Consider the following 115,074-nt stretch of genomic DNA (forward strand, 5'->3'; position numbering starts at 1 on the left):
GACTTGACGGCAGCCGTGGCAATCTCGCCACGGCTCGCTTTCCGCAGCGAGGGAGTAATGCTTTATGTGGGCATTTGTTTTCAAACGCACGCTGATAGCCCTTAGCGTCGCGTTCACCATTTCGGTGCTCTGCTTTAGTCTGCTGCAGCTCTCAGGGGACTTGGCGCTTTCCATAGGCGGCCCCGAGGCCACCGCTGAACAGGTTGAGCAAATCCGCGTGGAGTACGGCCTGGATCGACCGGTGCTTGAGCAATTTACCACATGGCTATGGGGGGCAGTTCAGCTCGACTTTGGACGCTCTTACTACTACCAGAGCGAGGTCATGGATCTAGTCGTTGAACGACTACCGGTGACAATGACCCTGGGGATTTTCGCCTTGGCGATTGCCCTGGGCGTGTCTATTCCCCTCGGCGTGGTAGCTGCACTCAAGCGTGGCAGTTGGATAGACCGTATGGCCATGGCGATTGCGGTTACCGGCCAGGCAATGCCGAACTTCTGGTTTGGCTTAACGTTAATCATCGTATTTGCCGTCAACCTGCAATGGTTTCCGGCCGCGGGCAGCGATAGCTGGCAAGGCTTCATACTGCCCGCTATTGCGCTTGGCTATTACGCCACCCCCGCCATGATGCGGCTCACCCGTAGCGGCATGCTGGAAGTACTAGAAGCGGACTACATTCGCACCGCACGGGCCAAAGGGCTGCGCACCGGGTCGGTAATCTTCAAACATGCGTTACGCAATGCGGTGATTCCTGTGGTGGCGCTGGCCGCCGTGGAACTGGGTTTTATGCTCGGCGGCTCGGTGGTCATAGAGACTGTCTTTTCGCTACGCGGGCTGGGGCAACTGGCCTGGAACGCTATTTCCCGCAATGACTACCCAGTGGTTCAAGCCATTGTGTTGATCATTGCGCTGTTTTATATCGTGCTGACGCTACTTGCCGACATTCTCAACGCAGTACTCGACCCACGCCTACGCGCGCGCTAACGGAGAACACCATGGCACAAACCCTTTCCCCACCGGCGGTGGCCGCGCAACGCCCAGCGGATACTTGGTCTTCGCGGCTGGTTCGCAGCACGCTCAATAACCGCAACTTAACTATCGGGTTATTGATCATTACTTCACTCGGGAGTATTGCGCTTCTGGCGCCGTGGTTAGCTCCCCATGACCCCTATTTACAGGACACCGCCAATCGCATGGTGCCGCCGATTTGGCATGAAACCGGGAGCTGGACACACCCATTAGGCACCGACCGCCTCGGCCGCGACTACCTGAGCCGCCTAATTTATGGCTCCCGGATTTCACTCTTTATCGGGCTGGTGGTGGCGCTCATTTCAGGGCTAATTGGCACTACGCTAGGCGTGTTGGCAGGCTACTTTGGCGGTCGCGTCGATGCTGTGGTGAGCTACTTGCTCACCACCCGTCTTGCCATGCCTGTGGTGTTGGTAGCACTGGCCATGGCGTCGCTGATGGGTGGGTCGATGCTCTCGGTAACACTATTGCTAGGGCTGCTGCTGTGGGATCGTTTTGCCGTCGTTGCCCGCTCGGCTACTCAGCAATTGCGCGATGCTGAGTATGTGCAAGCCGCTCAGGCGCTAGGTTGCCCGTTACCTTACATTCTACTGCGTGAGGTGCTCCCCAATATTGCGGGCGCACTGATCGTGGTGGCTACTCTCGAAGTCGCCAACGCCATTTTGCTCGAAGCAACGCTGTCGTTTCTGGGCATGGGCGTACAGCCACCATCTCCCTCCTGGGGGCTGATGATCGCCGAAGGCAAAACCTATATGTTCTTTCAGCCCTGGGTGATTACGATCCCCGGCGGTGCGCTGTTTATGCTAGTGCTGGCGATTAACTTGCTGGGTGATGGACTGCGCGATCTCAGCGCACCGGGAGGCCGCAATGAGTAATCTATCAACCGCTGAGCATTCCGCGGCAACAAGCTCGCCTCTACTGACGGTTAAACAGCTGCGCGTCGACTTGCCCGTGGCAAAGGGCACCCTTCACGCGGTACGGGGTATCGACTTTCACGTTGAGCGTGGAGAAATGCTCTGTCTTGTAGGTGAATCAGGCTGTGGTAAATCCATGACCTCGCTGGCATTAATGGGCCTACTGCCGCGCAAGGCGCAGGTAAACGCCGACTGCCTCAACTTTGACGGCGTTGATCTCCTTACGGTGCCTGAACGCGGGCGCAGCAATCTTCGCGGTGCACGCATGGCGATGATTTTTCAAGAGCCCATGACCGCCCTCAACCCCGCCTACACCCTGGGCAATCAGCTCTGCGAAGCCCTGCGCCGCCACCAGCGGGTATCGCGTCAAGCGGCCCACGATCGCGCCCTCTATTTGCTTAAACGAGTCGGCATTAGCGCTGCAGAAGAGCGAATGCGCCAATATCCCCACCAGCTTTCGGGCGGGTTGCGCCAGCGGGTGATGATCGCCATGGCACTAATGTGTGAGCCCGATTTGATCATCGCCGATGAACCCACCACTGCATTAGATGTGACGATTCAGGCGCAAATCCTGCATCTGCTACGCGACTTACAGCAGGAGTTTGGCACGGCGATCATTTTCATCACCCACGACTTGGGTGTCGTTGCGCGTATCGCCGACCGGGTCGCCGTGATGTATGCCGGCGAAGTGATTGAAACCGCCTCTGCACAGGCCCTCTTTAAAGCCCCCAGCCATCCCTATACCCAAGGTTTGTTGCGCTGCATACCGACGCCCGGCAAGACACTGCCAGGCAGTCGTTTGCAGGCGATCCCAGGCGTAGTGCCCAGCTTGGTAGGCAAAATCGAGGGCTGCGCCTTTTGCAATCGCTGCGATCAAGCGGATGAGCGGTGCCGAACCACGCCCCCCTTACAGGCAGTGGCAGGCGAGCACTTTTCACGCTGCCACTTTGCCCATCAGCTAGCCAGCCCAGCGCCACTAAACGATCAGGAGGTAACGTCATGACAAACACCACCTCTCCTGCAAACAGTATGGATCCTCTTGCCCTCGAACTCTGCGCGCTGTCTAAAACGTTCAAACTGGGCGGTGGCATGCTACATAAGCCTCAAACCCTAAAAGCAGTCAATGAGGTATCGCTACGCGTTCCGCGCGGCCAGGTGATGGGGCTGGTGGGCGAATCAGGCTGTGGCAAGAGCACCTTGGCCAAGATGCTGCTGGGGCTGACACCCCCTAGTTCAGGCGATGTGCTGATCAATGGCAAAGCGATTGTTAACGCTAACCAAAAGGCACTGGCCCGGCATATACAGCCGATATTCCAAGACCCTTATTCGTCGCTTAACCCACGCCAGCGGATTGCTCAGATCGTTGGTTTACCGCTACGTATTCACGCGCTAGGCACGCCCCGTGAACAGGCAGCGAAGGTCGATCAGATGCTTGACCTGGTCGGCCTACCCAAACGCGCCGCCCAGCAATACCCTGGGCAAATGTCAGGGGGGCAGCGCCAGCGGGTGGCGATTGCCAGAGCGCTAATTATGCGCCCTGATCTGGTGATTTGTGACGAACCCACTTCCGCGCTGGATGTATCGATCCAGGCGCAGATCCTCAATCTACTGCTCGACCTTAAAGATGAGTTTGGCCTTACCTACCTGTTTATTAGCCACGACCTCGCCGTGGTCGAACATCTCGCGGACCGGCTCGCGGTCATGTATCTAGGCCAGATTGTCGAAGAGGGTACCCGTGAGCAAATCTTCACCTCACCACGCCACCCATATACCCAAGCGCTACTCGCTTCCGCGTTGACCCCGGAGCCAGGTCTAGGCGTGCCCGACATAGGCCTGGGGGCAGGCCAGCCCGACCCCACTCAGCCACCTTCAGGCTGCGCTTTTCACCCCCGCTGCCCAATCGCTCAACCGCAATGCTCAGAGCAGACACCCAAGCTGAGCGCTATTACGCATGCTTCCGGTCAAGCTTTTGGCAAGGGCAGCCAGGCGCGTGTCGCCTGCCACCTTGCCTAAACATATTTAATCAATATTTAACGTTAAAAGGAGTGCCTATGACGCGCCAACACGCCTTAGATCATGCCAAAGCTTACTTTGACAGCGGCGATTTTTATGACCAGCTTGCCCCGCGCATTGCCATCCGCAGCGAAAGCCAGGAATCGAATAGACAGGAAGAGCTTCACCGCTACCTTACTGAACAGATCATTCCGGATATTGAGCAGCTCGGTTTTAGCTGGGACATTGTTGATAACCCGGCTGAAGGGTTTGGGCCGTTTCTGCTTGCTGAACGCCTTGAGCCAGAAGCCTCGTTCAGCGTATTAACTTACGGTCATGGCGATGTCATCCGCGGCTATGACGACCAATGGGCTGAAGGGCTTTCGCCCTGGAAAATCACCCAGCAAGGGGATCGCTGGTACGGACGTGGCACGGCGGATAACAAAGGCCAGCACACCATCAATTTAGCCGCGCTGGGCTGCGTGCTGAAAGCAAGCAATGGGCGCCTGGGCTATAACGTTAAGCTGGTGCTGGAAATGGGCGAGGAGACGGGCTCCCCTGGCTTAAAAGAGATCTGCCACCGCTACCGTGACCGCCTCGCCGCCGATGTGTTTATTGGCTCAGATGGGCCGCGTTTGAATGCCGACGCTCCCACGCTGTTTTTAGGTTCACGGGGTTCCTTCAATTTCGACCTTAAACTCCAGGCCCGTGAAGGCGCTCACCACTCGGGCAACTGGGGTGGCGTATTAAAAAACCCTGCGGTGCGTCTGGCCAATGCACTCGCCACACTGGTGGATGCCAACGGCGTTATTCAAATCCAAGGCCTACGGCCTGATCCAATACCCGAAGCCGTGCGTAAAGCGCTCGCCGCATTGGAAGTCGGCGTCGGCGACAATGCCCCCACTATCGACACTGACTGGGGTGAGCCAGGACTATCGCCCGCTGAACGACTGTTTGGCTGGAACACCTTAGAAGTGCTCGCCATGAAGGCGGGCAACCCGGATGCCCCGGCCAATGCTATTCCGCCAACGGCCTATGCCCACTGCCAACTGCGTTATGTGGTGGGCAGCGACCAGGACAATTTTCTCGTCCATTTACGCCATCACCTGGATCAACACGGCTATCACGATATTGAGGTAAGCGCTGCGCGCATGTCGCAAATGGCGGCGACACGACTCGATCCTGAAGACCCCTGGGTGGGCTGGGCGTTGGCCTCTATGCAACGCTCCACCCATAAAACGCCGACGCTGCTACCCAACTTAGGCGGCTCGTTACCCAACGATGTGTTTGCCGAAACCCTGGGCTTACCCACGCTATGGGTTCCACACTCCTACCCCTCCTGCTCCCAGCACGCGCCTGACGAACACCTATTGGGGAGCATCGCTTCAGAGGCACTGATCTTAATGGCGGGGCTATTCTGGGATTTGAGTGACCAAGGATCAGACATCATGAGAGAGAAAGCCTTATGCAAGACGAACTAACCCAACAGGTTTGCGCGTGGCTGGAAGGCCAGCAGCAGGCGATGCAAGATTGCCTTGAGGCGCTGGTCAATATCGATTCCAACAGCTACGACAAAGCAGGCACGGATGCGGTTGCCGATCAGATTACTCAATGGCTTGAACAAGATGGCATCACCATCATACGCCACCAGCGCCCTGAGTCAGGCGATATTTTAGAAGCACAACTGGGAGGAACTGGCCAAGGCCATGTGCTCTTAATGGGCCATCGCGATACGGTTTTTCCTACCGGCACCGTGGCTAGCCGAGGTTATACCCAGCAAGACAACGTCGGCTTTGGCCCTGGCGTTGCCGATATGAAAAGCGGCCTGGTCATGAACTGCTTTGTACTGCGCGCATTAAGCCGCCTGCCCAACTGCCCATTGCCCGTTCGCGCCCTGTTTACCGCTGATGAGGAGATTGGCTCGCCAGATGGGCGGGCGTTCATCGAAGCCACCGCCCAGGGGGCACGTGCCGTCTTGAACGTCGAGCCAGGGCGGGTCAGCGGCAATGTGGTCACTGGTCGCAAAGGAGGTGCTGGTTTTTTGATCAACGTCACCGGCAAAGCCGCCCACTCCGGCGTGAGCCATGCCGATGGCGCCAGCGCCATCGAAACACTCGCCCGCAAGATCATCAAGCTGCATGCGTTGACCGATTACGAGGCAGGTATCACCACCAATGTGGGCACCATCACCGGTGGTGTATCACGCAATACCGTCGCGCCTTTCGCGTCGGCACAGTTGGACACTCGTTTTGTTACCACCGCCCAGCGTGATCAGCTGTATAAAGCCATTGAGGCGATTATCGCGGAATCCGACGTTCCCGACACTCTTGCGACCATAGAACAAACCTCTGAATTTTATCCTCTCGAAGCACGTATGAGCAGCGCGCTGTTTGAGCTTTATCAGGTTCAGGCTAAGGCGATCGGGTTTGCTGTTGACGGCGAATTCACTGGCGGCTGTTCTGATGCGGGCTGGACGGCCAGCCTGGGCATTCCCACTCTGTGCGGTCTTGGCCCTGTCGGCGCAAAAATGCACACTGACGAAGAGTACTGTTTGCTGGACACACTGGTGCCGCGCACTCAGGCACTCGCTTCTACGTTATTGAATTTGCACGATGTATCCTTTGCTTCGGCACGTTAAATTGGCAATGTAACTGCTAGCCAACTACCTTGAGTAAGCAACGCTGCTACAGCGTTTCCATGGATTCGGAAGGAGATCAACATGCGCTATTCAACTATACGTTTCTCAACACCGCTTACCGCTATTGCCGCCTCGCTGCTGCTCGCCACCTCAGCGGCACAAGCCAATGAAACGCTTGATGTCGAGATGCATAAAGTCAGCACCGAGGGTAATGAAGAGTCAATCGGTACCGTATCCCTTGAACATACGGATCACGGCTTACTGCTGACACCTTCATTGACGGGCCTTGAGCCTGGGGTCTACGGTTTTCATGTTCACCAGAATGCCAGCTGTGATTCCGCCGAGAATGACAGTGGCGAGATGACCGCAGCACTGTCGGCTGGCGGACACTATGACCCTGAAGAAACCGGCACTCACCAAGGCCCCTATGGAGAAGGTCATTTAGGCGATCTACCGGTGCTAACCGTTAATGAAGATGGCGAAGCCAATCTCCCCGTCTTGGCGCCGCGCTTGAGCATGGAAGATATGCCTGGCCGCAGCTTGATGATTCACGAAGGCGGCGACACCTACAAAGATGAACCCCACCTGGGCGGCGGCGGCACCCGAATGGCTTGCGGCGTCGTAGAGTCTTAAGCTTTACCGTTGTTGTTAATCGACAAAATGGGCAGCCTCTCGGCTGTCCTTTTTTTTGCTTACGGCCCACTAAAGTCTAGCTGTGATTTTATAGTGGTTATCTGTACATTCAGCTCTGCTAAAGAAGTGCCTGCTTGCATGCTCACCGACATGCTCGCCCATCCCCCTCACTGCTCTAGGTACCTTAGATGATCACCTTTATCGTATCGATCCTGCTGCTGATAGCGGGCTACTTTACCTATGGGAAATTCGTTGAGCGTGTGTTTGTCACTGACCGCAAGCGTCAAACGCCCGCTTTCAGCATGCGCGACAACATCGACTATGTGCCGATGAACACTACGCGCAATTCACTCATTCAGTTATTAAACATTGCCGGTGTCGGCCCTATTTTTGGCCCGATTCTCGGCGCTCTGTATGGGCCAGTGGCGTTTGTGTGGATTGTGATTGGCTGTATCTTTGCCGGTGCTGTTCACGATTACCTGACCGGCATGATCTCGATCCGCAACCACGGCGCTCACCTGCCGCAACTGGCCGGCAAGTTCCTGGGTAAAGCGATGAAGCATGTGGTCAATGGTTTCGCGATTCTGCTGCTGCTTTTAGTCGGTACGGTATTCGTCACCTCGCCTGCGGCGCTGCTGGCCAATATGACCTCGCTGTCGTTAACGCTGATCATCGTCGCTATCTTTATTTATTACTTGATTGCCACCCTGCTGCCGATTGATAAGGTCATTGGCCGTATCTACCCCTATTTTGGCGCCCTGCTGCTGTTCAGCGCGGCGGGTATCGGTATCGGCTTGATCATCACGGGCGCTCCGATTCCTGAGCTCTCGTTCCAGAACATGCACCCTGACGCCGCACCGATTTTCCCGCTGCTGTTTTTAACCATCTCCTGCGGCGCGCTTTCAGGTTTTCATGCCACCCAAACGCCGATTATTTCGCGCACCACCCAAAACGAAACCAATGGTCGCAAAATTTTCTACGGCATGATGATCACCGAAGGCATTATCGCGATGATCTGGGCGGCCGCCGCCATGAGCCTGTTCTATGGCGACCAGTCGCTTTCCGATGTGCTGGCGGCCGGTGGCCCTGCTGCGGTGGTCAGCGAAGTTTCTACCACCATGCTCGGCGCTATAGGCGGCACCCTGGCGGTACTCGGCGTTATTGTGCTGCCGATCACCTCGGGCGATACCGCTTTCCGCAGCGCGCGGATGATCATCGCCGACTACATTAAGATCGATCAAAAGCCGATTATGAAGCGCGTCATGGTCGCTCTACCGCTGTTTGTGGTGTCTTACGCGTTAACGCACATGGACTTCACACTGCTGTGGCGCTACTTCTCCTGGGCGAACCAAACCACCGCCGTGATCGCGCTGTGGGTAGGCACCATGTACCTGGTGCTGTCGCGTAAGCCTCACTGGATTACCTCGATCCCAGCCACCTTTATGACCATGGCCACGTTTACCTACTTAGCCTACGCGCCGATCGGTTTTGGTCTACCGCTGCAGCTAAGCTATGTGGTGGCCGCGTTAGGCACACTCCTTTGCATTGCGCTGTTTATGAAGCGTGTCCGTCGCCTAAGCCGGGCAACTTTTGCTGTTGATGAGCCGGCGGTACCAAGCCAGTTTGTGGACAGCGGTGAGGCGATTGCCGCTAAATAGTTAGGCGCTCCATAACGTTACCGCCACACTTTCTTCACAGGACGCTCTTCACAAGACACTCTCCACACAAGAGTCACGCCACAAAAAAGGGCACACATCAGCCACATAACCGTGTTTGATGCGTGCCCTCGCTTTTTCTCCTATCTCTTTTATCCTACCTTTTCTCCCCTACTCCTCATGTTTATCGCTTCCATGCTGCTGCGGTATAGACGAATACAGGCAGGGACTACTCTAGCGGTATCGACCAGAAGTAGGTCTCGCCGGAACTATCGTCCACACCGTCGTTGTCGCTGACCAGCCAGGCGTTGCCATTATCGTTGACCGCCATTCCTTCAATCTTGTCCACCACAAAGCCGTTGTAGCTGGCTAGGTCGGGAATCAGGTCGCGCACTAGCTGTTTCTCGACCACCGGCAGTTCACCGCCCAGCGGGGTGGGTTGCAGGCCGTCGAGGGCAACGCGGGTCACTTGCTTAACCTTAGCCTCGGCGCCGATCTGGTTGTCGCGCTCGATCAGATACAGCCAATCGCCATGGGCAGTGATTTCGGAGAGGCCAATCCAACCCTGTTCCACGTTATCCAGCGGGTAATGAACAGCGGCCCACTCGCCACTGTCGATATCAAAACGCAGCAGCTTGACCATGCCCTCGGGGTCATCCTGCCAAGGGCGCTGCACCGCCAGCCACAGTTGATCATCAATGCGCGTGACGCCTTCTAATCCCCACTTCAATGCCTGTTGAGCGAGCGCCTCGGGCAGTGCAATTCCTTGGATAATCTCGCCGTCGGAACCCACATGATAAAGGGTGTTGGCAAGGCCTTTGTCGTTACCTTCGGAAGCGACCCAGAAGCCACCTTCACCATCGGTGGTAATGCCTTCCATATCCAGCCCTAGCGCAGGCTCACCGTTGCGGGTCACGTCCAGTGCTGCCGTAATCCGCGCCGGGGAGGCTGAGGGGTCGATGGTAAAGATGCGCGGCTGGGCGCTGTAGAAGCTGTCGTTGACCGCGTAGAGCATGTCATCAGCGGCGACCAAACCGGAAAGTGCGCCCCAGCCGATCAGTTCATCAGCGCCCGCCGAGGTCAGGGTGGGATAGACCGCTGGCGCATCCTGGTATTGATAAATCATGACATGGGCGCGGGGGCCGCCGTCTTCGCCCAGATCCCCTTCATTGGCGGTGGCTAACAGGCCACGGCTGGGAATCGCCACGGCGCCTTCGGGAGACAGGCCCGAGGGCAGTAGCTGGGTGAGCTGCGGTTCGGCCAGGTTGCTAACGTCATAAACGCCCACCAGCGAGCCGCGCTCGGAAAGCAGGAAGACATAGGGCGTACCTTCGAACACCGCAAACTCCATCCCCTCCGGCTCGCTGCCTTTGGCATCCGAACGCTTATCGGGGTAGTGACCCGCTTCAATCACCGCGCGCTCGAATGAAGTACCTGACTCGTATACCACCTCGCCACGCTTGTTGAAGATCGTCCAGCCGCGCGCGCCGCCATCCATATCGCCTTCGTTGGCAATAGCGAAGTGGTCGTTGTCGATCCACTGCAGCGCATCCGGCTCGCGCAGACGCTCGGCTTGCTGCTCGTTGAAGATCAGTGCACCGTCATCGCTGGCGTCAATGCCGTCCAGGTCGACAGTCCCGGCGCTGAAATCCGCCACCACCTTACCGGCGTAGTCGAGCACCACCAGGTGGTTGTTCTCCTGCACGGTCACGACGGTCTCACCCAGGGTGTTGATATCGACAAACTCCGGCTCGGGATCCTCGGGGGCGATCTCGGCGAGCCCGGTTACGTCGGCGTAGAGCAGGCTGTCACAGTTAACCAGCCCTTCCGCATTGATCTTCACCAGTGCCACGGAACCGCCGGGCATCTGCGGTACACGTCCATCGCCCGCCTCTTCGTCGCGTTCGTTCTCAATGGCGACAGCGACAAAGCGCCCATCGGGGGCCGCAGCGGAAGCTACACTATCGGGCTGTCCGTCCAGCGGGCAGGAGGCGAGTATCTCGCCACTGGCTAAATCGACCGTGCGCAGCTCCCCGGAAGGTTCGCTGTAGGAAACCGATGTATTCACTCCGACATAGGCCATATTGCCGAGCACCGATACGGCCGTAGGCTCGCCGTCCATAACGATATTACCCAGCGGTTGCGGATTAGCCGGGTCGCTGATATCGATGCGCCCAATCACGCCCAGCGGGCTATCGGTATACACCAGCGTCATGCCATCACCGGAAGCAGCAATGATTTCAGGCGCGGTCTCGCGTGTACGATCCTCGCCCTCGGCCATGTTATCGGGAACCGCGAAACTGGCGATGCGGTTGAAATGTTGATCTGCCGCGCCTGCCGCTTGCGTGGCGGCCAGCACAGCAGCCAGCGCCAACAGGGTTGGTCTGCGTTTGAGTATCATGATGGAGTTAATCCCTTGCCTAAGCTTAAGAAACGACTGATTAAGTTATTAAACTTGCTATGTCCGATTAACCATCCAACATCATAACGATGTCAGGCTTATGACACTCACTGGCTAAGTTAGCGCCGTTGGCTATCGGCACACCTCAGCGCGAAATCCAAGTTGCCGCAAAAATGTTAGATGGGTAAGTAGTGAAGGAACGCATAGGGGAAAAGGGAAGCAGGAAAATCGATAGGTTAAAGGAGACCTTAGAACGAAAGCAGCCAGTCAGTTAGCCCTGACTGGCTGCTTTTTAGCTAGTTTTGGTTGCTAGCTTACTTCTATACATACGCGACATACGCGCGATAGCGTTTTACTCGTCGCCTGCCATCTGCATTTGGCGTTGCATGTAATTCTGAATACCCACCTTGTCGATCAAACCAAGTTCCGTTTCGATGTGATCGATATGGTCTTCTTCGTCGGCGAGCAGATCGCGGAGCATGTCGCGGGTAACGTAATCTTTAACGCTTTCACAATAGGTGATGGCTTCGATGTAGTCGTTGCGGCCATCGTGCTCAATTTTTAGATCGCTTTCGAGCATTTCTTTGACGTTTTCGCCAATGTGCAGCTTGCCCAGGTCTTGCAGGTTGGGAATACCTTCCAGGAATAGGATACGCTCGATGATCTTGTCAGCGTGCTGCATCTCTTCGATGGACTCATCGTATTCCCACTTGGCGAGTGCTTTTAGGCCCCAGTCTTTGTACATCTTGGCGTGCAAAAAGTACTGATTGATCGCAACCAGTTCGTTGCCGAGCGCCTTATTGAGATGCTCAATAACTTTCGTATCACCTTTCATGACGTCACCTTTTCTACTGTAATGCTGATGTTTAATCTAGTTTAGACAATACGATCAAGCAGTTACGTTTGGAGAAGAGTATAGGCGCAAATAGCTATACCCCCAGCGTTTCTGAGAGTATAGATAAGATGATTAAAAGTTCAAGCAAATCAGTTATTTGCTAAAGATAACCCTAACAATAGTGATTCGCGTCACACGGCGTAGGCAAGGCCCATATCGGCTTCTTGACGTGCTTCCTGAACGGCATCGCGGGTAATTGATTTAGCGTAGCACGCGCACTTACCGCACTGCGTTGCGCAGCCGGTTGCCTCGCGTACTTCTCGCCAGCTGCGCGCTCCGTCGCTAACGTGCTGGCGAATCTGATGATCGGTTACTCCCTTGCACACGCAAACGTACATGGCGACACCTCATAAAAATCATGAGATGAATGTAAATGATTCGCATACATCTTATCAAGTAGAAATGACTGCTTTTTGCTATCCATTCGTCTTAATAAGCAAGAGCAGCAAAATAACGTACTGGCGTAAAAGCACTTTTTGCCCCATACCAGCTGAAATTATTTTTTCGGCAAAACCACCGTTTGCGTGTTGGAAGCAATATCCGGCCAGCTACGCCGCTGTTTATCGAACAGCACCCATAAGTAGCCCAAACCAAACGCCAGCAGCGAGAGCCACGCCACCGCGCAGCGGATGAGGCATTGCTTCAAGTTCAGTGAATACCCGTCTACCGTTTGCACCCGTAATCGCCATGCCTGCATACCCAAGGTCATACCACCGCGCGACCAGGAGAAAACAAAAAACAGCGTGACAAAAAACACCAGCAAGAGCTGCAAACTCAAAACATCGCTGGCCGTAGTGCCAATCTCTTCGGGCTGTTGACCCAGCACATAGCGGAAAAACAGCATATGCACGACGGTCACCGCAATCCAAATCGCGGTGACCAAAAAGCCGTCATACAGCATGGCGCCCAGTCGTCGGCCAAGACCGGCTGGCCATACGCTGTCCAACTGAGTAAAGCGTCGTGTTTGCATAGTTCTCTTCGTGGTTGCTGGCTGTTTCTGGACGATACGAGGCTGTGATGGCTACTATTGCGGCATTAACCATTGCGACGTAGAAAGTAGATCCCGACCCCAGCGCAGGCCAGAGTCGGCACCAGTACGGCCCAGACGGGTGAAAAGCCAAATATCGTCGAGGCGGGCGCCAGTAGATCCTGAACGTACTTAAAGCTCAGCCCAGTGACAACGCCATAAAACACCCGAGTACCAGCGGCCACGGTGCGCAGCGGGCCAAATACAAAGGAGGCGGCAATCAGCACCAGCGACCCCATGGTGAGCGGCATCAGCATCTTCTGCCAAAAATACAGCAGTGCCTGATCATTCTGCAGGTTCTGCTCTTCAAGGAACTGGGCATAGGCCCAAAGCTCGCTGGGCGCCTGACTCTCAATATCGCGCAGCAGCCTCTCTAGCTGGGTGGGGGTGAAAGAGGTGTCCCAACCCATGCTTGCCATCTGCTCAGACTCGGTGTGATCGTCAAAAATACGCGTGGTAGCGACGTTTTCCAAACGCCAGGCATCGTTTTCCCAGTGTGCGCGCTGAGCGTAAGTGGCTTCGACCAGTTGGCGGTCATCAAAGCGATAGCGGGTTAAATCGAGCACGACGTTATCCGCGCGAATTGCCCCAAAACGGTAGACGCTGTCACCCTCTATCTGCCAGCCGCTGCGACTGGTCAACACAGCGCCTTCACCCTGGAGTTTTTCCAGCCGCCACGCCTCGGCATACTGCTCGGTGCGTGGGCTAACGTATTCGGCAACTAACAGCACCACGACCACGACCACCAGCACGGGTTTCATCACCCCCCATACAATGCGCGCCAGAGAACGCCCAGCGGCGCGCATAACGGTAAGCTCATTGCTGGAAGCCATGCTGCCTAAGCCAATCAGCGCGCCAATTAATACGGCTACCGGGGCGTACTGATAGAATCGCCAAGGCGTGCGCATTAGCAGGTAAAGCAGCGCATCGAAGGCGGTATAGCCCGCCTGCACATCGCCTAAATCATCGATATAAGCGATGGTAATATCCAACCCCAGCAGCACGAACTGAACGACGATAATGGCCGCCAGCACGTTGCGGGCGATATAACGATCAAGACGGTCAAGCACCATTATCGCATCCCCTTGCGTTGCGAGCGCCATAGCAATAATAGGCCCAGCCCTAAAAACAGCCCATGGACTGGCCACACGCCCAGCGTGGTGGACCAAGTGCCACTGCCAATCGCATCGACAACCGCGAGCAGCAGACTAAGATAGGCGACGTATAAAAATACCGCGGGCAGCAGTTTGCCAAAGCGCCCCTGGCGGGGATTAACCCGGGAAAGCGGCTGCGCCATCAAGGCCAGCACAAACACCATAAGCGGGAGCCCTGCCCGCCACTGCCACTGGGCTTGGGCACGGGGGCTTGGATTACTCCATAGCGCAGGCGTAGTGGCGTACTCCAGTGAATCCAGTTCCTGCCGGTCGCGATTCAGCCCTAGTCGCAATGTATAACGCTCAAACGTTAGCCGCTCGGCGCTCTTATCGCCCGGCGTCACCCCGTAGCGCTCACCGTCATCCAACACCAGAAAACGGCTACCCGTTTCGAGGCGGGTTTCCTGATAGCCCGATGCCGCCCGGGTAACGTAGTCGTGAGTACCTTCGTCGCCTTGTTGGTTCTGCTCGTGCACCAGCACATCCTGCATTTCCGTTCCGTCGCTTGAGAAGCTGCCGATGTAAGCGGTACGGCCACCGCCGAACTCTTGAAAGCGCCCCGGCGCCAACACGGAAACATCCAGGCGACTGCGCTGTTCTTCCAGCACGGTCTCGGTTTGCAGCGCCCCAAAAGGCGTTAGCCACAGGCTGCAGACACCGACCAGTACCGCGACGACGCTGGCGGGCAGCAAAGTCACTTTCAACAATCGCGTGGGACTCATCCCACAGGCGACCATCACGGTGATTTCGCTGTTCATATAGAGCTGCCCGTAGGCGAGCAGGATGCCTAGAAAAAACGACAGCGGTAGAATCAGTTCCATAAAGCCAGGCAGGTGAAACATCATCAGGCTACCTAGCATGGTGACGGGAATATCGCCCTCCGCCGCGTCCGAAAAATAGCGGATAAAGCGGCTGCCCATAATCACCAGCAGTAGAATGCCAGCGACTGCCGACATGGTGAGTAACACTTCGCGAGTTAGATATCGAAATAAAATCAACGCGCTCTCCGGCTAGTCGTGCAGGATGCCATGCAATAAGCGTATGGCTTGGGTACACTAATCAAACTATTTTCAGTCCCTTTTCAAAATCAAAAGCAACGGGGCATTATCCCGAATCCCTCGATGCTTGTCTTGTTGGAGACGTCATGGAATTTTCCGTTCAGACCGCGAACCCAGCCAAAGCTGAAACACCCTGCCTTTTGGTGCCGGTTTATAAAGGTGGTGACTTCCTGCCCACCGTTGCCAAACTGGACGACGCCAGCGAGCGCCTGATTGGCCAATTGCTCGAACGCGGCGACTTTGACGCAGCACTGGGCAACGTGCAACTGGTACCCTTTGCGCCAGGCCTGGGGGCCGAACGCATTTTGCTGGTGGGCTTGGGAGAGCGCGAAAAATGCCAGGAAGCGGCCTTCATCAAGGCGCTGGATGCGGCCATGACAGCGCTAGTGAAACTGCCTATCGACGAAGCCAGCGTAGTATTTGGCGATGTTCCGTTGACTGACCGCGATGCGGCCTGGAAAGCGCGCAAGGTAATGGAAGCTGCGGAGCGGGCTATCTATCGCTTTGATCAGTTCAAATCCTCGCCCGCGCCAGCCCCCAGCCTTGCCAAGCTGACGTTAATTATCACCGATGCCGACTCTGTCCCGCAGGTTAAGCAGGGTGCGTTAGTGGGCAACGCTATTGGCCAAGGCATCAACTACACCCGCACGCTGGGCAACCTGCCCGGCAACGCCTGTACGCCCAGCTATTTAGCCGAGCAGGCAGAGCAGTTGGGTCGCGACTCACAAGGCGCGCTCGAGGTCGATATTCTCGATGAAGAAGCGCTGGAAGCCCTGGGTGCAGGCTCGCTACTATCCGTAGGCCGCGGCAGCAAAGAGCCGACACGCCTGATCGTTATGAAGTACCAGGGCGCCGAAGAAAGCGAAGAAGCACCCCATGTATTGGTAGGCAAAGGCATTACTTTTGATACCGGCGGTATTTCGCTCAAGCCCGGCGAAAGCATGGACGAAATGAAGTTCGATATGTGCGGCGCCGCCTGCGTGTTCGGCACCGTCAAAGCGGTATTGGCGATTAAACCCAAGCTCAACCTGGTATTTATTGTTGCCGCCGCGGAAAACATGCCAGATGGCAATGCCACCAAGCCCGGCGACATCATCAAAACCCTCAAAGGTTTGACCGTCGAAGTGCTTAACACCGACGCGGAAGGCCGCCTGGTGCTGTGCGATGCACTCACCTACGCCGAGCGCTTTACTCCCGCCAGTGTAGTGGATATCGCCACTCTCACCGGCGCCGTGATTATTGGCCTGGGCCACCACGCCACCGGCCTGCTCTCCAACGACGATGACTTGGCACTGGATCTGCTGGATGCGGGCGAAGCCGCCTGGGATCGCGCCTGGCACTTGCCGCTGTGGGATGAGTATCAAGAGCAGCTCGAGTCCAACTTTGCCGACCTGGCCAATATTGGTGGCCGCCCCGCGGGCACGATTACCGCTGCGTGCTTCTTGTCACGCTTTGCCGACCACTTCCCCTGGGCGCACCTGGATATCGCCGGCACCGCCTGGCACTCTGGCAAGCAGAAAGGCGCCACCGGTCGGCCCGTTGGGCTGTTAACTCAGTACCTGCTTGACCGTGAAGCAGACGCCCAAGTAGAAAATAGCGACGTCTAACAACACAATCAGGCAATCAACGGTTGCCTTTATTTGACGCAACCGTTACACCTAAACCCATTAGCGTGTGCCTTATCTCAAGGCACACGCTACGCCCACTTTAACGCTTATATTACGACGCCTATATTTGCCCTTCAGGGCTTGGATCAAGTAGAGAGAACATGCCGTGCCCACTAACTTTGAGATTTTGCCATCCAACCAGCCGATAGCCGATGAGATCCGTGACAGCATTCTCAAAAACCCCGGCTTTGGCAAACACTTTACCGATCACATGGCCCATGTGCGCTGGACCGTCGACGCCGACTGGCACGGCCACCAAGTGCGCCCTTACGGCCCGCTAACCCTCGACCCGGCTGCTTCTGTACTGCATTACGGTCAGGAGATTTTTGAGGGCATCAAAGCTTATCGCCACGCCGACGGCTCTATCTGGACATTCCGCCCAGAGAAAAACGCCGAGCGCTTCCGCCGCAGTGCCCGTCGTTTAGCGCTGCCGGAGCTGTCCGATGAAGACTTTATCGGCTCGCTGAAAGCGCTATTAGCGCAAGATCACGCCTGGGTGCCCACGCCTGCCAGCGCATCTGACGAGTGCAGCCTCTACCTGCGTCCGTTTATGATCGCCTCGGAAGCCTTCTTGGGCGTACGCCCCGCCCACGAGGTCGACTACTACGTCATCGCCTCCCCCGCGGCGGCGTACTTTAAAGGCGGCGTTGCGCCGGTGTCGATCTGGCTCTCCTCGAACTACAAGCGCGCTGCCGCAGGCGGTACTGGCTTTGCCAAGTGCGGCGGTAACTACGCCGCCTCATTAGCCGCGCAGAAAGAGGCCGAAGCCCACCAGTGTGGCCAGGTCGCATTTCTTGATGCTGCTGAAAACAAGTGGGTGGAAGAGTTGGGCGGCATGAACCTGTTCTTTGTCTTCAAAGATGGCCGTTTGGTGACGCCGCGCCTGACCGACACCATTTTGGAAGGCGTCACGCGCAACTCGGTGCTCACGCTGGCCAAAGATGAAGGCCTAACGCCGGAAGAGCGCGCTATCAGCATTGACGAGTGGCGTGAAGGCGCGGCGTCTGGCGAGATCACCGAGGTATTTGCCTGCGGTACCGCCGCGGTCATCACCCCGGTGGGCGAGCTGGTCACCGAGAACGAGCGTATCAAGCTAGCTGCCGGTGGCAATAATGAGATTGCCATGCGCATTCGTACCAAGCTGCTCGACCTGCAGTATGGCCGCAGCGAAGATAAGTACGGCTGGCTAACCCAGCTGGTTTAAGCGGTTTTAAAACCAGCGCTTATCCTTTCAGCACCGCCGCATTCTTGCGGCGGTGCTGTTTGCAATCGACGTATCTGAAATCGTTTTACCTGGAACCGCTATGGCGCGCATTGATTTCTACATTCTGCCCGATACCACCTTGGAGGCGCGCTTGCAGTTCGCCTGCAAACTGGCCGAGACCATCTGGCGCAAAGGCTACCGCCTGCATCTCCACTGTGAAGACAAAGCCCTCGCCGAGCAGGCCGATAACGCGCTATGGAATTTCCGCCCGGACGCCTATTTACCCCATGCTCTAGAAGATAGCGAGATGGCTGCCAGCGTGCCGATTACGCTAGGTTGGCAGCAGTTGCCGGTGCCCACGGAAGAAACCGCGCTGCTTAATCTACACCCGGAAATACCCGAAGGCGTAGAGCGCTACGCGCGAATTGCCGAGATTATTAATCAGCACCAACAGGTGCTGGTCGCCAAACGCGCCTGCTGGCAGCGCTATAAAGAGATGGGCCATGAGGTCGTGCCGCATAAATTGGGGTAGGCACAATGCATCCAGCGCGAAGAGGCTTGACCAGACGCTGAAATTGACGCCTTTCTCCATCGCGAGCTGAAGCGAAGTAAGCCATGACGATAAGTGAACTTCTTGATATGGTCGCACGCGGCGAAGACAGCCGCCACCAGTTCAAACGCGATGCCACCAACGCGGATGGCCTTGCCGCTGAGATGGCCGCCTTTGCCAACAGTGGCGGCGGGTGGTTGTTGCTGGGCGTCAATGATGACGGCTCAATTGCAGGGCTGGATGGCGCGGCGGTACGGCGGTTGAACCAGCTACTTGGCAACGCTGCCTCCCAGCATGTACGTCCTCCCGTGCATCCGCTGACCGAGAATGTGCAGACAGATCAGGGCATTGTAATAGTGATGGAGGTGCCCGATGGGCTGGCCAAACCGTATCTTGATAATCAAGGCCGCATTTGGGTCAAGCAGGGGTCGGACAAACGGCATGTGACCTCCCGCGAAGAACTGCAGCGCATGTTCCAGCGTTCTGGGCTGGTTTACGCTGATGTAGTACCAGTAGCGGGTACTTCGGTGGAGGATATCGATGACAAGGCGTTTACTGGCTACTTCAATCGCCGCTATGGTGAGAGCAGCGAGTTCTCCGGTCTGACACGGGAGCAGTTGCTGCAGAACTTGGGCCTGGGCGATGGGCAGGAGTTGAATCTGGCGGGGCTGATGCTGTTTGGTCGCAATCCTCAGCGCTGGCGTCCGGCCTTTGAAGTGAAGGCAGTGGCCTTCCCCGGCACCGCGCTGCACGATACTCGCTACCTGGATAGCGAAGATATCAAGGGCACCCTACTGGAGCAGTTCCGTGGCGCTTTTGCCTTTATCAAGCGCAATTTGCACCATGTGCAGCACGGGCGTAGTTTCAACACCCTGGGCGAGTTGGAGATTCCCGAAACGGCGCTGGAAGAGTTGTTGGTCAATGCCTTGATTCACCGAGACTACTTCACCAGCGCTTCCGTCCGCTTGATGGTCTTTGCCGATCGTGTGGAGATTGTCAGCCCTGGCCACCTGCCGGATAGCCTGAGCGCTGAGGACATTCGCCGGGGTAAGACCATCCGCCGTAATCCTACGCTCACCGAACATGCCAGCCATATCTTACCCTATCGCGGTATGGGCAGTGGCATTCCACGAGCGCTTGAGGCATGGCCAAAGATTGACTTGCTTAATGACCCTTCAGGCAATCAATTCAGTGCAATCGCTTGGCGGCCAGAGGCGGAGTGGACGGATGATACCCCACCAGTCACCGGGGAAGTCACCGGGGAAGTCACCGGGGAAGTCACACGACTACTCGCGGTCTTGCAAGGCGAAATGAAGCGCTCAGATATACAAGCAGCGCTTGGGTTGAAGCATGAAGACCACTTTCGGGAATCCTATCTGCGTCCGGCATTAAAGGTCGGCGCTATTGAAATGACAATTCCAGACAAGCCACGCAGCAGCCGTCAGAAGTACCGTCTGACAGCAGCCGGGCAGAAATGGGTAGCCACTCAAGGAAGACAACATTGATATGGGCAAACCAACCTGAAAAGAGGGAAGACTGGTCAAGGTCAATGCCCTGAGAATTGATTGATTCGATCCGTCAAGGTGCCAGCGAAGGCGAGCTCCCCTCGGCAGCGTGAGTTCTGCTCTGAGCGTGCCGTCTGGAGCGGTGGCCGCTAACCAACTTCAGCAACGCATCCAGTCAATGCTGTTCGAACATACCAACATCTCGAAGAAGCCCGAGAAAATCATCAGCCACAAACACGTGACCCCGCACTTGGCGGGGTCATCAACGGAAGTCGGCAATCGCTGTCAGTGCGTCCCAGGCGTCTTTGCCTTAGCCCCCCTGTTGCTGCATCTGCTCCTGCATCTGTTGTTGCATTTGCTGCTGCTGTTGAGCCACGGCCTCATCCAGTTGATCGCGCTGCTCCTGAGTGAAAACGCCTTCGATCTGAGACTGTATGATAATGCTATCCGCGGTCATCTCGGCCGTTAGGTCACCAAGACGCTCTGCATCTGCCCGAATGGCGGCTTCGTCATAATCAGTCTGAACGTGCTCACTGAGTTGCTGTTGCAACTGCTGGGCTTCCTGCTCATTGGCACCAACGTCGTCTTGCATCTGGGTCAAAAGGTTGCTGAGTTCTTCCTTCTGCCCATCATTCAGATCGACCATTTCGTCAAGTTGATCAACTTGGTCATCGACACTGGGAGTGCTACCAGCCATTTGCTGGGCCATGGCGGGAACACTGAATGCCAGTGCTGCAACGGCTGGAAGGAAAAGCTTGGCTACGTGCATAAAAACTCCAATTGCGAACAAATTTGTACTTCCTGCCCGACGAATCCTGACGGGTCTTGTGATCCGACACTGCTGTTTTTAAAAAATTCGTCGTAACGGTAAATTGTTGATTACCATTAGCGGGCTCTGGCCGCGCCCTTTGCCCTCATGGAGACGTAAACGTGTTCACGCGCTACCCGCTTGTTACGATTGTCATCGCCCAGCTGTTCGGCACCTCGCTATGGTTTAGCGTTAATGGCGTTGGCTTGGCGCTTCAGGAGGCCGTCGGCCTCAGCGAAAGCGATTTGGGTCTGCTCACCATCGCCGTTCAGGCAGGGTTTATTACCGGCACGCTGCTGATCGCAACCACTGGTCTTGCCGACCGAATTCGTGCCAGCCACCTGTTTGCGATTTCTGCCGTTCTCGGCGCACTGATCAACGCCGCCTTTATCGGCGCGGCTGAGAGCGTGACGCTCGCCGCTGTTGCGCGCTTTGCGACCGGGCTTTCCCTGGCGGGGATTTATCCGCTAGGCATGAAGCTGGTGGTGAGCTGGACACCCAGCCACGCCGGCGCCGCGCTGGGTTGGCTGGTGGGCATGCTGACCCTGGGCATTGCCTCGCCGCACCTGCTGCGCGGTTTAACGCTGCATTTACCCTGGCAGTGGCCGCTGCTGCTGGCGTCACTGCTGGCGCTGGCCGCTGCGCTAATGATTTTCAAGCTGGGCGTTGGCCCCCACCTGCCAGCCACCGCCAAAAGCGGCCGCCCCTGGGCAGGCCTGGCCGCTTTCAAACAGCCCCGCTTTCGTGCCGCCGCACTGGGTTATTTCGGCCACTGCTGGGAGCTTTACGCCCTTTGGGCGCTGGTGCCGTTTCTGGTCGCCCGGGAGCTGGAGCGCTTGGGTGCTGCAAACAGCGCTCAACCGTGGCTAAGTTTTGCGGTGATCGCGTTGGGCTTACCGGGCTGCGTGCTGGCAGGCAAATGGAGCCGACAGATTGGCAGTGCCCGAGTGGCCTGCGTGGCATTGGCTACCTCCGGTGCGCTCTGTTTGGTTTATCCCCTGTTGGGCAGCGCCTCGCCCTGGCTGCTGCTGGTGCTTCTCGGCGTATGGGGCGTTAGCGTTATTGCCGACTCCGCGCAGTTCTCTGCGCTGGCCAGCGCCACGGCTCCACCCGAGCGGCTAGGAGCAGCGCTGGCGATGATGAATGCGATCGGCTTTGGGCTGACCATTCCTTCCATTGCACTGGTCACAGCGCTGTGGTTGAGCCAGTCGCTGGCTGTCATTTGGTGGCTATTGCCGGGCCCCATCCTCGGGCTAATCGCCATGCGCGGATTTTCTGCCCATAAACAGCTCTCATAAACACATCACATACGTACTGTGCACCCACAATAGAGCGTGAGTAGCCCCTGACGACCACTGCCCTTACGCGGTATACTCACGCCCATTAAATTATGCATTTATGCATTTGCGCATTTATGCGTTTATACATTTTTGCACATTTCTCGCCAGCCGTGAGCCAACTCTCCATGGAAAAGACCTACCAACCCGAACAGATCGAAACCCGCTGGTACGAGCGCTGGGAAGCCGACAACCGTTTCGCCCCCTCCGGCCAGGGCACGCCTTTTTCGATCATGATTCCACCGCCCAATGTGACCGGCAGCCTGCACATGGGCCACGCGTTCCAGGACACCATTATGGATACCCTGACGCGCTGGAAACGGATGCAGGGCAATAACACCCTGTGGCAGGTAGGCACCGACCACGCCGGTATCGCGACGCAGATGCTGGTGGAGCGCAAGATTGCGGCTGAAGAGGGCAAGACCCGACACGACCTTGGTCGCGATGCGTTTATCGACAAAGTGTGGGAGTGGAAACACGAGTCCGGCGGCCATATTACCCGCCAGCTGCGCCGCATGGGCGCTAGCGTCGACTGGTCTCGCGAACGCTTCACCATGGACGACGGCTTCTACAAGGCGGTACAAGAAGTGTTTGTGCGCCTGCACGAAGAGAAGTTGATCTATCGTGGCAAGCGCCTGGTCAACTGGGATCCGACACTGCACACCGCCATTTCTGACCTGGAAGTGGAGAACAAAGAGCAGCAGGGCAGCTTCTGGCATTTCCGCTACCCGCTGGCGGACGGCGTCAAAACCAACGATGGCAAGGATTACCTCGTAGTCGCCACCACCCGCCCGGAGACCCTGCTGGGCGATACCGGTGTGGCGGTGAATCCAGACGATGAGCGCTACGCCTCTCTGGTCGGCAAGTTCATTGAGCTACCGCTGGTCGGTCGCCGTATTCCGGTGGTTGCTGACGAGCACGCCGATATGGAGAAAGGTTCGGGCTGCGTCAAGATCACCCCCGCCCACGACTTCAACGACTACGAAGTCGGCAAGCGCCAGAACCACCTGCTGATAAACGTCTTCTCCAAAGACGCGGCGATCCTTGAACAGGCCGAGATCTTCGACCTGAAAGGACAGCCCCAGCCCGATGTAGACGCCACTCTGCCTGCCAAGTACGCAGGTCTCGACCGCTTTGAAGCGCGCAAGCAGATCGTTGCCGACATGGACGCCCTGGGCCTGCTAGAGCAAGTCGAAGCCGTTAACAACACCCTGCCTTATGGTGACCGTTCGGGCGATGTCATTGAGCCGCTGCTCACCGACCAGTGGTTTGTAGCCGTGGAGTCCCTCGCCAAGCCCGCCATCGAAGCGGTGGAAAATGGCGATATCCAGTTCGTGCCCAAGAACTACGAGAACATGTACTTCGCCTGGATGCGCGACCTGCAGGATTGGTGTATCTCCCGCCAGCTGTGGTGGGGCCACCGCATCCCGGCCTGGTACGACGAGGAAGGCAATGTCTACGTTGCTCGTAGCGAAGCCGAAGCTCGCGAGAAGCATGAGCTCGGCCCCGACGTAACCTTGACGCAAGATGAAGACGTACTCGATACCTGGTTCAGCTCGGGCCTGTGGACGTTCGGCACCCTCGGCTGGCCGGAACAAACCCCGGAGCTGGAGACCTTCCACCCTTCCAGCGTTCTAGTGACCGGCTTTGACATCATATTCTTCTGGGTTGCCCGGATGATCATGATGACCCTGAAGTTCACCAAGCAGGTACCGTTTAAGACGGTTTACGTACACGGTTTGGTGCGCGACGGCCAAGGGCAGAAGATGTCCAAATCCAAGGGCAACGTACTCGACCCCATCGACCTGATCGACGGCATCACGCTGGATGAACTGCTCGAAAAGCGCACCGGCAATATGATGCAGCCGAAACAGGCCAAGGCGATTGCCAAAGCGACCAAGGACGAGTTCAAAGACGGTATTGAAGCCCACGGCACCGATGCGCTGCGCTTTACGTTCCTCTCCCAAGCCACCACCGGGCGTGATATCAAGTTTGATATGAGCCGCCTGGACGGCTACCGCAACTTCTGCAACAAGCTGTGGAACGCCTCGCGCTACGTGCTGATGAACGCCGAAGGCGAAGATTGCGGCACTGGTGGTGAAGAGGTTGAGCTTTCACTGGCCGACCGCTGGATTATCTCGCAGCTGCAGAAAACCGAAGCCCAGGTCACCAAGGCGATGGACGAGTACCGTTTCGACCACGCCTCCCAGGCGCTGTATGAGTTCGTCTGGAACGAGTACTGCGACTGGTACCTGGAGCTTTCCAAGCCTGTTTTGTGGGATGAAAATGCCACGGCAGAAGCCAAGCGCGGTACCCGCCGCACGCTGGTACGCGTACTCGAAGCGATTCTGCGCCTTGCTCACCCGATGATGCCTTATATTACCGAAGAGATCTGGCAGCGCGTGTCGCCGCTGGCAGGTGTGTATATGGGTGACGATGCGTCGATCATGCTGCAAGCCTGGCCAGAAGCCGACGAAAGCAAAATCGACGACCAGGCCAGCCTGGATATCGAGTGGTTGAAAGGCGTCATCATCGCCGTGCGTAACATCCGCGCCGAAATGAACATCGCCCCCGGCAAACCGCTTGACGTGCTGCTCACCAAAGGCAAGCCCGAAGACGCCGAGCGCCTGGAGAGCAACCGTCGCTTCCTTTCCAAACTCGCCAAGCTGGAAAGCGTTACCTGGCTTGAAAACCCAGACGATGCCCCGCTCTCAGCCACGCAATTGGTGGGCGATATGGAAGTGCTGGTACCGATGGCGGATCTGATCGACAAAGACGCCGAAATCGCCCGCTTAAGCAAAGAGATTGAGAAGCAGGACAAGCTGATCGGCGGCATCGAGAAGAAGCTTAGCAACGACGGCTTTATCGCCAAAGCCCCGGTAGCGGTGGTGGATAAAGAGCGCGGCAAGCTGGCCGAATTCCAAGCCACCAAGCAGTTGCTGGAAGAACAGCGCGCTAAAATCTCAGCGCTGTAAGTCCTCCCCCGGCGCCAGGCAGCTCTGACGGCATGGCGCCGGCGCGCCGCTTGCCCGCTGATCGGATAGCGCCTATAACGGGTAAATGGACTCCCCCAGCACAGACAGCGTTTCGCCCCGACACCCCCTGGCAGTCTTGCGTTTCCTTGGCTTGGTACTCTTGGGCAGTGTCGTCGGCGGAGTGGCGGCTCTTGTAGCCGTTGGCTTCGTCAATGCGGTGGTATGGCTCAACGACCTGCTGTTGATCTCCCCCCGAGGCCAGATGATGGCTGCAGACACCTCTCTGGTGATACTGGCTACCCTGCTGGTGCCAACCCTTGGGGGGCTGCTCGTTAGTCAACTGCACCGCGGCCTGCCTGGGGGCCGCTCCCATACCCCTGCCGACGCCATCGCTGCCGTCCAGACCCGCCGAGGTCGCCTACCCGCCCAGGCTGGTGCTCTCTCAGCGTTAAGCGGTTTGGTGTCGTTAGGCGCAGGCGCCTCGGTGGGTCAGTACGGCCCCCTGGTACATCTCGGCGCGACTCTCGGCTCCCTAATCACACGCTTGCTGCGCCTGGGGCGCTCAGAGGACAATATCACTATCGCTTGCGGGGTAGCGGCAGCCATCGCTGCGGCCTTTAATGCACCACTGGCGGGCATTGTCTTCGCCCACGAAGTCGTGCTACGCCACTATGCCCTGCGCGCCTTCGCGCCAGTGGCTGCCGCCGCCATCGTCGGCTATGTGCTGGCCACTCAGTTGCTTGCTCAGGGGACGCTGTTCCATATCACTGAGCCTGGCGTGCCTCAACCTTGGGAATTCGCCCTTTTCCTAGCCTTGGGTGGCCTAGGCGCCTTGGTGGCTGGAGGCTATATGCATGCCATTCTTGCCATGGGCCAGCTGGCCAAGCGGCTACCGCTGCCCACCAGCCTTCATCCCGCACTAGCCGGGGCTTTGCTCGGCCTAACGGCTCTTTGGGTACCCGATATTCTCGGCATGGGCCAAGAAACCCTGCGCTTCGCCACCTTGCCCGGGGCCTATAGCGGCGGCGAGCTGCTGATGGTACTGCTACTAAAGCTGGCCGCGACCGCTTTGTGCCTGGGGCTGGGTTTCGCTGGTGGTGTCTTCAGCCCAGCGCTGGTGATCGGCACCCTCTTCGGTGCCCTAGCCGGCACCCTGGTAGCGGAGCTGGGCGGTGGCCAGGAGACGTTTATCTTCTATGCGGTGTGCGGCATGGTCGCGGTCACCGCACCGGTTCTCGGCGCGCCTCTTACCACCCTGCTGATCGTCTTCGAACTTACCGGCAGTTATGCGTTGACCACCGCCGCCCTGGCCAGCGTCACGCTAGCCAATCCTCTGGCCGCCCAACTGTTCGGCCGCTCGCTATTCGATATTCAATTAGCCCGCCGTGGTTTGGATCTCTCCGCTGGCCGCAGCCGCGCCGTGCTCCAGGAGGCGCGGTTGACCGAGTTGATTAGTCATGATGCCGTCACCCTGGCCCCCGCGACCCCACTGAAAGCGGCCATCTCGCGCCTTAGTCAAGCGGGCCATGGCGAAGCTTATCTGGTGGACGGCCGAGGGCGCTACCAAGGCTGCGTGACCCTGGCGAGCCTGGAGACCTTCCGCGAAGGCAGCGAGGCCATCGCCGTCGTGGATGACGAACGGCGCTTCTTGGGGGTGGCCTATGAGTCGAGCATTGCTCGAGCCTTCTTGCATCACAGCGACGCCCTACGACGGGAGGAACACGGTGCTGGCTAGACGATTGATCCCAGGACTTCTGGCCGGGCTGCTCGTCCTGGCAACCCCCATCAGGGCGAAAGTGCCCGACACTGCCGACTCTCTGACAGTATTGAGCTGGGGCGGTGCCTACGAGCACGCCCAGCGCAGTGCCCTCTTCACACCCTTCACCGAGGCCCATGATGTACCGGTGGCAGTGGACAGCTATAACGGCGGCCTGACGGAACTGCGCCAGGCCGTGGCGGAGAACGATGTCCCCTGGGACGTACTCGATATGACCCGCAGCGAGGCCATGGCAGCCTGCGAAGAGGGCCTACTGGAGCCACTCCCCCCCGAGCTAGCCGCCCCAGCGCCGGACGGCACTCCGGCATCCCAAGATTTCCTTCCTGGCGCCCTGGGTCGCTGTTTTATCAGCCATTCGATCTTTGCCACCGTCGTGGCCTATCGCCGTGATGCTTTCCCCGGGGAGCGCCCCACTCGCATCGCCGATCTCTTCGATCAACAGCGTTTCCCTGGCCCCCGGGCCTTACAGCGCACCCCCGCGGCTAATCTGGAGTGGGCGCTACTCTCCTACCGGGTCCCCCGGGAAGAACTCTACCGCCTGCTCAGTACCCGCCGTGGCCTGGACCTGGCCTTCGCCCGGCTGCAAGGCATCGACAAACTCCACTGGTGGGAGGCCGGTGAAACCCCGGTGCGCCTGCTGGAGGAGGGCCAGGTGGTCATGGCTTCCGGCTACAATGGCCGCTTCTTCGCCGCCATGGTGGAGCGCGACCTGCCCATCGAGATCCTCTGGGACGGCCAGCTCCAGGAACATGAGACCTGGGCGATCCCCCGCGGTGCCCCGAACCCCGAGGCGGCCCAAACATTTATCCGCTTCGCCACCACCAGCGAGCGCCAAGTGGAGTTGGCCCGGCATATCCCCTATGGCCCAACGCGACGCTCTGCTGCTATGCAGGTTACCACCCACCGCGACAGTGGCCTGGACATGCGCCTGCATATTCCCACCCACCCCATCAACGCCCAGGGTGCGGTGACCAAGGACGAGACTTGGTATGCCCGTACCCAGGAACGCATTGAGGCCCTCTTTCGCGAGACCCTATTTCGTGAAGCCCTGACGACACAAGAATGAATGCGCAGTGCGGTTTCAAAAAATGGGCGGTTACAGTTAACGTGGCAATGCTGATAACCGTACTACGACATTGGGAACGAGGTGATCGCACTCCCCATGGCCCAGCGCTGGCATTACTGCATAGCGTTGCCAAGAAACCAAAGGCTGTACTGAGAGCATTGGGCTAACAGAAATGCTCTTTTAAATTAAATTCGATATTTTTGAATTTGAAGCTGTCGGCTACTATGTCGGTTCACTCAGACTGAGTGTTATTGCGTATTACCCAACCGTTTAACCATTGGCTGCACCATAAGCGCGGAACCAACCCTCAGCGCTTCAAGCGGCCCCGTTGGAAGATATCCAGACGAGGTATAAAAACCAACTGCAGCTTCGTTGCTTGTTGTTACTGCGAGCTTTATACACTCACACCCTTTATTTACAGCCCAGGTACTAATTTCACCTAGAAGCGACTTGGCGATCCCCTTCCCTCGCAGCGCAGGTGAAACCCACATTTGGTAGATATGCGCCATTTTCGTATCGGGCTCATGTATTACCCCCCAGGCTAGGCCAACCGCTTGGCCCTCCAACTCAGCAATTAAGGGCAGAGCGTCCAGGCCTCGCCATTTCAGATCCAAGCGTGTCTGCCATTCAGTGTCTGAGAGCGTTACTTCCTGCTCGTAAGTTGAGCCAAAAGAGTCAGGCGCATCCTCAAGAGAGTTCAACCGCGCCAACTTATAAAGCTGCCAATCTTGCGGGGTTAATACTCTGCTCTTTACGTCACTCATGATCGAGATCTTCCTGCATGATGATGAGGGCCCCTGAGGTGCTAAATATCTTGTGCGTAACGCGCAAGCATCTCTTCCTGTGACTCGGGGGAGCCGCTACGACCTATTTGCTCGTGAATCATCTGCCCCATCGTCGGCAATACGGAACGCTCGCGACGGCTCTCATCTGCCCATAGTTTGGAGCGCATAAAGGCTTTAGCGCAGTGAAGGTAAGCCTCCTCAACCGTCACCTCAATAACCACTTTTGGTGCTCGCTTCTCTGATGCAAAAAGCTGCAGCTTTTCTTCATCCACCGAGACATGCGCCGCGCCATTTATGCGTAGCGTCTCATCGATCCCTGGGATTAAAAACAGCAATCCAGCCTGACCGCTCTCGACAATATTTTTAAGTGAATCCAATCGGTTATTACCTGGAGAATCTTGAATTACCAAAGTAAGGTCATCAACCACCTTGATAAAACCTGGCTCTCCTCCACGTGGCGACGCATCAAAGCCCGACGCGTTTCCAGTGGCGATGACCACAAAGGGAGAAAGCTCGATAAATCGCTGACAGTGCCGGTCAAGTCGCGATAGCTGCTTCTTCAGCGCTCTCTCCTTTGGCTCAGGATATAGCTGGTATAGCTCTTCGGTGGTGCGAATCATAATTCCCCCGATACAAAAACTGCCGTCTCAATAATAATGAACCAGGCACCCGCTATTGCTCGCGCGTAAATGGCGATGGCTGTTAACGGTAAGCAATCCCGACAACGCCAGCTCTAATCCCACAAAATCTACTTAACCACAACGCTAGCAGAAAATACTCCGAAGATAATTAACTTATTAGTTATGACTCATAATATCTATGCAGCGCTAGCGCATGACATATTGGTCCCCTTACCACTCACTTTAACCACATTTTCTTACGAAACGTGTAAGGTTGGTACAAGAACGGCCACTAAGTGGCATCGCTGATTCAGCAACGACACGGACTGCTCTATGCCGACACCAACCGAAGCGCGTTTACAGGCTCTGGCAAGCGAATTAAAGCGGGCCGGGATTGCATACCATGAGCTTACGCCGATGGCGGATACCGGGCTGGCCCATGATCATGTGTGGATCCATCGCAGCGTGGGCGATGACTGGGTGGCGCGACTGCCGAAGCAGAGTCAGATGAATCTGCCACCTGAAGAGAACCTTGCCTATCAGACTGCCTGCTACCAGCGCTCTAGTCCTGGCGGACACACGCCAGCACTTTACGGCACTCTGCCGCCGAGCGAGGCACTGCCCCGGGGTGGGTTACTGGTTGAAGCTATCCGTGGCCGCTTGGCCAAGTTGCCGGAAGACCTGCCTGCCATCGCGGATGCTCTAGCCAGCTTGCATAGCCAACCGCTGCCCAGTGTCGCAGAGCAGGCACCACTGCTTGCCCCCGAAGACCCATGGCAAGCGATGATAGATGAAGTGCGTCAGCAGGCTAACTGGTTGAGCGACGCGCAACTTTCGAGCAAGGTCACCCAGCGCATTAAGCAGGAGCTGGACTTACTGCCACCTCACTTAAGCGATGCCGCGCCGACACTGATTAGCTTTGACACCCACCCTGGCAACTTCTTAATCCACGACGATGGCCGCGCGGTGTTGGTGGATTTAGAGAAGTGCCGCTACGGCCTGCCGGGTATCGACCTCGCCCACACCAGCCTCTACACCTCGACCACCTGGGACGTAAGCAGCCAAGCGGTGCTATCGCTAAGTGACGTGATTAGCTTTTATCGCCGCTGGCAAGCCACCATGGGTGAAACGCCGGACATCGACACCCTCATTGCCTGTCGCCGCGCTACCTGGCTCTGGTCGTTAACCTGGTGTGCCAAGTGGCGCGCCCAGCACTTAAACGCCGTAGATGCCCAGCAGCGCGGGGAAGACTGGTCCGCTGAACTCACGGATCCCGCCGTGATCGACCACGTGCGCGACCGCGTTGAGCACTACTTATCGTTAAACATTATTGATCACGTGCACAGCGAGCTACAGTGTTTGCAGGTTTCCCTATAACATCTAATTTTACTAATATTTCTTAGCTGTGCTTACGCTTCTAACAAAAGGGATATTCGATGCCTACTCGCCACCCTCTTCGCCTCGCTATTGTCACCACGATGCTTGCCTTCACGGTTCCGGCATCAGCCAACCCCGACCCTAGTGATTGGCAAAGTGTCGTGGCACAGGCCGAAGGCCAAACCGTTTACTGGAATGCCTGGGGCGGTGATACGCGCACCAATCGCTACATCGACTGGGTGGCGGAGCAAATGCAGGCACAGTACGGCGTCGATGTGGAACACGTAAAGCTGGACGATACCGGCAGCGCGGTAGCTCGGGTACTGGCAGAAAAGCAGGCGGGCAACCACACCGAGGGCAGTATCGACCTGATTTGGATCAACGGCGAGAACTTCGCTGCGATGCGCGAAAGCGACCTGCTGTTTGGCCCCTTCGCTGAGTCGCTGCCCCATTTTGCGCTCACCAATGCCGCCGATAACCCTGAGGTGGTGACCGACTTCACGTTACCTACAGAAGGCTATGAATCGCCCTGGGGTAAAGCGCAGATCACCTTTTTTTACGATAGCGCTCAAACCGAGACACCACCCCAGAATATGCAGGCACTACTCGCCTGGGCCAAAGCCAATCCCGGCCAGTTCAGCTATCCGCGTATTCCCGACTTCACCGGCAGCACCTTTTTAAAGCAGGCGCTGATCGAGCTCACCGGTCAGGAGGAGGCGCTTTACCAGCCAGTTTCAGAAAGCGACTTTGAGGCTGTCACCAAACCTCTGTGGGCCTATTTAGATGCGCTGCACCCGCACCTGTGGCGCAGTGGTCGTACCTTTCCCGACTCCGGCCCCAACCTGCGCACGTTGATGAGCGACGGCGAGCTAAGTTTGGCTTTTTCGTTCTACCCCACCGATGCCGCCGTGGCAGTCATGGAGTATGAGCTGCCCGAAAGCGTGCGCAGCTACGTGCTGGAAGGCGGCACTTTGGGTAACGTTCACTTTGTGGCGATCCCCTATAACTCGCCGCATAAAGCCGGGGCCATGGTGCTCGCCAATTTCCTGCTTTCACCGGAAGCTCAGGCGCAAAAGCAGTCGCTAGCGATGTGGGGAGACCGCAGCGTACTGGATATCGATCAGCTAGACGCCGAGAATCAGGCGCTGTTCGAGCAGGGTGATCGCCATCCTTCCGAGCTACCGGCGGACGCGCTGTCCAACACCCTACCCGAACCACACCCCAGTTGGATGACCGCCCTGCAAAATGCCTGGCTTGAGCGTTACGGCGTTAACTAACGATGCTGCGACTGGCCCCAGCACTCATCATTGCCCTGCTAGTACTCCCCGTTGGGGCGGGTCTGATGATGGTGCTGCTGCCTGCGTTTGGCTACTTACCAACGCTAGGCGGCCATGGCGCTAGTTTAGCCCCCTGGCAAATGCTGTTCGACCAGCCGGGGCTAGGACGTTCAGTGATGGTTAGCTTTGCCAGCGGGTTAGTCAGCACAGCCGTAGCGCTGGTAATTGTGGTGCTGTTTTTGGCCGCCAGTCGGGGCACTTGGTTAGATCGCGGCATACGACGGTTGGTATCACCGCTGCTCGCCATCCCTCACGCCGCTATCGCCTTTGGGTTTGCCTTTTTGATTGCCCCTTCGGGTTTGGTGGCGCGGCTGATATCGCCGTCGCTAACAGGATGGGAGCGCCCCCTGGACATGCTGATCATCAACGATCCCTGGGGATTCTCCCTAATGGCGGGGTTGGTACTAAAAGAAGTACCGTTTTTGCTGCTGATGAGCCTGGCGGCACTGCCGCAGTTAGCGCCGGAGAAGCGCTTGATGCTGGCAAGATCGCTAGGTTACTCGCCTACCATCGGCTGGTTAAAAACGGTGCTTCCCTCGCTCTACCCACTGATTCGCCTGCCGGTTTATGCAGTGATCGCCTATGCCACTTCGGTTGTCGATATGGCACTGATTCTTGGCCCGAAGCTGCCCCCCACGCTGAGCGTATCTATCTTGGGTTGGTTCAACGACCCGGATATCAGCCAGCGTTTTATGGCCTCGGCGGCGGCGGTACTGCAACTGGGCGTCACTGTCGCTGCACTGCTGTGTTGGTGGTTGTTAGAACAGCTGATCCGCAGCCTGACGCGGTACTGGCTGATCAATGGCAGCCGCCAGCGTGGCGAAATCATCCTGCGCCTCGTTGGCCGCTCGGCATTACTGTTTTCGAGTATCACAGCGCTGGCAGCCTTGGTTGGGTTGGGGCTATTTTCACTGGCCGGTTTTTGGCGCTTTCCAGAAGTGTTGCCACAGATGCTAACGCTGGATCACTGGCAACGCAGCGGCCCTATGCTGGCTACACCGCTCATTAATACGGCATTGATTGGACTTGTTTCTACCGCCTTGGCTACGGCGCTAGTGCTAGCAACGCTGGAAAATGAACACCGTCAGCACATTCAACCCAAGCGCGCGTTATGGTTACTCTATTTACCCCTATTAGTGCCGCAAATTGCGTTTCTATTTGGGCTAATCGTGGCCGCTGAAAGCCTGGGCATTCGCCCTCAACTTGGCTTGGTTATCGCTGGTCACCTGCTGTTTGTACTGCCCTATGTGTACCTCTCCTTGGCTGAGACCTATCGCCGCTTGGATCCGCGTTGGCTCAAAGTAGCGCGTTCACTGGGGGTGTCACGCAGTGCCGCTTTTTGGCGGGTTCGCCTGCCGCTGTTGCTCGCGCCGCTGTTAACAGCGTTTGCCGTAGGCTTGGCAGTGAGTATTGGCCAATACTTACCCACCCAGTTACTCGGTGCGGGCCGCGTGACCACCGTGACGACCGAGGCAGTCGCGCTTGCCTCTGGCAGTAATCGACGTTTAATCGGCGTCTGGGCATTAGTGCAGGCTGGGTTACCGTTGATTGGCTTTATGCTTGCGCTAGGGCTGCCCCGTTTATTGGGTACCCACCGCCGTGATTTAGCTACTTAAGAGGGACAATGTGACAGCTTCTTTTTGCGCGCCGCTACGCCTTGAGCAAGTTAGCATCGCCCTGGCAGGCCGTGAGTTACTGGCAGTGGATGCCACGATTAGCTCCGGTGAAGTACTCACGGTAATGGGGCCTTCGGGGTCGGGAAAATCCACTTTATTGGCGTATATTGCAGGCTTCCTTGATCGCGAATTCACCGCCAGCGGCGGCGTATGGCTGGGCGAGCGCAATTTGCTCAGCCTTCCCGCCGAACAGCGCAACATCGGGCTTCTGTTTCAGGATCCGCTGCTATTTCCGCACTTAAGCGTGGGCGGCAACTTGCGCTTCGGACTGCCTCGCCATCTAAAAGACAAGCGCCAGCAGGTTACTCAGGCACTTGAACAGGTTGGGCTAGCAGGCTTTGAGTCCCGCGACCCCGCCACCCTTTCCGGCGGCCAGCAATCACGCGTGGCGTTGATGCGCCTGCTGCTCTCCAAGCCGCGAGCGGTGCTGCTGGACGAGCCGTTTTCCAAGCTGGATACGGCGCTGCGCCAGGAGATGCGCACACTGGTGTTTAGCCAATTGCACACAGCAGGCCTGCCTGCGCTCCTGGTCACCCACGACCACGAGGACGCCAATGCAGCAGGAGGGCCGGTTATTGAGCTCGGCTGACCAACCACCTCGGCTGAGCATCGTGATACCGGTGCTTAACGAGGCCACGGGAATTGAGGCGTCACTGACACCGCTACAAGCGCTGCGCGACCAGCGCATTGCGATACCCGTTGAGATCATTGTCGTGGATGGCGGGAGCAGTGATGCCAGCGCTCACATTGCCAAACCACTAGCAGATCGAGTGCTCAGCAGCCCAGCCGGACGAGCATTGCAAATGAACCTGGGCGCTCAGCATGCCACTGCGCCCGCACTGCTGTTCCTGCACGCGGATACTCACTTGCCCAAGAACGCCGTTGAGCAGATAACCCAAGCGCTTAACGGCCACGCCTGGGGGCGCTTTGATATTGAGCTTGCAGGCCGCAGCGGCTGGCTGCCCGTGGTGAGCTGGATGATGAACCAACGCTCACGGCTCACCGGCATCGCCACCGGCGACCAGGGCATGTTTATGCGTGCGAGCACTTTCAAAGCAGCCGGTGGTTTTCCCGAACAGCCACTGATGGAAGACATTGAACTGTCTAAACGACTCAAACGGGTGTCTCGGCCCGCCTGTTTGCAGGCGAAAGTGGTAAGCTCGGGCAGGCGCTGGGATGAGGTCGGCGCTTGGAAAACGATCCGCCTGATGTGGCGGCTGCGCTACCGCTACTGGCGCGGCGTTAGCGCAACCCAACTCGCCAAGGAGTATCGCGATGCCCGCTGAAACGCCCCACCTGCACCTGCTAGCCAAAGCGCCGCTGGCGGGGCAAGCTAAAACGCGCCTGTCGCCCCTACTCGGTTTGGAAGGTGCGGCCAACGCCCACGCGGAGCTGGTACGCCACTGCGTCGCAAATGCCTGCAAAGCGCTGCCTGCCGCCAATGTCACACTATGGACAGCGCTTGATCACGCCCACCCGCTGTTTATCGAGCTTCGCGAGGCATTTGGTGTGACGCTAAGCGCCCAGCCAGAGGGTGACTTAGGCGCAAGGGTTCGCCATGCCCTGAACAGTACTCCAGGGCCCGCTATGCTAATGGGCAGTGATTGCCCAAGCATCACCAGCGCGCTAATCACCACCTGCGCACAGCAGCTAGCCAGCTTTGAGGTGGTGATGTTGCCCGCCGAAGATGGCGGCTACGGCTTTGTGGGTACCCGGCAAGACTACCCTGCGTTGTTTGAAGATATCCCCTGGGGTACCCAAAGCGTGCTGACCACCACGCAGCAGCGTATTGAAGCATTAGGCCTCCAGGTCGCCTACCCCGCGACTATTTGGGACGTGGATCGCCCTGAAGACTGGCAGCGCTGGAAGGAGCTAGAGAATCTCTAATTAGCCGTTTCAGTGTAAGGAAACGGGCACTCTCCTCACTCAGTGACAACCGATACTTCCCTTATTAGCGCTGGAGTTTTTATTGTGACCCGACAACGTTTGATTATTGCAGCGCTACTGATCACAGCCATTGGCGTGTTTTTCATTAGCGGTGCCCATCAATGGTTCACCCTGGAAACCATCAAAGCATACCAAAGCGACTTCCAAACGGCATTTACTCAAAATCCTTGGCAGGTAGCGGGGATCTTTTTTGCTGTTTATGTGGTGATAACGGCGCTCTCACTGCCGGGCGCCACGCTGATGACCTTACTTGGCGGTGCGCTATTTGGGCTCGGCTGGGGGCTACTGATTGTCTCCTTCGCTAGCACCATGGGGGCCACGCTGGCCTTTCTACTTTCACGGTTTCTTTTCCGTGGCCCTATCGAAAAGCGCTTTCCACGCCAGTTTGCCTCGGTGAATCGCGGCGTGGAGCGCGATGGCGCTCTTTATCTATTTACCCTGCGTTTAGTGCCGGTATTTCCGTTCTTTATGATCAACCTGGTCATGGGTCTAACGCGCATAAAAACCGTCACTTTTTATTGGGTAAGCCAGCTCGCGATGCTGCCCGGCACCGCCATCTATGTGAATGCGGGTGGGCAGTTGGGCGAGCTAGAGAGCCTTGGGGGTATTCTTTCACCGACGCTTATCGCCTCGTTTTTACTGCTGGCCATCTTCCCCTGGATAGCTCGACGCATTGTACAGCTGGTTCAGAAGCGCAAAGCTTATAAAGGTTTTACCCGGCCAGCGGGCTTTGACTACGACATTGTGGTGATCGGCGGCGGCTCAGCCGGGCTGGTTACCAGCTATATCGCCAGCGCCGTGAACGCCAAAGTGGCGTTGGTGGAAAAACACAAGATGGGCGGCGATTGCCTGAATACCGGCTGCGTTCCGTCTAAAGCGTTAATTCGTGCCGCCCGCGCCGCCCATGAGGTTCGCACCGCACACCGGTTCGGAGTGACTGCCAGCGAGCCGCAGGTCGACTTTGCCAAGGTGATGGGCCATGTGCATCAGTCGATTAGCGATATCGAACCCCACGACAGTATAGAGCGCTATAACGGCTTGGGCGTTGAGGTGTACCAAGAGCACGCCAGGCTGATCTCGCCCTGGGAAATACAGGTCGGCGATAAAATCCTCACCGCCCGGCATATCGTGCTGGCCACCGGCGCACGTCCCCGGGTGCCGTCGCTACCGGGTATTAAGAGCGCCCCCGTTTTAACTTCCGAGAACCTCTGGTCGCTTACTGAATTGCCCAAGCGTTTAGTGGTGCTGGGCGGCGGTGCCATTGGTTGTGAGCTAAGTCAGAGCTTCGCTCGCCTGGGTAGCCAGGTCACCCTGGTGGAAGGCGTTTCCCAACTGCTGGGCCGTGAAGATCCAGAGGTCGGTGAGCTAATCGAAAGCACCCTGGCGGGCGAAGGCGTGTCGGTGATGACCGATGCCAGGGCGTTGGAAGTTCTCAACGGAGAGACAGGCTATCAGCTAGTGGTGGAGCATGACGGCGACCGCAAAATACTACCGTTGGACTACCTGCTGGTGAGTGCCGGTCGCCAGGCCAATGTGGAAGGCTTAGGGCTCGAAGCGCTAGGCATCACGACCACCCAAGCGGGCCCCCTTGAACTTAACGAGCGTCTGCAAACCCGCCTACCCAATATCTGGGCCTGCGGTGATTTGGCAGGGCCTTATCAGCTTACCCACGCTGCTGCTCACCAGGCGTGGCATGCGGCCGTCAATGCGCTGTTCGGCGAGCTGAAAAGCTTTGCGGTGGATTACCGCTATATGCCCGCCGTCACCTATGTACAGCCGGAAGTGGCAAGGGTGGGATTAAACGAAAAAGAGGCTAACGCACAGAGCATTGCCTTTGAAGTTACCCGCTACGCCATGGGCGAAAGCGACCGCGCCATCGCCGAAGGTGCCACTCAAGGCTTTATCAAAGTGCTTACCGTGCCTGGCAGAGACAAGATTCTCGGTGCAACCATCGTGGCGGAAAACGCCGGTGAATGGCTGGGTGAATTTACCCTCGCCATGAAGCACGGTCTGGGCCTCAACAAACTACTGGGTACCATCCACCCCTACCCCACGCTGGGCGAGGCGGCAAAGGCCACTGCCGGGGTGTGGAAAAACGCCCACAAGCCCGAACGAGTGCTGGCACTATTGAAGCACTACTTCAATTGGCGACGCGGTGACAGTTCAGCTAAGAAAATTGACACCTAGCACATCGAATTGAAAGATAATTAGAAAAAATAAGTCGACCTAATCGTTACGCCCGTTAGCAGGCGGGTGCACTTTAGCGAATGTTTCAATAATTTCGCGCACTACTTTACGCTGGGCAGCGGGAAGCTCCCGGTAGAGTGCCAGCAATTGGCGCTCTTCACTGGTGGATGAAACGTCCCAACTTGCGGAAGGTTCGCTGACCGTATAAGCGGTGCTAACGCCGTAGCGCAAGTGGTGCGGGTCTACTAACAGCCAGCGAGCCAAAACCTGGAGCTTATCCTGACTGGGGATCGAATCACCACGCAGCCAGCGCCTAACGGCCTGAAACGTGATCGGCTTTCCCCAATAGCGCAGATTAAATTCCCGCTCAAGCACTGACGGCCGCGCTTCGTAACCCGCTGCTTCCAGTGCCGCTTTTAGACGCTCGGCGAACATGATTTTTTCATTCATGCCGCCAATGTGAAGCGATTGTTCAATAACAGTTGAATAACGGTTCACCTTTTGATTGAATCATTAATTCAATTTCGAGTTTTCGCTTAGCAGTATTAGGCGAGTTGCTATGCTAAGCGCTGAAATGCGGCGCTTGAGGAGTCATTCAGAATGAGTGGCACACTATCTCCATCGGTGCAAAATCTCGACGACCTGTGTCATAAGCTGGCGCTACTATGCCGCTCGGCAACCCCTCTCGAGCTTTTTGAACTGCTGACCAAAACGCTGCATGCGCTTACCCAGGGTCAACCAGTGGCACTTTATCGCCGCTTAAGCACAGGAAACCTTCGTTTGGCGTACTACTATCCGTTGGAAAGTACCCTCGCCTCTCACCACGCGCTGCTCGCTATTCATTGTTACGACGATCTAGCCGCCTCAGAGCTGCAACTGTATGAACTAAAGGGCGAGCATGAAGTGTGGGGGTATATTGGGCATCCACCTGCGGTTCACGCTGGGCCTGGCAAGTGGATCCAGCTACTCGTCGATCTTGCATCCCAACGCTTACGCTTGTTAAAAGCAGAGCGTATGGTCACTCGCCAATCAGGTTTAAAGTCTCGCCGCAGATTGCTGTCCAGAGATATTAAAAAACTGACTTCCATTGATGATATTTTGCAGCATCATGGCGCTAGCTGGTGCGATATTTTTCAGGCCGAAGGCATTGCGCTGGCTTATCAGGGCGATCTTCACTGCTTTGGCGAGTGTCCCTCGAAGCACCAGTTATTTCATCATTTACAGCAGTTGAATCAACACAATCCCCATGACGAAATCACCGAGCTGAATGGCAGCTGCCAAGGAGGTTTAGCGGCCCCGCTAAGCGTCGCCAATGCTTCCTTGGGTTGGTTACTACTATTTCGCCAACAGCCGCTACTCCCCGCTCTGGTTGCTGATACGATGCTTCAAGACGTCTTGAGTTATTGGATGCCGCAGGAAGCCTCCATGATGATTGAACTGGCCGACGATTTAGCCGTGGCCATAACGGCCCAGGAGGTCGTTCATCTCAACCGCCAGTTAACCAAAACCAATCAACGCCTTGAGGGCTTGGCCCACACCGACCCCTTAACAAAATGCTGGAACCGCTACTATACAGAGCTGGTGATTGAGGATTTGATCAATTCGTCAGTCAGTTTTGCCATGTTGATGTTTGATATTGATGATTTTAAAAATATTAACGATACCTATGGGCATGCAACCGGCGATGATATCTTGCGTAATATGGCTCAGTTAGTGCAGGAAACGTTGAGACATGAGGATCACTTTGGGCGTTGGGGAGGTGAAGAGTTCGTCATTATATCCAAGGGGCTTGACCAAGACGCTAGTCTAAAGCTGGCTAACCGGCTCTGCCGCAACGTGGAGCAACACATCTTCGACATCGCTGGCCAATTAACAATCAGTATCGGCCTGACCCTCGCCCAGCCCGGCGACCGGCCTCGCCAGCTATTTGAGCGGGCGGATCAAGGCATGTATCTGGCTAAATTGGCGGGTAAAAACCAAGTCTTTGTCTGTTAATCCCCAACAGCACCTTGCTTCTTCTATAGGCGATGTCCATGCAGCAATTATTACTCATGGGTGCGGGCCATGCCCACGCCTTTGTACTCGAAGCCTTTGCCAAACAGCCTGAACCAAGCATCGCGATTACCGTGGTGAGTGATAGTCCTTTAGCAGCTTACTCCGGCAGCGTACCCGCATGGCTAGCGGGGGAGTGTACGCTGCGCAAGACACAGATCGACGTGGAAGCATTGTGCCAAAGAGCCAATGCTCAGCTAATTCTTTCCCCAGCGAACACGATCAACACCCAGGAGCGTTACGTAGTGCTGGCAAATGGCGAGCGCGTTAACTTTGACGTGGCCTCCGTCAACATCGGTTCGACCCTGACGTCTCCTCAGCAGCATGGGGAGAACCTCCCCAAGCTACTCGCCATGCGCCCATTGAGTAGTCTGCACCAGCGCTGGCAGGCACTGGAAAATGACATTAGCCACTTACCCAGCGGCGGTGCCCAACGGGTGGTGGGCGTTGGCGGTGGCGCTGCGGGCTGTGAAACACTAATGAGCGTGCTGGCCCAGTTGCGCAAACAGCGTCCGGATATTGATTGGCAGGGGCATTTGCTCAGCGCCTCTAACGCACTCTTGCCCGATGCCGGGCGCGTGCCACGCTGGCTAATGCGGCGCGCGCTGTCACAGGCAGGGATTACCGTTCACGTTGAACAACGCGGCGAAATGCTGATTGAAGGCGGAGTAACCACCCAGAACGGTAAACGCATCGATGCGGACATCGTCCTGTGGGCTACGGGGGCTGTCGGCCACCCTTGGCTGGCAGGGACTGATCTGCCGTTGGATCAACACGGCTTTATCCGCGTTGACCATTCACTGAAGGTTAGCGACCAGCCGAATATGTTTGCCGCTGGCGACTGTGCAGCGTTTACCCCAGCGCTGCCTAACGCAGGGGTTTATGCGGTGCGCATGGGGCCACACTTAGCGGATAACCTTCGCCGTGCCTGCTACGGCGAACCGTTGCTCCCCTGGCAGCCACCCAAACGGGTGTTGGCACTCATTGGCACTGGCGACGGCCGCGCGATTGCCAGCCGCGGTGGCTTTGGAGTTTCCGGCAAGTGGGTATGGCAATGGAAAAAGCGGATTGATGCGCGCTTTATCGCCCGCTTCAATCCGCCTTTTAAAGGCTAACTGGCTGAATCAGTTGCCTTCGCGCCAGCCGCCTAGCACCCGGCTATCCGGGCCAAAGAAGACCAATCGATCATGGTCAATCAAATACCGATAGGCGGTCTCCAGCATATCCGTGACCCGCTTGGCATCGCCCATTTGCGGGCACGCCATGCGGGTGGTGGCTAACGGGCTAAACTCAATGCGCTGGTTCTCACCGAGTGTTGCTTCGCCAGTAAAGCGATTACAGCCGTCGTAACCGCTAACTTTGCCCTCTTTTGAAATCTCGAAAAATGGCGTTTCCGGCATAGAGAGCCGCTCATCAGTCCCCACCAACAGTAGGTTCCAACGCTGTTCAACAATGGCGCCCTCAAGCGAGGCATCGTTGGCGCCCCGTTGTGGTGTAGAACTTGGCCCCGGCGAACTGCTACAAGCACTTAACAGTAGCGCAGCGGAAGCCAACAGTGGTAATAAGCGCCAACCTTTCATGGTGATCGTTCCTTTTGTCATTGTTACCAGCTACCGGTGTTTTCCATAGAAGCCCATGGCTCTTGTGGTGCCAGGGCATCGCCTTTTTGCAGCAGCTCCACAGAGATTCCGTCCGGTGATTTAACAAACGCCATATGGCCATCACGAGGTGGGCGGTTAATCGTCACGCCGTTGTCCTGAAGGTGTTGGCAGAGCGCATAAATGTCATCCACCCGATAGGCTAGGTGGCCGAAATTACGCCCACCGGTGTACTCTTCGGGATCCCAGTTATACGTCAGCTCAAGCTCCGGAGCCGTCAGCCGCTCTGAGCGTGGCTCATCTTCTGGTGCGGCCAGAAACACTAGCGTGAAGCGTCCTTTCTCGTTCTCTTTTCGGCGAACTTCTTTAAGACCCAGCAGATCGCAGTAAAAATGCAGCGAAGCATTCAGGTCACTGACACGCACCATGGTATGTAGATATTGCATATCGACTCCTGTTAAAAACGGCCTTGGTCATACTTTACAAAAACGTGACAACAGAAATAAATCGCTGCAACGCTGTATAATTAAATTATAACGTTTATCTTAGCTGGGTTTACCCGTCGGAGAAACCTGTGGATTCAGTCACTCAAGCCGCGCTTGGCGCAGCCATTGGCGGGGCCGTACTGGGCCGACGCCTTGGCCGTAAGGCCATCCTTATCGGTGCCGTACTCGGCACCCTGCCCGATTTTGATGTAGCGCTGGATTATGGCGACGCTGTGGCTAATGTCACCGAGCATCGCGGTTTTAGCCATTCGCTTTTTGTACTAACAGGGTTAGCCACCCTGTTGGCGCTGCTATGCACACGATTTGCTCCTGCAAAAGATATTAGCCTACCCCGCTGGTGGTGCTTTTTTGCGCTTATTCTGATTACCCATCCTCTGCTTGATGCACTAACCACTTACGGCACCCAGTTGCTTTGGCCTCTTGATCTCGCTCCCACCGCGTGGCCGATTATTTTTATTATCGATCCGCTCTATACACTGCCGCTGCTATTTACCTTGGGCGTTGCCTTGGTCTCTCAGCGGGTACGTAAAGCCTGCACATGGGGACTGGTCATCACAAGTGTTTACCTAATGATGGCAGCAGGGGCGAAATTAGTGGTAGAGCAACGTCTTGCCCCTGCCCTGGCAGAACAGGGTCTTGAAGAGGCTCCGCTACTGATACAGCCAACGCCGTTTAACATTGTGCTATGGCGCGCCACGGTGATCGACGGGGATCGCTACCATGAAAGCCTGATTAGTGTGTTTGACGGCGACCGTCAACCGCGTTTCGAACCATTAATTCGTAACGCTGGGCTAGAGACGTTCGCCCTGGCCAGCCAACAGGGAGAGCGTTTAATGTGGTTTGCGGGTTCTTTTTTACGCTATGAAACGCGGCTGCTAGAAGGAAAAGAGACGCTGATCGCCACCGATATTCGGCTCGGCTTCCCAGGCTTCCATCCGTTTAGCTTTACCCTGGCAACGTTAGAGGAAGAACACTGGGCACCGCTTGCGGTAAGCGAACAGTTGGAGAGTACCCGCGGTATTCAGATGCAAACGCTATCGCGCCTCGCCGCTCGTGCCGCAGGTAACACCTCGGCCCTGTGCGCCAGCGATTTCGAGGCGCATGAGTGGCGGGCCGAGCGTGTGGTTTATCGCTGCTGAGCTAGCGCTTTATTAGATTCCTTAGGGAGCAATACCTTGGCCACAGCCGCTATATTGCTCCCCGCCATAGGTCAGCGTAACGCGAGCGGGAAAAGGCTTGCCGCTCATATTATCGAAACAGGCCCCAGCATCGATACGCACGCGGAAAAAGGGCTCCACGTCAGCGTTTTCAATCACGACTCGACCAGCTTCATTGTCCATCACACTAACCATATAAGGTAGCTGGAGACGCTCTTCCCCGTAGTTCGTTTCCATCGTCAGTGTCGGCGTGTCATTTGCTAACGCAACCGTCCAGCCCGGTTCGTTACCCTGACCAAAGAACATCACGCCGGGCTTTTCAGCTCGGGTTAAGGCGTCACGCTGCTCGGCCAGCGAGCACTGCAGCTGCCCTCGTGGCGTTTCCACTAGCGCCTCGTCACCCCGGTTCCAGAAGCTGATCTCACCATCTTGGTAGCGGGCGCCGCTGGCCACGACGGCTTGGGGCAACCGCCATGCGCCGTGCAGCGACCATAGGCGCAAATCGTTGGCGTTGGTGGCAGCCACTAAGTGCTGCTGAGCGGGTTCGCAGTGCCACGCATCAAAACGCTGGGCAGAGCCGGGAAAAAGCGCCGAGGGCAGAAAGGGTGCCCGGTTATCCAGCGTTGCTTGGTTAGCGGCTTTAGTTTCTGTGGAGGGCGTGGCTGCACACCCCCCGAGTATCACCATCATACCGACTGCGGCGATGGCCCCACCCCATGCTTTTAACGTATTCATATGCCATGCTCCCTATATAACTAATTCTATTGCTTGCTGAACTTCTTACCCACGTTTGAACGCCTGCAGATCATGCGTATCGATACTTTCCACCTGCGGGGGCAACCCCAGCTCTTCGCGTTTGATTTTAACCTGCATTTTTTCCGCTAGCCGTTCGGCGTCATCATCGGTAGTGCGCCCATTAAGCTCCGCCAACTGCGCCATGCCCTGGTGATAGAAAGTGAGCAGATCCAGCGCCGTGCGGTTGCTCTCTTCCACCGCTTTGCGCAGTTGCGAAAGATAGCCACTGACTTGCGACAAATGATGTTTGAGTTGCCAGACATAGCGCACCTCCGTCATCCATGGGCGCTCACGCAACACGGCAAATAGCGCGCTGGTGGCCAATAGCCCAAGTAGCACGCCTAGGGCATTGAGCCATAGGCTGCTGCCAAAGGTGGAGGTAAGGAGCATTGAGAACAGGAGGCCAAAAATAATCAGTTGCCCCGCCATGGCAAAGCTGATCATGCGGGCTTTGCGGCGGTAGGTCTCGGGGTCGTGATGTTCTAGGGTAAATACCATGGCCAGCCTCATTATCGCTGCAAACGTCCTATGATACGGGGCTGGCCAGGGCAAACAAGTAATAGCGTTTACAAAAGCAATTACGCCAAACGCTCCGCGGCCGTTTTGAGTAAGTGTTCGGTCGTTTCCCAGCCCACGCAGGCGTCGGTGACCGATACGCCGTAGCGCATGGCGCCAGGCTTGAGCGGCTGCTTGCCTTCGAACAGGTGACTTTCCAGCATCAGCGCGACCAGGTTGGCTTCGCCTGCCTGACGCTGCGCCAATACATCCAGCATCACTTCACTCTGGCGGCGATGGTCTTTACGCGCATTGGCATGGCTGCAATCCACCATTAGCCGTGGGTTTTGCCCAGCATTACACAGCGCAGTGGTTGCTGCACGTACGTGTTGTGCCTGATAGTTAGGCTCACCGTGCCCGCCACGCAACACTACGTGGGTGTGCGGGTTGCCTGCAGTTTGCTGGACGATCGGGTAGCCTTGCGGGTCTACCGCGAAACGCTGGTGCGGGTGGGCCGCCGCACTCATGGCATCGATAGCCACTTGTACATCGCCACTGGTGGCATTTTTGAACCCCACCGCCGCTGACAAATCACTGGCCAGCTCACGGTGCAACTGCGACTCGGTGGTGCGTGCGCCAATCGCTACCCAGCTTAGTAAATCGTCTACGTAGTGTGCCAGCATCGGTTGTAAAAGCTCGGTAGCCACCGGCAAGCCGCGAGCGGCTACGGCATGCATCAGTTCACGAGAGAGCGCCAAACCACGTGGCATATCACCACTGCCATCCAAGCCTGGGTCGTAGGCCAGCCCTTTCCAGCCCACGGTAGTGCGCGGCTTTTCAACGTAGACGCGCATGACCGGCAAAATACGTTCGCTGATCTCTTCGCTTAATGCAGCCAGGCGGTCGGCGTATTCCAGCGCTGCATCTGGGTCGTGAACGGAGCAAGGGCCAACGACAACGAGCAGGCGATCATCGTGACCACTCAAAATTTGCTGTACGGCGTGTCGCTGGCGGGCAATTTGCTCACTTAGCGGGGCGCTTAACGAGATACGTTGTCTGAGTTCGGCGGGGGTAGGCAGCCGCTTTGCACTGGGCTCAGGCGCTGAAGGCGTTAGCCGGGAAGTAGCATGGGCAGTGGATACAACGGTTTTATTAATAACAGGGCTGACAGGCGCATTCATGATTAATTCTCCGCAATCGTGTGACATCGTATGGTTGTGTGACCACCCAAGTGAACACGGTCGGAGGTGGCAGCTAGCACCGACCGCGCGTCGCTAAATCGCCAGCTATAGCCATAACCCACAAAGCTGGTAGCGAAAGCGTTAGTCAGTGCGCGATAAATCATGATGCTGCTCCTTGATGAAATAATGGTGAATAACTATTGCCGAAACTCACTAGGCCCCAAAACGCCAGAAGCCCCGGCGGGGTTACCGACCGGGGCTTCTGTGCTTGCGGCAGGCAACCGAGTGGTGTGCCTGGTGGCGCGACGTTAGGCGTCGGCCAGGGGCACACCGTAGCTAAACCAATACCCATAAAACACAAAACCACCAACCAATTCTGGTTGTGGGTTCACTGTATGTGGTGTGGTTAGTCGTTGCATGCCCATATTCCGCTAGATTCTGTTAGTTACGCTGGCAATAACTAGCCCCTGTAAATCGTTTGACAGGGCTGCCGCCATGGCGTTGTCGTTTTATCCTGCCTGCAAGCGCTGCAAATGGCAACACTCAACCACCAAAAGCTTGTACCCAACCAATAGTAGCGGGCAACGCGCTCATACTTACCAGCACCACCAAGCCTAGAAAGATGGACAGGAAACCAGAATCGTCTTTAAAGTTTTCGTCGTGATGGGCCATGTTAGCCTCCTTTTTACCAACGCTATATCAGGGGGAGCGTTACAACGCTGTGATCATATTAAGTAGAACGGGGGGCGTAGGCAAACACATCCGAAAACACCCGCTCAAGCTTTATGCCTTTTGTGTCGAGCACATCCAGGCAGGCATACACCATATTGGGCGAACCCGAGATATAAACATCGTGGGTCTCTGGCGTGATATCTGCCGTTTTCAACACCTGATCAATACGTCCCAGATGATGGCTAATTCGCTCTCCCGCTGCTAACGGCTCTTCTAAAGGCGATTCAGTTACCGCATGAAAGCAGATATTGGCGTGGGCTTGCGCCCACTGGCTGGCCAGTTGCTCTAAATAGAGGTCGCGGTGTTCGCGGGCGGCCCACCACAGCGAAACTTCTCGTTCGGGCTGTTCATGCAGTACCGCTTCGACAATGGCTTTCATCTGGGAGAAACCGGTTCCTGCTGCAATCAGCAGCAGCGGTCTTTCGCTCTCACGATCAAGCACGCACTCACCGCCGGGCAAACGCAGCGTGAGCTGATTGGCTACCTGCAGCAGTTCCCGCAGCCGCGCTGAGTTATCCCGCTCCGGCCAGTGTTGAATATGCAGCTCGATAACACCATCGCTACGATCGGCACTGGCGATCGAAAACGGCACCCAGGTGGTGTCATCCAGCTTAAGCTCTAAATATTGTCCCGGCGCATGCTGCATGGCTTCGGCGCGCCCAGTTAGCGTCACGCCAAACACATCGGGGCTTAAGTTCTCAACCTCGGTGACTTGGCAAGTCAACGTCCTTGCACTCATGAAAGCCTCTTTTTACAAATTTGGTCAGCGATACATCGCATTCAGCGGCGAGAGGGCGGCAATTCAAGACCAATCCCCAGCGCTTCCCAGCGTTCATCCACGCGCGCTTTAACGGCATCGTCCATCACAATCGGGGTGCCCCATTCACGGTCAGTTTCTCCTGGCCACTTATTGGTGGCATCAAGCCCCATTTTCGAGCCAAGACCTGAGACCGGCGAAGCGAAATCGAGATAATCAATGGGGGTATTTTCGACCATTACAGTATCCCGCGCGGGATCCATCCGGGTGGTGATCGCCCAGATAACATCTTCCCAATTGCGTGCGTCCACGTCGTCATCCAGCACAATCACAAACTTGGTGTACATAAACTGACGCAGAAAGCTCCATACCCCCATCATCACGCGCTTGGCGTGGCCGGGGTACTGCTTCTTCATGGTGACCACTGCCATACGGTAAGAGCAGCCTTCCGGTGGCAGGTAGAAGTCGACGATTTCGGGAAACTGCTTACACAGAATGGGCACAAAGACTTCATTCAGCGCCACACCGAGAATCGCCGGCTCATCCGGCGGACGTCCCGTATAGGTCGAGTGATAGATCGCATCACGGCGCATGGTCATCCGCGTGATGGTAAACACCGGGAAGTGGTCGACCTCATTGTAGTAACCGGTGTGGTCACCAAAGGGGCCTTCCGCCGCCATATCATCGGGATAGATAAAGCCTTCGAGGATAATCTCGCTGGACGCGGGCACATCAAGATCCGCATGACCGCACTTCACCAGCTCGGTACGCGAACCGCGCAGTAGGCCCGCAAAGGCGTATTCTGAAAGCGAATCCGGCACGGGGGTGACGGCGCCCAAAATCGTCGCCGGGTCAGCGCCAAGCGCCACCGCAACCGGGAAAGGCTCGCCTGGGTGGGCTTTCTGGAACTCCAGAAAATCCAGCGCGCCGCCACGATGGGAGAGCCAGCGCATGATCAGGCGGTTCTTGCCAATCTTCTGCTGACGGTAAATCCCTAGGTTCTGGCGCTTCTTGTGCGGCCCTTTAGTAATCACCAGTGGCCAGGTGACCAGTGGCCCCGCATCGCCAGGCCAGCAGTGCTGAATCGGCAGCAGGCCGAGATCGACTTCGTCGTCTTCATAGACCACTTCCTGTACCGGCGCATGCTTGACGTTTTTCGGCCCCATGCTGAGTACTTGCTTGAAGATCGGCAGCTTGTCCCAGGCGTCTTTCAAGCCTTTCGGCGGATCAGGCTCTTTGAGAAACGCCAACAGCTTACCCACTTCTCTGAGCGCTTCTACCGATTCTTGGCCCATGCCTAGCGCAACCCGTTTAGGGGTGCCAAACAGGTTGCCCAACAGCGGCATGTCGTGGCCTTTGACGTTTTCAAACAGCAACGCCGGGCCACCGGCACGCAGCGTGCGGTCGCAAATTTCGGTGATTTCCAGGTAAGGATCGACTTCGACATGAATACGCTTGAGTTCACCCTGGGCTTCAAGCGCCGCGATGAACTCACGCAAGTCTTTGTACTTCAAGGCACGCTCCCTGGCTGGCGAATGCGCCGCGTTAGCGGCGCTCTTTTTTACACCACAAGCTAGCGGCGCTTCATCGCTTCAAAGAACTCAAGATTGGTCTTGGTATCTTTCAGACGGTCAATCAGGAATTCAGTGGCGGCGGTGTCTTCCATCGGATTGAGCAGCTTGCGCAAAATCCACATGCGCTGCATTTCATCCTCAGAAGCCAGCAGGTCTTCACGACGGGTGCCACTCCGACGGATATTGATCGCCGGGAATACACGACGCTCAGCCAGCTTGCGATCCAGGTGGGCTTCCATGTTACCGGTACCCTTGAACTCTTCGAAGATGACTTCGTCCATTTTGGAGCCAGTATCGACCAGCGCCGTGGCGATAATCGTCAGGCTGCCACCCTCTTCGATATTACGCGCCGCACCAAAGAAGCGTTTTGGCTTCTCAAGGGCGTGGGCATCGACACCACCGGTGAGCACTTTGCCAGAGCTGGGCACCACGGTGTTGTAAGCACGCGCCAAGCGAGTAATCGAGTCGAGCAGAATGACCACGTCTTTCTTGTGCTCAACCAAACGCTTGGCTTTCTCGATAACCATTTCAGCGACTTGCACGTGACGCGCTGGCGGCTCATCAAAGGTTGACGCCACGACTTCGCCACGCACGGTGCGCGACATTTCGGTGACTTCCTCAGGGCGCTCATCGATCAGCAGTACGATCAGATGACACTCTGGGTTGTTGCGCGTGATGGAGGTCGCGATGTTTTGCAACATCAGCGTTTTACCCGCCTTGGGCGGCGATACCAGCAAACCACGTTGGCCTTTACCGATCGGCGCGGTTAGATCGATGATCCGCGCGGTAAGGTCTTCCGTGGAGCCGTTACCGATCTCCATACGCATGCGATCGTCTGGGAACAGCGGCGTTAAGTTCTCAAACAGGATCTTGTGCTTGGCATTTTCCGGACGGTCAAAGTTGATTTGACTGACCTTCAGCAGGGCGAAGTAGCGTTCACCCTCCTTCGGCGGACGGATTTTGCCGGAAATGGAGTCACCCTTGCGCAGATTGAAACGGCGGATCTGCGAAGGCGATATGTAGATATCGTCGGGACCGGCGAGATAGGAGCTGTCAGCGCTACGCAGGAAGCCGAAGCCATCCTGAAGAATTTCCAGCACACCGTCGCCATAGATATCCTCGCCACTTTTGGCGTGTTTCTTGAGGATGGCGAAAATGATGTCCTGCTTGCGCGAACGGGCCAAGTTATCAATACCCATTTCACGGGCGATATCGAGGAGCTCGGGAACGGTTTTTTGCTTGAGTTCAGTGAGATTCATCGGTGTGTTAGAAAGTTGCTCATGGAAGCTGGGCGCCAGGCGCCGGGAATAAGACAGGAGGCGTGAAAGTGACGCCGTGTGATGCGTTCAGACCCCGGTAAAGGCACGCGCTCGAAGATGAAAGGAACGGCGTTGGACTTAACTAACAACGCTGCTGCTTGTTGTTATTAAGACTCAACTCGAGGGTGCTAACACTTGTTTAATCTGGCTACCCCAGGAAAGTGGTTGAACCAGTGGGCTATCTGACGACTTGGAATTCTGGCTGACGCTAACGGGATAAACAGTGAATAACGTCTGGGGCGACCAAGGTGCCGTACTTGCACGACGCATGCAAGATGATTTATCTAAACAGCGACTCATCTCAGCTGCGCAGTACTTGTGGACACGCTAACTAACCAGGTCAGATCAGGCCAGTAGCTCGATGGTAGTCAAGCGCCGCGACAAACGCAAGCCTTTAGGTGTCTAGCAATTGACAATAGATAAAGGTCGCCGCAACCTTGGCACAGCCAACACGAAGGAAAGCTCATGCCCAAGGACATTTCGCTCCCCATTGCCACCGCTCCCGCTGAGGTAGACAGCGGTGCGCCGCAGCGCTTCGCCGCTATAGACCTGGGTTCCAACAGCTTTCATCTACTGGTGGCCAATTACCAGCATGAACGCCTCCAGGTGGTGGCCCGATTGGGCGAAAAGGTGCAGCTCGCCGCGGGTTTAGACGATGATGGCCTGCTCAGCGAAGAGTCAATGCAGCGCGCACTAGACTGCCTGGGCCGCTTCGCGCCGTTTTTAAGCGATATCACCAACGCCAATTTGCGCATTGTCGGCACTAATGCGCTACGCGATGCCGATAATAGCCAAACATTTATCGAACGCGCCGAAGCACAATTAGGCCACGCCATCGAAATTATCGCCGGCCGCGAAGAGGCTCGGCTGATTTATTTAGGCGCCGCCCACGCGCTGGCCGAAAATGGCCGCCGATTAATCGTCGATATTGGCGGCGGCTCGACCGAATTCATTATTGGTGAAGCTTTTGAGCCCAAAGCGCTGGAGAGCCTGCGCATGGGCTGCGTGACATTTTCCCGACGCTTCTTCTCCGACGGCGAGTTGAACGAAAAACGTATGCGCCGCGCCGAGCTCGCCGCTCTTTCAGAGCTCGCCAACATTCAGCGCCCCTATCAACGCCTGGGCTGGGACGACCCAGTCGGCTCCAGCGGCACGATCAAGGCCGCCGCCAGCGTGTTGCATGCCTATGGCGATACGCCCCACGAGGGTGTTATCACTCGCGCCGGTTTAAAGAAGCTGCGCGAACGGCTGCTGAAGTGCAAGCAACTGGATAAAGTCGCGCTGGAGGGCCTCAAGGCTGACCGTGCCAAAGTTTTCCCGGCGGGGATTGCCATTCTTGGGGCGATTTTTGAAGCCTTTGATTTAACCCAAATGCGTTTTGCCGATGGGGCGCTGCGTGAAGGCGTGCTCTACGATATGGCCGGGCGCAATACCGCCGAAGACTCGCGCTCGAAAAGCCTGGAGTCGCTACAGCGCACTTACGATGTTGATACCCGCCAAGGGCTTAACGTCGCCGACACTGCCGAGCGGCTGTTTCAGCAGGTACGCCATGCGTGGTCGCTAAACCTTGACCAAGGGCGCTATTTGCAGTGGGCTAGCCACGTGCATGAAATCGGCCTGGCGATCTCTCACAGCCAGTTTCATCGCCACGGCGCCTACCTGCTGGAGCATTCGGATCTCGCGGGTTTTTCACGCCCTGAACAGCGCCAACTGGCGTTTTTAGTGCGCGCGCACCGGCGTAAATTTCCGCTCAAGGAGTGGCAGGCCCTGCCGGAAGCGCAACAGGAGACGACCCAGAAGCTCGCCCGACTGCTGCGTTTAGCCGTTTTGCTCAACCATTCCCGCCCGGAAACCGCGCCCTCGCTACCGGAAATAAGCGCTGACAGCGATAGCTTGACGATCACGCTGCCTGCCAGCGATGAACCCACCCTGCTGAGTACCGACCTGGAACAGGAGCAGGCGTTTATGGAAGCCGCCGGTTTTAAGCTGATCGTTAAGCAGGCGAAGTCAGACGTGTAAAGCAAACGCCCTCTGCCTGCCATAACAGCTGAGCAGGGGGACAAACCACCCCGATACACGCCTCACCCTGCATGATAACCACCAGCCGCTGGCGCTCCCAGGGCGGCATATCCGCCTCTTGTAGCAACCGCTTTAGGTCGCGCCGCCCTCGTTTAGGCAGTTGAATAACCTCCCCACCTTGTCGCCAGGTCGCTCTCAGCGGTTGAGACGGCTCTTGTAATGAGGCCACCTGCCACCCTAGCGGCCCGATAGGCGTTTCCAGTGGCGTTTGACCATCCCAGCTAACCTCCCACGACGATAACGCTTCAAAAGGCACCATCAGATAGAGCCGCTGGCGCCATAGGCGCGCCTGAGCACCCGGCCACTCAACGCACACCGCGGCACCCGCCTTGGCATTCAATTGATCCAGCAGGCTCTCTAAACGCTTCTGGGGCGGTGTTGGCAAGCCTTGCTGTTGGCAAAGAGTACGCACCAGCAGCCGCTGGCGGGGACGGGAGCGCTGACTAAGTGCGCTCGCATCTATCTGCCCTTCTCCGGTGACGAGCTCGTTTAGCTCGGCTGCTAAATACTCGCTAAGCACCGCATCTGCGTCACCGGCGTTGGTTGCGCTATTGGCTAAAGCAGCGACGGCTGTGGGCCAGCGCTCGCGCAATGCTGGCAATATTCGATGGCGCAGGCGGTTGCGATCAAAGCGAATATCTTGATTGGTGGGATCTTCGCACCAGCGCAACTCAAGCAGCCCAGCCGCAGCTTCAAGTTCAGCTCGGTGCACGGAGAGCCAGGGACGCACCAAGGTGGTACTTTGGGCCTCCCGGCGATAGGGCATACCGGCCAGGCCGCGTAGCCCGCTGCCGCGCAGAGCGGCGAGCAGAAAGGTTTCCGCCTGATCATCCTGGTGCTGGGCCAGCCAGAGCGTATCGCCAGTGGGAATGGTGGCCAAAAAAGCCTCATAGCGGGCGTTGCGAGCGGCGCCTTCGATGCCTTCACCTTGTGCATCTACCGTCACATTGACCACGGTCAGCGGCACGTTCAAACGCACACACATATCCCGGCAGTGCGCCTCGAACGACTGCGCTGCTGCCTGTAGGCCGTGGTTAATGTGGATAGCCCGCAAATGGCGGTCTGCTTGTTCGCAGGCCCGTGCGGCTAACGCGAGCAGCAGGCAGGAGTCCAAACCACCTGAGAGTGCCACCCAAATAGAGCGCCCCGGCGGGGTTTCCGCCAGGGCGTCGTTGAGCAAGCGTTGCAGCGTATTAAGCGGCTGGGGCGCCATAGCTCATTAAACGCTTGTAGCGACGCTCCAGCAGCGCGTCAGTGTCCATTGACTGCAGACGCCCCAAGCTCGCGGTAAGCGCCTCTTTGACCCGCTCAGCAGTGGTTAGCGGGTGACGGTGGGAACCACCGAGCGGCTCTTTGATCAGCGAATCGACGAAACCCAGCTCTTTCAGTCGCTCGGCGGTAATGCCCATAGCCTGAGCGGCGTCAGAGGCTTTTTCAGCGCTTTTCCATAAGATCGATGCGCAGCCTTCCGGTGAGATCACCGAGTAGGTCGAATACTGCAGCATTTGCAGTTCGTCGCAGACGCCAATTGCCAGCGCGCCACCGGAGCCGCCCTCGCCCACCACGGTGGAGATAATCGGTGTTTTCAGCCGCGACATAACGGCCAGGTTATAGGCGATGGCCTCTGACTGACCGCGCTCTTCGGCGTCGATACCGGGATAGGCGCCGGGGGTATCGATAAAGGTCAGGATCGGCATTTTAAAGCGCTCGGCCATCTCCATCAGACGGCACGCTTTGCGGTAGCCTTCTGGGCGCGGCATACCGAAGTTGCGGCGCACTTTCTCTTTTACATCGCGGCCTTTTTGATGGCCAATCACCATCACTGGTGCATCATTCAACCGCGCAATGCCACCTACCAGCGCGGCATCATCGGCGAAGTTGCGATCACCGTGCAGCTCGTCAAAGTCGGTGAAGATGTGTTCGAGGTAGTCCAACGTGTAGGGACGCTGAGGGTGCCGTGATAGCTGGGAAACCTGCCAGGGAGTCAAATCCTTGAAGATCGATTCCGTCAGCTTGCGGCTCTTCTCTTCCAGCCGAGCGATCTCGTCGGAAAGGTTGACTTGGCTATCGGAGCTGACTAGACGCAGCTCCTCAATTTTTGCCTGAAGTTCGGCAATCGGCTGTTCAAAATCGAGATAATTAGGATTCATCGGCTCTGCCTGTAAGCTGCCTGTCAAAAACAAGCCTGATCAAAATAAGTATTATCGCACCCTGACCCTGCCACGCAAGGTGGGCTCACTTATGCACAGAGTGCAATCTCACGAGGGCAGGTCTCCGCGAGGGCGCTGTGAACCCATCCTTGGGCGCTACTTTCGCCATCTGACCGCCATGGATGGCGGAAATGCCGGAATTGTCAGGAACATTTTCCGGCCCTGGCCGAAAGACCCTCGCTTCAACCTGCCCTCTTCCGATAGTTTAGTGACGTATCGTCAGCTATCGATAGCGTAGCTGTACGCCTGTCTGACCCTGGACATCCTGCAGCGCCAGCAGTAAGTCGTCGCTCGGTGCGACTTTCCACTCATCGGCAAGTTCCAGCCAAGCCACTGCCGCTGGGTGGCGGTACTGCAGGCGCACCGGCAACCCCTCTTGATCGCGATACGGCGTCAGGCTGTCGCGCAGGGTTTCAATTAAGCGGCCATTGATCTGCCCCGCGTCCAATGCCAGTTCCACGGCTTGGCCGTAGCGAATGCGCGCCGTCACCATTGGTGTAACGTCTTTACCGCGTAGGCGCAGGCCACCAGAGTATTCGTCGCTGGAGACTTCGCCCTCAACGATGAGTACCTGATCAGCCTCAATCTGACCGCGTAGTTGCTCGAATAGCTCCCCAAACAGCGAAGCTTCAATACGCCCGGTGCGGTCATCCAGGGTGATAAACGCCATGGTATCACCACGCTTTGACTTCATGGTGCGCACGCCGACCACTAGCCCAGCAACGCGCTGGGGGTCGCGAGAAGGTTTTAAATCGCTGATCCGCGTGGAGACAAAACGTTTTAGCTCCCGCTCGTACTCGTCGATCGGGTGCCCTGTCAGGTAAAGCCCCAGGGTATCTTTCTCCCCTGAGAGCCGTTCGCGATCGGTCCACTCACGGGCGTTGATGTATTCGGCGTAAACGTTGCTGTCACCGTCACTTTCATCGGCCGCGGCGAACGCATCACCAAACATATCCAGCATGCCCAGATTCTGATTGGCGTGGTTTTGGGAAGCGGCTTTTAGCGCGTCCTCCATCGCTGCGAACAGCACCGCACGATTGGGGCCTAGGGTATCCAGCGCGCCGGAGCGAATCAGCGCCTCCAGGGTGCGCTTATTCATCCGCTTGGGATCAATGCGGCGGCAGAAATCGAAGATATCTTTAAAGGGGCCATCTGCCTCGCGGGCTTCGACAATGGCGCCAATGGGCCCTTCGCCCACGCCGCGAATTGCGCCTAGCCCATAGACCACACGCGCATCGGTATCGACGGTGAACTTGTAACCACCGACGTTGACGTTCGGCGGCGTTACGGTGAGCTTGAGGTTCCGACACTCCTCAATCAGCGGCACCACTTTATCCAGGTTGTCCATTTCCGTGGACATAACGGCGGCCATAAAGGGCCCCGGATAGTGGGCTTTCAGCCACGCAGTTTGGTAAGACACCAGCGCGTAGGCAGCCGAGTGAGACTTGTTAAAGCCGTAACCGGCGAATTTCTCTACCAGGTCAAAGATGTTACCGGCCAGGTCTTTATCGATACCGTTGGCGGCACACCCCTCCATAAAGCCGTCACGCTGCTTGGCCATCTCTTCGGGCTTTTTCTTACCCATGGCACGGCGCAGCATATCGGCCTGGCCGAGGCTGTAGCCTGCCATTACCTGAGCGATCTGCATGACCTGCTCTTGGTAGAGGATGATGCCGTAGGTGGGCGCCAAGACAGGTTTCAACAGCTCGTGCTGGTAATCCGGGTGTGGATAAGAGACTTCGGCCCGGCCGTGCTTACGGTTGATAAAGTCGTCGACCATGCCCGACTGCAGTGGGCCGGGGCGGAACAGTGCCACCAGGGCGATCATATCGTCCAGGGAGTCAGGCAGCAGGCGCTTGATCAGCTCCTTCATGCCGCGGGATTCGAGCTGGAAGACCGCCGTGGTTTCAGCGCGCTTGAGCATCTCGAAGGTTGGCGCGTCGTCCAGCGGGATGCTGTCGATGTTGAGCGGATCCTGGCCGTTAACGCTGCGCACCTTGTCGACCATCTCTAGTGCCCAGTCGATAATCGTCAGCGTCCGCAGGCCCAGGAAGTCGAACTTGACCAGCCCCGCCTCTTCAATATCGTTTTTATCGAACTGTACCACCAAGCCGGAGCCATCTTCATCGCAGAGCAGCGGTGAGAAATCGGTCAGTTTGGTGGGGGCGATGACCACGCCACCGGCGTGCTTGCCGGTGCCCCGGGTGGTGCCCTCAAGCTTGAGCGCCATTTCCCAGATCTCTTCGGCCTCTTCATCGTTGCCGATAAACTCTTTGAGCGCGGGTTCCTGCTCAATCGCCTTGGCCAGGGTCATGCCTACTTCAAAGGGAATCAGCTTGGAGAGCTTATCCCCCAGCGAGTACGGACGGCCTTGGGCACGGGCGACGTCGCGCACCACGGCCTTCGCCGCCATGGTGCCAAAAGTAACAATCTGGGAGACCGCATTGCGCCCGTAGCGCTCGGCTACGTACTCGATCACCTTGTCGCGTTTTTCCATGCAGAAGTCGACGTCAAAGTCGGGCATGGAGACACGTTCGGGGTTAAGAAAGCGCTCGAACAGCAGGTCGTAGCCAATCGGGTCTAAGTCAGTGATCTTTTGCGCGTAGGCCACTAGCGAACCAGCACCGGAACCACGCCCCGGGCCTACCGGTACGCGGTTGTCCTTGGCCCACTGGATGAAGTCCATCACGATCAGGAAGTAGCCAGGGAACCCCATCTGGATAATAACGTTGAGCTCGAACTCCAGCCGGTCGCGGTAGCGCTGGTCGATCGCCTGGTACTCTTCGCTGTCGCGGGGGTAGCGTTCAGCGGGAAACAAAAAATCCAACCGCTCGGTTAAACCGTCATGGGATACTTTGCGGAAGAACTCATCCTGGGTCATCCCTTCGGGAATGCCGAACTCGGGCAGGAAAATCTCGCCCAGGCGCACATCCACGCTGCAGCGCTCGGCGATCATCACGCTGTTTTCCAGCGCTTCGGGGATATCGGCAAACAGCGCCGCCATCTCGTCGGGGCTTTTTAAGTACTGCTCTTCAGTGTAGCGGCGTTCGCGGCGTGGGTCGTCCAGCGCTTTACCTTCACCGATGGCGACGCGGGTCTCGTGGGCCCAATAATCTTCGCGCTCAAGAAAGCGCACGTCATTGGTCGCCACCACTGGCGTGCCTGTTTCAATGGCCAGCTTGACGCTGGCGTGAACGCAGGCCTCTTCCAGCGGGCGCCCGGTGCGAATCAACTCTAGATAAAAGCGCTCGGGAAAGGCCGCCTGCCACTCTTCGAGCAGCACCCGCGCATCCTGTTCGTGATCAGATAGCAGGTGGCGGCCAATCTCACCCTCCCGCGCGCCGGAAAGCGCAATCAAGCCTTCGCTCTGCTCCAGCACCCACTGTTTATCGAGAATGGCGCGCCCCTGCCGTTGACCATGCGTCCAACCTTTCGAGATCAACTCGGTCAGGTTGCGATAGCCAATATCGTTCATCGCCAGCAGCGTTAGCCGGTAAGGGTGGGACTCGTCATGGGGATTATGGAGCCATAAGTCGCTGCCAATAATCGGCTTCAACCCCGCCCCCTGGGCGGCTTTGTAGAACTTCACCAGGCCGAACAGGTTGGTTTCATCGGTCAAGGCCAGCGCTGGCATCGCCCGTTCAGCCGTGGTGCTAACCAGCGACTTTAGCTTCACTAAGCCATCGACCAGGGAATATTCACTGTGCAAACGTAAATGAACGAACGGAACCGTCATGAGACTCTCAGCAAAACGCTAGGTGAAGAAAAATACGTTAAAGCAGCGCCAACTGACGCTGCACAGGCGCGAAGCTACGACGATGTTCGGCCAGTGGCCCGTGAGCTGCAAGCGCCGTCAGGTGCTCTTTGGTCGGGTAGCCTTTATGGCGCGCAAAACCATACTCAGGATAGCACTCATCCAAGGCGACCATCTGCGCATCGCGAGCGACCTTGGCCAAAATCGACGCCGCGGCAATCGCACAGTGGCGTGAATCGCCCTTTACCACGGCCTGGCCAGGCAACAGATGGCCAGGTAATTTGTTGCCATCCACGAGTAGATATTCCGCCGCCGGTGCCAGCGCATCAATGGCTCGACGCATGGCCAAGTGGGTGGCGTGGTAAATATTCAGCGCATCCACTTCTGCTGCGCTGGCTTCTGCCACGGCAAAGGCCAGCGCCCGCTCGCGAATTTGTGTATCCAGTGCTTCACGCCTGCGCGCCGTCAACTTTTTAGAGTCGGTAAGACCGTCAATCGGCTGAGCGGGGTCGAGAATCACCGCCGCGGCCACCACGCTGCCGATCAGCGGCCCTCGGCCTACTTCATCGACCCCCGCCAGCCGCTCGCCGCTGTAGGCAATTTCCAGCGTTGGAAAATCCTTGTGCTCGATCAACCATTGCTCAATGGCCATCAACACTCTCCAGCGGCTGACCCGCGGCCAACAGGTTAATCGCCTCGGCGGCGCGACGGCTGGCGTTACGCTGGAGCGTAGCGTGCATCTCGGCAAAGCGTGTTTCCAAAGCATGTCGACTTGCCTCGTCGGCCAACATAGCGCTGAGCTGGTCGGCAATCGCCTCTGGAGAGGCGGCGTCTTGAATCAGCTCGGGTACCAGCGTCTTCTGGGCAATCAAATTGGGTAGCGATACCCACTGGGTTTTCACCATTCGTTTAGCCAGCCAGTGGGTGGCTGGGGCCATTTTGTAGGCCACTAGCATGGTGCGGTGGCACAACATGGCTTCCAGCGCGGCGGTCCCCGAGGCCAGCAGTACCACATCGCTCGCCACCATGGCTTCGCGGGCCTGACCATCCAAAAGCGCAGTACGCTCCACCAACAGCGGGTAACTAGCCAGCAGTGCGCTGATTTCCCGGCGGCGATCAGCGGTGGCTGCAGGAATCACCACTTGCAGCGTGGGGTGGCGCTGGCAGAGCTGTTCGGCAGCGTTAAGAAAGGTGTCACCCAAAAAGCGAATTTCATTGGCCCGGGAGCCGGGCAGCAGCGCTAACACCTGACTATCCGGCGCCAGCTTCAGCGCCTGACGGGTGGCAATACGGTCATTTTCCAGCGGCATTTCGTCGGCCAGAGGGTGACCCACAAAGGCAACGGGAACACGGTGTTTGCGATAGAAGGCGGCTTCAAAAGGCAGCAGTGTCAGCATGCCGTCCACCGATTTAGAGATGCCTTTTACCCGCCCCTGACGCCACGCCCATACGGAAGGGCTTACGTAATGGGCAGTGGTAATACCCGTTTCGCGGAGCTGGCGCTCCAGGCCTAAATTGAAATCAGGCGCATCGATGCCGAGCATAATATCCGGCTGCCAGGCCAGCGCTTCGGCTTTTAGGGTGCGCCGCACACGGATCAGTTCGGGGAGATGCTTAAGCACTTCAACCAGCCCCATTACCGCGAGGGTCTCTAAAGGGAAGCGGCTCTCCATGCCTTCCGCCTGCATGCGCGGCCCGCCGATGCCACGAAACTCGACGCCAGGGTAGCGTGCTTTAAGCTCGCGCATCAGCCCAGCGCCGAGGATATCGCCGGAGAGTTCCCCAGCCACGAGATAGACACGTTGCAGGGTCATAAAATGATTAGCATGGGTTAACGGGTGATGCCGCGGGTAGAACGCTCAATGGAGGCGGCGAAATGCTCGATCTCGGGCAAATCAAAGCGGCTACGCATTTCGACAAGCGCCTGCTCTGTAGTCAGCCCCTGGCGATAAACCATTTTATAGGCGGTGGTTAAGGCGCTAACTGCTTCGCGGCTAAAGCCGCGGCGCTTTAAGCCCACTAGGTTGAGTCCACGCGCTTCGGCAGGGTTGCCATTAATCATGATATAGGCGGGTGTGTCCTTGGTGATAATCGAGCCACCACCGGCCATGGCGTGATCGCCAAAGTGACAGAACTGATGCACTGCCGCCAACCCACCCAGAATGGCATGATCACCGACGGTGACATGGCCCGCCAAGGTAACCTGATTGGCTAAAATGCAGTCGTTACCAATCACGCAGTCATGGCCGACATGCACGTAGGCCATAAACAGGTTGCGCGAACCAATGGTGGTTTCGCTGCGATCCTGAACGGTGCCTCGATGAATCGTGGCGCCTTCACGGACCACATTATCGTCGCCCATCACTAACCGCGTGGGTTCGCCTGCGTATTTTTTGTCCTGACAGTCTTCACCTACCGAGGCAAACTGAAAGATACGCGTACGTTCGCCTAGCGAGGTGGGGCCTTTAACCACCACATGAGGGCCTATCACGGAGCCCGCGCCGATCGTGACGTCGGGGCCAATGATGCTAAAGGGGCCAACCTCAACGTCGTCGGCAAGGCGCGCCGCCGGGTCGACCAGTGCAGTCGGATGTATCAAGCCACCTTCCTCTCGGCACAAATAATTTCTGCTTCGCAGGCCAGCTCACCGTCAACCGTGGCACGGCATGCAAATTTCCAGATACCCCGTTTACCTCTAATCACGTCGGCCTCTAAGGTGAGCTTGTCGCCCGGCATTACCGGGCGTTTAAAGCGCACTTTATCGCTGCCCACGAGATAGTACACATAACCATCGGCAGGCAGTTTATTGACCGTTTTAAAACCGAGAATGCCGCATACCTGGGCCAGGGCTTCAATCACCAGTACGCCGGGCATAATCGGGTGATGCGGAAAGTGGCCGTTAAAAAATGGCTCATTAATGCTGACATTTTTGTACGCAACGATGGATTCGCCGGTGGTTAATTGCGTTACTCGATCCACCAGCAAAAAGGGGTAACGGTGGGGCAAGTACTCGCGAATTTCATTGATATCCATAACCATCGTAGCGACCTCTAAAATAACAAAAACCTGCAGCTCCTGAAGAGTGTCAGGCAAATACCAGCACGTGCACTGGTTAAAAGGCTGTGGATTATACCCCGCTGTTATCTAGTCTCAAACCAGCAGCGGGTAAAAGTCATGCAGCCGTTACTATTCACGTTGCTTTTTTTCCAATCGAGCCAGGCGCTTAGCGATGTCATCAAGCTGTTTAAAACGCACCGCGTTTTTACGCCACTGGGCATTAGCCATGGCGCCAGTACCGGATGAGTAGACCCCCGGTTCATGGATTGAGTTCGTGACAAGGCTCATACCTGTCACCTGAACGCCGTCGCAAATGGTTAGGTGACCGGATAAACCGACCCCACCACCCAGCATGCAGTGCTTACCGACCTTGGTCGAACCAGCAATGCCCACACAGCCTGCTAAGGCGCTGTGGTCACCGATAATGACGTTATGGGCGATTTGTACCTGACTATCAATTTTGACGTCATCACCAATCACCGTATCTCCCAAAGCGCCACGATCGATGCTGGAGCAACTGCCTACTTCAACGTCGTCGCCAAGCACTACGCCCCCCAATTGGGCGATTTTATGCCAGCCAGCGCCATCGTGGGCAAACCCGAAGCCGTCGCCGCCAATCACACAGCCGCTTTGCAAGATGCCCCGTTTACCGATAACCACGCCATGGCAGAGGGTGACATTGGCGTGCAGGCGCGTTGCTTCGCCGATAATTGTATCGGCTCCCACCACGCTGCCCGCCCCAATGACCACACGGTCGCCCAGCACCACGCCTGATTCAATCACTGCATGAGCTTGAATGCAGACATCGGCGCCTAGCTGAGCATCTTCCGCCACGACGGCGGTGGGGTGAATACCGACGATATCGCGGGCAGGCAGTGGGTCAAACAACTGCGATAGCTTGGCATAGCCCAAGTAAGGGTTATCGATTTCCAGACGCGCTACCGGGCAGTGCTTGCCATGCTCAGGGTGCAGCAATACCGCGGCCGCCTTGGTCGTCGCCAAATCTTTCAGGTAGGCACGATTGGCCAGAAAAGCCACTTGATCCGGCTGCGCTTCTTTTAGCGTCGCCAAGCCGCGTATCGGCTGCTGGGCATTACCGCTGACGGCAATGCCCAATTGGCGCGCAATGTCTGCGAGGGTAAAGTGATGAGAAGCGTGCGTCATGGGAGCCCAGGGAAGCGTTGGTGTGGCCTGACCACACCAATTAGCGTTTAAATTTAGTTCAAGGTATCAAAAATCTGGGTGACTTCATCGGTCACATTGGGCAGATCCACACCTGAGTGCAGTACGCCCTGGGGTTCAACCAGCACATCAATACCATGGCGTTCCAGCACTTCTGCTACCGCTTGTTCCAGCTTAGGCTCGGCGCCTTCTAAAAACTGCTGCTCGGAACGCTGCTGTGCCTGCATTACTTCCTGGCGAAGCTGTTCAAAACGGCTGCCTTTCTGCTGAAGCTCGCTAATCAGCGACTCCCGCTGGGACTGAGCCATCGTTTCGCCTTCGTTCTGCAAACGCTGCTGAAGCTGCTGCAACTCATTACCCAGGTTTTGCGCTTCACGCTGCTGATTGCCAATTTGCCCTTCCAGAGTACTCATTGACGCCTGTGCGGACTGGGTATTCATCAATGCTGCTCGCCAATCCAACACTGCTACTTCTGCAGCGTGAGCGGGCAAAATCATCGCGCCCAACAGGCATACCACCGCTGTCAGTTTACGCATCATGTTATCTCCTTAGGTCACGCTAGCGCGCGCCACCATGGCACGCGGTCTAGCAAAATTAGAACGTTTGCCCTTTAGAACGTTTGTCCTAATGAGAACTGGAAGAACTGAGTGTCGTCACCGCTCTTATCGTTCAATGGCTCAGCAATGCTAAAGGTCAGCGGGCCTACCGGTGTCAGCCAAGAGAGGCCAATACCGGCGCTGTAGCGCAAATCGCCTAGATCAACGCCGGAGTTACACTGCTGACGCCCTGCGTCTTCTGCAAGCACATCGTAGCAAGAGGTCAGGAAGGTATTACCGCCATCCAAGAATAGCGATGTTTGCAGCGCGCGCTGATCTTCAACAAAGGGCAGCGGGAAAATGATCTCGGCGCTACCTTCTACTGAAACGTTACCGCCCAGCGTGCGGTCACGGCCACCTTCGGTTGCTGGCGTGGTGCGCTGCCCAAGCGTATTCGACGTGAAGCCACGCACCGAGCCAAGACCACCCGCGTAGAAGTTTTCATAGAAGGGGAAGGGATCGTTGCCGCCCAGCGTATCGGCATAGCCGACATTGCCGGTAAATTTGAACGCCCAGGACTCGTCATCGTTAATCGGGAAGAGCTGTTGAGCACGGGCGCGCAGCTTGTAGTACTCCGAATCACTGCCCGGCACGCCGGTTTCCAGCGACAGTCGCTGATAGTTGCCATCGGTCGGCATAATACCGCGGTTGAGATTGTTGCGTGTCCAACTAGCGGTCAGCTTCAGGCTTTGCGCATCTTCGCCCTGATCTTCCACATAGCGACGAATTTCTGAGGCCGTGTCGAAGTAGGTTTTCACCGTTAGGTCTTCAACGCTGGCACCGAAGTTAAGACGCGACAGTTCGCTTACGGGGTAACCAAAGTTGATACCGGCACCATAGGCATCCGTCGAGAACGTCGAAATATCCGAATCGGCGTAATCTGTTTCGCGGTAAAAAACATTGTAGCCGCGAGAAATGCCATCCAACGTCCAGTAGGGATCAGTGAAGCCAAAGTTCACACTGGTAAAGGTGTCGCTGCGCTGAGCCCCTACATTGACCCGGTTACCCGTACCCAAGAAGTTATTTTGTGACAAGCCGACACCGTAAATAACCCCGGCACTCTGGGAGAAACCAACGCTGGCAGAGACCGACCCCGAGGGCTGCTCTTCGACATTATAAGTAACGTCGAGTAAATCCGGCTCACCAGGTACAGGCTGGGTATCCACTTCTACTTGGCTAAAAAAGCCCAGGCGTTCAAGGCGCTGACGCGATTGTGTAATGGCTTCGGTGGAAGCGGGTGCGCCCTCCAACTGAATCATTTCACGCCGCAGTACTTCATCCTGAGTAGTCGTATTACCGTAGAACTCGATACGACGCACGTAGGCGCGTTCACCGGGATTGACAGCAATCACCAGATCGACCGTTTCACCGTCCCCTGCCATTTCAGGCACGCCTTGAATATCAGCAAAGGCGAAGCCTTCGGCACCCAAACGCTGGCGCAGGGCTTCGGTGGAGGCATTCACATCGCCGCGGGAGAAAATCTCTCCCTCTTTAACGGTGAGTAACTGGCGAGCTTCGTTTTCGCTGATCTGTAGATCACCCGCGAAACGAATATCACCTACCCGGTACTGGGCGCCTTCATCGACGTTTAGTGTAATAAAGATTTCGGATTTTTCCGGACCAATCGACACCTGAGTCGAGGTGACATCGAAGTTGACGTAGCCACGATCTAGGTAGAACGAGCGCAGCCGCTCAATATCACCGGAAAGCGCTTCACGGGAGTACTCGTCGCTAGAGAACCAGCCGAAAAAGCGTCCTGGCCGATCATTTAACTCAAACACGCCACGCAGCGTTTCATCATCAAAGGCTTCGTTACCAACGATATTGATTTGGCGAATCTTGGCCACTTCGCCTTCGTTGATATTGATATTGACCTGTACCCGGCCCTCATCAACCTCTTCCACTTCGGTATCGATGCTGGCGCTGTAGCGACCTTGAGACTGGTAGACGCCTTCCAGCTCGCGCTGTATCTCTTCCAGCGTAGAGAGCTCCAGTACCTGACCTTCCGAGAGCCCCGATTCACGCAAACCATTGCGCAAGTCCTCTTCGGAGATCTGATCGTTGCCGCTGATCTGTAGCCGCGCAATAGTCGGACGCTCGACGACCTGAATAACCAGTACATCGCCTTCGCGTGCCAGGGAGACATCGTCAAATAGCCCTGTGGCAAATAAGTCACGGGCAGCAGCAGCTAATTGCTCTTCGCTGACGCGCTCATTGGCACTCACCGGAAATGCATTGAAGACCGAGGCGGCGGATACCCGCTGCAGTCCTTCCACTCGAATGTCTGAAACATCAAAGGATTGTGCTTGGGCGCCGCTGGCGCCTGCCAGCAAGAGTGCCGCCATTCCAAGGGTCTTGATTTTCATGCAGTCAATTCGCTCGCGTTGGTCTGCCTATCATTCCAGAAAGGCACCATATACATTTGTGCAGGCAGATGACAAGGCATCCTGCGCGCTACACGCGTCATTACCACAGGCGCATCAGATCAAAATAGAGGGCCATCAACATCAGGGTGCCGACCATGGCAAGCCCAATGCGCAGTCCTACGGCTTGGGTTCTTTCGGATACTGGCCGTCCACGCACGACCTCCATAAAATAATAGAGCAAGTGGCCACCATCGAGCACCGGGATAGGTAGTAAGTTTAGTACCCCAAGGCTGATAGAAAGATACGCTAGAAAGCCAATAAACGCTTCCATCCCTGCACGGGCCGAATCACCAGAGATCTGTGCAATGGTGATTGGCCCGGACAAATTGGAAGGCGAGATAAGCCCGACAAACATTTTGCGTATGGCATCTAAGGTTAAGAGCGTCATCTCTCCAGTGCGCGAAACAGCCTGGCCTACCGCTTCGATAGGGCCGTAACGGATTTCACGCTGAAACGCTGCTGGCCACTCGACCTGCTCGGCGCCTGCACCGATATAACCAATTTCAACCCCAGTGTCCAAGCGGTTACGCCCGGGGGTTAAATCAACACTCGACTGCTCGCCATTACGTTCATAGGTGAGCTGCAGCGTTTCACCTGGATTACCTCGCACCATATTAACGAAGTGCATCCAATCATCCACTGGTTCGCCATTAATCGCCACCATCCTATCGCCCGCCTCAAGGCCTGCTTGCTCGGCGGCCTCTCCGCTCACTACTTGGCCTAAAACGGCCGGAAATTCCGGCTGCCAAGGAGTAATACCCAGCGATTGCAGCGGCTGTGGCGGATCTTGGCGAACCAAATAATCAGTCACCGATAAGCCAAAACGTTGAGGGTCGCTCGCGCCTTCGGGGCGGGCGTCTATATCCAGCTCACCGCTGAAACCAATAATCGATACCAGTTTGAGGTTAACATCTTCCCAAGAGCGCATCTCATCGCCCTGAATGGCGACAATTTCATCGCCATTGGCAAGTCCGGCTTCGGCGGCGGGCGAGTCAGGCGCAACGCTACCTACCATTGGCGACACCACCGTGGTACCCGCCACGAACAGTGCCCAGTAAGCCACAATCGCTAACAAGAAGTTGGCGATTGGCCCTGCCGCCACAATCGCAATGCGCTGCCACACGGTTTTGCGGTTAAATGCCTGATCAAGCTGCTCTTCCGGAACCGGCGCCTCACGCTCATCGAGCATTTTGACATAGCCACCCAGCGGAATGGCGGCTATCGCGAACTCGGTGCCGTGGCGGTCAACCCGCGACCATAGCGGCTTACCAAAGCCTACAGAAAACCGTAGCACTTTGACCCCACAGCGCCTCGCCACCCAAAAATGGCCAAACTCGTGGAAGGTCACTAACAGGCCCAACACCACAATGACCGCTAAAATATTCTGTATAAGGCCCACACTGAACTCCTTAATGCCCCGCTCTAACGACCAGCCCAGCGAATGCTTAAGCGTATCATTTTGTTACCAGTTCCAGCGCCTGCTGTCGCGCCCACTGATCCGTTGCTAATACGCTATCAAGGCTATCAACACGGCCTTGATAGGGGCGCGACAAGACGTCGGCGACCAGTTGCCCAATGGCTGTAAAGCCGATTCGACGCTGTAGGAATGCTTCAACTGCAACCTCATTGGCAGCGTTGAGCACAACGGGTGCCATGCCACCTTGCCGCATCGCTTCACGGGCAAGCCCTAAACAGGGGAAGCGAGTTTCATCGGGGGCTTCAAAATCAAGCCGCGCCACCTGAAAAAGATCCAGTGTCTCAACCCCGGCATCAATGCGCTCCGGCCACGCTAGCCCGTAGGCGATGGGGATGCGCATATCAGGATTACCCAACTGTGCAATCACCGAACCATCTTGATACGCCGCCATGGAGTGAATCACGCTTTGAGGGTGCACCACCACCTGGATTTGTTCGGGCGTGGCATCAAACAGCCAGCAGGCTTCAATAAGCTCTAGCCCTTTATTCATCAGTGTGGCGCTATCCACCGATATTTTACGTCCCATTGACCAGTTCGGGTGAGCGCAGGCCTGTTCGGGAGTGACATTATTGATTTCCGCCTGGCTCCAGGTACGAAACGGCCCGCCAGAGGCCGTTAGCAGCAGTTGACGAACGCCGTGCTTGGCAAGTCCGCCGCGGTGCTCCGCAGGTAGACACTGGTAAATGGCATTATGTTCGGAATCAATCGGTAGTAATGTTGCGCCAGAGCGGGAAACGGCCTCCATAAACAGCGCGCCGCTCATCACCAGCGCCTCCTTATTGGCCAGTAACACGCGCTTGCCTGCTTCCGCAGCGGCTAGGGCAGGCAGTAAGCCCGCCGAGCCGACAATGGCCGCCATTACGCAGTCGACGCTGGCGTCCCGGGCAACATCGCACAGCGCCTCTGGGCCTGCGCTCACGTCAGTTGACTGCCCAGCCCGCTTAAGCTCTTGGCGCAGCCAAGCGGCATCGGCCTCATTATCCAACACGGCGACCGCAGGGCGATGCGCCAAGCACTGCGCTAGCAGAGCCTCTTTTGAGGTGTGCGCGGTCAGGGCATGCACGCAATAGCGGTCTGGGTGGCGACTAATCACATCCAGCGTGCTAGTGCCCACAGAGCCTGTCGAGCCAAGCACGGTCACACGTTGCCTATTAGCGAGTTGGCTCATAGCGGCGGCACCCGAGCAAACACCTCAACCAGTACTTCCACATAGAACAGTGCAAACAGCGGTATCGCCGCGGTGAGGCTATCAATGCGATCCAGCACACCGCCATGGCCGGGCAGCAACTGGCTCGAATCTTTGATATTACGATGGCGCTTGAGCATGCTTTCCAGTAGATCCCCTAGCACAGAGGCCAAAGTGACCACGGCGGTGATGAGTATCAGGGTAATTCCACCCACCAGGCCCAGCGGCAACCACAGCGCAAAGAGAATAGCCAGAATAGTGGTCGCCGCTAAGCCGCCGTATACGCCCTCCCATGATTTGCCAGGGCTCACGTGGGGAGCCAATTTGCGCTTGCCCCAGTGTCGCCCCACAAAGTAGGCGCCGATATCCGCGCACCAAACCAGCAGCAGCACAAACAGCAGCCAAGCCATACCGATGTCACGCAGAACGTTAAAGCCCACCCAGCAGGGCAATAGCACCCACAGGCCCATCGCCAGGCGCCGCACGGTGGACTGCCACTGCTCACCCGCCGCAGGGTAGCGGGTTACCCAGTAGAGATTCACCAGCCAACCGGCAGCAGAGAACCAAAGCGGCCATATTGAGGTGGCGGCTCCGGCCAGCCACATGACCAGCATCAACACCGCCATCACGGCCACTAGCTGAGCACGCTGTGCCGTACGGGTAACGCCCGCCAGATTGGCCCACTCCCAAGTGGCGAGTAGCACCATCAACGCCGTAAATAGCGCAAAAGCGCCGCCGTCTAAACCAAACAGGCCAGCCAGCACCAGGGGTGCTAGCCAGGCTGCGGTGATAATCCGCTGTTTAAGCACCCTGCGCCTCTATTTGTTCGTCCGTCATGCCAAAGCGACGACGGCGCTGGCAGAAGTCGTTTAATGCCGCATCAAACGCATCCGCACCGAAATCGGGCCATAGCAGCGGGGAAAAGTGCAGCTCAGCATAGGCCAACTGCCAAAGCATAAAGTTGGATAGCCGCTGCTCACCACTGGTACGTATACACAGATCCACCGGCGGCACGTCATCAGTCCCCATTGCAGTGTCGAAGCACGCTTCATCGATTTGCTCAGGCGATAACTCCCCAGCCGCCACCTGCTCGGCTAAGGTGCGCGCCGCCCGTGCGATATCCCACTGCCCCCCATAGTTGGCGGCAATCACCAGATGCATCCCTGTATTGTCCGCGGTTAACGCTTCAGCACGCTGAATATGCTTTTGGATGGCGTGGGAAAAACCCCGCTGTTCGCCAATGATCGAGAGGCGCACATTACGCTCATTGAGCTTTTTGACTTCACGCTTAAGCGCCATCAAAAACAGCTCCATCAAGGCGTTGACCTCTGCGGCCGGACGCTTCCAGTTTTCGCTGGAGAAAGCAAACAGGCTGAGGGTTTGCACCTCGCGCTCGGCGGCTCGCTGAATCACCGCACGAACGGTTTCCACCCCAGCCCGGTGCCCACGCACCCCCGAAAGCCCGCGCGCGCGCGCCCAGCGGTTATTGCCATCCATAATGATGGCAACGTGAGACGGCGGGGCCTCCCCGGCCAGAGAAGACGCGCTGGCGTCGTCCGGCTGTTTTTCAGGAAGCTGCGGTGACGTCATGGATTCTCGCACCAAAGGTCAGTCATAAAAAAACCAGCCAGAGTGTGGCAAAACGGGCAGCCAAAGCTGCCCGCGGCTGAATAAAGCACAGGTTTATACCTGCATGAGATCCTGCTCTTTTGCAGTCAGCGCTTTATCGATCTCAGCAATATACTTGTCGGTCAGCTTTTGAATCGCATCTTCGCCTTCACGCTGATCGTCTTCGGTAATCTCTTTATCTTTTAACAACGACTTGAAATCACCGTTAGCATCACGACGTACGTTACGCACGGCAACGCGAGCGTTTTCAGCTTCGCTACGCGCCTGCTTGATATAACCTTTGCGGGTCTCTTCGGTGAGCATCGGCATTGGCACACGGATCACGTTGCCTGCACTGGCCGGGTTCAAGCCAAGATCAGAGGTCATGATGGCCTTTTCGATCTTCTGCACCATGCCCTGCTCCCACGGCGCAATCGTCAGCGTGCGAGCGTCCTCAACGTTGACCGATGCCACTTGGCTAAGCGGTACCTGGCTGCCGTAATAGTCCACGGTAACGGCGTCTAAAATGCTCGGGTGAGCACGACCGGTACGAATTTTATTGAAGTTGCTATGCAGCGCCTCAACGCTTTTTTGCATGCGCGAATCGGCATCTTTCTTAATATCGTTGATCACGTCATTACCCTCTGTATATCAGCGTGCCTTCCTTGCCCCCTACGACCATATTCAGTAGGGCGCCAGGCTTATTCATATCAAATACCCGCACCGGCATATTATGGTCACGTACCAGGCAGATAGCGGTCAAATCCATAACGCCCAATTTTTGATCCAGGGCGTCGTCGTAAGAGAGCTGGTCGTACTTCACCGCATCCGGATGTTTTACCGGGTCTTTATTGTAGACGCCATCGACTTTGGTCGCCTTGATCACTACGTCGGCGTCCACCTCAATGCCGCGCAAACAAGCTGCAGAATCGGTGGTGAAGAAGGGGTTGCCTGTGCCTGCAGAGAACAGCACTACGTCCCCGGAGGTTAAGTAGCGAATGGCCGTGCGACGGTCGTAGTGCTCTACAACGCCGCTCATTGGGATAGCCGACATCACGCGCGAGCGGATATTGGAGCGCTCTAGCGCATCACGCATTGCCAGCGCATTCATTACGGTCGCCAGCATGCCCATATGGTCACCGGTGACGCGATCCATGCCAGCCTCATTGAGCGCCGCACCGCGAAACAAGTTACCACCGCCAATCACGATGCCTACCTGTACCCCAATACCGACGAGCTGGCCGATCTCCAACGCCATCCGGTCAAGCACTTTAGGGTCAATACCAAAATCGTGTTCACCCATCAGCGCTTCGCCAGAAAGCTTGAGCAAAATACGTTTGTATTTTGACTTCGAACCCTCAGCCTTGCTGGGTGCTACATGGGGGGTAGGTTCTTGAACATCACGCGACATGGCATCTCTCCTGAGGCAGACCTGTAAACAGGCAGGCGGGGCAGCCCCGCTGTATAAACCCGTTATCAGGGTCGGCTAACTAACACCGGTTATACAGGGGCCGGATACGCGAAGGCGTGCGCTCACGCGCACGCCATCTTTTTTCTGAAACCTCTGACCTCAGCGACGGCCAGCCTGTTCCATAACTTCTTTAGCGAAGTCGACTTCTTCTTTCTCGATACCTTCACCAACTTCAAAGCGTGTGAAGCTTACCACTTCGCCGCCTGCGGCTTTCACGTACTCAGCCACAGTCTGGTTCGGGTCTTTAACAAACGGCTGCTCGGTCAGGCTGTTTTCTGCCAAGTACTTTTTCAAGCGGCCCTGAACCATTTTCTCTGCGATCTGCTCCGGCTTACCGGCCATATCCGGCTGCGCCAGAATAATCGCTTTTTCCTGATCCAACTGCTCTTGGGGCATATCGGCAGGATGCGCAACCGCAGGGTTGATCGCCGCCACGTGCATTGCAACGTCTTTCGCGACTTGCGAATTGCCGCCTGTTAGCACGGTCAGAACGCCAATGCGGCCACCGTGGACGTACTCGCCTACCAGACCACCGTCAACAGCGTTCACTACGATGGCACGACGCACACCGATATTCTCACCGATTTTCTGAACCAACTGCTCGCGGGCAGTTTCCAGTTCGCCAGCCATAACGGCGGCAACATCTTCGCTTTTCGCGGTGAAGAAAGCACCGGCGATTTTGTCAGCAAACGCGATGAAGTTGTCATCACGAGCAACAAAGTCGGTCTCGGAGTTGATTTCAACCATTACGCCGTAGCTGCCGTCTTCCGCTACACGCGTAACCACTACACCTTCTGCGGCGATACGATCGGCTTTCTTCGCTGCTTTTAGGCCGGAGCTTTTGCGCAGGTTTTCAATCGCAACTTCGATATCACCGTCGGCTTCGGTGAGTGCTTTTTTACACTCCATCATGCCGAGACCGGTACGTTCGCGAAGTTCCTTGACCTGAGAGGCGCTGATAGCTGCCATGAGAATTCACCTCTGAAATGGTTCTATGAGAGTTAGACGCAACACAGAGTATAGGCATGATAAATGACCATCATGTATCACGCTGCCCTATGTCTCTCTGTATTACGGGGCCGGTATTGAGTGCCGGCAAATTCGTCCGCGCAGACAGTTCATCTGTAGCGGGAAAAAGGGGGCAAAGCCCCCTTTATCTTGATGCGGCACACCTGCTCACCGCACCCACTGCTGCGATTACTCAGCGGCAGTGTTGTCTTCAGCTGCAGCGGCCTCTTCGGTCACTTCAACAAACTCTTGAGCGTTGGCTTCTTTGGCACGGCCACACGCATCCGCAATCGCTTTTACGTAGATCTGGATAGCGCGGATAGAGTCATCGTTGCCGGGAATTACGTAGTCAACGCCATCGGGGTTGGAGTTAGTATCCACCACGCCGATAACCGGGATGCCCAGCTTGTTGGCTTCGTTGATCGCGATGCGCTCGTGGTCAACGTCGATCACGAACAGTGCGTCCGGTAGGCCGCCCATGTTCTTGATACCGCCGATAGAACGCTCAAGTTTGTCCTGCTCGCGAGTCGCCATCAAGACTTCTTTCTTGGTCAGCTTCTCGAACGTGCCGTCTTCGCGCATGGTTTCAAGATCACGCAGACGCTTAATGGACTGACGGATGGTCTTGAAGTTAGTCAACATGCCGCCCAACCAGCGATGGTTGACGAAAGGCTGACCAGCACGGTTAGCTTCTTCTTTAATTACCTTGCTAGCGCTGCGCTTGGTGCCAACAAACAAAATTTTGTTGTTGGATGCCGCCATCTTCTCGACCACATCGATCGCTTCGTTCAGCGCCGGAAGGGTGTGCTCAAGGTTGATGATGTGAATCTTGTTGCGCGCGCCGAAGATAAATTTGCTCATCTTCGGGTTCCAGTACTTGGTCTGGTGGCCGAAGTGAGCACCTGCTTTAAGCAGGTCACGCATATTAACGTGAGACATGGTAGAACTCCTAAAACTCGGGTTAGGCCTCCACGCACCCCATGGATCCGACCGTTGACCACGTTAGACGCTGCCAGCGGCACCCGGGACCATGTGCCGGTGCATGTGTGTTTTTAAGGCTTGATAGTAAGCATCGCGCCCGTAAGTCGAGCACGCTGCGGATTCATCGCCCTGCCCTACTGCGTACTTCCCAGCCAAGAAGCTCGGAATCACGATTGCAGGAAAGCGCGCGGCTTTATACCATAGATCATTGCCAAGATGAAGTCGCACCCCGTTTGACGGTCTTAAATTGCGCCATTCAATTTTCCATTCTGCATTCATATCGAGCATTCATGAACGTTCCTATCAAGACGCCTTCTGAAATCGAACACATGCGCGAAGCCGGGCGCCAAGCGGCTAGCGTGATTGAAATGATCACCCCCCATATCCAGGCAGGCATTAGCACGGGGGAAATTGACCGTCTCTGCCATGAGTATATTGTTAACGAGCTAGGCTCGACCCCTGCACCGCTGAATTACCATGGTTTTCCCAAGGCGACCTGCACGTCGATCAACCATGTGGTGTGCCACGGCATCCCCGACGACGCCAAGAAGCTCAAAAATGGCGATATCATGAACCTGGATATCACCGTTAAGACCACCGACGGCTATCACGGCGACTCCAGCGTGATGTTCGTAGTGGGTGAGACGATTCAGGGCGAACGGCTGTGTCGCATTACTCAGGAATGCCTGTATAAAAGCATCGAGCTGGTGAGGCCTGGCGTACGCCTCTCGGAGCTTGCCCGCGTGATTCAAAAACATGCCGAAAGCAACGGCTACTCCGTCGTTCGCGACTTCTGTGGCCACGGCATCGGCGCCGAATTCCACGAAGAGCCGCAGTTTTTACACTACGACGGCTACGCACCGGATGCCGACATTAAGCTCGCCGCAGGCATGTGCTTTACCATCGAGCCGATGATTAACGTCGGCGGGTATAAAACCAAGGTGCTACGCGATGGCTGGACCGCCGTCACTAAAGACCGCAGCCTTTCAGCGCAGTGGGAACATACGCTGCTGGTGACCGAGGGCGGCGTTGAAGTGCTGACCGCGCGTGGCGATGAAGACTTCAGTTTTCTAACCAACTGATGCTATTACACCACCACCGGTTTGAGCCGGACACCACGCTTTACGACCTGGATCTTTTCCGCACTGAGCTTGCCGGTTCACGCTCGCCGGTGGCACCCTTCAAGGCCGCGCTGCGCGAGCTACAGGCGCGCCTGGACGACCAGTTTCGCGCCGGTGCAGACATTCGCGACCTTGTGCGCGGCCGCGCCTGGTACCTGGATCAGTTGCTGGCGATTGCCTGGGCACAGCATGAGTGGCCCGACGATGGTATTGCACTGGTGGCGGTAGGCGGCTATGGCCGTGGTGAGCTACACCCCCACTCGGATATCGATCTGCTGCTGCTACTGGAGCAGGACGATGACACCGCCTATCGTGAACCGCTGACCGCCTTTATCACCTTCTTGTGGGATATTGGCCTGGAAATTGGTCATAGCGTTCGCTCGCTTAGCGACTGCGAGCGGGAAGCCGAAGCGGATGTCACGGTGATTACCAACCTACTCGAATCTCGCCTGATTGCGGGGCCAGAAAGCCTGCGCGAAGCGATGCGCGAACGCCTCAGCGCCGAACATATTTGGCCCGCCGACCGCTTTTTTGAAGCCAAGTGGCAGGAGCAGATTTCCCGCCACTACCGCTATAACAACTCCGAGTACCACTTAGAGCCGAACCTCAAAAGCTCCCCCGGCGGGCTGCGCGACATCCAGATGATCGGCTGGGTGGCCAAGCGCCACTTCGGTACCGAACAGTACACCGATATCGTCGCCAACGGCTTTATGAACGACGCCGAACTGCGCATTTTAAGCCAGGGGCAGGCGTTCTTGTGGCAGGTGCGCTATGCCCTGCATATGCTTACCGACCGCGCCGAAGACCGCCTGCTGTTTGACCACCAGCGCACCATCGCCGAAATGTTTGGCTTTCGCGATACGCCGGAACGTCTGGCGGTTGAGCAGTTCATGAAGCGCTATTACCGGCACGTCACCGCGCTGGCGGGACTCAACGATATGCTGCTGCAGCACTTTGACGAGGTCATCCTGCGCGGCAAAGAAGCGCTGGAAACCGTCAAACTCAACGAGCGCTTTGAAACCAAAGGCGGCTATATCCAGGTTCGCTCGCGGACACTTTTCCGTGAACGCCCCGCGGCGATGCTGGAGCTATTCCTACTGATGGCCAAGCACCCCGAAATCGAAGGAGTGCGTGCCGATACCATCCGACTAATTCGCGATCATCGCCACCAGATTGACGACCACTACCGGGAAGACCCGCGCCACCAGCGGCTCTTTATGGCTATTCTGCGCGCCCCCGGCAATGTGCCCCGCCAGTTGCGGCGCATGAACCGCTACGGGATTCTGGGCAAATACCTGCCCGAATTTGGCCGCGCCATAGGGCTGATGCAGCACGACCTTTTCCACATTTACACGGTCGATGCCCACACCCTGCTGCTGCTCAAATTTCTGCACAATTTTCGCAAACCGGAAGCGAAGGGTGACTTTCCAGTGGCGGTGGCATTGATGCAGCAGTTGCCCAAGCTCGACCTGTTGTGGATCGCCGGGCTGTTTCACGACATTGGCAAGGGCCGCGGCGGCGACCACTCGGAAATCGGCGCCCGGGACGTTGAGCATTTTTGTCAGCGCCACCACGTCTCGCCCCACGACACGAACCTGGTCAGTTGGCTGGTTGAGCACCATCTATTGATGTCGATGACGGCGCAAAAGCGCGATATCAGCGACCCCGATGTGATTCGTGATTTTGCCTTGATCGTGCGTAACGAAACGCGCCTGGACTACCTTTACGTGCTCACCGTGGCCGACATCAATGCCACTAACCCCACGCTGTGGAACGGTTGGCGGGCGTCGCTGCTGCGCCAGCTGTACGCCGAAACCAAGCGTGCCCTGCGCCGCGGCCTGAATAATCCGCCCGACCGCGACGACTGGGTGCGGGAAACGCGCACCGAAGCACGCTCTTTGCTGCAAACCATCGGCGTTAATCGTGAGCAAATCGATCATCTTTGGGAATCGCTAGGGGAAGACTACTTCCTGCAGTACGCCCCCAGCGAAATCGTTTGGCAGACCCAGGGCATTCTCAATCACAACCAGTCGCCGCTGCCGTTGGTGTTGATCAGCGCACCTACTGCGGACATGTCCGAAGGCGGCACCAAAGTGTTTATCCACACCCGTTCGGTGGACGACCTTTTCGCTGCTACCGCCGCTGCCATGGAGCAGTTGGGGCTCTCGATTCACGATGCGCGCATTGCGACCTCCCACAACGATTGGACGCTCAACACCTTTATTGTGCTCGACAGCCATGGTCAGCCCATACGTGACCCAGGCCACATCGAAGAGATGCGCCGGCACCTGGTGGAAGAGCTCGATGACCCTGATGACTACCCGGATATCGTCACCCGCCACACGCCGCGCCAGCTCAAGCATTTCAAGGTACCCACGGAGGTGCTGATTGAGCAGGATCCGGCCAATGAGCGCACGCTGCTGGAGCTAACGGCTCCCGACCGCCCCGGCCTGCTGGCCCGGGTGGGACGTATCTTTATGGAGCAGGACATCTCGCTGTCCGCGGCAAAAATCGCCACCCTCGGCGAGCGGGTAGAAGACGTCTTTTTTATTACCACCAAAGCAGGCGAACCGCTGACTGACCCCGAGCGCCAGCAGCAGCTGCGCGAACGTCTGATTGAAGTGTTGGGCGTTTAAAAGATAATTCACCGAACCCCGAGGCTGATGCAGAGATTGTAGTGCCAAGCCTGGGGGCGAGGGTAGGTTTCCGCGAGGGCGCTGTGAACCCCTCCAGGGGCGCTACTTTCGCCATCTGACCGCCAGGGATGGCGGAAATGCCGGAATTGTCAGGAATTTTTTCCGGCCATGGCGAAAGACCCTCGCTCCAACCTACCCTCGCTCCCGTCTATCGAGTGTCTGTAAAAGTATTCATTGCAAAATCACACCCTCGTTAGGTTTGAGCCTGCACCGGGCCTTGCCTATAATCGACGGTTTACGCCGCCAGCCATCAACGGACACATCATGAACGCCGACCTCGACGCCCTGCATCCTTACCCGTTTGAAAAGCTGGCCGCGCTGAAGGCCGCATTAACGCCCCCAGCTGACTTGGCGCATATTCCGCTGACCATTGGCGAACCCCAGCACGCGCCCTTTCCTGCGGCGCTTGAAGCGCTGGTGGCGCACCAGCTGGAAATGGCCCGTTATCCCGCGACCAATGGCCTGCCAGCGCTCCGCCAAACCATCGCCAACTGGGCAAGCCAACGCTTTCAACTGCGCGAACTCGACAGCGAACGGCACGTGGTGCCCGTTAACGGCACTCGGGAAGCCATTTTTGCCTTTGTGCAGGCGGCGTTGGATCGCACCCGCCCGGCGAAAGTCGCGGTGCCCAATCCGTTTTATCAAATCTACGAAGGTGCGACGCTGCTGGCAGGCGGTGAGCCGCTCTATTTAGACTGTACCGCTGAGAACAATTTTCGACCTGACGTTAACGCCGTGCCCGCCGCGACGTGGCGCGACGTGCAAATCGTCTTTATCTGCTCGCCGGGCAACCCCACCGGCGCGGTCACGTCCCTTGATGAATTTAAGCAGCTGATTGCCCTCGCCGACGAACACGACTTTATTATCGCCTCGGACGAGTGTTACTCGGAGCTCTACCTTGACGAAACAGCCCCACCACCAGGGTTGCTGCAAGCCTGCGCCGATCTGGGCCGTGATGATTACCGGCGCTGCGTGGTGTTTCACTCGCTCTCCAAGCGCTCCAACTTGCCGGGCCTGCGCTCGGGCTTTGTGGCGGGGGATGCGGCACTGCTCACACCGTTTAAGCGCTACCGCACTTACCATGGCTGTGCCATGTCGCTGCCGTTGCAGCACGCCTCTATCGCCGCCTGGCAGGATGAGCAGCACGTACGCGCCAACCGCGACGCCTACCGCGAAAAATTTAGCGCGGTCACCCAGGTGCTTGCCCCAGTCATGGATTTTCCCGCGCCACAAGCTAGCTTTTACCTATGGCCTGCGGTGCCCGGTGGCGACGATATCGCCTTCACGCAGAGGCTGTTTGCCGAACAGCACGTTAGCGTACTGCCCGGCAGCCTAATGGGACGCAGGGGTGAAAATGGCGTTAACCCCGGCGCAGGGCGTTTGCGCCTAGCGCTGGTGGCTGAGCTAGCGCCCACCCTTGAAGCCGCCCAACGAATTCGCCATCTCATCGAGCGCGGTTAACTTATTCCACATTCTCTGGTTCAACATTCTCAGGAGGTCGTATGCTGACGCTGTATATCATCGATAACTGCGATACCTGCCGCAAAGCGCGTAAAGCCTTGGATGAGAAAGCGCTGCTGTATAAAACCCACGATCTGCGCAAAGATGGTCTATCTGCTGCGCTACTAGAACACATTTTACATCGCGTGCCGCTTGTGGAAGTCATTAACAAACGCAGCAAAACCTGGCGCGAACTTTCCGATGAGGAAAAAGATTACGACGCCAACTCGGCCCGCCAGCTACTGATGAAATACCCCACACTGCTGAAGCGGCCGCTGCTCGAAGTAGACGACTCCACTATCTTAGTCGGCTACCGCGAGGGCGATTACGACAAGCTCGGCTAAGTACTCAAGTGGCTAAGTGCTTCAGCAACTAGATACTTGAGAAACTAAGCACTTAAGCAACTAGGCACCTTGGCTTTGCCTGCTTTTCTTCACTATTTATCACTACAGGACACCTTCTTATGCTGAGCTTTGCGCTTGGAATCGGCACCCAAAACACCCAGGGCGACTGGCTGGAAATCTACTACCCGGCGCCGCTGCTCAACCCACCCGCCAGCCTGGTGGAAGCCGCCAAACAAGCTCTGGATGCCCCCCAAGGCAACGCCGCCATCAGCTTTTTGCCCGAAGACTGCACACGCCTGGCTAAAGCGTTAGAAGCCGCGGGGCACTCCGCCCAGGCAGAGCTTGCCGAAGCGCTCTCTGCCAGCCAGCGCCCCCTGGTCGCGATGTTCCTGGAGAGCGACGAAGCGCCACAAACCGCGCCAGAGGTGTATTTAAAGCTGCATCTGCTGTCCCACCGCTTGGTCAAACCTCACGGTCTTGATCTCACCGGCATGTTTGGCCTTCTGCGCAATATTGCCTGGACCAACGAAGGCGCCATCGACATTGAAGAGCTGCCTACGCGCCGCTTGAAGGCACGTATGGCGGGCCGCGCGCTGTCCGTCGACTGTGTCGATAAATTCCCCAAAATGACTGACTACGTGGTGCCTACCGGTATCCGCATTGCCGACACCGCCCGCGTACGTCTGGGCGCTTACCTAGGCGAAGGCACTACCGTCATGCACGAAGGCTTTGTCAACTTCAATGCGGGCGCCGAAGGCCCCGGCATGATCGAAGGTCGCATCTCAGCCGGCGTGATGGTCGGCAAAGGCTCCGACTTGGGCGGCGGCTGCTCCACCATGGGCACTCTCTCTGGCGGTGGCAATATCGTCATTAAGGTCGGGGAAGGCTGCTTGATCGGCGCCAACGCAGGCATCGGCATTCCCCTGGGTGACCGCTGCACGGTAGAAGCAGGGCTGTATATCACCGCTGGCTCCAAAGTGACCTTACTGGATGATCAGGGCCAGGAAGTGAACACCGTTGCCGCCCGCGAGCTGGCCGGGCAAGACGATCAGCTATGGCGCCGCAACTCCCAGAATGGCCGCATTGAGTGCTTGACCAATAAAAGTGCTATCGCCCTGAACGAGGCGCTGCATGCCCACAACTGAATCTGAAGGACTGTCGCCGACGCTCACGCTCGCCTTTGAGCTGCTCAGCCGGGCCTCGGTAACGCCGGACGACGAGGGCTGCCAGGAACTCATGATCGAGCGCTTAGCAGCGCTCGGTTTTCATATTGAGCGGCTACCGTTTGGCGACGTAAAGAATTTCTGGGCGGTTCGCGGCCATCACGGCCCGGTGGTGGCCTTTGCCGGCCACACCGACGTGGTGCCCAGCGGCCCCTATACCAACTGGCAGTACCCACCGTTTGAGCCCTGCATTGATGATGAGGGTATGCTGTGCGGACGTGGCGCGGCGGATATGAAAGGCAGCTTGGCCTCAATGCTGACCGCCGTTGAGCGCTTTGTGGCCAACCACCCGAATCACGATGGCCGTATTGCCTTTCTGATTACCTCCGATGAAGAGGGCCCGGCAGTCGACGGCACTCGCGCGGTGGTCGAGCACCTGCGCGAGCGTAATGAACGGCTCGACTACTGCATTGTCGGCGAACCATCCTCGACCACGCGCCTGGGCGATGTGATCAAAAACGGTCGTCGCGGCTCACTGGGCGCCACGCTGCACATTAAAGGCGTGCAGGGTCACGTGGCCTATCCGCATTTAGCGCGCAATCCCATCCACCAGGCCATGCCAGCGCTGGATGCGCTGGTCAACGAGCACTGGGACGCGGGCAACGACTTTTTTCCCGCCACCAGCTTTCAGATTTCCAATCTGCGCGCAGGCACCGGGGCGACCAACGTGATCCCCGGCGACGTGGAAGTGGTGTTTAACTTTCGCTTCTCCACCGAGGTGACCTCTGATGAGCTCAAAGCGCGCACGGAAACCATTCTCGACCAGCATGGATTGGAATATCAGATAGACTGGACGCTCAACGGCGAGCCGTTTTTAACCGCGGAAGGCGCGCTGGTTGACGCCGCCATTAAAGGCGTTGAAGCGGTGACCGGCGAGCGCCCGGCGCTCTCTACCAGCGGCGGCACCTCGGATGGCCGCTTTATCGCCACCCTTGGCGCTCAAGTGGTCGAGCTAGGCCCGCTCAACGACACCATCCACAAGGTCAATGAGCGCGTTCGCGCCAGCGATCTGGACGACTTAAGCCGGATTTACGAAGCGACGCTGCAAGCGCTACTCTTCTCCGGTGAGGTAAACCTATGATGGAGCGTTACCCCGATATAGAGATTTACCTAGCCAGCGTGTCGCTTGATGCGCTCAATGAGTGGTTGAAAAGTGCACTAATCGCGCCACCGCTGAGCCCCGCAGGCAAAGGTAAATGGCAAACCCGCGGCCAATACCAGGGTGACTGCGTGCCGGTATTGCTGGTAGACAAAGCCGCTGATGGCTTTGCCAGCCTATGGTTTGATAGCAACCACACGCCGTGGATGACCGACCAAGAGTGTGCCCAACAGGCCGCGGAAGCGTTGCAAACCGAAATACGTTGCTCACTGGGTGGCTGGCACCCCGGTGATGACCCTGACCGCTTCTGGCAAGTGTTGCCCGGTGGCAAAGAAGGGGCAATAGAGTGGCCCGATTCAGGGCGTTAATCGAGCGCTTTAAACGTAAACGACCCCGCCGAAGCGGGGTCGTTACTATCCAACGATCAATTTAACTAGCCGTTGGGCTCACTCAATAATACTGACATCGTCGGCCTGCAAACCACGCTCATTTTTAATCACGTGATAACGCACGATTTGGCCTTCTGCCAACATACGCGGGCCACGACCACGAATGGCACGGAAGTGTACAAACACATCTTCGCCATTATCGCGGGTAATAAAACCGTAGCCTTTGTTGGTATTGAACCACTTTACTTCACCCTCTTCGCGGCCATCGTTAGGATCGATGATGTCTTCCTCCTCATCATCGTCCAACGGTGCAGCCGCTTGGGGTTGGCGCGTTGCTGGCTTGGGACGAACCACAGCATCGGACGCCACCACGATCGAGGGCGCAAAAGCGGCAGACGCTAATGTGCCAATACACAGAACAATAAAACTACCTATCGCAACGGCGATATAGACACCGCTAACTCCACTGATTGCCAACTCGGCCATCCACAGCTCGGCGAGGGCACTATCGGTTAAATGAACAATCCCCGCCAGCAAAAGTGGCGTGGGGGCGGCAAGTAATACACTGATTAAGAAACAGCGAAACACAACTTTTGGGTTCATAGAAAAAAAAAGCTCTCTTGTTGTATGGGTAACAGACGAAGGACAATACCCGCACTATCAGGCCCATTCCCAATAGCACCGGCATACTACTACATAAGGCTGCAATGTTATCATGACACATGAATTATCGCCTGTTGACCTAGCTCAACGTCTTGAATCTTTAGAGAGTCGCATAGCCCATCAAGAGCATTGGCTGGATACCCTGGATCAAGCGGTGGTACAACAGGAGCGCCGCCTGGAGAAACTGGAGCAGCTCAGCGGCCTAATGCGCGAACGCCTGCGTGAGCAGCACCAGGCACTCCAGGCAAGCGAACCCCAGGGCGGCCAGCGCCCCGAGGATGAACTTCCGCCCCACTACTGAACTAACGCCAGCCCCGGATGCGACTAATTAATTAGCCGCCGACAGCTAGCTTTCAACAGTTTAGCTGCCAACAACGCTCGCAGGGTCGATACTTTCCAGCCCAAAGGCATCCGCTACGGCCTGGTAGGTGACTTGCCCCGCGTGCACGTTAAGGCCCGGGAGAAAGTGTGGGTCGTCATGCAGCGCCTGCTGCCAGCCCTTATCTGCCAGGGCGAGTACAAAGGGCAGCGTGGCGTTGGTCAGCCCCTGGGTGGACGTACGTGCTACCGCGCCGGGCATATTGGCCACACAGTAGTGCACCACCCCATCGACGATATAGGTCGGTTCGGCATGGGTGGTGGGCTTGCTGGTTTCAAAACAGCCGCCCTGATCGATGGCAACATCGACCAGTACACTGCCAGGCTTCATATCAGACAGCATACTGCGAGTGATTAGTTTTGGCGCAGCGGCGCCGGGCACCAGCACCGCGCCAATGATCATGTCAGACTCACGGGTGGCCGTTTCCAGCGCGTCTGCGGTGGAGTAAACGGTTTTAATGCGCCCCTGGTAACGGTCATCCAGCACTTCAAGCCGCGCTAACGACTTATCCAGAATGGTAACTTCCGCGCCTAACCCTAACGCCATGCGCGCAGCGTTTTCGCCTACCACGCCACCCCCAATCACGGTTACCTTACCTGGCGCCACACCCGGCACACCGGGCAGCAGCACGCCCGCACCGCCCTGGGCCTTCTCCAGGCTATGGGCTCCCGCTTGCACCGCCATTCGTCCCGCTACGGTGCTCATAGGCGCCAGCAGCGGCAGGCCACCGCGGGTATCGGTAATGGTTTCATAGGCGATACAGGTGGCTCCGCTCTCCATCAGCCCACGGGTAAGGGACTCTTCAGCGGCCAGGTGCAGATAGGTGAACAGCGTATGCTGTGGGGTGAGTCGCGCCACTTCGTCCGGCTGCGGCTCTTTCACCTTGAGGATCAGCTCAGCGTTGCGCCACAAAGTGTCCACATCCGCTTCTATTTGTGCGCCGGCGGCTTGAAAATCAGCATCGCTAAAGCCTGCACCTTCTCCGGCACCGGCCTGAATGCTCACCTGATGGCCGCGCCCGGCTAATTCCCGTGCGCCGGCAGGGGTTAAGGCCACGCGATACTCGTGATTTTTGATCTCTTTGGGGACAGCAATTTTCATTGGATTTTTCCTGTGCTTTTAAAGGTCAGTCATGTTGTTAAGCAAATTACAGCACAGCTAACGTTGACCACCACCCCAGAAACAAAAAACAAAAAAAACGCCGGTTAAGGCGTTTTTTAGGAGAAAAATCTAGCGATTGCCGGTTCTGCACGAAAAAATCCACTTCATTCTACGTCACTCCACAATAACTGCGCCGCCGTAGATACGCCGATACTCCTCGGGCAGGCGCTTGGGCCGCCCTGTTGAAAGCGCCACGCAGGCAAAGCGTGTACGGGCGTAAAGCAACGTTTTAGCGTCTTTGACTCGCACCAGCTGAAAACGGCGGGTCAAACTAAAGCGCTCGTCACAATCGACAATCCAGGTAGCCAGCTGTAGCTCATCACCTGCAAAGGCAGGCGCCAGGTAATCCAGCTCGTGGCGGTGAACCACCATGGCCCGATCAAGCTCTCGGTAACGCTCAAGAGAGAGGCCGAGCGCGACCGAGTGAGCCCAGCTAATCTGCTCAACCCAGCGCAGGTATTCACTGTTGTTGACGTGCTGATAAGCATCGATCGCCTCATCGGCCACGCGGATATCGATCACAAAAGGATCGGGCAGCGCCCACTCCATCGGCTAACTCCTGTGTACCTTTACTCCCCTACACGCTGACTTCTCTGAACTCTAGCTACCTGAACTAGTCGCGGAACACACGCACACCCAGCGCCTTCAGGTAAGACGTTTCAGGGATAGCCGGATGCACCGGGTGATCAGGCCCTTGGTGGCCTTGGAAAATCACCTGCCCGTGACGATCCTGGTGGCGAACCGCACCACGCACTACGTCCATTAGCCGCTCGGGCGCCAGGTGCATGGAGCAGGACGCAGACAACAGCAGACCATCGCGACCCAGCAGGCGCATGGCCTCGCGGTTCAAGCGGGCGTAGGCACGCTCACCGTTGGGAATGTCCTTGCGCTTTTTGATAAACGCTGGCGGGTCAAGAATGACCACGTCAAACTCCTCGCCCTCTGCCTTCAACGCTGCTAACGCTTCAAATGCATCTCCCTCACTAACCGCTACCTTCTCCTGCACGCCATTCAGCTCGGCGTTGCGCGCCACTTGAGCCAGCGCCGGGCCTGAAGAGTCCAGGCACATCACCTCTTTCGCGCCATGAACAGCCGCCTGGACGCCCCAACCGCCTACGTAGCTGAATACGTCCAGCACGCGCTTACCTTCCACATTGCGATTGATCCACTCGCGATTAACCCGGTGATCAAAGAACCAGCCGGTCTTCTGACCGTTCAGCACCGGCACCACAAAGTGAGCGCCGTTCTCTTCGAGCACCACTTCGTCAGGCAGCGTACCTTTGATGACGTCAACGTGGGCCTCAAGACCTTCCTGACGACGGCCGCCAGTATCGTTACGGAAGACGATCACCTCCGGTTTGATGACTTTTTCCAGCGCGTCGACAATTTCATCCGCCAGCGCCTGCATACCCGCGGTATTGAGCTGCACGACGAGGACATCACCAAAACGATCGATCACCAAACCTGGCAACAGGTCGCCTTCGCCGTGGATCAAGCGGTAGAACGGCTGCGCATAAAGGCGCTGACGCAGTGCCAACGCTTGATTAAAGCGGTGTACAAACAGCGAACGATCCAAGCGCATCTCGGGGTCACGAGACATTATCCGGGCAGCAATTAACGAATGAGGGTTTACATACGCGACGGCCATTACTTTGCCATTGGAGGCTTCTACCAGTGCGGTTTCGCCTGCCGCAAAGTTTTTCAGCGGCGTCTCTTTGATATCCACCTCATTGGAGTAGATCCAAAGATGGCCCGCTTTAAGACGGCGGTCGGCATTTTTATTCAGGCGCAGGCGTTGGGTCACAGCAATCTCCAAAAATTTTGTCTTTAAAACCTTGCCTTAAAAACCTGTGTCTTAAAACCTGGGCTTAAAAACCCGTGTTTTAAAAACTCAGACAAGGCAAAAGATGAGGCAAAGCAATACTTAAATAAAACAGTAGCACTGATAGGTAGCCATTAGCGCTGGCAGCCGGGGCAGAACACACTAGCACGCTGGCCAAGCGTAATGCGCCGAAGCTCAGCGCCACAGCGCAAACAGGGTTGGCCGTGGCGGCCATAAACATTAAGGCGTTGGGCAAAGTAGCCGGGCTCACCCTGGCCACTGACAAAGTCCCGCAGCGTGGTGCCACCTTGGGTAATTGCCGCCGCCAGCACGTCTTTCACGGCCAGGGCCAAGGCGTCATAGCGAGCACGGGAAACTCTCCCCGCCGCACGGCGGGGATCAATGCCGGCCATAAATAGCGCCTCTGCCGCGTAGATATTCCCGGCACCAACAACCACCTGGTTATCCATCAGAAACGGTTTTACTGCCACGCGCTTGTTGCGCGAGAGCGTGTAGAGCCATTTGCCGTTAAACGCATCAGACAGCGGCTCAGGGCCCAAGTGAGCAAGCCGTTTATCCTGCGCTGCGTCTGCGGCCTGCCAATCCACAAAGCCAAACCGACGGGGATCGTGATAGCGCAGCACATAGCCGCTGGCAGTCACCACGTCCACGTGGTCATGCTTTTTAGGCAAATCCCCCACCCGGGCAATCCGCAGACTGCCCGACATACCCAAGTGCCAGAGCAGCGTCGCGCTAGCGTCACCTTCAAGCGCGCCGCCAGCCTGGATAGGAATCTGCAGGTATTTTGCCCGCCGCATCAACCCCCCAATGCGCGCACCTACCAACCGCTCGGCCAGATCATCGGGCACAGGCACACGCAGCCGCGGCTGACGCACCAGCACTTCGGTGACTTCCTGGCCTTCAATATAGGGAGCAATCCCGCGTCGGGTGGTTTCAACTTCAGGAAGTTCGGGCATATTTAGACATCGTACCTGCCTGTAGTGACAGCCTAATGAAGGTGGTTTAGCGAAGCATGCGACACACGAAAGACATGCATGCAAAAACCCGGCTTGAGGCCGGGTTTTTGAACAGGCGCTCGCCTGCAGTGGAAGCTGATCAACATCGCAAAAGCGATTACTTGATCTTGGCTTCCTTGTAGATCACGTGCTTACGGATGACCGGGTCGAATTTCTTGAATTCGAATTTATCCGGAGTGTTCCGCTTGTTCTTATCAGTGGTGTAGAAGTGGCCTGTTCCGGCACTGGACACCAACTTGATTTTATCGCGCATGGTTTAACTCTCCCAAAATGCTTGGCCCAAAATACCTGGCCCAAAGGGCTTTGTATAATAAAGCTGGCTTAGATAGCGTCGCCACGCTTACGAATAGCAACCAAAACTGTGTCGATACCTTTCTTGTCGATGATGCGCATTCCTTTAGTGGAAACGCGCAGCTTGACGAAGCGGTTCTCAGACTCAACCCAAAAACGATGGGTGTGCAGGTTCGGCAAGAAACGACGACGTGTCTTACGCTGGGAGTGTGAAACGTTATTTCCAGTTACCGGACGCTTGCCGGTAACCTGACATACTTTGGACATTAGAGCCTCCAACTGCTTGGCCAGGATATAATAACCTGAGTGTTCAAAACTGTCGGGCAAACCGGAGCAGGGAAGGTGTCGACGCCGTTAACCGCCAAGCTTTATCCAAATCCGTTATTCAACCCAAGTTTAAAGGTGGCACTTTATACCAGAGCACCCGACTTACAGCAAGCAAAACCCACAAAAAAGGCTGGAAAAGCCCTTTTTTGCTCATTTTACTTAATCAAAACGGCATAGAACAGTGCATTCTTATACTGCTTATAGCCAGCCGCGCTCGGCAAAAGAGATCACTTCTCCATCCCCCACCACGAAATGATCCAGCACGCGCACGTCAAAAAGTACCAGCGCCTCTTTGAGGCGTTCCGTGATACGTCGATCAGCATCGCTTGGCTCTGCCACACCAGAAGGGTGGTTATGCGCCAGGATAACGGCGCCAGCGCTCAGCTCTAATGCGCGCTTGGCAACTTCGCGGGGGTAAACGGATGCGCTGTCTAGGGTACCGCGAAACAGCGATTCATAGCGAATAATTCGGTGCTGAGTATCCAAAAAAAGCACCGCAAACTCCTCATGCCCTAAATGGCGTAGCTGCGAACTCAGGTAGTGGCGCACCAAGGCAGGCGATGTTAGCGCATTGCCCCGCGCCAACTGGCTGGCTAAATGGCGCCGCGACAGCTCAAGCGTCGCCTGGAGCTGAGCGTACTTGGCGCTACCTAACCCACGGGCAGCACAGAAGCTTTCCTGATCGGCCTCTAGCAGTTGGCGCAAACCACCGAAACTGCTGAGTAAATCCCGCGCTAAATCGACCGCCGAACGACCCTGTACGCCAACACGCAAAAAAATTGCCAGCAACTCGGCATCTGAGAGCGCCTGAGCGCCAGTATTTAATAGCTTTTCCCGGGGCCGCTCACCTTCCGGCCAGTGATTAATTCCCATCGCACCTCACCCGCGCTGCCCATCTTTGTCGATCGAAGCCAGCCTCAACACGCATAGCTTTACAGCCATAAGCCTCATTAAACCTAGCTTAACCTTGTTTGTGCTCAATATGCCAAATTGTTGGTGCCAATGGTATGGTAAGCCTCCTTACGAACGCGGATATGGATCACTGACCATGGCCTCTGCTGTTAACTCGACAAGCGCGTCGACGCTCGCCGGCAAACGCGTACTGCTCGGCGTTAGTGCGGGTATCGCTGCCTACAAAAGCGCGTTGCTTGTGCGCCTGCTCAAGCAGGTGGGCTGCGAGGTGCGCGTGGTGATGACCGACGGGGCCCAGGCCTTTATTACCCCGCTCACGCTGCAGGCGCTCTCCGGCGAGCCTGTGCGCACCTCTTTACTCGACCCCGAAGCCGAGGCGGGCATGGGCCATATTGAGCTGGCCCGCTGGGCGGATATAGTGCTGATCGCTCCGGCGACTGCCGACCTTATCGCTCGTTTGGTGCACGGTATGGCCGACGACCTGCTCACTACGCTCTGCCTGGCCTCAGAAGCGCCCAAACTGATTGCCCCGGCGATGAACCAGGCTATGTGGCGCCACCCCGCCACCCAGCGTAACGTAGCGCAGCTTGAGCATGACGGTTGGCAGCTCATAGGCCCCGCCGCCGGTGACCAGGCCTGTGGCGATGTGGGGCCAGGCCGCATGAGCGAGCCTGAAGAGATTTTTAGCGCGGTTACGGCGCTGTTTGCTGCCCCTATCACCACAGCACCTCACTCACATGCACCCCATATTGTGATCACCGCTGGCCCTACCCGTGAGCCACTGGATCCCGTGCGCTACATCTCCAATCACAGCTCGGGGAAAATGGGCTTTTCCCTGGCCGCAGCCGCGGTAGCTGAAGGGGCCAAGGTGACGCTGATCAGTGGGCCGGTTGACCTACCCACTCCCCAGGGCGTGACGCGAATTGACGTTGAGTCAGCCGAGCAGATGCACGCTGAAGCTCAGCGGCTAGCGCCTCAAGCGGCGCTGTTTATCGGCTGCGCGGCTGTCGCCGACTATCGCGCGGCAGCCCCTGCCGAGCATAAGCTCAAAAAGCAGGATGATAGCGACACACTCACCCTGACCCTGGTTAAAAATCCCGATATCATCGCCGGCGTCGCGGCACTGCCCGCCAAACAGCGCCCGCTGGTGATCGGCTTTGCCGCCGAAACCCAGGAGGTTGAGCGTTACGCACGGGATAAATTACAGCGCAAAGGGCTGGATATGATCGTCGCCAACGACGTCTCCCAGGCTGGCCTGGGCTTTGGCAGCGACCAGAACGCCGCCTGGATACTCTGGCGCACCCCTCAAGGCGTCGAGAGCCGCTCAGAAGTTGCACAGCCGAAGACACAGCTGGCCACCACCATCATCCGTCAAGCGCTCGCCCTACTACCCACAACAGCCGCTACGAAAACATCTGGAGAATTCCCATGAGTGCCCGCCCCCGCCTGCAGTGCAAAGTATTAGATGAGCGTTTGCACGACTACCTCCCTGCCTACGCGACAGCTGGCTCGGCGGGAATGGATCTGCGCGCCCTGCTGGATGAGCCGTTAATATTAGCGCCCGGCGATTGCCAGCTCGTACGCACCGGCATTGCCATCTATATTGAAGATCCGGGTTTGGCAGGCATGATCCTACCGCGCTCCGGTTTGGGGCATAAACATGGCATCGTGCTAGGCAATTTAGTGGGTTTAATCGACTCAGATTACCAGGGCGAATTAATGATTTCGGTCTGGAACCGTGGTCAGAGCTCGTTTACGCTAACCCCCTTCGATCGGCTGGCACAGTACGTGCTTGTGCCTGTGGTACAGGCCGAACTCTCCTTGGTGGACGCGTTTGAAGACTCCTCAAGGGGCGGCGCCGGGTTTGGCAGTACGGGCAGTCAGTAACGAGTGGTCGCGCCTGTTTAGGAACCCTTTTAAGGAAACGTCTATTTAGCTGGGAAGCCCTATGAACGCACAGTCTGTACCCGCTTCGATTTTTCGCGCCTACGATATTCGCGGTATCGTTGACGACACGCTCACTGAAGAGACGGTAGAAATGATCGGGCGTGCTGTCGGCTCTGAGGCCGCCGCGCGGGGCGAATCCAGCGTGGTAGTCGCCCGCGACGGTCGCCTTTCAGGCGCTCGGCTGCAGGCAGCGCTGATGCGTGGCCTGAACGCCGCAGGGCGCGATGTGATCGATATCGGCATGGTGCCCACCCCGGTGCTCTACTTCGCCACTCACATACTGGAAGGCACCCAATCAGGCGTAATGGTCACCGGTAGCCACAATCCGCCTGACTATAACGGCTTTAAAATTGTGCTGAGCGGCGAAACGCTCTCTGGTGATGCGATTACAGCCCTGTTTGAACGTATCCAGTCCGGCAACCTAGACAGTAGCTTAGACAATGCTCAAGGCAGTATCACCCAGCAGGATGTTCGTGAACGCTATTTAACGCGCATTCTAGGCGACGTTAAGATCAACCGACCGATAAAAGCCGTGGTCGACTGCGGCAACGGCGTTGCCGGGGAACTCGGTCCGCAGCTGCTGGCACGGTTAGGTATTGAGACCATCCCGCTGTTTGCGGAAATTGACGGCCATTTCCCCAATCACCACCCTGATCCGGGCAAGCCGGAAAATGTCCAGGATCTGATCCGCAAAGTGCACGAAACCGGGGCCGACATTGGCCTTGCTTTCGATGGTGATGGCGACCGTCTGGGCGTTGTCACACCCACTGGCAAGCTGATTTATCCCGACCACCTGCTGATGGTGTTTGCCACCGATATGCTCGCGCGCCAACCTGGGGCCAAGGTTATTTTCGATATTAAGTGCACTGGCAACTTGGTCAAAGTGATCAGCGAGGCCGGCGGCGAACCGGAAATGTGGCGTACCGGGCACTCGATGATCAAGGCGCGTATGCAGGAAACCGGCGCTCAGCTTGGTGGCGAGATGAGTGGGCATATTTTTTTCCAAGAGCGCTGGTATGGTTTTGACGATGGCCTCTACGCCGCCGCTCGGCTGGTAGAGATTCTCGCCAATCAAGCCGACGACGCCGATACTTTTTTTGCCAACTTCCCTCAAGACGTTGCCACACCGGAAATTAATATAGCGGTTAGCGACGATAACAAATTTTCTCTGGTGGATAAGCTTGCTCGCGAGGGCGACTTCGGCGAAGGTATAAAAACAACTTTGGACGGCATTCGCGTTGACTACCAGGATGGCTGGGGGCTGTGCCGCCCCTCGAACACCACGCCTGCACTGGTCATGCGCTTTGAAGGGAAAGACGAGGCCGCGCTAGCACGCATCAAAGCAATTTTTAACGACGCGCTTCGGCGCGTCGCGCCAGACATTGAGCTCCCCCAGTAGACAGATAGCTCTTTAAATAGCTCGGGGCTGGAGGGATCGCGACCACCTAGAAAGCGCGACCCTCATCACTTAATCAGCATAAACGTTAGCAGCATAATAAACGTTCGCAAGGGACAACCTCATGAGTTCAGCCAGTCGCGATCCCCAGGTCGTTGTGGAGGTGCTTTCCGAAGCCCTCCCGTATATTCAGCAGTTCTCCGGCAAAACCGTGGTGGTCAAATATGGCGGTAACGCCATGACCGAAAGCACCCTGATCGACTCCTTTGCCCGCGATATCGTGTTAATGAAGGAAGTCGGCATCAACCCGGTGGTGGTGCATGGCGGCGGGCCGCAGATCGGAGACCTGCTCAAAAAGCTCAACATTGAATCTCGCTTCGTCAACGGCATGCGCGTTACCGACTCACAAACCATGGACGTGGTCGAGATGGTACTGGGCGGCTTGGTCAACAAAAGCATCGTCAACCTGATCAATCAAAGCGGCGGTAAAGCGATTGGCTTGACCGGTAAAGATGGCTCACAAATTCGTGCCCGCCAGCTCAAAGTTGAGCACCAAAGTCCCGAAATGACGGCGCCCGAGATCATCGATATTGGCCATGTGGGCGAAGTGGAGTCGATCTCAACCGAGCTTATCGAGATGCTGGCAGCGCGTGATTTTATTCCGGTGATTGCACCGATTGGCGTCGACGCCGCAGGCCACAGCTACAATATCAACGCTGACCTGGTAGCAGGAAAGATCGCCGAAGCGCTCAATGCAGAAAAGCTGATGCTACTCACCAATGTCGCCGGGTTAATGAATACCGAAGGTGAAGTGCTCACCGGTTTAAGCACCGCTCAGGTGGATGACCTGATCGCCGATGGCACGATTTATGGCGGCATGCTGCCCAAAATCCGCTGCGCGCTGGATGCAGTGAAGGGCGGCGTGAACAGCTCGCACATTATTGATGGCCGTGTCCCCCACGCGGTGTTACTGGAAATTTTCACCAATGCTGGGGTAGGTACTCAAATCAAGGACGCGAGCTAACCGCGACGGAGGCCACATTATGAGCGAAGATCAAAAACCTCGCCGCCGCGAGCAAATTCTCCAAGCCCTGGCATTGATGCTCGAGGAAGATAGCGGCAAGCGCATTACCACAGCCGCCCTCGCCCGCCAGGTAGGAGTTTCAGAAGCGGCGCTCTACCGCCACTTTCCCAGCAAAGCGCGTATGTTTGAGGGGCTGATTGACTTTATCGAAGAGAGTATTTTTGCCCGCATCACGCGTATTTTAGAAGACGTTCCCGACGCCACCTCCCGCTGCGGCACCATACTCGCGCTGCTGCTGGGCTTTGCTGAGAAAAATCCTGGCCTGGCACGAGTGATGGGCGGCGACGTACTCACCGGCGAAACCGCACGGCTACGCCAGCGGGTCAACCAGCTGTTTGAACGCCTGGAAATGCAGCTTAAGCAGATTCTGCGCGAAGCCGAACTGCGTGAAGGCCTACGCCCCACGATTCCTGCCTCTGCCGCTGCCAATTTGTTAGCGGCCCAGGCGGAGGGGCGAATTTCACAGTATGTGCGCAGCGACTTTAAGCGCTTGCCCACCGAACATTGGGAAGATCAGTGGTCGCTGCTGTCGGCCCACTTACTGCGCGCCACGGCACAGCCTGCTTAGGCTCGCGTGCTGGCTGCACAAAAAGCCGGCTCCTTTAACGGGAGCCGGTTTTTTTAATGCTGAAAAGCCACAAATTGTGCATTCAGCGTGGTCTTAGGCGACCATTTCCTCACCCATTTTCTGACGCAGCTTTTTCATGGCATTTTTTTCGAGCTGGCGAATACGCTCCGCGCTGACGCCGTAGACGTCGGCCAGATCATGCAGCGTCTCTTTGCTATCGGCTAACCAGCGGCGCTGGAGAATATCCCGCGAGCGCTCATCAAGCCCTTCGAGGGCAAGCTGCAAACGGCGCGTCGAGTCTTCCTCGAAGTTGCTATCTTCCAACTGCGTGGCAGGGTCGGAAGCGGAATCATCCAGGAAGTGCACCGGCGCTTGATAGGTGCTCTCTTCATCATCGCCTGCCGGAGCATCATAGCCTGCATCGTAAGACGACAAGCGCCCTTCCATATCGCGCACGATCTCGGGCTTAACGTCGAGATCTTTGGCGATGGCGTCCACTTCGTCGTTGTTCAACCACGCCAAACGCTTCTTCGCACCGCGCAGGTTAAAGAACAGCTTGCGCTGGGCTTTGGTCGTGGCAATCTTAACGATCCGCCAGTTGCGCAGCACAAATTCGTGAATTTCTGCTTTAATCCAGTGCACGGCAAACGAAACCAGACGAACGCCCTGGTTCGGATCGAAGCGCTTGACGGCTTTCATCAAGCCAACGTTACCTTCTTGAATCAAATCCGCTTGGGGCAACCCATAGCCCGAATAGCTACGCGCGATATGCACCACAAAGCGCAAATGCGACAGTACCAAACGACGAGCGGCTTCCAGATCGCCTTCATCATAGAGGCGATAAGCGAGCTCACGCTCTTCATCGGCCGTTAATACCGAAATTCCATTGACTGCGCGGATGTAACCGCCCAGATCGCCGCCGGGCGAAAGCTGCCCCACCGGTAGAAGACTAGTGCTCATGTGCAGGTGGTCTCCCCTGTAACCCATCGTGGTTGACGTAGCACGTTATCAATAACCTATTACAAAACCGTGATACTAATTCAGTCATACACATTCAGTCATACGAATGTCTGCAATACTGAGACCTTAACGCAAGCATAAAGTTCGCAGGTTAAGCATTACCAGCAGTATCGCATTAGCTGCTTAGAATTCATCAATTATCTTGGCCGAATACTCGAAAGGTGACGAGTCACCGCCAACCAGGCACCCAACCAACCTAGTAGTGTACTGCAAGATAGCAGAATTGTAGAGCCTGTCACGTCGAGTTGAGGTAAAGAAAAACTCGCCCCGTAACTTGCCGCCAGAGCGGATACCGGCAGGGAAAGCCAGTGATTGCCCAGACCTAACAAACCCAGTGCCAACAGCCCACCGCCTAAGCCATACCAAGCACCGCTGTATAGGAAAGGCCGTCGCACAAAGGCATGCGTGGCGCCAATGAGCATCACGACTTCAATTTCCCGGCGACGACTCTCCACCGAGAGACGAATGGTATTACCGACCACCAGCAGCACGCCTAAACCAAACAGCACCCCTAGCGCCAGCGCTACACGGCGACCTAGCTCGGCTAAGTTTCTCAGCCGCTCTACCCAGGCCAGGTCAAGACGCACCTCATCCACCCCAGCGAGCGCTTCAAGACGGGCGGCCAACTGCTGCATGGCAACTGGATCAACGCTTTCTGGGCGTACCACCATACTGATAGGCAGCGGGTTACTCTCCAGCCCTGCCAAGGCATCATCGAGCCCCAGCGACTGCTGGAACTCCGCCATACCCTGCTCGGCGCTGATCAGCTGGGTTTCGAGCACGCCCGGTTCCGCGTTGACCGCCTCCTCGATACGCAGCGACTGGGCATCATCAGCACTCAACTCCAGGTAGACCGTTAGGGTGGCGCTCTCATCAAGCTCTGCATCCAGCAGGCGGGCACTATCCAGGGTTAGCCACAGCGCCGCAGGCAGTACCAGTGCAATAGCGATCGCCAGCATGGTCAGGAGATTACCCAGCGGATAGCGTATCAAGCGCTGAAAGCTATCCCACCCCATACTGCGGTGATGGCGCCCCCATGCCCGCAGGCGGCTGGAAAAGCGCGTTTGCTGCGACCTGGCGCCCCGCTGTGGCGCTTGGGCTTTCTCAACCGCTGGTTTAACAGCGGCTTTGCGCGGCGTTTTTAATGCTGCTCCCTGACGACGCTTGGGTGTCGCGGATGACCTCATACCGCCCCCTCATCGGCTACCAACCTGCCGTCGCTTAAGCGCAGGATGCGGTGGCGCAGTCGGGCAATTAGGGCCAAATCGTGACTGGCGATCATCACGGTGGTACCAATCCGATTAAAGTCCTCAAATAGCGCCATGATATCCGCCGAAAGCTGGGGATCCAGATTGCCCGTCGGTTCATCGGCAAGCAGTAGCGCGGGCTTATTAACCACCGCCCGGGCAATGCCGACCCGCTGCTGCTCGCCGCCGGAGAGCTCTATGGGCAACGCCTTTTCACGATGCAGCAGCCCCACTTTATCTAACGCGGCACGCACACGGCGGGCGGCTTCCCGAGGTTCAACCCCTTGAATCTCCAGCGGTAGAGAAACATTGTGAAAAATGCTGCGATCAAAGAGCAGCTGATGATCCTGGAAAACCACGCCAATTTGGCGCCGATAGAACGGCACTTGGCTGGCATGCAGCTGGGCAATGTCGTGCCCCGCTACGACGACGCGCCCACGGCTAGGTTTCTCAAGGCGCATGATTAAGCGTAGTAGCGAGCTTTTCCCCGCCCCGGAGTGACCGGTAAGAAACACCATTTCGCCCCGGGCAACCCGAAAGTTAAGATGTGCCAGCGCTTCAAAGCGTCCACCGTAGCGTTTTCCCACATGCTCAAAGGCGATCATGCGCTGGCATCGTCCCCTTGGCGGTCAAATAGCGCTTGGACAAAATCATTGGCCTCGAAGGGGCGCAGATCGTCGATGCCCTCCCCCACACCAATAAAACGAATCGGCGTTTCCAGCTGTTTAGCCAGCGCGAAAATAATCCCACCTTTTGCGGTGCCGTCCAGTTTGGTTAGCGTGATCCCGCTGACCGGCACGGCGTCGTTAAAGGTACTGGCCTGGGAAATCGCGTTTTGCCCGGTGCCCGCATCCAGCACCAGCATCACTTCATGAGGCGCGGTGTCATCTAGCTTCTGCATCACCCGGTGGACTTTTTTCAGCTCTTCCATCAGGTGGCTTTTGTTATGTAGCCGTCCGGCGGTATCGGCGATCAGTACATCAACACCTCGCGCAGTGGCGGCCGCTACCGCGTCATAAATCACCGAGGCGCTGTCCGCGCCGGTGTGTTGGGCGATGACCGGCACCTTGTTGCGCTCGCCCCAGACTTTGAGCTGCTCGACAGCGGCGGCACGGAAAGTGTCGCCGGCCGCCAACATAACGCTTTTGCCTTCGCGCTGAAAACGCTGGGTTAGCTTACCGATGGTGGTGGTTTTGCCCACGCCATTAACACCCACCACTAAAATAACAAACGGCCCCTTGCCTGCTTTCTCCAGCACAAGCGGCTTGGCGACCGGCGCCAGCATGGCGGACAACTCTTCTTGCAGGCCACGGTAGAGGGCTTCTGGGTTGTTCAACTCTTTGCGCGAGACCCGCGCCTCTAGGCGACCAATAATCTCGGTCGTCGCATCAATGCCCACATCGGCCATTAACAGCTGCGTTTCCAGATCTTCCAGCAGTTCGTCATCGATCTGTTTTTTACCTAAAAACAGATCGGCGATGCCATCAGTTAAATTGGCACGGGTTTTCCCCAGGCCTGACTTGATACGCGCAAACCAGCCTTTCTGGTCGCTTTTGTCAGCCACCGGTTTCTCTTGCAAGGCGGGCGCGGGCGTCAGCTCTGGCTCTGGCTCTGGCTCTGGCTCTGGCAAAGTTTCCGGCGCTTCTGAGGTCTCTTCAACAACGTCAGTGGAAGTCTCGGGCGTTGCAATGTCCATCTCATCGGCTTGCTCTTGAGGCTGCTCCTTTAACTGCTCCTCCTGCGCCTGCTTGTCTTGAGGCGCCTGTTGCGGATCTTGCTTATTCTTGCGTTTAAAAAAACCAAACATGAGTGTTACCCGACATAAATAGTGGACATTAAGGTTATGCTAACACCGTAACCCAAGACTTTGGATAAACAGCCCGCTACAATCCGCTTTATGACACGACAACGCCCCCCTCGATCCTCTACATCCCGCCGCACACCTGCTCAGCGGGGTGGTCAACAACTTGGCAAACCCGTTGGTAAGCCACTTGGTAAGTTACGCATCATCGGCGGTGAGTTCCGCCGCCGTCAGTTGCCGGTGCTGGATAGCCCAGGCTTGCGTCCAACCCCAGACCGCGTGCGTGAAACGCTGTTCAATTGGCTCGGCCAACAGCTTTACGGCCAGCAGGTACTCGACCTGTTCGCAGGTACCGGTGCGCTAGGCATTGAAGCGGTGTCTCGCGGCGCCTCCTGGGTCGATTTTGTCGAGCGCGACCCGCGGGTAGCGGCGCAGCTGTCGACCAATCTGGCATCGCTCAATATTACCGCAAGCGCGGTGCATGTTAACGATGTTCAGACTTATCTGACGCGCCCAGCCAAGCCCTATACGCTGGTCTTTCTTGACCCGCCTTTCCATCAGCAGCTGGCCGCGCCCTGCTGTTCGACATTGGAAACTAGTGGCTGGCTGGATAACGAGGCAATGATTTACCTGGAAACCGAGACATCGCTGGCTCCCAAGGTGCCCGCCAACTGGCTATTGCACCGCGAAACCCAGGCGGGCGAAAGCACTGCGCGGCTCTATCAACGTCAAGCACCGTAAACAGCGCTTGCCGCCACGCGGCGGTGGCGTTACGCTCGCCTCATTCGTCCCTACTGACAAGCTTTGTGCTTGTTTATTTGGGTGCCTTTTTATGACCTATTTTGGGTTTTCGTTTTTACGCTAGGGAGAGATACATGAGTCTGGAGCTATTTAATCAACTTGAGCAGAAAGTCACCGACACTGTTGATGCACTGGAGATGATGAAACTGGAAAATGAAGAGCTGCGCGGCGAAAACGCCAAGCTGAAAGAGGAGCGCGAAGAGTGGGAGCGTCGCCTCAACAGCCTGCTCAGCAAGTTCGACAGCCTCGAAACCTCCAGCACGCCTTAGGCTCAGGATAAGTGCGCTGCTGCCCTAAAGCACCAGGGACATCAGCAGCGCATCCTCACGCCCTGCGGCGGCTTGCGACGATAGCGGTGGGTAGTAGCCTTTGCGCCGTCCGTCTTCGCTAAACCCGCAGCGCTGGTAGAGCCGGATAGCGCTAAGATTACTCACCCGCACCTCTAGCAGCAGCCGCTCGCTCAGCCAGCCGCGTGCGGTGGACAGCACGACCTCCATCAACGCCCGACCTGCTCCACTGCGTCGCTGCTCTGGGTGTACCCCAATGGCTTGTAGTTCCGCCTCAAACGGCAGTCGCGCCACAATGGCGTACCCTAACAACTGCTCATCCTGCCACCAGCCCAGTACACAGGTATCCTGGCTGCCCAACGCTGCCAGCATTTGCGTCTCAGAAGTACCGCTCTGCGCCCGGTACTCAAGCGCAATCAGTAGGGCTAGGTGCTCAACGTTGAGTTCAGTGATCATCCGTTGCCTGCTGAGCACTTTCTAACTGAGTGCCCACTGCCTGAGCGCCAGTCGCCTTATCGGCTTCCCACTGCTGGCCTAACGCCTGCAGCGCTGGCCAGAGGTCGCGCTTACTATGGCTACCGTCGAGGAGCGCCCCAAGTGAGGGGCCCTGCCATAAGGGCAGCGAAAGCGTTTGGCTGTGACCTTCAGCCACGTTCAGTATGCGCTCCAGCGGCGCTTGTTCAGCTCCAGATTCGGTATCAGGCTCGGCTTCCAACTCACCCCACCAGAGTAATCGCTCTAACCGCCACCCCTGTCGGCTCGCGCTTCCAGCGATAAACGCCGCCAAGCCCTCGCGGGCTTCGTCCAGGGGATCCTCCACCGCAAAGGCGTTGGCCATTTGCGGCCAGGTGAAGTGGCTCACTTCCGGCAACGCTCCACGCTGAATGCCCGCGGCCTGTAACAGGTTGGCCAGTAGCTGCTGCTCAAGCGGACTCATTTCCCCCGCCTGCAGCACCATCCAGCGGCCCTCAAGACAAACGCAGGAGAGCGCGAACTTAAGCGGTTTGGCTGGCACGGTTTCCGCGCTGGAAGTCGCCGTCTCCGGGTTGGCAATCGCCGGCTTATTTTGGCCCGGCTTGTCCGCACGCTGCTTGTCTTGACCCAGCAGTGCCCGCACCGCCGAGGGTGAGGCAATGGCTTCGCCTGAGGCCTGGGGGTCGGAAGATTGAAGTTCGGACGGTTGAGGTTTGGACGTTTGCCGCTTGGGCGCAGGGGCGTCGTCCAGCAATGCCTGTAGCCGCTCCCGAGGTGGCGTAGGGGCAGGCGTCGAATCTTCCCACTCGCAGGCCTCGGTGGGCAGCGCATTAGGCAACTGGTACTTCGCGGCCCAGGCGGTAATACCCATGGCGTCCAGGTAGTGGCGCCGAGTAACTTCTTGATTCACTTCCCGCCGCCGCGACAGTTGGGTGAATTCGGGCGTTCACCGCCGCGTGCCTGCCACTCGCTGGGGGTATAAAGATGCAGCGCTAAGGCGTGCACCGGTCCGGAAAGCTCATCGGCCAACAGCGCATAAATTTGCTGGTGACGCTTCACCGGCATCATGCCGTCGAAGGAGTCACTCACTAGTGTCACTTTGAAGTGGGTTTCAGAGTTCGCGGGCACGTTGTGCATATGGCTTTCGTTTTCAACCTGCAGCACGTCCGGCGCGAGTGCCGTTAACTTCTGCTCAATCTGTGTCTGCAGCGTCATAAGGTTCTCCTTGAGAGATCACAAACCATTTTATTGTACGCGCTTACTGGCCCGCAGACGATGCCCGTCGAGCGTGTAACGCACGCCTTGCCAGCGGCATACGCGCCACGCTTGCCAAGAGTGCCAGCAGCGTGGTCGCCGCCCCCAGCCAGAGCGTTACCTGTACCGGCCAGCCTAGCGCCAATGCAGCACCGACTAAGGCCACGCCAAACGACTGCCCGACGGTACGCGTGGTGCTCATGACGCCAGAGACGTTGGAACTGCGCTCCGGTGGCAGACTACCCATCATTTCGCGATTGTTGGGTGGCTGGAACAGGCCAAAACCAATACCGCATAGCGCAGTGCGCCATAGACTTCCCGCCACGCCGGTCGACTCATCGACCAGCGCCAGCGCAATCAGGCCAATGATAAGTAGGCCAAGCCCCGCGCTGGAGAGAATACTGGGATTAATACGGTCGGCTAAGCGCCCCGCTACAGGGCCAACGAACATGATAGCCAGTGGCCAAGGAGTGAACAGCCAAGCGGTTTCCAGTGGCGAAAAACCCATCTGCTCCTGGTAGAAAAACGACAGCGCTACAAACGTAAGGCCCTGACCTATAAAGGCAAGCCCAGAGGCCGATACCGCCAGTGTAAAGCGCAGCTCGGCAAACACGCTAAGCGGCAACAGTGGATACGGCGCACGACGCTGACGCGCAATAAACCCAGCACAGGCCAATACTGCCAACAGTACCCAGCCGCCGCTTTGCCAAATCGGCGCGGCGTGGCTCACGGCGTCCATGGCAATAAAGAAGCTGGCCAGCATAACGATCGAGAGCAGCGCCCCAGCCACATCAAAACTGCCTTTGCGTGGCTCTTCTCGGGGCAGCGCACGCTTGGCGAGCCATAACGAGCAAAGACCCAACGGCACATTTAGCGCAAACAGCCAGGGCCAGTCGGCAAAGGACAGGATTACCCCACTCAGCGTGGGCCCTGCCGCGTACCCACCGGCCACCACCAAGGCACTCAAGCCAAGGGCGCTGCCCAAGAGGCGCGAGGGGAAAATGGCTCGATAGAGCGATGGGCCAATCGATAGTGTGGCCGCAGCACCTAGCCCCTGAAAGGCACGAAATACCAGCAACGTTTCTAAATTGCGTGATAGTGCTGCCCCTAGCGCGGCCGCGACAAAGGTGGCCAGTCCAAACAGGTAGAGCCTGCGACGTGTGATCAATTCACTAATGCCCGCAAACACGAGCAAAAAAGCCGCACAAACAACCTGAAACAGGTTGGTAATCCATACCGCTCGGGATGCCGACACATTCAAGTCGGCGGCAATAGTGGGCAGCGCTAGATTGATCATGGTGGTATCGACCACCGCCATCAAGGTACCGGTCACCAGCGCTAGCACAGCAAGGGCGCGTTCAGGCCCAGGCAGGCCATCGTCGCCGGGGCGGGTTTCAAACAGTCGCATGCAAGCGTTCCTAGGCAGGAGAGATCTTAAACGAAACGGCCAACGCGAAACGATTAAAGACACTGCGTCTAAAGACACAGCGTTAAAAACGATGAAACCGGCCTAAGCCGGTTTCGAAGTGCGCTATTTAACAGTGTGGCATTTCACAGTGCACTAGCGGGCTGTTACCAGCCAAACGCGCAGGCAAACACTGGGCTTATGTAATACTAGGCTTGCCTAAATACTAGCACGCTAACGGCTAGTCCTGCTCACTATCGAGCAGTAACGCATCATCGACTTCTGAGATTTCCAGCGCCGTTTCGTCGTCTAGATCAATGGCCAGGTAGCTGTGCTCGACGCGCACAAACTCCTGGAACAATGCCCAGTCGAGTTTATCCGGCCACTGCCGTTCGTCCTCTTCCCAAGCGCGCAGCTCAGTCTCGAGAATTTCCACGTAGCGGTCGCGCACAAAAGTTTCCAGCGCTTCCGGGGTATCCATCTCTGGAATCAGGTAAATGGTACTTTCACGTTCGACGTCGTCCAGGGTCAGGTCGTCGTCTCCCATGGTGGGTTCCAGCGCGTTGATCCAGTCCACAAAGGGCTGGGTCGGCCTGACGCTCAGTGCGGAGCGGTTAAGCAGTTTCATGGGATTCTCCTCGCCGTCGAAACGTTGACCATTATGGGCGCTATAACGCGCCCTTACCAACTTTTCATCCGTTATCGTAGCGTGTTAGTCCACTTCAGGGCGCATCGCCGGGAACAGCAACACATCGCGAATCGATGCGCTGTCGGTGAACAGCATCACCAAGCGGTCAATACCGATGCCTTCGCCCGCGGTGGGCGGCATGCCGTACTCCAAAGCACGCACGTAATCTGCATCGTAGTACATTGCTTCCAGGTCACCGGCATCTTTTTCCGCGGACTGGGCACGGAAGCGCTCCGCCTGATCTTCTGCGTCGTTAAGCTCCGAGAAACCATTGGCGATTTCGCGACCACCGACAAAGAACTCAAAGCGGTCAGTAACGAAGGGATTGGCGTCATTACGCCGGGCAAGCGGACTCACTTCAGCCGGGTATTCGGTGATAAAGGTCGGCTGGTCGAGCTTATGCTCGGCAACCTCTTCGAATATCTCCGTTTGCACCTTGCCCAGGCCCCAGCTCTCTTTGACCTTGATGCCCAGTTTCTCGGCGGTTGCCCGCGCCGCTTCCAGCGAATCCAAATCGCTGTCGGCAATGCCGTCTCCATGATCAAGAATCGCCTGACGTAGCGTTAAGCGGGCAAAAGGTTTGCCGAAATCGTAGCTCGCGCCCTGATACTCAATCACTGAGTTACCGAGCACTTCTTCAGCGGCGGTGCGCAGCATCGCTTCGGTCATATCCAGCAGGTCGCGGTAATCCGCATAGGCCCAGTAGAACTCCACCATGGTGAATTCTGGGTTGTGGCGCGTTGATAACCCTTCGTTGCGGAAGTTGCGGTTAATCTCGAACACTTTCTCAAAACCGCCCACCACCAGACGCTTGAGGTAAAGCTCTGGCGCAATACGCAGATACATGTCGATATCCAGCGCATTGTGGTGGGTAATGAACGGCCGAGCCGCCGCTCCGCCGGGGATCGGCTGGAGCATCGGTGTCTCTACTTCCATAAAACCACGCGCTTCAAAGAAGCGGCGCATGGAGCTGATGACCGCTGCGCGGGTTTCAAACACCTTGCGCGACTGCGGATTCATGATCAGATCCACATAGCGCTGGCGATAGCGGGCTTCCATATCGGTGAGACCGTGAAACTTGTCCGGCAGCGGGCGCAGGCTCTTGGTGAGCAGCTGCGCCTCTTTCATCATCACGTACAGATCGCCCTTGCCGGATTTATGCACCGGCCCGTGGGCAGCGACGATGTCACCGATATCCCAGCTTTTAACGTCTTCCAGCACGTCGGCGGGCAGGCCCTTTTTATCCACGTAGAGCTGGATTTGCCCGGCCACATCCTGAATGACGATGAAGGGGCCACGTTGACGCATCACACGACCCGCCACAGCGGCGTGGTGATCCAGCGCTTCAAGCTCGGCCTTGTCTTTATCGCCGAAGGCATTTTGCAGCTCGACGGTTAGGCTGTCGCGGCGAAAATCATTGGGAAACGCACTCTTTCCCTGCTCAGCGGCGCGCTCACGGCGAGCAGTCAACTTGGCACGGCGCTCGGCGATCAGGTGGTTTTCGTTGTCTGCAGGAGACGCGTCTTGGTTAGCCATGGGGCACCCTGTTCATGTTCAAACGCTAAAAAAATTACAAACCTTGCTTCAAGCTGGCGACGATAAATTGATCAATATCCCCGTCGAGCACTTTATCGCAGTTGCTGGACTGCACGCTGGTGCGCAAATCCTTGATGCGCTGGTCATCCAGCACGTAAGAGCGAATCTGGCTGCCCCAGCCGATGTCAGCCTTGGAGTCCTCGGCCTCCTGCTTGGCGGCGTTGCGCTTTTGCATCTCGTGTTCCCACAACCGCGCTTTCAACTGCTTCATGGCAAAATCGCGGTTGGCGTGCTGGCTGCGTTGCCCCTGGCAGGCCACGACGATCCCGGTCGGCTCGTGGGTAATCCGCACGGCCGAATCGGTGGTGTTTACGTGCTGACCGCCCGCGCCGCTGGAACGGTAGGTATCGACGCGCAAGTCCGAGGGATTAATCTCTACCTCGAAACTGTCGTCAATTTCCGGGGACAGGAATACCGAGGCAAACGAGGTATGCCGACGACCACCGGAATCAAACGGGCTTTTACGCACTAGGCGGTGCACGCCGGTTTCAGTACGCAGCCAGCCGAAAGCGTAATCGCCTTGGATATGCACCGTGGCCGACTTAATGCCCGCCACTTCGCCAGCAGAGATTTCAGTGATATCGGCTTTGAAGCCGTGGCTCTCTGCCCAGCGCAGGTACATGCGCAATAAAATATTGGCCCAATCCTGGGCTTCGGTGCCACCAGAGCCGGACTGAATTTCCAGGTAGGCGTTGTTCTGATCCATTTCACCGGAGAACATGCGCCGAAACTCAAGCTTTTCTAACGCCGCCTGCATGCTGTCCAGCTCTTTGCACACTTCTTCGACGGTGCCTTCATCCTCTTCCATTTCTGCAAGCTCTAGCAGATCCCGGCTATCGCCAAGGCCCTGCTCAAGTTCATCAATGGTGGCCACTATGGCTTCGAGGGAGGCGCGCTCTTTGCCTAACTTCTGCGCGTAGTCTGGATCGTTCCAGACATTGGGGTCTTCCAGTTCGCGGGTGACCTCTTCTAGCCGATCTTTCTTCTCGGCATAGTCAAAGATACCCCCTAAGAACGTCTGTCCGCTCAGACAGGTCCTTGAGCTGGTTGTGAATCGGATTGGTTTCCAACATGGGATCGCCCTAGCTTGGTCTACTCGGATCGTACAGAGGTGTATCGATCAGAAAAGCGCATAGTGTAACGAAAGCCGACACGCCCCGCATCCAATGGCCTGCCACTAGGCAATAAAAAACCCGGCATGCGCCGGGTTTCATTGGGGTTTGGCTCTTTAGGGCTTAAAAGCGATAGGTTAACTGAGCACCAAAACCGTGAGCTTCGTTTTTGTAGTCGGCTGAGTAGGAGGCCCCGCCAACCGGCTGGCCACCCGTGGCCTGGCTGGCCAGCAGGTCGCTACGATCCTGCTCAACAAAGGTGCCGCGCTCTGACAGATAGGAGTAGGCAACATCGACAGTCAGGTCAGGCGTTGGGCTCCATCCTGCCCCCAGCGAGAAAATACGCCGATCATCGGAAGGAATACGTACGCTACGATCCTCATCATTGGTCGGCGTCATGTCTAACGTAACCCCAGCACGAAGCGCCAATGTCTTGGTTAACTGGTACTCGCCGCCAGTGGCAAACGCCCAGGCGTTTGAATAGTTCTGAAACTCTTGGGTAATCGTATCGCCTTGGCTGCCGGTAACCAAAATTTGATCAAAGTGGCTCCAACGCACCCAGGATGCACCGAACATCAGCTTGAGACGGTCAGTCATTTGCTGGGTAAGCGAGAAGTTAACCGTCTCAGGGGTGGTCAAATCCAGGCTAGCAGTATCTGAGCGAACGACATTACCCAGGGGATCAGTAGCGCTAAAATCACCTTCCAAGGTGTAGTCTACTTTCGAGCGGTAAGTCAGCCCCAGGGTGGTTTCAGGTACTGGACGATAGATTACGCCTAAGTTATAGCCCCACGCTTCGTCGTCACCATCAACCCGCGAGTCGATGTCGGCATCTGGGTTAAAGGTGGCCTCACTGGGTACTTGTCGGCGTAGTTCGCCTTCCACACGGTTGTAAGTAATCCCCGCGCCTACTGACCACTGGTCATTAAAGCGGTAAGAAACCGTCGGCTGTGCACTGACCACCTTGACTTCGGTGTAGTCGCCAAAGTAGCGACCCTGGAAATCATCTTCATAATCGGTTTTTGAGCCAAAGGGTGCATACACCCCAAACCCGAATGCAAGTTGGTCGGTCACCGGGTGCGCATAAAACGCAAAGGGGATCGGCGTCCCCGGCACCATATCGCCATCATTCCCACCGGGGATACTACCAACGGGAATCTGATTGCCATTTGGCGCGCCACCAAGCGCGACCCCGGAGTCGATATAGCGAGAAGCTTCGACATTAGAGATGTCAGTATTCACGTTTAGATACGTGCCACCAACGGTCACCTGGGCACGGTCTAAAAACGACATACCCGCTGGGTTACCGTACACAATGGTTGCATCATGGATGTTAGAGCTTCGCCCGGCATGGCCATAGCCCTGCCCACTCACGCTCTGCTCGTTAATTTGATACCCGCCCGCGTGGGCTTGGCTGGCAAAAGCGGCCGTAATGGCAGCAGCCAGGGTGAGCTTATTAAATTTATTATTCATAGTGGGCCTCTCTTCCCGATGATCCAGTGGATACCGACGATCCACCCTCTTTATTTTTACATGACTGTTTTCTCGCAACTGAGCCAAAGGTTCAAGGGCAAACGTTCGTTTTATTTTATTTTTGGCTTATACATTAGTCGCACGGTCGTTTTAAATCAGTGTTTTAGTCATTTCAGCTTACTGAGCCAAGAGGCCTTGACCTATGGGTTACCCATAGGTTCTACACTAAATAACCACTATTTAACCGGTCGGGAGAACAGGCCATGAAAGTTACTGAGCTTGCCAAACGGGGCGGTGTTACCGCTGAGACCGTGCGTCACTACGCTCGTGAGCGGCTACTTGCTCCTCAGCGCCACCCGGATAACGGCTATCAGCTATTTTCGGATACCGACTTAGAGCGGCTGCGTTTTATTCAGCGGGCGCGCAAATTAGGTTTTAGCGTGGCTGAGATTCGCGACATTTTGACCCACGCCGACCAAGGCGACTCTCCCTGCCCACTGGTACGCGACTTACTCGCCAGCCGCCTGCCGCAAATCCGCGCACGTATTGCCGAGCTGGAAGCGCTAGCCGAACGAATGGAACAGGCCATGGAGAGCTGGCAGCAAATGCCCAACGGCTCCCCCGACGGCCACAGCGTGTGCCGCCTGATTGAGAGTTTTCCTGACGCCACGCCTACCAAGGAGACCCCATGAGCGACGCCTCTACCGAAGCCGCCTCAAACGTGAGCCCTGCCAATGGAGTCACCACGCGAACTATTCCTGGCATGAATTGCCAGGGCTGCGTCAAGCGTATGCGCGAGGCAGTACAAAACGGTGACCCAAGTGCCGAAGTGATCGGCACGCCTAGCGAAAAACGCCTAGAGGTTGTTTCATCGCTAACCGACGCCGAGCTTGATCAACGCTTGACCGAGGCGGGCTACCCGCCCGGTGAAGCAGCGCTGGAGGAAGCAGCCCCAGACGGAGCAACTAAGCAACCAGATACCACGCCACCCGCTAAGGCTGAAAAGGCTGCAAGTCCCCCCTCCCAAGGCCAAGGTAAAAAGCAGCGTCTGGCGATTAGCGGGATGACCTGCGCCAGCTGCGTTAAGAGCGTGCAGAAAGCACTAGAGCGAACTGAGGGAGTCGACACCGCCAGCGTCAATTTTGGCACCCACTCCGCCCAGGTGTTTGGCAGTGCAAAGACCCAAGCGTTAATCGCCGCCGTTGAGTCAGCTGGCTATGGCGCCGAACCGATTGTGGATATGCGGGAAGCAGAACGCACTCGTGCAGAGCAGGATGCCAAGACTTACCAAAAACGGCTGCGCGGCAGCGCGATCTCGCTGGCACTGGCGATTCCGCTGATGCTCAGCATGCTTTTTTTCCATCCCCACCCGATGGGCATGGGGCGTCTCTACTGGCTGGTGATCGGCTTGTTAACCTTGGGTATTTTGGCCTTCCCAGGACGCCACTTTTTCGTCAACGCCTGGAAGCAGTTTAAGCATCGCCAAGCCAATATGGATACCCTGGTGGCCATGGGCACCGGCACCGCCTGGCTCTACTCCATGGCCGTGGTGCTGTTTGCGCCGTGGCTGCCAGAAGTCGCTCAGGGGATCTATTTTGAAGCCTCAGCCATGGTGATCGGGCTGATTCTACTCGGCAATGCCATGGAGCTACGTGCCCGGGGCCGCACCAGCGATGCGCTAAAGCGCCTGCTTGATCTACAGAGCCGAACAGCGCGGGTGATTCGCGACGGTCACGAGCAGGAGATTGAGATTGATGCGGTGCGCGCTGGCGACCACGTACGAGTACGCCCCGGCGAGCGTTTACCGGTGGATGGAGACGTCGTTGAAGGCCAAAGCCATATCGATGAGTCGATGCTTACCGGCGAGCCACTCCCCATCGCCAAAAGCGCGGGAGATGAAGTCAGCGCTGGCACGGTGAATGGCAAAGGCGGCTTGATCTATCGCGCCACGCGGGTGGGCACCGACACTCGCCTGGGGCAGATTACCGAACAGGTAGCGAGCGCTCAAAACTCGCGTCCACCGATTGGCGAGCTAGCCGACCAGGTCTCCAGCGTTTTTGTGCCTGCGGTAATGATCATTGCCGTATTGACGGCCCTGGTGTGGTTCAACCTAGGGCCCGCTCCCCAGGTGATCCATATGCTGGTGACGGCGACCACCGTGCTGATTATTGCCTGTCCCTGCGCGCTGGGTCTGGCGACGCCGATCTCGACCATGATCGGCGTCGGTAAAGCGGCAGAGCATGGGGTGCTGGTACGCAGCGGCGAGGCGCTGCAAACCGCTAGCAAGCTGACCACGCTAGTAGTCGATAAAACCGGCACGCTCACCCAGGGCAAGCCCAGCGTCACTGATGCGCAGATGTTTGGCGTAGAGCAATCCACCGCGCTGGCATTGGTGCACGCGCTGGAACGCAGCTCCGAGCACCCATTGGCGGCGGCGTTAATGACCTACGCGGATGAACACGAGGCTAACCCTGCCGAGATTAATGGTTTCGACAGCGTGACCGGTGGCGGAGTAAAAGCCCAAACCGCCGACGGCAAAGCGCTGCTGCTGGGCAATGCACGTCTATTGAGCGAGGTAGGGGTGGATCTCAAGGCGGGTGAAGAGCAAGCACGCGCCCTAGAAGAGCAGGCTCGCACGCTGGTGTACTTGGCGGTGGATGGCAAACTGGCCGCCCTGTTTGGCATCAGCGACCCGCTTCGCCACGACACCGTGGCCGCGATCAAGCGCCTGCAAAAAGACGGCTTAACGATTGTCATGTTAACCGGCGATAACGAGCACACCGCCAAGGCCATTGCTCAGGAAGTGGGTATTGATGAGTACCGCGCAGGCCTGCTACCCGAGGACAAGCACGCTGAGATCGAGCGCCGTCAAAAGGCGGGAGAAATCGTTGGCATGGTGGGCGATGGCATCAATGATGCCCCGGCGCTGGCCCGGGCGAACGTAGGCTTTGCCATTGGCCAAGGCACCGATGTGGCGATTGAGAGCGCGGGCATCACGCTAATGCGCGGCTCGCTGCACGGGGTGGCGTCAGCGATAGAGATCAGCCGCGCCACGCTGCGCAATATCAAACAGAACCTGGTGGGCGCCTTTGGCTACAACCTGCTGTGTATTCCTATCGCGGCGGGGGTGCTCTACCCGCTAACCGGTATGCTGCTCTCACCGATGATAGCGGGCGCTGCCATGTCACTCTCTTCCATCACCGTGGTGAGTAACGCCAACCGCTTGCGGCTATGGAAAACCAGCCAGGAGGACGCCTCATGAGCTTATTGATCAACTTGGCAGGCCTGGGGCTCATTGCACTGATCGTGTGGTGGTTCTGGCTTGGCTAAACGTTTTTAGCTCACTCCAATATATCGCCCTGGCTTATGGTTCAGGGCGATAATCAGGTTGAGCGTCAGCGCCCCTAGCACCGAATAGCCCACGCGGTCCAACGGTAGTTGGGTCAGGGCTACCAGCAGGATAACGCCATCAATGGCCAGTTGAACATAGCCTGCGCGCAGGCCGTGTTTATCCTGCAAGTAGAGCGCGAGGATATTGATACCGCCCAGGCTGGTACGGTGGCGAAACAGCATCAGCATACCAATGCCCATCAGCGCGCCGCCCATCAAGGCGGCGTAGATCGAGGGCACGTTGGCAAATTGCACCCAGCCTTGAGTTAACTCTGAAAACAGCGATACTAAGCCGATGGCGGCAAAGGTGCGTAGGGTAAAACTCCACCCCATCCGCTTCACCGCCAAGTAGTAAAACGGCAGGTTAATGGCAAAAAAGTACACTCCAAAGCCCCAGCCGGTAATGCTGCTGGTGATGTAGCTCAACAGCAGCGCTAAGCCTGCCGTACTGCCGGTCAATAGCACCGCATGGGTGTAAAAGGTCACTCCCAGCGCGACAAAGAACGTGCCCAGCAGCATCGCCATCATATCTTCATAGGGGCGATGCTGATCCTTGGGTAAATCTTCCACGCGCATGGGGCGTCCTTACTTAAGTTGCCAGTAGATGATGCAATGTACAGCTTAAATTGGGCTGGCGTGCTCGACCATTAACTGCAGCGTCTCGCGGCCACGCCAGCGGTTGCGATTAAGTTTGTAAGCACAGTGCAGCGTATCCCCCACGTTAAACCCAGGCAGTTCTCCCGGCGTTAAGGCGCGAAACCAGATCGCTTTGCAGGTCACCGGGCCAGTGGAAAGCTCCAGCATCAGGTGCGCGCCGTCGGCACCCACCGGGCGCAGCGCCTCGACAATAAAACGCCCTTCAAACAGCGGCGGGTCGAATTCACGCCCGTAGGGGCCAAGGGTTTCGATCTCTTGCAGGGTTGTCAGCGAAAGCTGCGCCGTAGAAAGCTCGCCATCCGTCCATAGGCGCGGATAGAGCGTTCGCCCCTCCAGCTGCTCGCCCACTGCCTGCAGGAAAGCCGCTTTAAAGGCGTCAAGCTGATCCCGTGGCACGCCCACGCCTGCCGCGCCACTATGGCCGCCAAAGCGCGGTAACGCCTGGGGTGCAAGCTCAAAGGTGCGCTGTAGGGCATCGCGCAGGTGCAGCCCGTCAATCGAACGGCCCGAGCCGGTTAGCATGCCCGGTGCTGAAGCTTGTGTTAGCACCAGCGCCGGGCGCCCGTAGGCCTGCACCAACCGCGAGGCGACGATGCCTTGTACGCCAGGGTGGCCATCTTCCAACAGCACCACCACGGCGGGCTCATCGGCGGTTAACGCACTTACCGCCAGAGTGCGCGCCTCGGCGGCCATATCGGCTTCAATCGCTTTGCGGGACTGATTATCCTGATCCAGCACGTCGAGCTGACGATTGGCGACCCCATCATTCTCAGCCAGCATAAAGTGCAGCGCCGCGTAGGGGTCATCCAGCCGCGAACGCGCGTTAATACGCGGCCCCATCTGAAATGCTAGCGTCTCGGCATTAAACGGCACGCTGTCGGCGCCCAAGCGCGTAGCCATAGCGCGCCAGCAGGCCGCATCCATACGGTTGATCAGCTTCAACCCTTGATTGACCACCGCGCGGTTGGCGGGGCTGCCACCTAAGGAGACACAATCCGCTACCGTGCCTAGCGCTACGTAAGAGAGCCAGGGTGACAGTTTGGGCGTCGACTCTGATAGCGCGCCCCACTCAATCAGCACACCGCGTGCCAGTGACATCAACAGCCACGCCACCATACAGCCAGCGATGGTTTTGTCGGGATACTCACAGTCATCACGGGTAGGGTTAACACAGGCGAATGCCGAGCTTGGCGGCCCCTCACTGGGCAGGGCGTGGTGGTCGCTGACTACCACGTCGATACCTGCCGCTTTTAATCGCGCGATACGCGGCTCATCAGAGCTACCACAATCGGCGGTAATCACCAGGGTGGGAAACGGCTTTTGAGCCAAGGTGCGCTCTACCAGCGGTAGGCTAATCCCATAGCCGTCGTGAATACGGTGGCCAATCAGGCTATGTAGCTTGCCCTCTGGCACCCCAAACAGCTCCACCAACGTGCGCCTAATCACCACGTGGGAGGTAATGCCATCCACGTCGTAGTCGGTGAGAATGCCGATGGCCTCACCCTCTGCCACCGCCTGAGCGATACGTTCGGCGGCGCGGCGACCGTCGGCCAGTTTCTCCGGGTGGGCCAGATAACGCAGGCTGGGCTCGATTAACGGTTGCAGCTCGCCGCTGTAACCAGGCAAGCGGGAGGCTAGCAATCGCGCCTGCAGTTCGCTTAACCCTTCCGCTTGTGCACGGACATAAAGCGCCTCGTCCACAGGACGAGGCTCTAAGCGAGGCCGGGTGGTGCTATGGGGTAAATCGACGGTTGAGGTCATTAACACCTCAACGCCGGTTTTCCACAACAAACTGCTGCACGGCGGCAAGCTCGGCGGGTAGAACGGTATAGCGCTCCTCGCGCTCAATGAGGTCTTCCATATGCGGCGGCAGTGGCACGCCCAGGAAGCCCGCTTTCACCACGGCTTCGGCAAACTTGGCCGGGTGTGCAGTGGCCAGCGTTATCATCGGCGTTGATTGATCTGCCCTGGCCCGCTCGGCGGCACGATAGCCGGTGGCGGTGTGCGGGTCGAGCATTTCACCGGTGCGCTTATGGGCATCGCGGATCACTTCCAGAATCGTCGCATCGTCCACGCTGTAGCTGGAGAACTTCTCGCGCAGCTTGGCCAGCGGCGCATCGGCCAGCGCCGTTGGTTCCTGCTGAAAGCGCTCAAGCAGCGCCGCCACGGCCAGGCCATCGCGGTCGTAGGCGTCAAACAGCAGGCGCTCAAAATTCGACGACACCACGATATCCATCGATGGCGCCAGCGTCGCCGCCAGCTCTTTTTTCGAGAAATCGTTGGCGGCCAGCGTGCGGTGCAGAATGTCGTTGGCGTTGGTGGCGATGATGAACTGCTTTACCGGCAGCCCCATTTTGTAGGCCATGTAGCCCGCAAACACGTTGCCGAAGTTAGCCGACGGCACACAGAAGCTCACCTCACGGTGCGGCGCACCCAAGGCAACGCCTGACGCAATGTAGTAAACGATCTGCGCCATAATGCGCGCCCAATTGATCGAGTTCACTGCGACCAGGCGCGTGCCGTTGAGGAACGTCTGGTCGGCAAAGCTGGCTTTGACCATCGCCTGGGCGTCGTCAAAATTACCTTCGATGGCAATGTTAAAGACGTTATTAGCCAGCACCGAGGTCATTTGGCGGCGCTGCACTTCGGAAACACGGTTATGCGGATGCAGGATAAAGATATCCAGGTTGTCGCAGTGGCGGCAGCCTTCAATCGCCGCCGAACCGGTATCACCAGAGGTCGCGCCCATGATCACCGCACGCTCGCCGCGCTTTTTCAGGAAGTGATCAAGCAGGCGGCCAAGCAGCTGAAGCGCTACATCTTTAAACGCTAGGGTCGGGCCGTGGAACTGCTCAAGCAGGAAGTGATTGGCATCCAGCTGTTTGAGCGGCAGCACGGCGTCGTGATTAAAGGTCGCGTAGGCCTCAGTGACGATGTTGCGGAAGGTCGCGTCGTCGATCTCACCGTTCACAAACGGCTTCATCACCCGAAAGGCGATTTCCGCGTAGGAGAGCCCGGCCATGTCGGCCAGCTCTTCGCGGGAGAATTCAGGCAGTGTTTCCGGCACATACAGGCCGCCATCGCTGGCCATCCCGGTGAGCACTACTTCTTCAAAGGAGAGCGCGGGCGCCTGCCCACGCGTACTGATATAGCGCATCTAGGCTTACTCCCCTTCACTCAAGCTTTCCACGCGAATACGCGTGACGGGGCCCGCAATATCGGCCATGGATTCGATTTCGCGAATCGCTGCGTTCATTTGCTTCTCTTTGGTGCGGTGAGTCAGCAGAATGATCGGCACCAGCTCGCCTTCGGTGGCTTCTTTCTGAATCAGTGCCTCGATCGAGATGCCCTGCTCAGATAGAATCGTGGCGACCCGCGCCAACACGCCGGGGCGATCCACCGCCAATAGACGCAGGTAGTAAGCCGTGATGATGTCTTCCATCGGCATGATGGGCAGTTGGCTGACGTCTTCGTCGATGCCACTGAAGGCCAGGTACGGCACCCGGTAGCGGTGCTCGGTGGAGATATCCCGCGCCACGTCGAGTAAATCGGCCACCACCGCTGATGCCGTCGGTTCTGCACCCGCTCCGGCTCCGTAGTAGAGCGTTGGCCCAACCGCGTCGCCCATTACCGCAATGGCATTTTTTACGCCGTGAACATTGGCCAGCAGGCGCTCTTTGGGAATCAGCGTGGGATGAACGCGCAGCTCCAGGCCTTGATCGGTACGCTTGGAGATACCCAGGTGCTTGATCACATAGCCCAGATTGTCGGCCTGCTCGACATCTTCCGCAGTAATCCGTGAAATGCCTTCGGTGAAGGCCTTCTCAAACTGCAGCGGCACGCCGTAGGCAATTGAGGCCAAAATTGTCAGCTTGTGCGCGGCGTCGATGCCTTCAACGTCAAAGGTCGGATCAGATTCGGCGTAGCCCAACGCCTGAGCTTCCGCGAGCACGTCTTCAAAGGCGCGGCCTTCATCACGCATATGGGTAAGAATATAGTTACCGGTGCCGTTGATAATGCCGGCCACCCACTCAATGCGGTTGGCCCCCAGGCCTTCGCGCAGCGATTTGATCACCGGTATACCGCCAGCTACCGCGGCTTCAAACGCCACGATAACGCCCTTTTCGTGAGCGGCCTTGAAGATTTCGTTACCGTGCACGGCAATCAGCGCTTTGTTGGCGGTGACCACGTGCTTGCCGTTTTCAATGGCGGTAAGTACCAGCTCGCGGGCGATATCGTAACCACCAATGAGCTCCACCAGGACATCCACATTGGGATTGGTGGCGACTTCAAACACGTCGGAGGTGGCATTGATGCCGGTAATATCGCAGTCAGGATGAATACTGCGGTGAGCAACCTGCTCAATCACAATAGGGCGGCCAGCACGACGCGAAATATCGTCAGCATTGCGGGTCAATACGTTAAAGGTGCCGCCACCGACAGTGCCTAGACCACAAATACCTACTCTTACCGGTTTCAAAATACTTCCCCTTTCGT

At 57.0% G+C, this 115,074-nt stretch carries 106 protein-coding genes; 44 read left to right on the plus strand and 62 right to left on the minus strand.

Annotation, left to right across the window (positions count from 1 at the left end; all coding sequences use genetic code 11):
- The first annotated feature begins 64 nt into the window (after positions 1-64).
- The 8 genes from HALA3H3_RS04560 to HALA3H3_RS04595 all read left to right on the plus strand — a co-directional run bounded on the left by HALA3H3_RS04560 (position 65) and on the right by HALA3H3_RS04595 (position 8,862).
- Positions 65-982, plus strand: coding sequence for an ABC transporter permease (locus HALA3H3_RS04560; RefSeq protein ID WP_022520141.1), 918 nt, complete (start codon positions 65-67; stop codon positions 980-982).
- A gap of 11 nt (positions 983-993) precedes the next feature.
- A complete protein-coding gene (locus HALA3H3_RS04565; RefSeq protein ID WP_022520142.1) occupies positions 994-1,902 on the plus strand; it encodes an ABC transporter permease in 909 nt (302 codons plus the stop codon).
- Complete coding sequence (locus HALA3H3_RS04570; protein ID WP_022520143.1) at positions 1,895-2,944, plus strand: ABC transporter ATP-binding protein; 1,050 nt, start codon at positions 1,895-1,897, stop codon at positions 2,942-2,944. Before HALA3H3_RS04565 ends, HALA3H3_RS04570 begins: the two co-directional genes overlap by 8 nt.
- Entirely contained in the window at positions 2,941-3,954 is a 1,014-nt protein-coding gene (locus tag HALA3H3_RS04575; RefSeq protein WP_022520144.1) for an ABC transporter ATP-binding protein, read from the plus strand. Before HALA3H3_RS04570 ends, HALA3H3_RS04575 begins: the two co-directional genes overlap by 4 nt.
- Before the next feature lie 38 nt (positions 3,955-3,992).
- Entirely contained in the window at positions 3,993-5,414 is a 1,422-nt protein-coding gene (locus HALA3H3_RS04580; RefSeq protein ID WP_022520145.1) for a M20 family metallopeptidase, read from the plus strand.
- On the plus strand, positions 5,399-6,571 hold the full coding sequence (locus tag HALA3H3_RS04585; protein ID WP_022520146.1) for a M20 family metallopeptidase: 1,173 nt from the start codon (positions 5,399-5,401) through the stop codon (positions 6,569-6,571). Before HALA3H3_RS04580 ends, HALA3H3_RS04585 begins: the two co-directional genes overlap by 16 nt.
- Positions 6,572-6,652: 81 nt before the next feature.
- Entirely contained in the window at positions 6,653-7,204 is a 552-nt protein-coding gene (gene sodC, locus HALA3H3_RS04590) for a superoxide dismutase family protein (protein WP_022520147.1), read from the plus strand.
- 188 nt (positions 7,205-7,392) lie between these two features.
- A complete protein-coding gene (locus HALA3H3_RS04595; RefSeq protein WP_009288516.1) occupies positions 7,393-8,862 on the plus strand; it encodes a carbon starvation CstA family protein in 1,470 nt (489 codons plus the stop codon).
- A gap of 226 nt (positions 8,863-9,088) precedes the next feature.
- Here HALA3H3_RS04595 and HALA3H3_RS04600 read toward each other — a convergent pair whose 3' ends face one another.
- The 6 genes from HALA3H3_RS04600 to lptF all read right to left on the minus strand — a co-directional run bounded on the left by HALA3H3_RS04600 (position 9,089) and on the right by lptF (position 15,334).
- A complete protein-coding gene (locus HALA3H3_RS04600) occupies positions 9,089-11,260 on the minus strand; it encodes an esterase-like activity of phytase family protein (protein WP_022520148.1) in 2,172 nt (723 codons plus the stop codon).
- 352 nt (positions 11,261-11,612) lie between these two features.
- The gene (gene bfr, locus HALA3H3_RS04605; protein ID WP_009288515.1) at positions 11,613-12,095 is read right to left on the minus strand and encodes a bacterioferritin; all 483 of its coding nucleotides are present in this window, start codon (positions 12,093-12,095) and stop codon (positions 11,613-11,615) included.
- Between the two features lie 191 nt (positions 12,096-12,286).
- On the minus strand, positions 12,287-12,493 hold the full coding sequence (locus tag HALA3H3_RS04610) for a (2Fe-2S)-binding protein (protein WP_008959830.1): 207 nt from the start codon (positions 12,491-12,493) through the stop codon (positions 12,287-12,289).
- Positions 12,494-12,651: 158 nt separating this feature from the next.
- On the minus strand, positions 12,652-13,125 hold the full coding sequence (locus tag HALA3H3_RS04615) for an RDD family protein (RefSeq protein ID WP_022520149.1): 474 nt from the start codon (positions 13,123-13,125) through the stop codon (positions 12,652-12,654).
- Between the two features lie 65 nt (positions 13,126-13,190).
- Positions 13,191-14,255, minus strand: coding sequence for an LPS export ABC transporter permease LptG (lptG, locus tag HALA3H3_RS04620; RefSeq protein WP_053856902.1), 1,065 nt, complete (start codon positions 14,253-14,255; stop codon positions 13,191-13,193).
- Positions 14,255-15,334, minus strand: a complete 1,080-nt coding sequence (gene lptF, locus HALA3H3_RS04625; RefSeq protein ID WP_022520151.1) for an LPS export ABC transporter permease LptF — start codon at positions 15,332-15,334, stop codon at positions 14,255-14,257. The genes lptG and lptF overlap by 1 nt, the downstream gene beginning before the upstream one ends.
- 146 nt (positions 15,335-15,480) lie before the next feature.
- On the opposite strand from lptF, the gene HALA3H3_RS04630 reads away from it, so the two are divergent.
- From HALA3H3_RS04630 to HALA3H3_RS04645, 4 genes are all read left to right on the plus strand, one after another.
- Complete coding sequence (locus tag HALA3H3_RS04630; protein ID WP_022520152.1) at positions 15,481-17,001, plus strand: leucyl aminopeptidase; 1,521 nt, start codon at positions 15,481-15,483, stop codon at positions 16,999-17,001.
- 166 nt (positions 17,002-17,167) lie between these two features.
- Entirely contained in the window at positions 17,168-18,265 is a 1,098-nt protein-coding gene (locus HALA3H3_RS04635) for a branched-chain amino acid aminotransferase (RefSeq protein WP_022520154.1), read from the plus strand.
- 100 nt (positions 18,266-18,365) lie between these two features.
- Entirely contained in the window at positions 18,366-18,797 is a 432-nt protein-coding gene (locus HALA3H3_RS04640) for a DNA polymerase III subunit chi (RefSeq protein WP_022520155.1), read from the plus strand.
- A gap of 83 nt (positions 18,798-18,880) precedes the next feature.
- Complete coding sequence (locus HALA3H3_RS04645; protein ID WP_022520156.1) at positions 18,881-20,320, plus strand: Fic family protein; 1,440 nt, start codon at positions 18,881-18,883, stop codon at positions 20,318-20,320.
- 310 nt (positions 20,321-20,630) lie between these two features.
- On the opposite strand, the gene HALA3H3_RS04650 is transcribed toward HALA3H3_RS04645, so the two are convergent.
- On the minus strand, positions 20,631-21,089 hold the full coding sequence (locus tag HALA3H3_RS04650) for a Spy/CpxP family protein refolding chaperone (protein WP_022520157.1): 459 nt from the start codon (positions 21,087-21,089) through the stop codon (positions 20,631-20,633).
- A gap of 161 nt (positions 21,090-21,250) precedes the next feature.
- Here HALA3H3_RS04650 and HALA3H3_RS04655 point away from each other — a divergent pair, with 161 nt between their 5' ends.
- From HALA3H3_RS04655 to HALA3H3_RS04670, 4 genes are all read left to right on the plus strand, one after another.
- The gene (locus HALA3H3_RS04655) at positions 21,251-22,426 is read left to right on the plus strand and encodes an MFS transporter (protein ID WP_022520158.1); all 1,176 of its coding nucleotides are present in this window, start codon (positions 21,251-21,253) and stop codon (positions 22,424-22,426) included.
- A gap of 167 nt (positions 22,427-22,593) precedes the next feature.
- Positions 22,594-25,440 carry a valine--tRNA ligase gene (locus HALA3H3_RS04660; protein ID WP_022520159.1) on the plus strand — a complete coding sequence of 949 codons (2,847 nt, stop codon included), beginning with the start codon at positions 22,594-22,596 and terminating at the stop codon, positions 25,438-25,440.
- 85 nt (positions 25,441-25,525) lie between these two features.
- Complete coding sequence (locus tag HALA3H3_RS04665) at positions 25,526-27,175, plus strand: chloride channel protein (protein WP_022520160.1); 1,650 nt, start codon at positions 25,526-25,528, stop codon at positions 27,173-27,175.
- Positions 27,165-28,283 carry an extracellular solute-binding protein gene (locus HALA3H3_RS04670; protein ID WP_022520161.1) on the plus strand — a complete coding sequence of 373 codons (1,119 nt, stop codon included), beginning with the start codon at positions 27,165-27,167 and terminating at the stop codon, positions 28,281-28,283. The genes HALA3H3_RS04665 and HALA3H3_RS04670 overlap by 11 nt, the downstream gene beginning before the upstream one ends.
- 248 nt (positions 28,284-28,531) lie before the next feature.
- Here the strand turns inward: HALA3H3_RS04670 and HALA3H3_RS04675 are convergent, their stop codons facing one another.
- Both HALA3H3_RS04675 and HALA3H3_RS04680 read right to left on the minus strand, forming a co-directional pair.
- Positions 28,532-29,047: a GNAT family N-acetyltransferase gene (locus HALA3H3_RS04675; protein WP_022520162.1), complete on the minus strand. Its 516-nt coding sequence runs from the start codon at positions 29,045-29,047 to the stop codon at positions 28,532-28,534.
- Between the two features lie 41 nt (positions 29,048-29,088).
- Positions 29,089-29,688 (minus strand): pyridoxamine 5'-phosphate oxidase family protein, encoded by a 600-nt coding sequence (locus tag HALA3H3_RS04680; protein WP_022520163.1) that lies wholly within the window; start codon positions 29,686-29,688, stop codon positions 29,089-29,091.
- A gap of 333 nt (positions 29,689-30,021) precedes the next feature.
- Between HALA3H3_RS04680 and HALA3H3_RS04685 the strand changes: the two genes are divergently transcribed.
- From HALA3H3_RS04685 to HALA3H3_RS04715, 7 genes are all read left to right on the plus strand, one after another.
- Positions 30,022-31,065, plus strand: a complete 1,044-nt coding sequence (locus HALA3H3_RS04685) for an aminoglycoside phosphotransferase family protein (RefSeq protein ID WP_009288508.1) — start codon at positions 30,022-30,024, stop codon at positions 31,063-31,065.
- Between the two features lie 59 nt (positions 31,066-31,124).
- Positions 31,125-32,342 carry an ABC transporter substrate-binding protein gene (locus tag HALA3H3_RS04690; protein ID WP_022520164.1) on the plus strand — a complete coding sequence of 406 codons (1,218 nt, stop codon included), beginning with the start codon at positions 31,125-31,127 and terminating at the stop codon, positions 32,340-32,342.
- A 2-nt stretch (positions 32,343-32,344) separates the two neighbouring features.
- Positions 32,345-34,018 (plus strand): ABC transporter permease, encoded by a 1,674-nt coding sequence (locus HALA3H3_RS04695; RefSeq protein WP_022520165.1) that lies wholly within the window; start codon positions 32,345-32,347, stop codon positions 34,016-34,018.
- Positions 34,019-34,028: 10 nt separating this feature from the next.
- Complete coding sequence (locus HALA3H3_RS04700) at positions 34,029-34,667, plus strand: ATP-binding cassette domain-containing protein (RefSeq protein WP_022520166.1); 639 nt, start codon at positions 34,029-34,031, stop codon at positions 34,665-34,667.
- Entirely contained in the window at positions 34,633-35,364 is a 732-nt protein-coding gene (locus HALA3H3_RS04705) for a TIGR04283 family arsenosugar biosynthesis glycosyltransferase (RefSeq protein ID WP_022520167.1), read from the plus strand. The genes HALA3H3_RS04700 and HALA3H3_RS04705 overlap by 35 nt, the downstream gene beginning before the upstream one ends.
- Positions 35,354-35,965 carry a TIGR04282 family arsenosugar biosynthesis glycosyltransferase gene (locus HALA3H3_RS04710; protein ID WP_022520168.1) on the plus strand — a complete coding sequence of 204 codons (612 nt, stop codon included), beginning with the start codon at positions 35,354-35,356 and terminating at the stop codon, positions 35,963-35,965. Before HALA3H3_RS04705 ends, HALA3H3_RS04710 begins: the two co-directional genes overlap by 11 nt.
- An 84-nt stretch (positions 35,966-36,049) precedes the next feature.
- Positions 36,050-38,212 (plus strand): FAD-dependent oxidoreductase, encoded by a 2,163-nt coding sequence (locus tag HALA3H3_RS04715; protein WP_022520169.1) that lies wholly within the window; start codon positions 36,050-36,052, stop codon positions 38,210-38,212.
- Between the two features lie 39 nt (positions 38,213-38,251).
- On the opposite strand, the gene HALA3H3_RS04720 is transcribed toward HALA3H3_RS04715, so the two are convergent.
- On the minus strand, positions 38,252-38,647 hold the full coding sequence (locus HALA3H3_RS04720) for a transcriptional regulator (protein WP_278370519.1): 396 nt from the start codon (positions 38,645-38,647) through the stop codon (positions 38,252-38,254).
- 165 nt (positions 38,648-38,812) lie between these two features.
- Between HALA3H3_RS04720 and HALA3H3_RS04725 the strand changes: the two genes are divergently transcribed.
- The gene (locus HALA3H3_RS04725; RefSeq protein WP_022520171.1) at positions 38,813-40,207 is read left to right on the plus strand and encodes a GGDEF domain-containing protein; all 1,395 of its coding nucleotides are present in this window, start codon (positions 38,813-38,815) and stop codon (positions 40,205-40,207) included.
- A gap of 32 nt (positions 40,208-40,239) precedes the next feature.
- On the plus strand, positions 40,240-41,379 hold the full coding sequence (locus HALA3H3_RS04730; RefSeq protein WP_053856903.1) for an FAD-dependent oxidoreductase: 1,140 nt from the start codon (positions 40,240-40,242) through the stop codon (positions 41,377-41,379).
- Positions 41,380-41,388: 9 nt separating this feature from the next.
- Here HALA3H3_RS04730 and HALA3H3_RS04735 read toward each other — a convergent pair whose 3' ends face one another.
- Positions 41,389-41,844 carry an META domain-containing protein gene (locus HALA3H3_RS04735; protein ID WP_022520173.1) on the minus strand — a complete coding sequence of 152 codons (456 nt, stop codon included), beginning with the start codon at positions 41,842-41,844 and terminating at the stop codon, positions 41,389-41,391.
- A 23-nt stretch (positions 41,845-41,867) separates the two neighbouring features.
- Positions 41,868-42,308, minus strand: coding sequence for a lactoylglutathione lyase (gene gloA / locus HALA3H3_RS04740; protein ID WP_022520174.1), 441 nt, complete (start codon positions 42,306-42,308; stop codon positions 41,868-41,870).
- Positions 42,309-42,436: 128 nt separating this feature from the next.
- Between gloA and HALA3H3_RS04745 the strand changes: the two genes are divergently transcribed.
- Positions 42,437-43,507, plus strand: coding sequence for a metal-dependent hydrolase (locus HALA3H3_RS04745; RefSeq protein WP_022520175.1), 1,071 nt, complete (start codon positions 42,437-42,439; stop codon positions 43,505-43,507).
- A gap of 21 nt (positions 43,508-43,528) precedes the next feature.
- Here HALA3H3_RS04745 and HALA3H3_RS04750 read toward each other — a convergent pair whose 3' ends face one another.
- The 7 genes from HALA3H3_RS04750 to rho all read right to left on the minus strand — a co-directional run bounded on the left by HALA3H3_RS04750 (position 43,529) and on the right by rho (position 50,318).
- Positions 43,529-44,260, minus strand: a complete 732-nt coding sequence (locus tag HALA3H3_RS04750) for an MliC family protein (protein ID WP_022520176.1) — start codon at positions 44,258-44,260, stop codon at positions 43,529-43,531.
- 45 nt (positions 44,261-44,305) lie between these two features.
- Positions 44,306-44,818: a DUF3087 family protein gene (locus tag HALA3H3_RS04755; protein WP_022520177.1), complete on the minus strand. Its 513-nt coding sequence runs from the start codon at positions 44,816-44,818 to the stop codon at positions 44,306-44,308.
- An 80-nt stretch (positions 44,819-44,898) separates the two neighbouring features.
- Positions 44,899-45,996, minus strand: a complete 1,098-nt coding sequence (locus HALA3H3_RS04760) for a 3-deoxy-7-phosphoheptulonate synthase (RefSeq protein ID WP_022520178.1) — start codon at positions 45,994-45,996, stop codon at positions 44,899-44,901.
- A 543-nt stretch (positions 45,997-46,539) separates the two neighbouring features.
- Complete coding sequence (locus HALA3H3_RS27590; RefSeq protein WP_022520180.1) at positions 46,540-46,668, minus strand: hypothetical protein; 129 nt, start codon at positions 46,666-46,668, stop codon at positions 46,540-46,542.
- Between the two features lie 58 nt (positions 46,669-46,726).
- Complete coding sequence (locus HALA3H3_RS04765; protein WP_022520181.1) at positions 46,727-47,467, minus strand: FAD-binding oxidoreductase; 741 nt, start codon at positions 47,465-47,467, stop codon at positions 46,727-46,729.
- Positions 47,468-47,508: 41 nt separating this feature from the next.
- Positions 47,509-48,999, minus strand: coding sequence for a 4-hydroxy-3-polyprenylbenzoate decarboxylase (gene ubiD, locus HALA3H3_RS04770; RefSeq protein WP_009288495.1), 1,491 nt, complete (start codon positions 48,997-48,999; stop codon positions 47,509-47,511).
- 59 nt (positions 49,000-49,058) lie between these two features.
- The gene (rho, locus tag HALA3H3_RS04775; RefSeq protein WP_007111700.1) at positions 49,059-50,318 is read right to left on the minus strand and encodes a transcription termination factor Rho; all 1,260 of its coding nucleotides are present in this window, start codon (positions 50,316-50,318) and stop codon (positions 49,059-49,061) included.
- A gap of 525 nt (positions 50,319-50,843) precedes the next feature.
- Between rho and ppx the strand changes: the two genes are divergently transcribed.
- Positions 50,844-52,397, plus strand: coding sequence for an exopolyphosphatase (ppx, locus tag HALA3H3_RS04780; RefSeq protein ID WP_022520182.1), 1,554 nt, complete (start codon positions 50,844-50,846; stop codon positions 52,395-52,397).
- Here the strand turns inward: ppx and tilS are convergent.
- The 19 genes from tilS to HALA3H3_RS04875 form a co-directional block, all read right to left on the minus strand.
- Positions 52,372-53,670 carry a tRNA lysidine(34) synthetase TilS gene (tilS, locus tag HALA3H3_RS04785; RefSeq protein ID WP_022520183.1) on the minus strand — a complete coding sequence of 433 codons (1,299 nt, stop codon included), beginning with the start codon at positions 53,668-53,670 and terminating at the stop codon, positions 52,372-52,374. The genes ppx and tilS overlap by 26 nt on opposite strands.
- Positions 53,651-54,607 carry an acetyl-CoA carboxylase carboxyl transferase subunit alpha gene (accA, locus tag HALA3H3_RS04790; RefSeq protein ID WP_022520184.1) on the minus strand — a complete coding sequence of 319 codons (957 nt, stop codon included), beginning with the start codon at positions 54,605-54,607 and terminating at the stop codon, positions 53,651-53,653. Before accA ends, tilS begins: the two co-directional genes overlap by 20 nt.
- Before the next feature lie 283 nt (positions 54,608-54,890).
- Entirely contained in the window at positions 54,891-58,403 is a 3,513-nt protein-coding gene (gene dnaE / locus HALA3H3_RS04795; RefSeq protein WP_022520185.1) for a DNA polymerase III subunit alpha, read from the minus strand.
- A 37-nt stretch (positions 58,404-58,440) separates the two neighbouring features.
- Positions 58,441-59,073, minus strand: coding sequence for a ribonuclease HII (gene rnhB, locus HALA3H3_RS04800; RefSeq protein ID WP_022520186.1), 633 nt, complete (start codon positions 59,071-59,073; stop codon positions 58,441-58,443).
- Positions 59,063-60,235 carry a lipid-A-disaccharide synthase gene (gene lpxB, locus HALA3H3_RS04805; RefSeq protein ID WP_022520187.1) on the minus strand — a complete coding sequence of 391 codons (1,173 nt, stop codon included), beginning with the start codon at positions 60,233-60,235 and terminating at the stop codon, positions 59,063-59,065. Before lpxB ends, rnhB begins: the two co-directional genes overlap by 11 nt.
- A 17-nt stretch (positions 60,236-60,252) precedes the next feature.
- Positions 60,253-61,020, minus strand: a complete 768-nt coding sequence (gene lpxA / locus HALA3H3_RS04810) for an acyl-ACP--UDP-N-acetylglucosamine O-acyltransferase (RefSeq protein ID WP_022520188.1) — start codon at positions 61,018-61,020, stop codon at positions 60,253-60,255.
- A complete protein-coding gene (gene fabZ, locus HALA3H3_RS04815) occupies positions 61,017-61,460 on the minus strand; it encodes a 3-hydroxyacyl-ACP dehydratase FabZ (RefSeq protein WP_022520189.1) in 444 nt (147 codons plus the stop codon). The genes lpxA and fabZ overlap by 4 nt, the downstream gene beginning before the upstream one ends.
- 147 nt (positions 61,461-61,607) lie before the next feature.
- The gene (lpxD, locus tag HALA3H3_RS04820) at positions 61,608-62,642 is read right to left on the minus strand and encodes a UDP-3-O-(3-hydroxymyristoyl)glucosamine N-acyltransferase (RefSeq protein ID WP_009288490.1); all 1,035 of its coding nucleotides are present in this window, start codon (positions 62,640-62,642) and stop codon (positions 61,608-61,610) included.
- A 53-nt stretch (positions 62,643-62,695) separates the two neighbouring features.
- Positions 62,696-63,196 (minus strand): OmpH/Skp family outer membrane protein, encoded by a 501-nt coding sequence (locus tag HALA3H3_RS04825; protein WP_027957768.1) that lies wholly within the window; start codon positions 63,194-63,196, stop codon positions 62,696-62,698.
- A gap of 74 nt (positions 63,197-63,270) precedes the next feature.
- Complete coding sequence (gene bamA / locus HALA3H3_RS04830; RefSeq protein WP_022520190.1) at positions 63,271-65,622, minus strand: outer membrane protein assembly factor BamA; 2,352 nt, start codon at positions 65,620-65,622, stop codon at positions 63,271-63,273.
- Positions 65,623-65,722: 100 nt separating this feature from the next.
- A complete protein-coding gene (gene rseP, locus HALA3H3_RS04835) occupies positions 65,723-67,081 on the minus strand; it encodes an RIP metalloprotease RseP (protein WP_022520191.1) in 1,359 nt (452 codons plus the stop codon).
- Between the two features lie 55 nt (positions 67,082-67,136).
- Positions 67,137-68,327 carry a 1-deoxy-D-xylulose-5-phosphate reductoisomerase gene (gene ispC, locus HALA3H3_RS04840; protein WP_022520192.1) on the minus strand — a complete coding sequence of 397 codons (1,191 nt, stop codon included), beginning with the start codon at positions 68,325-68,327 and terminating at the stop codon, positions 67,137-67,139.
- Positions 68,324-69,154, minus strand: coding sequence for a phosphatidate cytidylyltransferase (locus HALA3H3_RS04845; RefSeq protein ID WP_009288631.1), 831 nt, complete (start codon positions 69,152-69,154; stop codon positions 68,324-68,326). The genes ispC and HALA3H3_RS04845 overlap by 4 nt, the downstream gene beginning before the upstream one ends.
- Positions 69,147-69,935 (minus strand): polyprenyl diphosphate synthase, encoded by a 789-nt coding sequence (gene uppS, locus HALA3H3_RS04850; protein ID WP_022520193.1) that lies wholly within the window; start codon positions 69,933-69,935, stop codon positions 69,147-69,149. Before uppS ends, HALA3H3_RS04845 begins: the two co-directional genes overlap by 8 nt.
- 93 nt (positions 69,936-70,028) lie before the next feature.
- Complete coding sequence (gene frr, locus HALA3H3_RS04855; protein WP_009288629.1) at positions 70,029-70,586, minus strand: ribosome recycling factor; 558 nt, start codon at positions 70,584-70,586, stop codon at positions 70,029-70,031.
- A gap of 4 nt (positions 70,587-70,590) precedes the next feature.
- Positions 70,591-71,364 (minus strand): UMP kinase, encoded by a 774-nt coding sequence (gene pyrH / locus HALA3H3_RS04860; RefSeq protein ID WP_007111718.1) that lies wholly within the window; start codon positions 71,362-71,364, stop codon positions 70,591-70,593.
- 159 nt (positions 71,365-71,523) lie between these two features.
- Entirely contained in the window at positions 71,524-72,393 is an 870-nt protein-coding gene (gene tsf / locus HALA3H3_RS04865) for a translation elongation factor Ts (protein ID WP_009288628.1), read from the minus strand.
- Positions 72,394-72,621: 228 nt separating this feature from the next.
- Entirely contained in the window at positions 72,622-73,371 is a 750-nt protein-coding gene (gene rpsB, locus HALA3H3_RS04870; protein ID WP_009288627.1) for a 30S ribosomal protein S2, read from the minus strand.
- A gap of 63 nt (positions 73,372-73,434) precedes the next feature.
- On the minus strand, positions 73,435-73,701 hold the full coding sequence (locus HALA3H3_RS04875) for a hypothetical protein (protein ID WP_027957764.1): 267 nt from the start codon (positions 73,699-73,701) through the stop codon (positions 73,435-73,437).
- A 2-nt stretch (positions 73,702-73,703) separates the two neighbouring features.
- Here HALA3H3_RS04875 and map point away from each other — a divergent pair, with 2 nt between their 5' ends.
- The 7 genes from map (at position 73,704) to HALA3H3_RS04910 (ending at position 81,764) form a co-directional block, all read left to right on the plus strand.
- Positions 73,704-74,495: a type I methionyl aminopeptidase gene (gene map / locus HALA3H3_RS04880; protein WP_022520194.1), complete on the plus strand. Its 792-nt coding sequence runs from the start codon at positions 73,704-73,706 to the stop codon at positions 74,493-74,495.
- Positions 74,495-77,170, plus strand: a complete 2,676-nt coding sequence (locus HALA3H3_RS04885; RefSeq protein ID WP_022520195.1) for a [protein-PII] uridylyltransferase — start codon at positions 74,495-74,497, stop codon at positions 77,168-77,170. Before map ends, HALA3H3_RS04885 begins: the two co-directional genes overlap by 1 nt.
- 324 nt (positions 77,171-77,494) lie before the next feature.
- Positions 77,495-78,691 carry a succinyldiaminopimelate transaminase gene (gene dapC / locus HALA3H3_RS04890; RefSeq protein ID WP_022520196.1) on the plus strand — a complete coding sequence of 399 codons (1,197 nt, stop codon included), beginning with the start codon at positions 77,495-77,497 and terminating at the stop codon, positions 78,689-78,691.
- A gap of 41 nt (positions 78,692-78,732) precedes the next feature.
- A complete protein-coding gene (locus HALA3H3_RS04895) occupies positions 78,733-79,074 on the plus strand; it encodes a Spx/MgsR family RNA polymerase-binding regulatory protein (protein ID WP_022520197.1) in 342 nt (113 codons plus the stop codon).
- A gap of 119 nt (positions 79,075-79,193) precedes the next feature.
- On the plus strand, positions 79,194-80,219 hold the full coding sequence (dapD, locus tag HALA3H3_RS04900; RefSeq protein ID WP_009288624.1) for a 2,3,4,5-tetrahydropyridine-2,6-dicarboxylate N-succinyltransferase: 1,026 nt from the start codon (positions 79,194-79,196) through the stop codon (positions 80,217-80,219).
- Positions 80,206-81,378, plus strand: a complete 1,173-nt coding sequence (gene dapE, locus HALA3H3_RS04905) for a succinyl-diaminopimelate desuccinylase (RefSeq protein ID WP_022520198.1) — start codon at positions 80,206-80,208, stop codon at positions 81,376-81,378. The genes dapD and dapE overlap by 14 nt, the downstream gene beginning before the upstream one ends.
- Entirely contained in the window at positions 81,375-81,764 is a 390-nt protein-coding gene (locus HALA3H3_RS04910) for a hypothetical protein (RefSeq protein WP_009288622.1), read from the plus strand. The genes dapE and HALA3H3_RS04910 overlap by 4 nt, the downstream gene beginning before the upstream one ends.
- A gap of 78 nt (positions 81,765-81,842) precedes the next feature.
- On the opposite strand, the gene HALA3H3_RS27595 is transcribed toward HALA3H3_RS04910, so the two are convergent.
- Positions 81,843-82,388, minus strand: a complete 546-nt coding sequence (locus tag HALA3H3_RS27595) for a cold-shock protein (protein ID WP_022520199.1) — start codon at positions 82,386-82,388, stop codon at positions 81,843-81,845.
- Between the two features lie 112 nt (positions 82,389-82,500).
- On the opposite strand from HALA3H3_RS27595, the gene HALA3H3_RS04920 reads away from it, so the two are divergent.
- Positions 82,501-82,749 carry a SlyX family protein gene (locus tag HALA3H3_RS04920; protein WP_022520200.1) on the plus strand — a complete coding sequence of 83 codons (249 nt, stop codon included), beginning with the start codon at positions 82,501-82,503 and terminating at the stop codon, positions 82,747-82,749.
- A 60-nt stretch (positions 82,750-82,809) separates the two neighbouring features.
- On the opposite strand, the gene ald is transcribed toward HALA3H3_RS04920, so the two are convergent.
- From ald to radC, 7 genes are all read right to left on the minus strand, one after another.
- Positions 82,810-83,928, minus strand: a complete 1,119-nt coding sequence (gene ald / locus HALA3H3_RS04925; protein WP_022520201.1) for an alanine dehydrogenase — start codon at positions 83,926-83,928, stop codon at positions 82,810-82,812.
- A 174-nt stretch (positions 83,929-84,102) separates the two neighbouring features.
- Positions 84,103-84,537: an acyl-CoA thioesterase gene (locus HALA3H3_RS04930; RefSeq protein WP_009288620.1), complete on the minus strand. Its 435-nt coding sequence runs from the start codon at positions 84,535-84,537 to the stop codon at positions 84,103-84,105.
- A 64-nt stretch (positions 84,538-84,601) separates the two neighbouring features.
- The gene (locus tag HALA3H3_RS04935; RefSeq protein WP_022520202.1) at positions 84,602-85,792 is read right to left on the minus strand and encodes a class I SAM-dependent rRNA methyltransferase; all 1,191 of its coding nucleotides are present in this window, start codon (positions 85,790-85,792) and stop codon (positions 84,602-84,604) included.
- A 152-nt stretch (positions 85,793-85,944) separates the two neighbouring features.
- Positions 85,945-86,787, minus strand: coding sequence for a bifunctional DNA-formamidopyrimidine glycosylase/DNA-(apurinic or apyrimidinic site) lyase (mutM, locus tag HALA3H3_RS04940; protein ID WP_022520203.1), 843 nt, complete (start codon positions 86,785-86,787; stop codon positions 85,945-85,947).
- Positions 86,788-86,944: 157 nt separating this feature from the next.
- On the minus strand, positions 86,945-87,100 hold the full coding sequence (gene rpmG / locus HALA3H3_RS04945; RefSeq protein WP_022520204.1) for a 50S ribosomal protein L33: 156 nt from the start codon (positions 87,098-87,100) through the stop codon (positions 86,945-86,947).
- A 68-nt stretch (positions 87,101-87,168) separates the two neighbouring features.
- On the minus strand, positions 87,169-87,405 hold the full coding sequence (rpmB, locus tag HALA3H3_RS04950; protein ID WP_022520205.1) for a 50S ribosomal protein L28: 237 nt from the start codon (positions 87,403-87,405) through the stop codon (positions 87,169-87,171).
- 258 nt (positions 87,406-87,663) lie between these two features.
- Complete coding sequence (gene radC / locus HALA3H3_RS04955; protein ID WP_009288617.1) at positions 87,664-88,338, minus strand: RadC family protein; 675 nt, start codon at positions 88,336-88,338, stop codon at positions 87,664-87,666.
- Positions 88,339-88,513: 175 nt separating this feature from the next.
- On the opposite strand from radC, the gene coaBC reads away from it, so the two are divergent.
- The 5 genes from coaBC (at position 88,514) to slmA (ending at position 93,372) form a co-directional block, all read left to right on the plus strand.
- Positions 88,514-89,809 carry a bifunctional phosphopantothenoylcysteine decarboxylase/phosphopantothenate--cysteine ligase CoaBC gene (coaBC, locus tag HALA3H3_RS04960; protein WP_022520206.1) on the plus strand — a complete coding sequence of 432 codons (1,296 nt, stop codon included), beginning with the start codon at positions 88,514-88,516 and terminating at the stop codon, positions 89,807-89,809.
- Entirely contained in the window at positions 89,806-90,264 is a 459-nt protein-coding gene (gene dut, locus HALA3H3_RS04965) for a dUTP diphosphatase (RefSeq protein WP_022520207.1), read from the plus strand. The genes coaBC and dut overlap by 4 nt, the downstream gene beginning before the upstream one ends.
- A gap of 61 nt (positions 90,265-90,325) precedes the next feature.
- A complete protein-coding gene (locus HALA3H3_RS04970; RefSeq protein WP_022520208.1) occupies positions 90,326-91,723 on the plus strand; it encodes a phosphomannomutase/phosphoglucomutase in 1,398 nt (465 codons plus the stop codon).
- Between the two features lie 121 nt (positions 91,724-91,844).
- Positions 91,845-92,744, plus strand: coding sequence for an acetylglutamate kinase (gene argB / locus HALA3H3_RS04975; RefSeq protein WP_007111740.1), 900 nt, complete (start codon positions 91,845-91,847; stop codon positions 92,742-92,744).
- Between the two features lie 19 nt (positions 92,745-92,763).
- The gene (gene slmA, locus HALA3H3_RS04980; RefSeq protein WP_022520209.1) at positions 92,764-93,372 is read left to right on the plus strand and encodes a nucleoid occlusion factor SlmA; all 609 of its coding nucleotides are present in this window, start codon (positions 92,764-92,766) and stop codon (positions 93,370-93,372) included.
- Positions 93,373-93,465: 93 nt separating this feature from the next.
- Here slmA and rpoH read toward each other — a convergent pair whose 3' ends face one another.
- From rpoH to ftsY, 4 genes are all read right to left on the minus strand, one after another.
- On the minus strand, positions 93,466-94,332 hold the full coding sequence (gene rpoH, locus HALA3H3_RS04985; protein WP_022520210.1) for an RNA polymerase sigma factor RpoH: 867 nt from the start codon (positions 94,330-94,332) through the stop codon (positions 93,466-93,468).
- 197 nt (positions 94,333-94,529) lie between these two features.
- Entirely contained in the window at positions 94,530-95,579 is a 1,050-nt protein-coding gene (gene ftsX / locus HALA3H3_RS04990) for a permease-like cell division protein FtsX (RefSeq protein ID WP_022520211.1), read from the minus strand.
- On the minus strand, positions 95,576-96,244 hold the full coding sequence (gene ftsE / locus HALA3H3_RS04995) for a cell division ATP-binding protein FtsE (RefSeq protein WP_022520212.1): 669 nt from the start codon (positions 96,242-96,244) through the stop codon (positions 95,576-95,578). The genes ftsX and ftsE overlap by 4 nt, the downstream gene beginning before the upstream one ends.
- Complete coding sequence (gene ftsY, locus HALA3H3_RS05000) at positions 96,241-97,446, minus strand: signal recognition particle-docking protein FtsY (protein WP_022520213.1); 1,206 nt, start codon at positions 97,444-97,446, stop codon at positions 96,241-96,243. The genes ftsE and ftsY overlap by 4 nt, the downstream gene beginning before the upstream one ends.
- Before the next feature lie 90 nt (positions 97,447-97,536).
- On the opposite strand from ftsY, the gene rsmD reads away from it, so the two are divergent.
- Both rsmD and zapB read left to right on the plus strand, forming a co-directional pair.
- Positions 97,537-98,181 carry a 16S rRNA (guanine(966)-N(2))-methyltransferase RsmD gene (gene rsmD, locus HALA3H3_RS05005; RefSeq protein WP_022520214.1) on the plus strand — a complete coding sequence of 215 codons (645 nt, stop codon included), beginning with the start codon at positions 97,537-97,539 and terminating at the stop codon, positions 98,179-98,181.
- 134 nt (positions 98,182-98,315) lie between these two features.
- The gene (gene zapB, locus HALA3H3_RS05010; protein ID WP_022520215.1) at positions 98,316-98,510 is read left to right on the plus strand and encodes a cell division protein ZapB; all 195 of its coding nucleotides are present in this window, start codon (positions 98,316-98,318) and stop codon (positions 98,508-98,510) included.
- A gap of 24 nt (positions 98,511-98,534) precedes the next feature.
- On the opposite strand, the gene rimI is transcribed toward zapB, so the two are convergent.
- The 8 genes from rimI to HALA3H3_RS05050 form a co-directional block, all read right to left on the minus strand.
- A complete protein-coding gene (gene rimI / locus HALA3H3_RS05015; protein ID WP_022520216.1) occupies positions 98,535-98,984 on the minus strand; it encodes a ribosomal protein S18-alanine N-acetyltransferase in 450 nt (149 codons plus the stop codon).
- Positions 98,974-99,912 (minus strand): hypothetical protein, encoded by a 939-nt coding sequence (locus HALA3H3_RS05020; protein WP_022520217.1) that lies wholly within the window; start codon positions 99,910-99,912, stop codon positions 98,974-98,976. The genes rimI and HALA3H3_RS05020 overlap by 11 nt, the downstream gene beginning before the upstream one ends.
- Positions 99,909-100,217, minus strand: coding sequence for a BolA family protein (locus tag HALA3H3_RS05025; protein WP_022520218.1), 309 nt, complete (start codon positions 100,215-100,217; stop codon positions 99,909-99,911). The genes HALA3H3_RS05020 and HALA3H3_RS05025 overlap by 4 nt, the downstream gene beginning before the upstream one ends.
- A 43-nt stretch (positions 100,218-100,260) precedes the next feature.
- Entirely contained in the window at positions 100,261-101,664 is a 1,404-nt protein-coding gene (locus tag HALA3H3_RS05030) for an MFS transporter (protein ID WP_022520219.1), read from the minus strand.
- A 238-nt stretch (positions 101,665-101,902) separates the two neighbouring features.
- Positions 101,903-102,289, minus strand: a complete 387-nt coding sequence (locus tag HALA3H3_RS05035) for a hypothetical protein (RefSeq protein ID WP_022520220.1) — start codon at positions 102,287-102,289, stop codon at positions 101,903-101,905.
- A gap of 84 nt (positions 102,290-102,373) precedes the next feature.
- Positions 102,374-103,885 carry a lysine--tRNA ligase gene (gene lysS / locus HALA3H3_RS05040; protein WP_022520221.1) on the minus strand — a complete coding sequence of 504 codons (1,512 nt, stop codon included), beginning with the start codon at positions 103,883-103,885 and terminating at the stop codon, positions 102,374-102,376.
- Between the two features lie 34 nt (positions 103,886-103,919).
- A protein-coding gene (gene prfB / locus HALA3H3_RS05045; RefSeq protein ID WP_138800386.1) for a peptide chain release factor 2 occupies positions 103,920-105,018 on the minus strand; the annotation gives its coding sequence in 2 pieces (ribosomal slippage) (positions 103,920-104,942 and positions 104,944-105,018; 1,098 coding nt in all).
- A 162-nt stretch (positions 105,019-105,180) separates the two neighbouring features.
- Positions 105,181-106,530, minus strand: a complete 1,350-nt coding sequence (locus HALA3H3_RS05050) for an OmpP1/FadL family transporter (RefSeq protein ID WP_022520223.1) — start codon at positions 106,528-106,530, stop codon at positions 105,181-105,183.
- A 263-nt stretch (positions 106,531-106,793) separates the two neighbouring features.
- Here HALA3H3_RS05050 and HALA3H3_RS05055 point away from each other — a divergent pair, with 263 nt between their 5' ends.
- Positions 106,794-107,222, plus strand: coding sequence for a MerR family transcriptional regulator (locus tag HALA3H3_RS05055; protein ID WP_022520224.1), 429 nt, complete (start codon positions 106,794-106,796; stop codon positions 107,220-107,222).
- On the plus strand, positions 107,219-109,792 hold the full coding sequence (locus HALA3H3_RS05060) for a heavy metal translocating P-type ATPase (protein WP_022520225.1): 2,574 nt from the start codon (positions 107,219-107,221) through the stop codon (positions 109,790-109,792). The genes HALA3H3_RS05055 and HALA3H3_RS05060 overlap by 4 nt, the downstream gene beginning before the upstream one ends.
- Positions 109,793-109,866: 74 nt before the next feature.
- Here the strand turns inward: HALA3H3_RS05060 and HALA3H3_RS05065 are convergent, their stop codons facing one another.
- From HALA3H3_RS05065 to HALA3H3_RS05080, 4 genes are read right to left on the minus strand one after another with little or no spacing between them, the layout of a single operon-like run.
- Positions 109,867-110,496: a YitT family protein gene (locus HALA3H3_RS05065; protein ID WP_022520226.1), complete on the minus strand. Its 630-nt coding sequence runs from the start codon at positions 110,494-110,496 to the stop codon at positions 109,867-109,869.
- Positions 110,497-110,541: 45 nt separating this feature from the next.
- Positions 110,542-112,338: a single-stranded-DNA-specific exonuclease RecJ gene (locus HALA3H3_RS05070; protein WP_022520227.1), complete on the minus strand. Its 1,797-nt coding sequence runs from the start codon at positions 112,336-112,338 to the stop codon at positions 110,542-110,544.
- A gap of 7 nt (positions 112,339-112,345) precedes the next feature.
- Positions 112,346-113,734, minus strand: coding sequence for a threonine synthase (gene thrC, locus HALA3H3_RS05075; protein ID WP_022520228.1), 1,389 nt, complete (start codon positions 113,732-113,734; stop codon positions 112,346-112,348).
- A 6-nt stretch (positions 113,735-113,740) separates the two neighbouring features.
- Positions 113,741-115,057 (minus strand): homoserine dehydrogenase, encoded by a 1,317-nt coding sequence (locus tag HALA3H3_RS05080; protein ID WP_022520229.1) that lies wholly within the window; start codon positions 115,055-115,057, stop codon positions 113,741-113,743.
- Positions 115,058-115,074: the final 17 nt, after the last annotated feature.

It is taken from the genome of Halomonas sp. A3H3 (assembly GCF_000982975.1).
In the GTDB taxonomy this organism is placed as follows: domain Bacteria; phylum Pseudomonadota; class Gammaproteobacteria; order Pseudomonadales; family Halomonadaceae; genus Vreelandella; species Vreelandella titanicae.

What these genes read in the sequence shown, in the direction of transcription:
- HALA3H3_RS04560 (WP_022520141.1), top strand. Translation starts at nt 65, where the DNA reads ATGTGGGCATTTGTTTTCAAACGCACGCTGATAGCCCTTAGCGTCGCG.
- HALA3H3_RS04565 (WP_022520142.1), top strand. Translation starts at nt 994, where the DNA reads ATGGCACAAACCCTTTCCCCACCGGCGGTGGCCGCGCAACGCCCAGCG.
- HALA3H3_RS04570 (WP_022520143.1), top strand. Translation starts at nt 1,895, where the DNA reads ATGAGTAATCTATCAACCGCTGAGCATTCCGCGGCAACAAGCTCGCCT.
- HALA3H3_RS04575 (WP_022520144.1), top strand. Translation starts at nt 2,941, where the DNA reads ATGACAAACACCACCTCTCCTGCAAACAGTATGGATCCTCTTGCCCTC.
- HALA3H3_RS04580 (WP_022520145.1), top strand. Translation starts at nt 3,993, where the DNA reads ATGACGCGCCAACACGCCTTAGATCATGCCAAAGCTTACTTTGACAGC.
- HALA3H3_RS04585 (WP_022520146.1), top strand. Translation starts at nt 5,399, where the DNA reads ATGCAAGACGAACTAACCCAACAGGTTTGCGCGTGGCTGGAAGGCCAG.
- sodC (WP_022520147.1), top strand. Translation starts at nt 6,653, where the DNA reads ATGCGCTATTCAACTATACGTTTCTCAACACCGCTTACCGCTATTGCC.
- HALA3H3_RS04595 (WP_009288516.1), top strand. Translation starts at nt 7,393, where the DNA reads ATGATCACCTTTATCGTATCGATCCTGCTGCTGATAGCGGGCTACTTT.
- HALA3H3_RS04600 (WP_022520148.1), bottom strand. Translation starts at nt 11,260, where the DNA reads ATGATACTCAAACGCAGACCAACCCTGTTGGCGCTGGCTGCTGTGCTG.
- bfr (WP_009288515.1), bottom strand. Translation starts at nt 12,095, where the DNA reads ATGAAAGGTGATACGAAAGTTATTGAGCATCTCAATAAGGCGCTCGGC.
- HALA3H3_RS04610 (WP_008959830.1), bottom strand. Translation starts at nt 12,493, where the DNA reads ATGTACGTTTGCGTGTGCAAGGGAGTAACCGATCATCAGATTCGCCAG.
- HALA3H3_RS04615 (WP_022520149.1), bottom strand. Translation starts at nt 13,125, where the DNA reads ATGCAAACACGACGCTTTACTCAGTTGGACAGCGTATGGCCAGCCGGT.
- lptG (WP_053856902.1), bottom strand. Translation starts at nt 14,255, where the DNA reads ATGGTGCTTGACCGTCTTGATCGTTATATCGCCCGCAACGTGCTGGCG.
- HALA3H3_RS04630 (WP_022520152.1), top strand. Translation starts at nt 15,481, where the DNA reads ATGGAATTTTCCGTTCAGACCGCGAACCCAGCCAAAGCTGAAACACCC.
- HALA3H3_RS04640 (WP_022520155.1), top strand. Translation starts at nt 18,366, where the DNA reads ATGGCGCGCATTGATTTCTACATTCTGCCCGATACCACCTTGGAGGCG.
- HALA3H3_RS04645 (WP_022520156.1), top strand. Translation starts at nt 18,881, where the DNA reads ATGACGATAAGTGAACTTCTTGATATGGTCGCACGCGGCGAAGACAGC.
- HALA3H3_RS04650 (WP_022520157.1), bottom strand. Translation starts at nt 21,089, where the DNA reads ATGCACGTAGCCAAGCTTTTCCTTCCAGCCGTTGCAGCACTGGCATTC.
- HALA3H3_RS04660 (WP_022520159.1), top strand. Translation starts at nt 22,594, where the DNA reads ATGGAAAAGACCTACCAACCCGAACAGATCGAAACCCGCTGGTACGAG.
- HALA3H3_RS04665 (WP_022520160.1), top strand. Translation starts at nt 25,526, where the DNA reads ATGGACTCCCCCAGCACAGACAGCGTTTCGCCCCGACACCCCCTGGCA.
- HALA3H3_RS04675 (WP_022520162.1), bottom strand. Translation starts at nt 29,047, where the DNA reads ATGAGTGACGTAAAGAGCAGAGTATTAACCCCGCAAGATTGGCAGCTT.
- HALA3H3_RS04680 (WP_022520163.1), bottom strand. Translation starts at nt 29,688, where the DNA reads ATGATTCGCACCACCGAAGAGCTATACCAGCTATATCCTGAGCCAAAG.
- HALA3H3_RS04685 (WP_009288508.1), top strand. Translation starts at nt 30,022, where the DNA reads ATGCCGACACCAACCGAAGCGCGTTTACAGGCTCTGGCAAGCGAATTA.
- HALA3H3_RS04690 (WP_022520164.1), top strand. Translation starts at nt 31,125, where the DNA reads ATGCCTACTCGCCACCCTCTTCGCCTCGCTATTGTCACCACGATGCTT.
- HALA3H3_RS04695 (WP_022520165.1), top strand. Translation starts at nt 32,345, where the DNA reads ATGCTGCGACTGGCCCCAGCACTCATCATTGCCCTGCTAGTACTCCCC.
- HALA3H3_RS04705 (WP_022520167.1), top strand. Translation starts at nt 34,633, where the DNA reads ATGCAGCAGGAGGGCCGGTTATTGAGCTCGGCTGACCAACCACCTCGG.
- HALA3H3_RS04710 (WP_022520168.1), top strand. Translation starts at nt 35,354, where the DNA reads ATGCCCGCTGAAACGCCCCACCTGCACCTGCTAGCCAAAGCGCCGCTG.
- HALA3H3_RS04720 (WP_278370519.1), bottom strand. Translation starts at nt 38,647, where the DNA reads ATGTTCGCCGAGCGTCTAAAAGCGGCACTGGAAGCAGCGGGTTACGAA.
- HALA3H3_RS04725 (WP_022520171.1), top strand. Translation starts at nt 38,813, where the DNA reads ATGAGTGGCACACTATCTCCATCGGTGCAAAATCTCGACGACCTGTGT.
- HALA3H3_RS04730 (WP_053856903.1), top strand. Translation starts at nt 40,240, where the DNA reads ATGTCCATGCAGCAATTATTACTCATGGGTGCGGGCCATGCCCACGCC.
- HALA3H3_RS04735 (WP_022520173.1), bottom strand. Translation starts at nt 41,844, where the DNA reads ATGAAAGGTTGGCGCTTATTACCACTGTTGGCTTCCGCTGCGCTACTG.
- gloA (WP_022520174.1), bottom strand. Translation starts at nt 42,308, where the DNA reads ATGCAATATCTACATACCATGGTGCGTGTCAGTGACCTGAATGCTTCG.
- HALA3H3_RS04750 (WP_022520176.1), bottom strand. Translation starts at nt 44,260, where the DNA reads ATGAATACGTTAAAAGCATGGGGTGGGGCCATCGCCGCAGTCGGTATG.
- HALA3H3_RS04755 (WP_022520177.1), bottom strand. Translation starts at nt 44,818, where the DNA reads ATGGTATTTACCCTAGAACATCACGACCCCGAGACCTACCGCCGCAAA.
- HALA3H3_RS04760 (WP_022520178.1), bottom strand. Translation starts at nt 45,996, where the DNA reads ATGAATGCGCCTGTCAGCCCTGTTATTAATAAAACCGTTGTATCCACT.
- HALA3H3_RS27590 (WP_022520180.1), bottom strand. Translation starts at nt 46,668, where the DNA reads ATGGCCCATCACGACGAAAACTTTAAAGACGATTCTGGTTTCCTGTCC.
- HALA3H3_RS04765 (WP_022520181.1), bottom strand. Translation starts at nt 47,467, where the DNA reads ATGAGTGCAAGGACGTTGACTTGCCAAGTCACCGAGGTTGAGAACTTA.
- rho (WP_007111700.1), bottom strand. Translation starts at nt 50,318, where the DNA reads ATGAATCTCACTGAACTCAAGCAAAAAACCGTTCCCGAGCTCCTCGAT.
- ppx (WP_022520182.1), top strand. Translation starts at nt 50,844, where the DNA reads ATGCCCAAGGACATTTCGCTCCCCATTGCCACCGCTCCCGCTGAGGTA.
- tilS (WP_022520183.1), bottom strand. Translation starts at nt 53,670, where the DNA reads ATGGCGCCCCAGCCGCTTAATACGCTGCAACGCTTGCTCAACGACGCC.
- accA (WP_022520184.1), bottom strand. Translation starts at nt 54,607, where the DNA reads ATGAATCCTAATTATCTCGATTTTGAACAGCCGATTGCCGAACTTCAG.
- dnaE (WP_022520185.1), bottom strand. Translation starts at nt 58,403, where the DNA reads ATGACGGTTCCGTTCGTTCATTTACGTTTGCACAGTGAATATTCCCTG.
- rnhB (WP_022520186.1), bottom strand. Translation starts at nt 59,073, where the DNA reads ATGGCCATTGAGCAATGGTTGATCGAGCACAAGGATTTTCCAACGCTG.
- lpxB (WP_022520187.1), bottom strand. Translation starts at nt 60,235, where the DNA reads ATGACCCTGCAACGTGTCTATCTCGTGGCTGGGGAACTCTCCGGCGAT.
- fabZ (WP_022520189.1), bottom strand. Translation starts at nt 61,460, where the DNA reads ATGGTTATGGATATCAATGAAATTCGCGAGTACTTGCCCCACCGTTAC.
- lpxD (WP_009288490.1), bottom strand. Translation starts at nt 62,642, where the DNA reads ATGACGCACGCTTCTCATCACTTTACCCTCGCAGACATTGCGCGCCAA.
- HALA3H3_RS04825 (WP_027957768.1), bottom strand. Translation starts at nt 63,196, where the DNA reads ATGCGTAAACTGACAGCGGTGGTATGCCTGTTGGGCGCGATGATTTTG.
- bamA (WP_022520190.1), bottom strand. Translation starts at nt 65,622, where the DNA reads ATGAAAATCAAGACCCTTGGAATGGCGGCACTCTTGCTGGCAGGCGCC.
- ispC (WP_022520192.1), bottom strand. Translation starts at nt 68,327, where the DNA reads ATGAGCCAACTCGCTAATAGGCAACGTGTGACCGTGCTTGGCTCGACA.
- uppS (WP_022520193.1), bottom strand. Translation starts at nt 69,935, where the DNA reads ATGACGTCACCGCAGCTTCCTGAAAAACAGCCGGACGACGCCAGCGCG.
- pyrH (WP_007111718.1), bottom strand. Translation starts at nt 71,364, where the DNA reads ATGTCGCGTGATGTTCAAGAACCTACCCCCCATGTAGCACCCAGCAAG.
- tsf (WP_009288628.1), bottom strand. Translation starts at nt 72,393, where the DNA reads ATGGCAGCTATCAGCGCCTCTCAGGTCAAGGAACTTCGCGAACGTACC.
- rpsB (WP_009288627.1), bottom strand. Translation starts at nt 73,371, where the DNA reads ATGTCTCACGTTAATATGCGTGACCTGCTTAAAGCAGGTGCTCACTTC.
- HALA3H3_RS04875 (WP_027957764.1), bottom strand. Translation starts at nt 73,701, where the DNA reads ATGCTCGATATGAATGCAGAATGGAAAATTGAATGGCGCAATTTAAGA.
- map (WP_022520194.1), top strand. Translation starts at nt 73,704, where the DNA reads ATGAACGTTCCTATCAAGACGCCTTCTGAAATCGAACACATGCGCGAA.
- HALA3H3_RS04885 (WP_022520195.1), top strand. Translation starts at nt 74,495, where the DNA reads ATGCTATTACACCACCACCGGTTTGAGCCGGACACCACGCTTTACGAC.
- dapC (WP_022520196.1), top strand. Translation starts at nt 77,495, where the DNA reads ATGAACGCCGACCTCGACGCCCTGCATCCTTACCCGTTTGAAAAGCTG.
- HALA3H3_RS04895 (WP_022520197.1), top strand. Translation starts at nt 78,733, where the DNA reads ATGCTGACGCTGTATATCATCGATAACTGCGATACCTGCCGCAAAGCG.
- dapD (WP_009288624.1), top strand. Translation starts at nt 79,194, where the DNA reads ATGCTGAGCTTTGCGCTTGGAATCGGCACCCAAAACACCCAGGGCGAC.
- dapE (WP_022520198.1), top strand. Translation starts at nt 80,206, where the DNA reads ATGCCCACAACTGAATCTGAAGGACTGTCGCCGACGCTCACGCTCGCC.
- HALA3H3_RS04910 (WP_009288622.1), top strand. Translation starts at nt 81,375, where the DNA reads ATGATGGAGCGTTACCCCGATATAGAGATTTACCTAGCCAGCGTGTCG.
- HALA3H3_RS27595 (WP_022520199.1), bottom strand. Translation starts at nt 82,388, where the DNA reads ATGAACCCAAAAGTTGTGTTTCGCTGTTTCTTAATCAGTGTATTACTT.
- HALA3H3_RS04920 (WP_022520200.1), top strand. Translation starts at nt 82,501, where the DNA reads ATGACACATGAATTATCGCCTGTTGACCTAGCTCAACGTCTTGAATCT.
- ald (WP_022520201.1), bottom strand. Translation starts at nt 83,928, where the DNA reads ATGAAAATTGCTGTCCCCAAAGAGATCAAAAATCACGAGTATCGCGTG.
- HALA3H3_RS04930 (WP_009288620.1), bottom strand. Translation starts at nt 84,537, where the DNA reads ATGGAGTGGGCGCTGCCCGATCCTTTTGTGATCGATATCCGCGTGGCC.
- mutM (WP_022520203.1), bottom strand. Translation starts at nt 86,787, where the DNA reads ATGCCCGAACTTCCTGAAGTTGAAACCACCCGACGCGGGATTGCTCCC.
- rpmG (WP_022520204.1), bottom strand. Translation starts at nt 87,100, where the DNA reads ATGCGCGATAAAATCAAGTTGGTGTCCAGTGCCGGAACAGGCCACTTC.
- rpmB (WP_022520205.1), bottom strand. Translation starts at nt 87,405, where the DNA reads ATGTCCAAAGTATGTCAGGTTACCGGCAAGCGTCCGGTAACTGGAAAT.
- radC (WP_009288617.1), bottom strand. Translation starts at nt 88,338, where the DNA reads ATGGGAATTAATCACTGGCCGGAAGGTGAGCGGCCCCGGGAAAAGCTA.
- coaBC (WP_022520206.1), top strand. Translation starts at nt 88,514, where the DNA reads ATGGCCTCTGCTGTTAACTCGACAAGCGCGTCGACGCTCGCCGGCAAA.
- dut (WP_022520207.1), top strand. Translation starts at nt 89,806, where the DNA reads ATGAGTGCCCGCCCCCGCCTGCAGTGCAAAGTATTAGATGAGCGTTTG.
- HALA3H3_RS04970 (WP_022520208.1), top strand. Translation starts at nt 90,326, where the DNA reads ATGAACGCACAGTCTGTACCCGCTTCGATTTTTCGCGCCTACGATATT.
- argB (WP_007111740.1), top strand. Translation starts at nt 91,845, where the DNA reads ATGAGTTCAGCCAGTCGCGATCCCCAGGTCGTTGTGGAGGTGCTTTCC.
- slmA (WP_022520209.1), top strand. Translation starts at nt 92,764, where the DNA reads ATGAGCGAAGATCAAAAACCTCGCCGCCGCGAGCAAATTCTCCAAGCC.
- rpoH (WP_022520210.1), bottom strand. Translation starts at nt 94,332, where the DNA reads ATGAGCACTAGTCTTCTACCGGTGGGGCAGCTTTCGCCCGGCGGCGAT.
- ftsX (WP_022520211.1), bottom strand. Translation starts at nt 95,579, where the DNA reads ATGAGGTCATCCGCGACACCCAAGCGTCGTCAGGGAGCAGCATTAAAA.
- ftsE (WP_022520212.1), bottom strand. Translation starts at nt 96,244, where the DNA reads ATGATCGCCTTTGAGCATGTGGGAAAACGCTACGGTGGACGCTTTGAA.
- ftsY (WP_022520213.1), bottom strand. Translation starts at nt 97,446, where the DNA reads ATGTTTGGTTTTTTTAAACGCAAGAATAAGCAAGATCCGCAACAGGCG.
- rsmD (WP_022520214.1), top strand. Translation starts at nt 97,537, where the DNA reads ATGACACGACAACGCCCCCCTCGATCCTCTACATCCCGCCGCACACCT.
- zapB (WP_022520215.1), top strand. Translation starts at nt 98,316, where the DNA reads ATGAGTCTGGAGCTATTTAATCAACTTGAGCAGAAAGTCACCGACACT.
- rimI (WP_022520216.1), bottom strand. Translation starts at nt 98,984, where the DNA reads ATGATCACTGAACTCAACGTTGAGCACCTAGCCCTACTGATTGCGCTT.
- HALA3H3_RS05025 (WP_022520218.1), bottom strand. Translation starts at nt 100,217, where the DNA reads ATGACGCTGCAGACACAGATTGAGCAGAAGTTAACGGCACTCGCGCCG.
- HALA3H3_RS05030 (WP_022520219.1), bottom strand. Translation starts at nt 101,664, where the DNA reads ATGCGACTGTTTGAAACCCGCCCCGGCGACGATGGCCTGCCTGGGCCT.
- HALA3H3_RS05035 (WP_022520220.1), bottom strand. Translation starts at nt 102,289, where the DNA reads ATGAAACTGCTTAACCGCTCCGCACTGAGCGTCAGGCCGACCCAGCCC.
- lysS (WP_022520221.1), bottom strand. Translation starts at nt 103,885, where the DNA reads ATGGCTAACCAAGACGCGTCTCCTGCAGACAACGAAAACCACCTGATC.
- HALA3H3_RS05050 (WP_022520223.1), bottom strand. Translation starts at nt 106,530, where the DNA reads ATGAATAATAAATTTAATAAGCTCACCCTGGCTGCTGCCATTACGGCC.
- HALA3H3_RS05055 (WP_022520224.1), top strand. Translation starts at nt 106,794, where the DNA reads ATGAAAGTTACTGAGCTTGCCAAACGGGGCGGTGTTACCGCTGAGACC.
- HALA3H3_RS05060 (WP_022520225.1), top strand. Translation starts at nt 107,219, where the DNA reads ATGAGCGACGCCTCTACCGAAGCCGCCTCAAACGTGAGCCCTGCCAAT.
- HALA3H3_RS05065 (WP_022520226.1), bottom strand. Translation starts at nt 110,496, where the DNA reads ATGCGCGTGGAAGATTTACCCAAGGATCAGCATCGCCCCTATGAAGAT.
- HALA3H3_RS05070 (WP_022520227.1), bottom strand. Translation starts at nt 112,338, where the DNA reads ATGACCTCAACCGTCGATTTACCCCATAGCACCACCCGGCCTCGCTTA.
- thrC (WP_022520228.1), bottom strand. Translation starts at nt 113,734, where the DNA reads ATGCGCTATATCAGTACGCGTGGGCAGGCGCCCGCGCTCTCCTTTGAA.